76 protein-coding genes are annotated in these 90,791 nt (G+C 31.1%); 57 read left to right on the forward strand and 19 right to left on the reverse strand.

Annotated elements, in window-relative coordinates; all coding sequences use genetic code 11:
* From EDC18_RS12010 to wecB, 9 genes are all read left to right on the forward strand, one after another.
* Positions 1-1,696, forward strand: a 1,696-nt coding sequence (locus EDC18_RS12010; protein WP_132253485.1) for an S-layer homology domain-containing protein, incomplete at its 5' end; no start/stop codon positions are given.
* Positions 1,697-2,283: 587 nt separating this feature from the next.
* Positions 2,284-2,859 (forward strand): 2-oxoacid:acceptor oxidoreductase subunit gamma family protein, encoded by a 576-nt coding sequence (locus EDC18_RS12015; RefSeq protein ID WP_132253487.1) that lies wholly within the window; start codon positions 2,284-2,286, stop codon positions 2,857-2,859.
* Positions 2,859-3,167 (forward strand): 4Fe-4S binding protein, encoded by a 309-nt coding sequence (locus EDC18_RS12020; RefSeq protein WP_132253489.1) that lies wholly within the window; start codon positions 2,859-2,861, stop codon positions 3,165-3,167. Before EDC18_RS12015 ends, EDC18_RS12020 begins: the two co-directional genes overlap by 1 nt.
* 20 nt (positions 3,168-3,187) lie before the next feature.
* Positions 3,188-4,372, forward strand: a complete 1,185-nt coding sequence (gene porA / locus EDC18_RS12025) for a pyruvate ferredoxin oxidoreductase (protein WP_132253491.1) — start codon at positions 3,188-3,190, stop codon at positions 4,370-4,372.
* Positions 4,373-4,386: 14 nt separating this feature from the next.
* Positions 4,387-5,319 carry a thiamine pyrophosphate-dependent enzyme gene (locus tag EDC18_RS12030; protein ID WP_132253493.1) on the forward strand — a complete coding sequence of 311 codons (933 nt, stop codon included), beginning with the start codon at positions 4,387-4,389 and terminating at the stop codon, positions 5,317-5,319.
* A 187-nt stretch (positions 5,320-5,506) separates the two neighbouring features.
* Complete coding sequence (locus EDC18_RS12035; RefSeq protein WP_132253495.1) at positions 5,507-6,580, forward strand: rhomboid family intramembrane serine protease; 1,074 nt, start codon at positions 5,507-5,509, stop codon at positions 6,578-6,580.
* Positions 6,581-6,635: 55 nt separating this feature from the next.
* Positions 6,636-7,370: a hypothetical protein gene (locus tag EDC18_RS12040; protein WP_132253496.1), complete on the forward strand. Its 735-nt coding sequence runs from the start codon at positions 6,636-6,638 to the stop codon at positions 7,368-7,370.
* A gap of 135 nt (positions 7,371-7,505) precedes the next feature.
* A complete protein-coding gene (locus tag EDC18_RS12045) occupies positions 7,506-8,480 on the forward strand; it encodes an SCP2 sterol-binding domain-containing protein (protein WP_132253498.1) in 975 nt (324 codons plus the stop codon).
* A gap of 71 nt (positions 8,481-8,551) precedes the next feature.
* On the forward strand, positions 8,552-9,667 hold the full coding sequence (wecB, locus tag EDC18_RS12050; RefSeq protein ID WP_207669209.1) for a non-hydrolyzing UDP-N-acetylglucosamine 2-epimerase: 1,116 nt from the start codon (positions 8,552-8,554) through the stop codon (positions 9,665-9,667).
* 98 nt (positions 9,668-9,765) lie between these two features.
* On the opposite strand, the gene EDC18_RS12055 is transcribed toward wecB, so the two are convergent.
* Both EDC18_RS12055 and EDC18_RS12060 read right to left on the reverse strand, forming a co-directional pair.
* Positions 9,766-10,512, reverse strand: a complete 747-nt coding sequence (locus EDC18_RS12055; RefSeq protein ID WP_132253501.1) for a CAP domain-containing protein — start codon at positions 10,510-10,512, stop codon at positions 9,766-9,768.
* A 110-nt stretch (positions 10,513-10,622) separates the two neighbouring features.
* Positions 10,623-11,399, reverse strand: coding sequence for a sensor histidine kinase (locus EDC18_RS12060; RefSeq protein ID WP_165878574.1), 777 nt, complete (start codon positions 11,397-11,399; stop codon positions 10,623-10,625).
* Between the two features lie 370 nt (positions 11,400-11,769).
* Here EDC18_RS12060 and EDC18_RS12065 point away from each other — a divergent pair, with 370 nt between their 5' ends.
* The gene (locus EDC18_RS12065; protein WP_132253505.1) at positions 11,770-12,180 is read left to right on the forward strand and encodes an HIT family protein; all 411 of its coding nucleotides are present in this window, start codon (positions 11,770-11,772) and stop codon (positions 12,178-12,180) included.
* Between the two features lie 39 nt (positions 12,181-12,219).
* Here the strand turns inward: EDC18_RS12065 and murG are convergent, their stop codons facing one another.
* Positions 12,220-13,293, reverse strand: a complete 1,074-nt coding sequence (gene murG / locus EDC18_RS12070; protein ID WP_132253506.1) for an undecaprenyldiphospho-muramoylpentapeptide beta-N-acetylglucosaminyltransferase — start codon at positions 13,291-13,293, stop codon at positions 12,220-12,222.
* A 183-nt stretch (positions 13,294-13,476) separates the two neighbouring features.
* Between murG and EDC18_RS14805 the strand changes: the two genes are divergently transcribed.
* The 3 genes from EDC18_RS14805 to EDC18_RS12090 all read left to right on the forward strand — a co-directional run bounded on the left by EDC18_RS14805 (position 13,477) and on the right by EDC18_RS12090 (position 21,105).
* Positions 13,477-14,814 carry a peptidylprolyl isomerase gene (locus EDC18_RS14805; RefSeq protein ID WP_243115118.1) on the forward strand — a complete coding sequence of 446 codons (1,338 nt, stop codon included), beginning with the start codon at positions 13,477-13,479 and terminating at the stop codon, positions 14,812-14,814.
* Between the two features lie 332 nt (positions 14,815-15,146).
* Positions 15,147-18,530, forward strand: coding sequence for a hypothetical protein (locus tag EDC18_RS12085; RefSeq protein WP_132253508.1), 3,384 nt, complete (start codon positions 15,147-15,149; stop codon positions 18,528-18,530).
* A gap of 283 nt (positions 18,531-18,813) precedes the next feature.
* Positions 18,814-21,105 carry an S-layer homology domain-containing protein gene (locus EDC18_RS12090; protein WP_165878575.1) on the forward strand — a complete coding sequence of 764 codons (2,292 nt, stop codon included), beginning with the start codon at positions 18,814-18,816 and terminating at the stop codon, positions 21,103-21,105.
* A gap of 74 nt (positions 21,106-21,179) precedes the next feature.
* Here EDC18_RS12090 and EDC18_RS12095 read toward each other — a convergent pair whose 3' ends face one another.
* Positions 21,180-24,566, reverse strand: coding sequence for an Ig-like domain-containing domain (locus EDC18_RS12095; protein ID WP_132253512.1), 3,387 nt, complete (start codon positions 24,564-24,566; stop codon positions 21,180-21,182).
* Between the two features lie 460 nt (positions 24,567-25,026).
* Between EDC18_RS12095 and EDC18_RS12100 the strand changes: the two genes are divergently transcribed.
* From EDC18_RS12100 to EDC18_RS12205, 21 genes are all read left to right on the forward strand, one after another.
* Positions 25,027-26,592: a LysM peptidoglycan-binding domain-containing M23 family metallopeptidase gene (locus tag EDC18_RS12100; protein ID WP_132253513.1), complete on the forward strand. Its 1,566-nt coding sequence runs from the start codon at positions 25,027-25,029 to the stop codon at positions 26,590-26,592.
* A gap of 113 nt (positions 26,593-26,705) precedes the next feature.
* A complete protein-coding gene (gene yycF / locus EDC18_RS12105; protein WP_132253515.1) occupies positions 26,706-27,395 on the forward strand; it encodes a response regulator YycF in 690 nt (229 codons plus the stop codon).
* Positions 27,396-27,478: 83 nt separating this feature from the next.
* Positions 27,479-29,239 carry an ATP-binding protein gene (locus EDC18_RS12110; protein ID WP_165878576.1) on the forward strand — a complete coding sequence of 587 codons (1,761 nt, stop codon included), beginning with the start codon at positions 27,479-27,481 and terminating at the stop codon, positions 29,237-29,239.
* A 79-nt stretch (positions 29,240-29,318) separates the two neighbouring features.
* Entirely contained in the window at positions 29,319-29,864 is a 546-nt protein-coding gene (locus EDC18_RS12115) for a hypothetical protein (protein ID WP_132253519.1), read from the forward strand.
* 84 nt (positions 29,865-29,948) lie between these two features.
* Positions 29,949-31,325 carry a hypothetical protein gene (locus tag EDC18_RS12120; RefSeq protein ID WP_165878577.1) on the forward strand — a complete coding sequence of 459 codons (1,377 nt, stop codon included), beginning with the start codon at positions 29,949-29,951 and terminating at the stop codon, positions 31,323-31,325.
* A gap of 21 nt (positions 31,326-31,346) precedes the next feature.
* On the forward strand, positions 31,347-32,204 hold the full coding sequence (locus tag EDC18_RS12125) for a two-component system regulatory protein YycI (RefSeq protein ID WP_132253522.1): 858 nt from the start codon (positions 31,347-31,349) through the stop codon (positions 32,202-32,204).
* 158 nt (positions 32,205-32,362) lie between these two features.
* Positions 32,363-33,658, forward strand: coding sequence for a UDP-N-acetylglucosamine 1-carboxyvinyltransferase (murA, locus tag EDC18_RS12130; RefSeq protein WP_132253524.1), 1,296 nt, complete (start codon positions 32,363-32,365; stop codon positions 33,656-33,658).
* A 106-nt stretch (positions 33,659-33,764) separates the two neighbouring features.
* Positions 33,765-34,454 (forward strand): cysteate racemase, encoded by a 690-nt coding sequence (cuyB, locus tag EDC18_RS12135; protein ID WP_132253526.1) that lies wholly within the window; start codon positions 33,765-33,767, stop codon positions 34,452-34,454.
* Positions 34,455-34,472: 18 nt separating this feature from the next.
* On the forward strand, positions 34,473-34,952 hold the full coding sequence (gene rlmH / locus EDC18_RS12140) for a 23S rRNA (pseudouridine(1915)-N(3))-methyltransferase RlmH (protein ID WP_132253528.1): 480 nt from the start codon (positions 34,473-34,475) through the stop codon (positions 34,950-34,952).
* A 447-nt stretch (positions 34,953-35,399) separates the two neighbouring features.
* Positions 35,400-37,598 carry a DUF8725 domain-containing protein gene (locus tag EDC18_RS12150; protein ID WP_132253529.1) on the forward strand — a complete coding sequence of 733 codons (2,199 nt, stop codon included), beginning with the start codon at positions 35,400-35,402 and terminating at the stop codon, positions 37,596-37,598.
* 256 nt (positions 37,599-37,854) lie between these two features.
* Positions 37,855-38,205 carry a DUF2200 domain-containing protein gene (locus tag EDC18_RS12155; RefSeq protein ID WP_132253617.1) on the forward strand — a complete coding sequence of 117 codons (351 nt, stop codon included), beginning with the start codon at positions 37,855-37,857 and terminating at the stop codon, positions 38,203-38,205.
* 193 nt (positions 38,206-38,398) lie between these two features.
* Positions 38,399-38,596: a helix-turn-helix transcriptional regulator gene (locus EDC18_RS12160; RefSeq protein WP_132253531.1), complete on the forward strand. Its 198-nt coding sequence runs from the start codon at positions 38,399-38,401 to the stop codon at positions 38,594-38,596.
* 2 nt (positions 38,597-38,598) lie between these two features.
* Positions 38,599-39,015 (forward strand): DUF2178 domain-containing protein, encoded by a 417-nt coding sequence (locus tag EDC18_RS12165; protein WP_132253533.1) that lies wholly within the window; start codon positions 38,599-38,601, stop codon positions 39,013-39,015.
* Positions 39,016-39,223: 208 nt separating this feature from the next.
* Positions 39,224-39,913: a phosphoribosylaminoimidazolesuccinocarboxamide synthase gene (locus EDC18_RS12170; protein ID WP_442929365.1), complete on the forward strand. Its 690-nt coding sequence runs from the start codon at positions 39,224-39,226 to the stop codon at positions 39,911-39,913.
* A gap of 216 nt (positions 39,914-40,129) precedes the next feature.
* A complete protein-coding gene (locus EDC18_RS12175; RefSeq protein WP_132253534.1) occupies positions 40,130-40,684 on the forward strand; it encodes a sigma-70 family RNA polymerase sigma factor in 555 nt (184 codons plus the stop codon).
* Between the two features lies 1 nt (position 40,685).
* Positions 40,686-42,101 carry a hypothetical protein gene (locus EDC18_RS12180; RefSeq protein ID WP_132253536.1) on the forward strand — a complete coding sequence of 472 codons (1,416 nt, stop codon included), beginning with the start codon at positions 40,686-40,688 and terminating at the stop codon, positions 42,099-42,101.
* 223 nt (positions 42,102-42,324) lie between these two features.
* On the forward strand, positions 42,325-43,536 hold the full coding sequence (locus tag EDC18_RS12185; RefSeq protein WP_132253538.1) for an HD-GYP domain-containing protein: 1,212 nt from the start codon (positions 42,325-42,327) through the stop codon (positions 43,534-43,536).
* 322 nt (positions 43,537-43,858) lie between these two features.
* Entirely contained in the window at positions 43,859-45,049 is a 1,191-nt protein-coding gene (locus EDC18_RS12190; RefSeq protein ID WP_132253540.1) for a carboxylate--amine ligase, read from the forward strand.
* A gap of 24 nt (positions 45,050-45,073) precedes the next feature.
* Entirely contained in the window at positions 45,074-46,558 is a 1,485-nt protein-coding gene (locus EDC18_RS12195; RefSeq protein WP_132253542.1) for a UDP-N-acetylmuramoyl-L-alanyl-D-glutamate--2,6-diaminopimelate ligase, read from the forward strand.
* 21 nt (positions 46,559-46,579) lie between these two features.
* Positions 46,580-48,430 carry an asparagine synthase (glutamine-hydrolyzing) gene (asnB, locus tag EDC18_RS12200; protein ID WP_132253544.1) on the forward strand — a complete coding sequence of 617 codons (1,851 nt, stop codon included), beginning with the start codon at positions 46,580-46,582 and terminating at the stop codon, positions 48,428-48,430.
* Positions 48,431-48,590: 160 nt separating this feature from the next.
* Positions 48,591-49,712 carry a C39 family peptidase gene (locus EDC18_RS12205; protein WP_132253546.1) on the forward strand — a complete coding sequence of 374 codons (1,122 nt, stop codon included), beginning with the start codon at positions 48,591-48,593 and terminating at the stop codon, positions 49,710-49,712.
* An 82-nt stretch (positions 49,713-49,794) separates the two neighbouring features.
* Here the strand turns inward: EDC18_RS12205 and EDC18_RS12210 are convergent, their stop codons facing one another.
* Positions 49,795-50,511 (reverse strand): YybI family spore inner coat protein, encoded by a 717-nt coding sequence (locus tag EDC18_RS12210; RefSeq protein ID WP_132253548.1) that lies wholly within the window; start codon positions 50,509-50,511, stop codon positions 49,795-49,797.
* Between the two features lie 167 nt (positions 50,512-50,678).
* Here EDC18_RS12210 and EDC18_RS12215 point away from each other — a divergent pair, with 167 nt between their 5' ends.
* Positions 50,679-53,258, forward strand: a complete 2,580-nt coding sequence (locus tag EDC18_RS12215) for a PEP/pyruvate-binding domain-containing protein (RefSeq protein WP_132253550.1) — start codon at positions 50,679-50,681, stop codon at positions 53,256-53,258.
* A gap of 49 nt (positions 53,259-53,307) precedes the next feature.
* Here EDC18_RS12215 and EDC18_RS12220 read toward each other — a convergent pair whose 3' ends face one another.
* Positions 53,308-54,165: an MBL fold metallo-hydrolase gene (locus EDC18_RS12220; RefSeq protein WP_132253551.1), complete on the reverse strand. Its 858-nt coding sequence runs from the start codon at positions 54,163-54,165 to the stop codon at positions 53,308-53,310.
* A gap of 185 nt (positions 54,166-54,350) precedes the next feature.
* On the opposite strand from EDC18_RS12220, the gene EDC18_RS12225 reads away from it, so the two are divergent.
* Positions 54,351-55,484 (forward strand): MFS transporter, encoded by a 1,134-nt coding sequence (locus EDC18_RS12225; RefSeq protein WP_132253553.1) that lies wholly within the window; start codon positions 54,351-54,353, stop codon positions 55,482-55,484.
* 46 nt (positions 55,485-55,530) lie between these two features.
* Here the strand turns inward: EDC18_RS12225 and EDC18_RS12230 are convergent, their stop codons facing one another.
* The 3 genes from EDC18_RS12230 to EDC18_RS12240 all read right to left on the reverse strand — a co-directional run bounded on the left by EDC18_RS12230 (position 55,531) and on the right by EDC18_RS12240 (position 57,832).
* Positions 55,531-56,205: a uracil-DNA glycosylase gene (locus EDC18_RS12230; RefSeq protein WP_132253555.1), complete on the reverse strand. Its 675-nt coding sequence runs from the start codon at positions 56,203-56,205 to the stop codon at positions 55,531-55,533.
* 68 nt (positions 56,206-56,273) lie between these two features.
* Positions 56,274-56,453 carry an H-type small acid-soluble spore protein gene (locus tag EDC18_RS12235; protein ID WP_132253557.1) on the reverse strand — a complete coding sequence of 60 codons (180 nt, stop codon included), beginning with the start codon at positions 56,451-56,453 and terminating at the stop codon, positions 56,274-56,276.
* Between the two features lie 74 nt (positions 56,454-56,527).
* A complete protein-coding gene (locus tag EDC18_RS12240; RefSeq protein ID WP_132253558.1) occupies positions 56,528-57,832 on the reverse strand; it encodes a voltage-gated chloride channel family protein in 1,305 nt (434 codons plus the stop codon).
* Positions 57,833-58,075: 243 nt separating this feature from the next.
* Here EDC18_RS12240 and EDC18_RS12245 point away from each other — a divergent pair, with 243 nt between their 5' ends.
* The 4 genes from EDC18_RS12245 (at position 58,076) to EDC18_RS12260 (ending at position 62,745) form a co-directional block, all read left to right on the forward strand.
* On the forward strand, positions 58,076-59,407 hold the full coding sequence (locus EDC18_RS12245; RefSeq protein ID WP_132253560.1) for a methyl-accepting chemotaxis protein: 1,332 nt from the start codon (positions 58,076-58,078) through the stop codon (positions 59,405-59,407).
* Between the two features lie 102 nt (positions 59,408-59,509).
* Positions 59,510-60,865 carry an SPFH domain-containing protein gene (locus EDC18_RS12250; RefSeq protein ID WP_132253562.1) on the forward strand — a complete coding sequence of 452 codons (1,356 nt, stop codon included), beginning with the start codon at positions 59,510-59,512 and terminating at the stop codon, positions 60,863-60,865.
* Between the two features lie 15 nt (positions 60,866-60,880).
* Entirely contained in the window at positions 60,881-61,942 is a 1,062-nt protein-coding gene (locus EDC18_RS12255) for a TFIIB-type zinc ribbon-containing protein (RefSeq protein WP_132253564.1), read from the forward strand.
* Positions 61,939-62,745: a TPM domain-containing protein gene (locus EDC18_RS12260; RefSeq protein ID WP_132253566.1), complete on the forward strand. Its 807-nt coding sequence runs from the start codon at positions 61,939-61,941 to the stop codon at positions 62,743-62,745. Before EDC18_RS12255 ends, EDC18_RS12260 begins: the two co-directional genes overlap by 4 nt.
* Positions 62,746-62,920: 175 nt before the next feature.
* Here the strand turns inward: EDC18_RS12260 and EDC18_RS12265 are convergent, their stop codons facing one another.
* Together EDC18_RS12265 and EDC18_RS12270 are read right to left on the reverse strand one after the other, a co-directional pair.
* Positions 62,921-64,519: a peptide chain release factor 3 gene (locus EDC18_RS12265; protein ID WP_132253568.1), complete on the reverse strand. Its 1,599-nt coding sequence runs from the start codon at positions 64,517-64,519 to the stop codon at positions 62,921-62,923.
* A gap of 183 nt (positions 64,520-64,702) precedes the next feature.
* Positions 64,703-65,881: an S-layer homology domain-containing protein gene (locus EDC18_RS12270; RefSeq protein WP_132253570.1), complete on the reverse strand. Its 1,179-nt coding sequence runs from the start codon at positions 65,879-65,881 to the stop codon at positions 64,703-64,705.
* Positions 65,882-66,282: 401 nt separating this feature from the next.
* Here EDC18_RS12270 and EDC18_RS12275 point away from each other — a divergent pair, with 401 nt between their 5' ends.
* From EDC18_RS12275 to EDC18_RS12285, 3 genes are all read left to right on the forward strand, one after another.
* On the forward strand, positions 66,283-66,624 hold the full coding sequence (locus EDC18_RS12275; protein ID WP_132253572.1) for a hypothetical protein: 342 nt from the start codon (positions 66,283-66,285) through the stop codon (positions 66,622-66,624).
* Between the two features lie 299 nt (positions 66,625-66,923).
* Positions 66,924-67,778, forward strand: coding sequence for a patatin-like phospholipase family protein (locus EDC18_RS12280; RefSeq protein WP_132253574.1), 855 nt, complete (start codon positions 66,924-66,926; stop codon positions 67,776-67,778).
* 17 nt (positions 67,779-67,795) lie between these two features.
* A complete protein-coding gene (locus tag EDC18_RS12285; RefSeq protein WP_132253576.1) occupies positions 67,796-68,257 on the forward strand; it encodes an ECF transporter S component in 462 nt (153 codons plus the stop codon).
* Positions 68,258-68,295: 38 nt separating this feature from the next.
* On the opposite strand, the gene pdxT is transcribed toward EDC18_RS12285, so the two are convergent.
* Positions 68,296-68,868 (reverse strand): pyridoxal 5'-phosphate synthase glutaminase subunit PdxT, encoded by a 573-nt coding sequence (gene pdxT / locus EDC18_RS12290; protein WP_132253578.1) that lies wholly within the window; start codon positions 68,866-68,868, stop codon positions 68,296-68,298.
* Between the two features lie 3 nt (positions 68,869-68,871).
* On the reverse strand, positions 68,872-69,744 hold the full coding sequence (gene pdxS, locus EDC18_RS12295) for a pyridoxal 5'-phosphate synthase lyase subunit PdxS (protein WP_132253580.1): 873 nt from the start codon (positions 69,742-69,744) through the stop codon (positions 68,872-68,874).
* A 305-nt stretch (positions 69,745-70,049) separates the two neighbouring features.
* Here pdxS and EDC18_RS14690 point away from each other — a divergent pair, with 305 nt between their 5' ends.
* On the forward strand, positions 70,050-70,322 hold the full coding sequence (locus EDC18_RS14690; protein WP_207669210.1) for a hypothetical protein: 273 nt from the start codon (positions 70,050-70,052) through the stop codon (positions 70,320-70,322).
* On the opposite strand, the gene EDC18_RS12305 is transcribed toward EDC18_RS14690, so the two are convergent.
* Positions 70,291-71,391, reverse strand: a complete 1,101-nt coding sequence (locus EDC18_RS12305) for a glycoside hydrolase family 88/105 protein (RefSeq protein ID WP_132253582.1) — start codon at positions 71,389-71,391, stop codon at positions 70,291-70,293. The two genes, EDC18_RS14690 and EDC18_RS12305, sit on opposite strands and share 32 nt — an antisense overlap.
* A 277-nt stretch (positions 71,392-71,668) precedes the next feature.
* Between EDC18_RS12305 and EDC18_RS12310 the strand changes: the two genes are divergently transcribed.
* On the forward strand, positions 71,669-72,544 hold the full coding sequence (locus EDC18_RS12310; protein ID WP_132253584.1) for a DUF368 domain-containing protein: 876 nt from the start codon (positions 71,669-71,671) through the stop codon (positions 72,542-72,544).
* 36 nt (positions 72,545-72,580) lie between these two features.
* Here the strand turns inward: EDC18_RS12310 and EDC18_RS12315 are convergent, their stop codons facing one another.
* Complete coding sequence (locus EDC18_RS12315) at positions 72,581-72,844, reverse strand: thioredoxin family protein (RefSeq protein WP_132253586.1); 264 nt, start codon at positions 72,842-72,844, stop codon at positions 72,581-72,583.
* A 77-nt stretch (positions 72,845-72,921) separates the two neighbouring features.
* Positions 72,922-73,968 carry a lactonase family protein gene (locus tag EDC18_RS12320; RefSeq protein WP_132253587.1) on the reverse strand — a complete coding sequence of 349 codons (1,047 nt, stop codon included), beginning with the start codon at positions 73,966-73,968 and terminating at the stop codon, positions 72,922-72,924.
* 236 nt (positions 73,969-74,204) lie between these two features.
* Between EDC18_RS12320 and EDC18_RS12325 the strand changes: the two genes are divergently transcribed.
* The 8 genes from EDC18_RS12325 (at position 74,205) to EDC18_RS12360 (ending at position 83,275) form a co-directional block, all read left to right on the forward strand.
* Positions 74,205-76,196, forward strand: coding sequence for a methyl-accepting chemotaxis protein (locus EDC18_RS12325; protein ID WP_132253589.1), 1,992 nt, complete (start codon positions 74,205-74,207; stop codon positions 76,194-76,196).
* A gap of 199 nt (positions 76,197-76,395) precedes the next feature.
* Entirely contained in the window at positions 76,396-76,611 is a 216-nt protein-coding gene (locus tag EDC18_RS12330) for a FeoA family protein (protein WP_132253591.1), read from the forward strand.
* Positions 76,612-78,366: a ferrous iron transporter B gene (locus tag EDC18_RS12335; protein WP_132253592.1), complete on the forward strand. Its 1,755-nt coding sequence runs from the start codon at positions 76,612-76,614 to the stop codon at positions 78,364-78,366. It abuts the gene before it with no gap.
* 13 nt (positions 78,367-78,379) lie between these two features.
* Positions 78,380-78,937, forward strand: coding sequence for a nicotianamine synthase family protein (locus tag EDC18_RS12340; protein ID WP_132253594.1), 558 nt, complete (start codon positions 78,380-78,382; stop codon positions 78,935-78,937).
* Between the two features lie 29 nt (positions 78,938-78,966).
* Positions 78,967-79,959, forward strand: a complete 993-nt coding sequence (locus EDC18_RS12345) for a lysylphosphatidylglycerol synthase transmembrane domain-containing protein (protein ID WP_132253596.1) — start codon at positions 78,967-78,969, stop codon at positions 79,957-79,959.
* Positions 79,950-80,495 (forward strand): CDP-diacylglycerol--serine O-phosphatidyltransferase, encoded by a 546-nt coding sequence (gene pssA / locus EDC18_RS12350; RefSeq protein WP_132253597.1) that lies wholly within the window; start codon positions 79,950-79,952, stop codon positions 80,493-80,495. The genes EDC18_RS12345 and pssA overlap by 10 nt, the downstream gene beginning before the upstream one ends.
* Positions 80,496-80,610: 115 nt before the next feature.
* Positions 80,611-81,084, forward strand: coding sequence for a NanQ anomerase/TabA/YiaL family protein (locus tag EDC18_RS12355; protein ID WP_132253599.1), 474 nt, complete (start codon positions 80,611-80,613; stop codon positions 81,082-81,084).
* A 478-nt stretch (positions 81,085-81,562) separates the two neighbouring features.
* On the forward strand, positions 81,563-83,275 hold the full coding sequence (locus EDC18_RS12360) for a methyl-accepting chemotaxis protein (protein WP_132253601.1): 1,713 nt from the start codon (positions 81,563-81,565) through the stop codon (positions 83,273-83,275).
* Between the two features lie 56 nt (positions 83,276-83,331).
* Here EDC18_RS12360 and EDC18_RS12365 read toward each other — a convergent pair whose 3' ends face one another.
* Entirely contained in the window at positions 83,332-83,910 is a 579-nt protein-coding gene (locus EDC18_RS12365; protein WP_132253603.1) for a hypothetical protein, read from the reverse strand.
* Between the two features lie 347 nt (positions 83,911-84,257).
* On the opposite strand from EDC18_RS12365, the gene EDC18_RS12370 reads away from it, so the two are divergent.
* A complete protein-coding gene (locus EDC18_RS12370) occupies positions 84,258-85,175 on the forward strand; it encodes a formate/nitrite transporter family protein (protein WP_132253605.1) in 918 nt (305 codons plus the stop codon).
* A 62-nt stretch (positions 85,176-85,237) separates the two neighbouring features.
* Here EDC18_RS12370 and EDC18_RS12375 read toward each other — a convergent pair whose 3' ends face one another.
* Together EDC18_RS12375 and EDC18_RS12380 are read right to left on the reverse strand one after the other, a co-directional pair.
* A complete protein-coding gene (locus EDC18_RS12375; RefSeq protein WP_132253607.1) occupies positions 85,238-86,827 on the reverse strand; it encodes an ABC-F family ATP-binding cassette domain-containing protein in 1,590 nt (529 codons plus the stop codon).
* Positions 86,828-87,129: 302 nt separating this feature from the next.
* Positions 87,130-87,582 carry a DUF2935 domain-containing protein gene (locus EDC18_RS12380; protein WP_132253609.1) on the reverse strand — a complete coding sequence of 151 codons (453 nt, stop codon included), beginning with the start codon at positions 87,580-87,582 and terminating at the stop codon, positions 87,130-87,132.
* Positions 87,583-87,695: 113 nt separating this feature from the next.
* On the opposite strand from EDC18_RS12380, the gene EDC18_RS12385 reads away from it, so the two are divergent.
* The 3 genes from EDC18_RS12385 to EDC18_RS12395 all read left to right on the forward strand — a co-directional run bounded on the left by EDC18_RS12385 (position 87,696) and on the right by EDC18_RS12395 (position 90,618).
* Complete coding sequence (locus EDC18_RS12385) at positions 87,696-88,391, forward strand: RluA family pseudouridine synthase (protein ID WP_132253610.1); 696 nt, start codon at positions 87,696-87,698, stop codon at positions 88,389-88,391.
* 257 nt (positions 88,392-88,648) lie between these two features.
* Positions 88,649-89,311 carry a response regulator transcription factor gene (locus tag EDC18_RS12390; RefSeq protein ID WP_132253612.1) on the forward strand — a complete coding sequence of 221 codons (663 nt, stop codon included), beginning with the start codon at positions 88,649-88,651 and terminating at the stop codon, positions 89,309-89,311.
* The gene (locus EDC18_RS12395; protein WP_132253614.1) at positions 89,308-90,618 is read left to right on the forward strand and encodes a sensor histidine kinase; all 1,311 of its coding nucleotides are present in this window, start codon (positions 89,308-89,310) and stop codon (positions 90,616-90,618) included. The genes EDC18_RS12390 and EDC18_RS12395 overlap by 4 nt, the downstream gene beginning before the upstream one ends.
* The last annotated feature ends 173 nt before the right edge of the window (positions 90,619-90,791 follow it).

Below are 90,791 nucleotides of genomic sequence, written 5' to 3' on the forward strand. Positions count from 1 at the left end.
AAAGGCAGAAAAAGCAATAACAATACAAGTAATAAGTCCAAATGGCAGTATAGATTATGTTGACCAAACAGTAAGCAACAGCAATGGAGAATTTAGTTTCCAATACAAAACAACAGGACCATATGGAGAATATACAGTAAAAATAGGTGGGAGCGGAGTAGATTCCGTAATAACGTTAATATTAGAATATAGAGAACCGGGAGAACCAGGAGAACCAGGAGAGCCAGGAGACCCAGGAGAACCAGGAGACCCAGGAGACCCAGGAGACCCAGGAGACCCAGGAGAGCCAGGAGAGCCAGGAGAGCCAAGTGAACCAGGAGAGCCAGGAGAACCGGGAGAACCGGGAGAACCGGGAGAACCGGGAGAACCGGGAGAGCCAGGAGAACCAGGAGAACCAGGAGACCCAGGAGAGCCAGGAGAACCGGGAGAACCGGGAGAACCAGGAGACCCAGGAGAACCAGGAGAACCAGGAGATCCGGGAGATTCAAGTAATGGAGGAAATAATATTGTTCGACCAATTTCTCCTGTAGTTATTGTTGAAAAAGAAGATGGATCTATAGTTATTAACAAAGATGGAAAAGTAAATCAAGAAACAAAAATAGTAGAATCAGTATTAAATAAAATAACTTTTAATAATGCTTTTGAGAAAGCAAAAGTAGACTCAAATGGTGTTAAAAACATAGTTATTGAAGTAACGGCAGTTGAGGGCGCCAAAGGATATTCTCAATCTTTTCCGGGAACAGTATTCGGAGAAAAGAATACTCATAAAGTAACTTTAATTACAGAAGCAGCAACAATTCAGTTACCAAACACTACATTTTCTAATTATAATATAGTAGAAGATGATGTTGTTGAGTTGGTTGTATCCAGTGTAGAAAAAGACAGTGCCGGAAAATCTATTATTCAAGTTAATTTTAAGGTAAATGGAAAAATAGTAAAATGGAATAATCCTAATTCTCAAATTAGAATATCAATTCCTTATACTCCAGTAGATGGAGAAGATGTAGAGCATTTGGTAATTCTATATATTGATGAAGATGGAAATGCAACTACTGTTTCTAATGGCCGTTATAATGAAAAACAAGGCACAATGGATTTTGCAACAAATCATTTTAGTAGATTTGCAATTGCATATGTTCATGAAACGTTTAATGACTTAGATGGATATGATTGGGCTAGAAAGTCTATAGAAGTATTAGCAACAAAAGGAATTGTTAAGGGGGTATCATCAAGAGAAAAATTGTTTAATCCATCTGCTAATATATCAAGAGCAGACTTTATAATTATGCTAATCAACACTTTGGGGTTAACAGCAGATTTTGAGAGTAATTTTTCAGATGTAGATGAAACGGATTATTTTTATAAGGAAGTAGGGATAGCAAAAGCCTTGGGTATTTCTGTTGGTATAGGAGATAATAAATTTAATCCTAAGGCAGATATATCAAGACAAGAAATGATGACCCTTACTTTAAGAGCTATGTTATTAGTAGGGTTGCAATTAGAAGAAGGTGATATTACAATACTAAGTAATTTCATGGATGGAGATAAAGTAGCACCGTATGCGTTAGAAGCAGTAATTACATTGGTTTCAAATGAGGTAATTAAAGGGTGTAATAATCAAAATATTAATCCTTTAGGAAGTGCAACAAGAGCTGAGACGGCTATGTTTATGTATAGGATTTATAATATTTTATAAAAAAATCTTAAGATCTACTATCATATCGTGAAAAAATAAACTTTCTTGGAAAAACATTTGCTATATTGCAGATGTAAATTCTGAGAAAGTTTTATTTTTGCATTATTGCCAACACCACATATCAAATTTCAAATAATGTATGTTTATAAAAGTGATAAAGTTAATGATAAAGAGGACTAAGGCTACTGAGTTAGTAAGAACTGGAGAGGGTTATAGAAGTGAGTTTAAAGTGAAATATAATATTTGGTAATGGCCAAATATAAACAAAAGAAAATGTTCATTTAAACACAAAAATAAAATAGTAAAAGTATTCAAAAAATAAACATTTTTTCACACCTTAAGTTAGTTATTTAAATAACGAAGTATACAATATACTTTATATTGACATTGTATACAGTATAATGGTAAACTTAGGATAGAGAAAAAACTCTATTAAAATTGATTTGCATTAGGTATTTTTTGAACAAAATATATAATAGTTAAACTTGAAATTCATTTTTTTTGTATTATTTGTCTACACACTAGCAATTGCATAAAATAAAATATGTGCAAATCTAAAAAACATATAAATTAAGGAGGATTAGTCAATGAAGAACATGATTGAGATTCGTTGGCACGGTCGTGGGGGTCAAGGTGCAAAAACAGCATCTTTACTATTAGCAGAAGCGGCATTTGACACTGGTAAGTATATTCAAGGATTTCCTGAGTACGGCCCAGAGCGTATGGGTGCTCCAATAACTGCATACAACCGTATAAGCGATGAAAGAGCAACAGTACACTCTAATATCTATGAACCAGATTATGTTGTGGTAGTAGATGAAACTTTAATCGATGTTGTAGATGTAACAGCTGGTTTAAAAGAAGAAGGTGCAATTATTATTAATTCATCTAAAAGCCCTGATGAAATTAGAGGCAAACTTAGTGGTTACAAAGGTAGAGTATACACAATCGATGCAAGAGAAATATCAATGGCTACATTAGGAAGATATTTCCCTAATACACCTATGTTAGGTGCAGTAGTAAAGGTTTCAAATATTATGGATGAAAATGTATTCCTTGAAGCAATGGATTCATCATTTAGCCATAAATTTGCAAACAAACCAGCAGTAATAGCTCCAAACCTGGAGGCTGTTAAGAGAGCTCTTACGGAGGTGAAAGGCTAATGAGTAGTAAAGATAAATGTATCATAGAAGGATATACTCCTTGGAGAAAAACTACTCCTGGAGGAATAGTAACATCTTCAGGTAATGCTAAATACTACCTTACAGGTGGTTGGAGAGCAGATAAGCCAATCTGGAATCAAGAAAAATGCAAACAATGTATGTTATGTTTTCCAGTATGTCCAGATTCATCAATAGAAGTAGAAAACAAAGCAATGAAAGGCATTGATTATGATCACTGTAAAGGCTGTGGCGTTTGTGCAGCAGTATGTCCATTCGATGCTATAGATATGGAGCCAGAAGGCAAATAATAATCAGGAGGGAAATACAAATGGCAATTCGTGATAAATTATCAGGTAACGAAGCTGTTGCCGTTGCTATGAAGCAAATAAATCCAGATGTTGTAGCTGCATTCCCTATCACACCATCAACAGAAATTCCACAATACTTTTCAACTTTTGTGGCAAATGGTGAAGTAGAAACAGAATTTGTTCCTGTAGAATCAGAACATTCAGCTATGTCAGCGTGTATAAGTGCAGCAGCAGCAGGAGCTAGAACTATGACAGCAACTTCTGCAAATGGTTTAGCACTTATGTGGGAAATGCTTTATATAGCAGCATCTTGTAAAACACCAGTAGTATTAACAGTAGTAAACCGTGCATTATCAGGTCCTATTAATATACATAATGATCATTCTGATACAATGGGATCAAGAGACTCAGGATGGCTACAATTCTATGGAGAAAACAACCAAGAAGCATATGATAACTTAATTATGGCTTTAAAAGTTGCAGAACATCCAGAAGTATCTCTTCCAGCAATGAACTGTTATGATGGATTCATAACATCACATGCTATTGAGAACATTGAATTGTTAGAAGATGAAAAAGTTAAAGCATTTGTTGGGGATTATAATCCAGAACAATTCTTATTAAATAGCAAAAACCCAGTGGCAGTTGGACCATTATCAATGCCAACCCACTACTTCGAGCAAAAACGTCAACAAGCTGAAAGTATGAGAAAAGCAAAAGACGTTATTATTGAAGTATCTAAAGAATTTGAAGCATTAACAGGCAGAAAATATGATTTATTCGAATCATATAAATTAGATGATGCTGAATTAGCAATCGTTGTAATTGGTTCTACTGCAGGAACAGCAAAATACGTTGTTGATCAATTAAGAAATCAAGGTGTAAAAGCTGGATTATTAAAAATAAGAATTTTCCGTCCATTCCCGGCTGAAGAAATGGCAGAAGCTTTAAAAGATATTAAAGTAGTTGCAGTTCTTGACAAATGTGATGGATTTAGTGGTAAAGGTGCACCAGTATTCAATGAAATAAGAAGTGCTCTTTATGATTATGAAACTAAACCAAAAATGGTTAACTATGTTTATGGTTTAGGTGGACGTGACGTTAGAACAAATGATATAGAAAAAGTATATAACGACTTATTAGCGATTCTTGAATCTGGTAAAGTAGAAGATCCATATCGTTACTTAGGCGTAGTTGAAGAATAAGGAGGTGCATACAAATGGCTTATAATTTAAAGGAAGCAAGTTTAAAACCAGAAAGATTAACAGGCGGACATAGAATGTGTGCTGGTTGTGGTGCACCACCAGTTGTGCGTACTGTTCTTAGAGCTTTAAAAGAAGATGACAAAGCAGTTATTGGTGCAGCAACAGGATGTCTTGAAGTATCTACATTCTTATACCCATATACAGCTTGGGAAGATTCTTTCATTCACTCTGCATTTGAAAACGTAGCAGTTTCTGTAGCAGGAGCTGAAGCGGCATATAATGCAATGAAGAGAAAAGGTAAAATTGACGAAACATATAAATTCATCGCATTTGCAGGAGACGGTGGAACATATGATATCGGTCTTCAAGCATTATCTGGTGCTATGGAAAGAGGACATGACATGGTTTATGTATGTTACGACAATGGTGCATACATGAATACAGGGATCCAACGTTCATCAGCTACACCAAAATACGCTGATACAACAACATCTCCAGCAGGTAAAGTTGTACCAGGTAAAGAGCAATTTAGAAAAGATTTAACTAAAATTATGGTAGCTCATGGTATTCCATATGTTGCTCAATCAGCACCACTTAAAAACTTTAAAGACTTACATGAGAAATCAGAAAAAGCACTTTATACGCCAGGACCAGCATTTTTAAATGTAATTGCGCCATGTCCTCGTGGATGGAGATACGAAACTAACAAATTAATGGATCTTTCAGAACTTGCTGTTGATACTTGTTTCTGGCCATTATTTGAAGTTGAAAATGGTAAATATACATTAAACTATATGCCTAAGAAAAAACGCCATATAAGCGATTGGTTAGAAGCTCAAGGACGTTTCAAACATATTGTTAAAAATCCTCAAGCAGTTGAAGAAATGCAACAGGAGATTGACAAAAGATGGGAAGACCTTCTTAGACTTTGTGGTGTTGAAGCATAATATAGACCGAAAGAATCAGCTTTTGCTGGTTCTTTTTTTTTCCAGTTATTAATAATAGGGGTGTAAAAGTACCTCTCTTAAATAATTTAACTTTATTTATTGATATATTGATTGTTTTAAGTCATAATAGTAATACGATGAGTAAAATAATGTAACATACTTTAAACAAAATAAGGGACGATGTTGAATGCAGATATTTATGAAAAAGTTTAATGGTATCTTACTAGGAGATGGCTTTAAAGAGATTCCAACGGATTTAGAAACAGTATGGATGTATGGAAAAATTAAAAACAACGACTTATATCTATTGAATATAATTGGTTTAAAAGATAATCTTAAGATTTCTTTAGAACAATATGAAGTATATAAGGATATAACAAAAAGACAATTTAGCAAATACGGATATAACCGAATATATCTTTTGAATATATACTTAACCAGTGAAAAAAGTGATTTAAACGAAAAGTTGAACGACTTTATACCTAACTATCAAGATGAATTAATTGATTTTCATTGGGTCGTAAATCTTACTGAGGGAGATATTTATGTATCCAATAATCAGCCAAATAATTTCTTGAACGTATATAGTATTATAGAGTCTATCTTAAATAATGAAGAGTATAAAAACCTTGAGCAAATACATTATAAATCAAAATTTATTCCAATAACTGCTTTTTTATTGGCTATAAACACATTGATATGGGTTATTATGGAGTTGGTAGGGTCATCCACCGATTCACGCACACTCATTGAGTTTGGTGCGCTATTTTCTCCAGCGATTATTTATCACAGAGAGTATTATAGATTATTTACTGCTATGTTTTTACACATTGGATTTTCTCATTTATTCTATAATATGTTTGCATTATATTTGTTTGGAAGTCGACTGGAAAAGGTATTAGGTCAATATAGATATACGATTCTATATATTGCGGCAGGATTAGGTGGTAGTTTGCTTTCTTTTGGTACGGTGTTATTTAGTGAGGGTAGTATAAGATTAGCAGCTGGAGCATCTGGGGCTATTTATGGATTGCAAGGCGCTGCATTATATATAACAATGAAAACAAAGAGCAGTTTAAATGGCGTATCAGAAGGATTGTTATGGATTATGACTTTTGGAGGGCTGATTTTTGGTTTTACCTCAACGAATGTTGATAATATGGCACATATTGGCGGATTGGTAACAGGATATATCCTTATGATTGTTTTAAACAAATCTAAGAACCAAGAATTAATGAAAAATAATGAAATAGTAGAATAAAAAACCAACCTAGAGCAGAAAATAAATCTAAATAATCTCTAGGTGGTGGAACAAATTGATAGAAGAGACAAACCTTTATGAAAAGGAAAAACTTAAGATAAATGATGTTCTAAAAACATTATATGAAGAAAAAGAATATATGTTAGGAGACCAATTAGCATTGGACTTGCTAAGTAAATATTGTAATATATATTATAAGGGACAAGTATTATCTGAGATTGATGAAGAATTATTTAACAAATTTATTTTATATTACTTACCAAAATCAAAACTAAATATTTCCGAAGATAGAGTAAAAAAAGTACTTGTAAACATATATAAAATATTAGAAGGTATTAAAATCAAATACAATTATGATTTGACAAATATTTATAGATTAAGTTATCTTAATTATGGCGATGACATTGCAAGAATAATAGATTTAAGAAAGCAATTACTAAGAAATACGGAGTGTCCTGTTATTAGTTGGGATCCTTTAATAATTGATTTTTCTTATTATAAACAGCATAACTCCAAGAAAAAATGGTTGCCAAGAAAAGAAGTTTATGAACAAGGATACTATGAAATGGTAGATAAAGTAGGATATGATTCTTATTTGTTTAAAAAAGTTCAAGGTAGTAATACTTGTGTAAAAATACGGCTGGAAAAAGGAACAGCAAAACTCTTAAAGCATAATGATGTATTACATATGCGACTTAAGAGAAAAATCTTTACAACTTGTTGGGAAATCATTGAAATAAAAGGATGCTATTTATCCGAAAGTAATAAATATATTAATTTGAAAGTATGATTATCAAACTTGCTTGCAAGGATTTGAAACCATACTTCCAACAAAGCTTTTGTCTCCTTGCCAAGTAAGAGGCATAAGCGGAGTTAATTTATAAATAATATGAATTTAAAAAGGTAAGAAAGTCGAGGGGTTTAGATGAAGATACTTCTAATTTATGGGGGAAGAGGTCTTGCAAAAGATCCAACACTAATTGTTACTGCTAAAATAAAGGAAGTATTAATAGAATTAAGTGCAACGGTGGAACAGATTAATTTAAATGAAGAAAACAATGCTAAAACAATAGCATCTAATCTACATAATTATGATGGTATTGTTTTGGCTACTACAGTGGAATGGTTTGGCATAGGTGCCCTTGCGCAAAAATTCTTAGACGATTGTTGGTATTATGGTGATAAAGCAATCATACAAGATTTATACTTAATGCCTGTAGTATGCTCCATGCATACTGGAGAAAGAGATGGACAAAACCATATATTAAAGTCATGGGATCTATTAGGTGGCATACACTGTGATGGTATATGTGCTTATTTTTCTAATAGTACAGAGTTAGAATTTAACAAAGACTACATAGAAATTATCGAAAAGAAAGCCGAAAATTTATACAGAAATATTAAGCAAAAAAAACCTAGACTTCCTAAGAGTCTAGTGATAAATTCTAATGGTGTTGTTAAAGAAAATCTACCTGAAAAAAAACAAGTTTCATTATTTGATGGAGATGAAAAATACATACAACGTCAGCAAGAAGACATTGAGCAATTAAAGTTTTTCTTTAAGCAAAAGTTAGAAAGTAGTAATGGCGACATATACGAAAATATTAGAGATGCCTTTATTAATAGTTTTGTTAGTCAAATTAATTTTAAAGGGATATATAAAATTAATATAATCGATAAAAAGAAAGTAATTGCAATTGATATCAATAATGATGTTATAAGTTGTGATATGGAAGACAGAGAAAATGTAAATGTAAATATTCAAGCAGATTTTGAGGCTTTGGAAAAAATAACTAGTGGCTATATAACTTTCCAAAGAGCATTTATGACAGGACTAATAAATGCAAAGGGAGATTTTAAGTTATTGTATATGTTAGACCAATTATTTAGGTTTAAATAAATATAATACAAGTTGGCCCAAACATATTGCTTGAAATAGAATTAAGGACAATATAGTAGGAGGGGATTCAAATGATAAAAGTCATGTCTATTTTTGGGACAAGGCCTGAAGCAATTAAAATGGCACCGCTAGTTAAAGAATTGGAAAAAGAACCACAAATAAAATCTATAGTTTGTGTTACAGCACAACATAGAGAAATGTTAGATATGGTACTAGAGCTATTTGATATAAAACCTGATTATGACCTTAATATTATGGCTCATGGACAAACTATAATAGATATCATATCAAAATCTTTATATGGATTAGATGAGATAATGAAAAAAGAAAAGCCTGATATAGTTTTAGTTCATGGTGATACCACAACTACATGTGCTGGTGCACAGGCTGCTTTTTTAAATAAAATAGATGTAGGGCATGTTGAGGCTGGTTTAAGAAGTGGCAATATATATTCACCTTTTCCAGAAGAAATGAATCGTAAAATTACAGGAACCATCGCAAATATGCATTTTGCACCAACCCTAGGTAACAAGCTGAATTTACTTAGAGAAGGTGTGAATGAAGATGGCATATTTGTAACTGGTAATACCGTTATTGATGCGTTGCATCAGGTAATTAATAAAGATTATTTATTCGATTCAGATGAGCTAAATAATATTGATTATAATAATAAAAAAGTAATACTATTAACTTGTCATAGAAGAGAAAATTGGGGGCAACCCATGGAAGATATCTTTAGAAGTGTTAAAAGTATTATAGAAACAAATCAAAGTGTAGAAGTTATTTTTCCAATGCATATGAATCCTAAAATTAGAGAATTAGCCTACAATATTTTTAATGGAGAACAACGCATCCATTTAATTGATCCACTTGATTATGAACCATTTGCAAATTTAATTAATAAGTGTTATTTAATTATGACTGATTCAGGTGGTATTCAAGAGGAAGCACCATCATTAGGAAAACCTGTAGTGGTATTGAGAACAGAGACAGAAAGACCAGAAGCAGTAGAAGCTGGGACAGTAAAAGTGATAGGTATAGATAAAGAGGTTATTATAAAAGAAGTTAATGTATTATTAAATGAAGATAGGGAATATATTAAAATGAAAAATGCTGTTAATCCATATGGGGATGGAACTGCATCGAAACAAATAGTACAACATATTAAGGCTCATTATAAACAATAAATAATATAAAAGTAGCAGAATTTTTTCTGCTACTTTTTATGATACTAGGAAACTAGTGCTTTACCAGCATATCAAAAATATTAAATTTTAGGGGCATTCTATCGTCTAATAAATAACTGAACAAATACATACCCATATCTTGGATCAGGCACGATTCCAACACCAATAGAATCATAATTGGTACTTAAAATATTTGCACGATGACCTGTACTATTCATTAGGGCATTATGAGCTCTTTGTACCGTATTGTTACCAGCTATATTTTCACCAGCAGTTCGATAATTAATGCCAAAAGATTTTAGCATATCAAAAGGTGATCCATAAACTGGTGAAGTATGACTAAAGTATTTATTGTCTGCCATATCTTGGGCTTTAATTCTAGCAACCCTAGATACTTCTAAATCTATTTTGTATTCAGTTAATCCATTTTTTCTTCTTTCTGCATTAACTAAATCAAAAAATTCTCTTTCTAATGCATTTAACTGAGTAAGATTTTGACCAGGAGATGGTGTAGGCGTTGGTGTTGGTGGTGCTTCTTGTTGATTGTGATAACTATATACTCTCGTCCAAGTACTAGAAACACATCCAACTGAATTGTTGTCAAGATGAACAACAAACCAACTTCCTAATGTACCAACAACTTCAACAACTTGATTCTGATTCAATGTCCCTATTACTGGAAAATCGGTACTTGGTCCAGTTCTAACATTAAGTTGGTTAGCTGTAACTTGTATTTCTTTAATATTAGTCCATTTATAAACATTACGGGCTAATACAGAGGGTGATATGGTTAATAAAAGTAACATAGATATCATAAATACAGCTGAAAATTTTCTGAGTTTCATTTCGGTCCACTTCCTTTTAAGAGTAATATTATTAGCAAGTTTAAACTTTCAAGATAAGTATGACCAAATATGAGAAAAATATGTAGTAAATAGGATGGTAAAAGAAATAATTAAGAATTAATTATTTCTGTAAAATTATAAGAAGATGGCATTTGAAGAGGAAGTGAAATGGTAAACGTTGTACCAGACCCATAAATGCTTTCTACTTGAATTTTTCCATTATGTTCTTTTATAATGTTTTTAACAATAGATAACCCTAAACCAGTACCTTGTGGATTATAACTTACAAAAGGTTCAAAAATGGTTTTTACTTTATCGGCTTCTATTCCTTTGCCAGTATCCTTTATTCTAATTGTTAAATTACTATTGTCAGAAGTACATATAATAGAAATTAAAGCATCTGTATCAGTTGCTTCAAAGGCATTTTTAATTAAGTTTGACAAAGCTTGTTTTAATTTTATTGGGTCAGCTTCAATTAAGATGTCGTTGAAAGGAAGTTTTAAAGAAATATATTTTGATTGTTCTGTTGCGTAAGATTGAAAAGAACTTTTTATATCCTTCATAAATGAATTAATATTTACTACTTCTTTATTAATATACGTGGAACGGCAAAAATTAGTTAAGCTGTTTAACAATTGATTAACGTAATCGAGTTCATTAAAAACTGAGTGCCAGTAAGGGGCTTTGGCTACAGCAGGAACACTTTTTTCTATTAATTGCAACATGCTTCTTATAATCGTTAAGGGGTTCTTAATTTCATGGGCAATTTTTGCATTCATTTGTTGCTGTTTATTATTAAAATCAGAAACATTCTGTATAAATTTATCATAAATAATTGAAAAGTGATCAATTGAAATTTTATCGTTATTATCATCATTAGAATTCACTGTAAACACCTCCACATTAAACATAAATATAGTACCAAATTAATGCTAAAAATTCAATTGAATAATGCAAAAAATGTGACTAAATAATTATTTTTTCTAAAAGTTGTTACATAAGTATGATTAATTTATTATAAAGAGGAAACGCTTGTTTACTATTTTATACTAAAAACAAAATCACTTTATTCTTGAAAAATAGTCTATTATAAGTTAGACTAAAATATATTAACTTTTACATTTATTGTTTAAAAGAAACAAGCTTTGTAAAAAGTATAAATTTAATCCATTAGTAAGTAAGTTGAAAAATTTTGCAATAATAGAACTGAACTTGTACTTATTGTTTTTGTTAGATTAGGAAGGAGCCGAATACAAAATGAATAATTGTATTTTTTGTAATATAATAGGTGGTCAAATGAATGCAGCAACTATTTTTGAAAACAGTGAATTTAAAGTGATTATGGACAGATTTCCTGCATCTAGAGGACATATATTAATTATACCTAAAGAACATATTGAAAATATTTTTGAGCTTGATTCTGAAACAGGGTCGCGATTATTTGCTTTAGCGACTCATCTTGCTAAGGTACTAAAACAAAAATTAAATTGTGAGGGCTTGAATGTACTACAAAACAATGGAGTAGCCGCTGGTCAAACAGTACCACATTTTCATTTGCACTTAATTCCAAGGTATACAGATGATAAAGTTAGCTTTGGGTGGGAAACGTTACAAGTAACAGAGGATGAGCTATCTGAAATGGCAAAAGAAATTAATAAAAGCATATAATCAAAAAGTAAGAAGTGTTAGCTTCTTACTTTTTTTAATCTATTTATTAGCACTAGAAATTTCATTAATAAGTTTAATAATATTATCAACACCATTATTTAACTTAGTATTTTTCATATTATCAATATAAGACACTCTTTTATAATATACTTCATTTAACCCTTGAAGTAGAGAAGTTTTATTGAGTTGTTCTTCTTCTAAAACAAAGCTAAATCCTTGATCTTTAAAAGAATTTGCATTAAGAATTTGATCACCCCTACTAACTGTAGAAGGTAAAGGAATCAATATATTTGGCTTTTTTAAAGCTAACAATTCTGAGATTGTATTAGAACCAGCTCTTGATACAACAATATCTGCACAGGCTAATAAATCAGATAATTCCTCTTTAACATATTCATATTGAATATAGCCATCTAAATGCGTATAAGATGGATCTATGTGACCTTTGCCACATATATGAATTACTTGAAAAGATTTTAATATAGTAGGAATTGTTTTTCGAACAACTTCATTTATCTTAATAGAACCTAAGCTGCCGCCTATAATTAGTAATACGGGTAGGTTATTATTAAAACCAGTAATTTTAAATCCTTTGCTTTTAATACCAGAAAATAATTCTTCTCTGATAGGGGATCCAGTAAGAACCCCTTTCCCCTGTGGAACATGGGATAGTGTTTGGGGAAAAGTAGCACAAATTTTAGAAGCAAAAGGAATGCCTATTTTATTTGCAAGTCCAGGAGTAATATCAGATTCATGTATTATAGTAGGAACTTTTTTTCTCTTTGCAGCAAGAATAACAGGAACTGTAACAAAACCACCCTTGGAGAAAACCATAGAAGGATTAATATGTTTAATTATTTTAACAGCTTCAAAATAACCTTTAGTAACTTTAAAAGGATCTGTAAAGTTCTTAATATCAAAATAGCGTCTAAGTTTTCCAGAAGATATTCCGTAATAAGGGATATTAATCTCTTCAATTAATTTCTTTTCTATGCCATTATAAGAACCTATATAAAAAACAGCCCAACCTTCTTTTTGAAGCCTAGGAATTAGAGCAATATTTGGTGTGACATGACCAGCAGTTCCCCCGCCTGTTAAAACTATTTTCTTCAATATAAACCCTCCATTATATTTCGATAAAAACATTCAATAAATATGTAGAATAATTTAAAGTGACACTTTTCATAAAGAAAACTTATTATAAAATACTATTTTTAGTCTTGTAAAATATTAATTATATTATACAATATAATAGTATGTTTAAAAAGGTAAAAAATGTAAGAAAGGAGACTAAGGATGAAATTTACAAGAATTATTATCACCATATTGTTATTATTACTTATTAGTGGATGTACAGCAAGAGATAAAGAACAAATAGAGGATAATATTGATGTAGTACCTGAGAAAGAAGTAGAAAATACTGTTGAATATGATATTAGTGAAGATATACAGTTTGCGCCGCCAGGTGGGAATGATATCGTAGCCAATGTTCACGTAAAGGACTTTGGTGTCATCAGAGTAAAATTATTTCCAGATATAGCACCTAGAGCAGTGTATAATTTTACCACCTTATCAAAAAATGGTTATTATAATGGTGTGTCCTTTCACACAGTTATAGAAGATCTTATTGTTCAAAGTGGAGATCCAACAGGTACAGGTACAGGGGGTACCAGTATGTGGGGGCAGTATTTTGCTGATGAATTCTCTTATGAATTACTCCCCTTAAGAGGAGCCCTAGCTATGTATAATTTCGGTCAAGGTGATACTAATGGTAGCCAATTCTTTATTGTACAATCCGATGAAGTGTCTGAAGATATTCTTAATCAAATGATTGAATATCAATGGCCAGATTCTGAAATTAATAAGTATAAACAAGTTGGCGGTGCTATTGGGTTATTTGGAAGATATACAGTGTTTGGTCAAGTTTTTGAAGGCCTAGAAATTGTCGATGCCATTGCATCCGTTGAAGTAGATGAAAATGAAAGGCCACTTGAAGATATTATAATAGAATATATAGAAATAGAAGGAGAGATTGAAGAAATGAATATAAATCAGTTTGGACAACCTGAAAAGGGCGATGTAGTAGCAGAAATGCATGTTAGAGATTATGGTGTAATTAAAATCAAGTTTTTCCCTGAAGAGTCTCCGAAAACAGTAGAAAATTTCTTGACCCATGCTAGAAATGGTTATTATGATGGTTTAATATTCCATAGGGTTATGGATGACTTTATGATTCAAGGTGGAGATCCAACCGGTACAGGAATGGGTGGAGAAAGTATTTGGGGTGGAAAATTTGAAGATGAATTCTCAAGACAACTTTTCCCATATAGAGGGTCATTTGCAATGGCTAATGCGGGACCAAATACTAATGGAAGTCAATTCTTTATTGTTCAATTAGGAGATGTATCTTCTGACTTTGTAAGTCAAATGGAAAGTTTAAAAATGCCAGAGGAATTAATTAACAACTATAAAGAACATGGTGGTACCCCTTGGTTGTATGGAAAACATACAGTATTTGGACAAGTTTTTGAAGGTATGAATATAGTGGATGCTATTGCGGCTACAAGAGTGGATGGTAATAGTAGACCATTAGAAGAAGTGGTTATAGAACGTATTGATGTAATTGAATATTAAGATTTTTTAAAGAGTCTTATAGTTGTTTAGACCGCTTCTAAGTTGGTAATAATTACTATAAAGCATTAATCTACATCAAATTAGGTGGAATTATAAATTACAGTATTGTTACAGATTGGAAAAAAACATTGTATTTGTTGTAAATCTAAAATATAATGGAAATGTGTGGAAAACAAAAACATATATTCAAAATTGTATTACAGATATATTACATGTATATATAAATTGTTGACTATATTTTCCGCAAATGCTATAATTTACCTTGTTCAAACGGATAGAAATTACTATCCTATGAAAATAAAAAAAAGAATTATAAAAGGAGGAGAAATTATATGAAGAACTTTAAAAAAGTTCTTGCACTAGTTTTAGCAATGGTTATGGCATTATCAATCAATGTAGTAGCTTTCGCAGCAGAAACTGTGCAAAACGCTGACAAAGCCGTTACTCTTAATGAGTTAGGTTTATTCAAAGGTATAAGTTCAACGGAGTTTGTACCTGATTTAGAATCATTTAGTACTAGAGAACAAGCAATTATTATGCTAGGTAGAGCATTAGGATGGGAAATTACAGCAGGTGCTGAAAGCTCATTTGAAGATGTAGCTCCAGGAGAAGCGCAAGCTTATGTTGCTTATGCTGAGGCAAACAACATAGCAAAAGGAACAAGAACAGCTCATTTTGGAGCAAAAGATATTGTTACTTTAAGAGAAGTAGCAACTTGGGTAGCTAGACAATTAGGATATGGTGATGGATGGGATGATAATACAGTTCTTATCCAATCAGGAATTGTATCTGGTAATGAAATTGTATCAAACGGAAACAAAGACTTAAACAGAGATGGTTTAGTTGGAGCTTTCTATACAACTTTAACTCTTGAAAACAAAAACACAGGTAACACTGTAATCGCTGACTTAGTAGAAGCTGGTAAAGTAGATGCTGCTAAAGCAGAAGCTGCTGGATTAATCGTTAAAGAAGTACCAGCAACTGCATTAGAGGTTAAAAGCGTAAATGCTCTTTCTAATACACTTGTAGAAGTGAAATTAGAAGAAGAAGTAACTCAAGCTGATGTAGATGCAGCTAGTTTCGTTATCGTTAAACATAACGATACTGCAGTTTTAGAAGTTGTTTCTGAAACTCTTCAATCAGATAAGAAAACAGTAAGATTAGCGACAGCTTCTCAAGAAGCATATGTAGCTTATAACTTAACTGTAGCTGGTGCTACAAAAGCATTTGTAGGTTTACCAGTTGATAATTCAAAACCAACTGCAACTGCAGTAGTTACTGATCATCAAACAGTAACAGTTACTTTCTCTAAGCCAGTTGACGTAGTTACTGCAACTAATATTGCTAACTATTCAATCGACAATAATTTAGTAGTATTACAAGCTAAATTAAACAATGCAGGTACAGTTGTAACATTAACAACAAGTGAGCAAGTAGTTGGAACTATTTATAAAATTACTATTGAAAATGTAACTGATTTAAATGGTAATAAAATGGATAAAATGGATACTTTATTCGGTGGTATGGCTAAAGATACTTCTAAGCCATCTGCAACTGCAGTAGTTACTGATAATCAAACAGTAACAGTTACTTTCTCAAAGAAAGTAGATGCTAATACAGCAACTAACATTGCTAACTATAAATTTGATAACAATTTAGTAGCTTTAAAAGCTGAATTAAACGATGCAGGTACAGTTGTAACATTAACAACAAGTGAGCAAGTAGTTGGAACAATCTACAAAATCACTGTTGAAGATGTAACAGATACATTAGGAAATAAAATGGATAAATATGAAACATTATTCGGTGGAATGGCTAAAGATTCTTCTAAGCCAACAGCTACTGCTGTAGTAACTGATAATGACAAAGTAACAGTTAACTTCTCAAAAAGAGTTGACAAAGCTTTAGCTGAAAATATTGCTAATTACTCAATCGATAATGGTTTAGTAGTATTACAAGCTAAATTAAATTCAGCTGGAACTCAAGTTGTTTTAACAACAAGTGAGCAAACAGTTGGAACAATCTACAAAATCACTATTCAAAATGTAGCTGATGCTGTAGGTAATGTAATGGAAAAATACGAAACATTATTTGGTGGTATGTCTAAAGACACTACACCTCCATCAATAAGCACAGTAGTAGCTGCTCAAAATACTTTAACAATCACTTTTAGTGAAAAAGTAAGTGAAGCGACTGCAACTAACTTATTAAATTATGCATTTGATGGTGGGTTAGGTTATGCAACTAAAGCTGAATTAAATGATGCTGGTACAGTTGTAACTTTAACTACTGCTAACCAAACACCAGGTAAAATTTACAATGTAACTGTATATAACGTTCAAGACGTTAACGGAAATACAATTAATACTACAAACAATGCAAGTAAAAAATCTTTTGTAGGTGTTGGAACTACGTCTGCAGCTAGCTTAAAATTACAAGCTGTTTCAATCGTAAATAACAATACAATTGATTTAATCTTCGATAGAGATTTATCAAATGCTAATAGAGATGATCTTGCTATTGCAGTTAGTAACTTAACAACAGCTAACCAAGCTGGATTAGAGTACACAAAAGTACTTCAATCAAACAAACAAGTAGTAAGAGTTCAATTTAGAAACACTGCTTCTGATAACCCAGCAATTTTCAATGCAGGTGTAGTTTATGAAGCTACAGTAACAGGACCAGCTAACTTAGTAACTTCAAACAATGCTAATAAAAAATCTTTTGCTGGAACAAATGTTGCAAACGTTGCTCCACAAGTTTCTGCAGTATCACCAATTAACTCAACAGCAGTTAAAGTATACTTCAGCAAACCAGTAAAAGGAATTTCTTCTGGATCATTTGTAATCAAACAAGGTAATACTACACTAAGCATTGCTTCAGTATCAGTAAATGCTACTCAAAGTGTAAGTGAAGTGACTGTAAACTTATCAACTGCTTTAGAGCAAGGTAAAGTTTATACATTAGAAACTGTTGTAGGTTTAACTGATGCATTTGGTTATATACCTGTAAGAATAACTAACTCAAACGGATCTACTTACTTAGTAAACTTCGGTGGAACTAATGTAGCTAACGTAGCTCCAAAATTAGATGTAGCTGTTGCTAATGACAGACACACAATCACTGCAACTTTCAGCGAGCCAGTTAACAATGCAGCTACTGCAGCATTTACATTAACTCAAGGTTCAACTGATTTATCAGCTAATATCATTGGTAGAGAAGTTTCAAGTGATAAAACTAAAGTTACTTTATTCTTAGATGCTGCAGCATTAGCTAATGGCGTTGAAGCTGGTAAAGTATACACACTTACAGTTGATGGTACTATCGTAGACCTTCAAAACTTAGCTATTAACGCTGACGCTACATCAAACGACAGAAAAGCTGTATTTGGTGGAACTAATGTTGTTAATGCTAAACCAGAAATCGCTGGTGTATCTATTAACGATGCTAACACTGTAATCACAGTAGTATTCAGTGAAAAAGTATCAGGAGCTATCGCTATGAGTAGTTTCGATATTACTGGTGCAGGATTTACTGCAGGTGCTGATACAGCAGTATTAAGCGCTGATGGAAAAACTGTAACGATTACTTTAGAAAATGCATTAAACGAAAAAGAAATTGCATCAATCAAAGTAAGTGCGGCAGGTGCGGCCATCATTAGTGACGTAACTAACCAAGCTCCAAAAACAGATGCAGTTCAATTCGGAACTAAGTAATTAACTGAATTATATTAATTACAATATAGTAATGGTAGGTGTTTTAACACCTACCATTATTTTTATGCTCTTCGTTAAAAGTTGAGAAAGAATAGGTTTAATTCTACAGATTGTTAACTCTAAGCTGTTCTTATATTGATTATATCTAATATGGATTTAGGAAGGGAAGATATAAAGCTATTGATTGGTCACACACGAAATGGTATAATATTCTAAATATGAAAAAATGTAATATTATGGGATGTTGTGTAATAAATTAAGGTTATATAGGGGGTTGATGAATATGAAATTAAAACGCAATTTTATTATATTGATGGTAGTCATAATGACTTTTTCATCAGTAACTTTATCTAATGGAAAGAGTAAAATAAATACATTAGATGAAAAAGCAACAGTTCTTAATCAACTGAATATCTTACTGGGTGATGGGACAGGTTATAATTTGCAAAATCAATTAAAAAGAAGTGAAGCTGTTACATTTATAGTAGGATTTTTAAATGCTAAAGGTATGGTAGAAGGTAATAAAGAAGATTATAATAAAACATCATTTAAAGACGTTTCTGAAAATACTTGGTATGCGCCATATGTGGGGTATTGTGTACAACAAGGTATTATAAGAGGGTTTGATGAACATACATTTGCTCCAGAGGGTACTCTGACAGAAAAAGCCTTTTTAACAATGGTATTAACAGCACTAGGCTATAAAATCGATGTAGACTTTGACTGGAATAATGTTTTTAGATTTTCTCATATAACTGGATTAGTAAGAGATTCTGAATATTTGATAAGAGTTGAAGACAACACTCAATTTACCCGTGGGGATGTAGTGAATGTTTTATATACAGCACTAAAGTTAGAGCATAGACAAATTAAAGAGCCTATGTTTGAAAGATTTATTAGGGAAGGCATAATTACTCAAAAACAAGGTGTTGAGTTTGGATTTATAGAAAATGATATACAGGTAGATATAAAAGAGATTAATGTAACTAGTAATACAGAAGTAGAGATTATTTTTAATAAAAATATTAGTGTATTAGATAAATATAAAATCTATATTACATACGAAGCCGAGAACCAAGTAAGACAACTACAAGTAAAAGAAATAGTGCCTCAAGATAACTTAGATACATTTATTCTTATATTCAATGAGAGGGAAATGAGACCTGTTGAATATAATATTAATATCCTTGAGATTGTTGATCATATAGGTACTATATCACAAAATATTGAGAATAAGTTTCAAGGATATATAACTAAAGAAGTACAATCAGATTACTTTAAGATAAGCAGAGTAGAAGCTATTAGTAACAAAGAAATAAATGTGTATTTTACTCAACCACTAAATAATATCTCAGGAAACTTCTATTCTTTCTATAAGAATGGTTCAAAAATAACAGAAATCAATAGCAATAATATAGTAATTAATAAATTAGCAAATACGGATAAGGGAATTAGTATTTTTCTTAGAGATTATATTTTTGATTCCATTGATTCATATGACTATTATGAGTTAGCAATAGACGGAGCAATAACAAGTGCTTATGGTGTAAGGCTAAACGATAATAAAGGGGATATAATGTATTTTAGCCCTACTGAAAAGGAAAGTGAGCCATTAACACTAAATGAGATTAAGGTTATAAACTCAAATACAATACAAATGTTTTTTAATAGAGAAGTTAATCCAATTATAGCGAGGCAAATATTTAATTATTACATCACAGATAATAATAATAATCCTATACGTGTTAAATCGGCTAAGGTTATAGATATTGAAGGCCATAAAGGGAGAACTGTAGTTCTTACAACTGAAAGTAATTTGATTTACAATACCATACACAAAATAATGATTAATAATATCAATGATATTACAAGGCAGTTTTCAATTCAAGAAAAAGAGTACAATTTTTTAGGGTACTATGTAAATAGTAATGATGTTAAAATTGAGGGTGCAGTTAGCCTAGACAATCATACAATTGTTTTAAAAGTAGACAAACCTTTAGATCAAGAGTCTGCAGTATTGGAATTTAATTATTATATAAGTGGAATGAATAGTCTAAATTACGGTACTCAACCTTTAGCAGTATATTATGATAATAAAATTGATCCATATACCATAAAACTATTTCTACCATTAGATAAACCCTTAACAACAAATAATTACTATAATGTAGAAATAAGAAATAGCATAATGGATCACCTGGGGAATTTTCAACAGTCACATAATAATAAATCCTTTAGTATATACCATTATCATAACTATGATATGGGGGTACAAATATCAAATGCGATAACTGTCGGACAAGACACAATAAAGGTTACATTAAATAAAGAAATAGGTCTTAAAGTGCCAAATGTATTAAATACAAATTATACTCTATCGTATGAGAAGAATGGTGTTAAATCCACAAAACAACCTATTGGATTTACTTATATAAATCCAACAACAATTGTTTTAAGATTTGACATCTTAGAAGAAGGAATAGATTATAATATAAGTTTTAATGAACTAGTTGATTTTGGTGGCAAAGTAACCAGTAGACAAGATTCAGTATCAGTAAAGCAAGGTGTAAAATAGAAAAAGGGTAGATATTATATATAATATCTACCCTTTTCTTTTACATAATCCAAAAAAGATTATTGTTGAATTTATTATTTAGTTCCAAATTGTACAGTAGTAGTATTTGGAGCTTGGTTATTTAAGTCTCTTATACTTAATTCACCTGAAGCACTTACACCAATGCTAGCAATTTGGTTTGAAGCTAATGAATTTTCAAGAGTAATAGTTACTGTTTTACCATCTGAAGATAATACAGCGCTATCTAATCCAGCAACAAATCCAGCACCTGTAATTGCAAAGTGACTAGCTTCAACAGTTCCAACAACTTTTTCACTAAATACTAATGAAATAACATTGTTAGTTTGGTTAATTGATACACCAACGATTTCTGGTTTTGCATTAACTACGTTAGTTCCTGCAAATACAGCACTTCTATCAGTAGATGATCCATTAGCATTTATAGCTAAACCTTGAAGATCTTCGATTGTTCCGTCTACAGATACATTATAGATTTTACCTGCTTCAACGCCATTTGGTAATGTAGTTGCATCTAAGAATAAAGTAACTCTTGTTTTATCACTAGAAGCTTCCGCTGCAATGATATGAGCTGATAAATCAGTTCCATTTTGAGTTAATGTATAAGTTGCAGAAGTACTATTATTAACAGCTTCACTGTAAACTACTGTGATTGTATGTCTATCTGTAGCAACAGCCGCATCTAACTTAGGAGCTATGTTAGCTACATTAGTACCTGCAAAGTTAACTAGGTAAGTAGAACCGTTTGAGTTAGTTGTTCTTACTGGAATAAATCCAAATCCATCAGTTAAACCAGCATTAGTTTCTAATGTATAGATTTTACCTGCTTCTAAAGCAGTTCCTAAATTAACAGTTACTTCAGTTACAACATCGTTAGCTTCAACTGATACTGAAGAGATTGCAACAGTAGTTTCACCTTGTTTAATAGTGAAAGCGCCTGAAGTAATTCCAGTTACAGGTTTGCTAAAGAATACTTTAACTGCAGTAGAGTTAATTGGAGATACTGTAGATACTTGTGGAGCAACGTTAGTTACGTTAGTTCCTGCAAAAGCTTTTACATTTGCATTATTAGATTCAACTAAGTTAGCTGGACCAGTTATAGTAGCTTGGTAAATTACACCAGCATTAAATAATGAAGGATTAGTAGAAGAATCATCTCTAAATTGTACTCTTAATACACTTGCGTTAGTTTGAAGTACTTTTTCATAAGTTAATCCAGCATTAGTGTCATTAGTTATTTTATCGATTGCTACAGCTACTTCATTTACATTTTCAGTAGTTAAGTTATTATCGAATAATAAATCAATAGTATTGTTGTTTACAATTGATACAGCTTGTAGATTAAGAGTAGCAGTTGAAGTAGTTCCAACACCTACGAATGATTTTCTGCTTGCATTGTTTGCAGCGTTAATAATGTTTCCATTTACATCTGCTACATTTAATACTGTTACATTATATATTTTTCCTGGTGTTTGATTTGCAGTTGTTAAAGTTACAACTGTACCCGCTTCATTTAATTCAGCGTTGATAGCATAACCTAAACCACCATCAAATACATAGTTTAATAAGTTTGTTGCAGTTTCTTCGCTTACTTTTTCACTAAATGTGATTGTTACAGTATTAGCTGATGATTGTACTTGACCAAGGATTGTTGGTGCAGTTGTATCTTTAGCCATACCACCAAATAAAGTTTCGTATTTATTCATTACATTTCCTGCATTATCAGTAACATTTTCAATAGTAATGTTGTAGATAGTACCAACAGATTGTTGGCTAGTTGTTAAAACAACTTGAGTACCAGCTGAGTTTAATTCAGCTTTTAATACTACTAAATCATTGTTAATTGAGTAGTTAGAGATATTTTCAGCAGAAGCTTTATTTACTGCTTTAGAAAAATCAACTGTTACTTTATTATTAGCTGTAACAACAGCAGTAGCAGAAGGCTTAGAAGTATCTTTAGCCATGCCACCAAATAAAGTTTCATATTTATTCATTACATTTCCTACTTTATCAGCAACATTTTCAATAGTAATGTTGTAGATAGTACCAACAGATTGTTCGCTAGTTGTTAAAACAACTTGAGTACCAGCTGAGTTTAATTCAGCTTTTAATACTACTAAACCGTTATTCACTGAGTAGTTAGCAATGTTTTCAGCAGAAGCTTTACTAACTGCTTTAGAGAAATCAACTGTTACTTTATCGTGAGCTGTAACAACAGCGGTAGCAGAAGGCTTAGAAGTGTCTTTAGCCATACCACCAAATAAAGTTTCATATTTATCCATTGTATTACCACTTAAATCAGTAACATTTTCAACAGTTATAGTATAGATTGTACCAACAGATTGCTCGTTAGTTGTTAAAACAACTTCAGTACCAGCTGAGTTTAATTCAGCTTTTAATACTACTAAATTATTGTTGATTTTATAGTTATTAATATTTGTAGCTGTAACTACGTCTACTGGCTTAGAAAAGTTTACTGTAACTGTTTGGTTATCAGTAACTACAGCAGTAGCAGCTGGCTTAGTATTATCAACAGGTAAACCTACAAATGATTTTGTAGCACCAGCTACAGATAAATCATAAGCAACATATGGTGTTTGAGCTGCTGTTGACACTCTTACTGTTTTATTATCTGCTAATAATGTTGCAGAAATTACTGCTAATGATTCGCTAGAATTATTATGATTAACAATTGCGAAATTAGCTGCATTTACATCAGCTGGAGTTACTTCTTTATCTAATTTAACTTCTACAAGTGAATTAGAAACAGCTTTTACACTTAGTACAGATAATTGTTGAGTAACTTTCTCAACCAATTGTAAGCCTAATTTTTCAGCTAAAGTTTTAGTGTTGTTATTTGCTTTTGATGCTAATGCATCGAAAGTTAATACTGAAATATTTCCAACATTTACTTTATCATTAGAAACTTCTGATAGTGAATTAATTAATCCAACTGAAAGTGCTAATGCTTCTACTGTATTCCAGTCGTAATCAACACCAGCTATGTAACCTAGTGCCTCAAGTAATACACGAGTGTATTCTTTAGAACTAATTTCTTCGTAAGGTCTTAAAGTTCCATCTTCGTAACCTACAACACCTAACTCAGGGTTAGCTTTTAAGAAAGCCATTAATTTTTGAACGAATGGTGAAACCCCTTGCTCATTTGCATCAGCAAAAGTTGGGCTATTTCCGTCAAATGTAAAGTTATCAAATTCAGCTTGTCTTCCTAAAAGACGAATAAGCATTGTGAACGCACGGTATCTTGTCATATTTTGTTCTAAGTTAACACCGTTACCTTCTCCAACGATAACCTCAAGTTCTAATACTCTAGCGATTTTTTCAGCATTTGTTAATGGTGCAGCAAATGAGCTGAAAGCAAAACTAGATAAGATCATTTGGCCTGCTAAAGCAAAAGCCATTATTTTTTTTGTGCTATTTTTCATTAATAACATCCTCCTTAAATACGTAATTTTGATATAGTTTTATCGACAAACTAAAACAAAACAACTATTAAGTTGACCTTTTATGTCAACTAGGTACGAGTACATTCTATCTAATTGCAATAGCATATTCAATGCACAAAATATTCCAAGGGGGTTAAGGGGTAATGAAAATAGATGTAATATAAGTAAAAAAAATAAATATATATAATAGTAGGAAAATTTTTGTGCCTGTATTATGCAATATATTTATAACCTATAATAAATTTGTAATAAATACACATCAATCATTTATAAAATACTTCAAGATACTAGATTTAATTAATATATAATAATGTAGAAATAGGGCAGTTTATGTGAATTTCAAATAAAACCTTTACAATTCAAATAAGTTCTGATAGAATAATCTTGTTGTTACGAAAGTGTTACAAAAGTATAAACAAATTATACGGAGGATTTTCTTATGAATGGATTACCAAAATGCTCTGAAATGATGGTTATAAAACGTCTGCAAGTTATAATGATAGCTTTCTGCACGATGTTCATCATTTTTGCAGTAAATCGACTTGGTTCACACACATCAAACGAAGTCCAGCCTGTTTTAGCTAGTGCATATAAAGTAGTTTTAGACGGAAATGAAATTGGTATTATAGAAGATAAAAATCAAGTAGATGACTTATTTAGAAATATATCTTACAAAGTACAAAGAGATCTTAATAAAAGTATGTTAATAAATAAAAACATTAAGTATTATATTGAACATACTGAACCAAGTAATTTCACTAGTTTAGAAGAGTTAGAAGTAATTATATATGAATCATTACTAAGTCGAGCTTCTGATTTTAAACAAATGGCCTATATACTTAAAGTTAATGATTTAGAAATAGCATTAGAAAATCAAGAAGCTGTTCTTTCAGTTCTTGAAGAGGTTCAAAAGAAGTATGACAGGCGTGGACAATTCAGTGTTGAACTTGTATCTAATAAGGAAGAGGAAGAAACTTTAATAGCAAGAGTTTCTAAATTAGATAAAATTGAAAGAGATACAAATATGGTTACAGCAACTATGAGTTTAAGTAGTGATAATGATGCAGAAGAAGTAGTAGAAGAGATAGATGAAGGCAGTGAAATTGTTGAAATTGATTTTGTTGAAACAGTAGAAGTTTTTTCAGGATATATAAGTATGAATGACTTAAAAACAATTGAAGAAGCCATTGAACTTATAACAAAAGAAAAAGAAGAAGAAAAAATTTACGAGGTTCAAAGTGGAGACAGTCTTTCTGTTATAGCATATAAAAATGAAATGGCATTACAAGACTTGTTAAAACTAAACCCTAACATCACTGAAAAATCAGTACTACAAATTGGTCAAGAACTGGTTATTACAGTTCCTGAACCAGAACTATCAGTCCTTACAAGAGAAAAAATTGTATATACAGAAGATGTTAGAAGAGGAACTGAGTATGTTAATAATGCAAACAAATACAAAGGGCACTCACAAACAATTAATAATGGGTCAGATGGTGTAAAAGAAGTAACAGCAATAATCAGTAAAGTTAATGGTTATGAAGATGGAAAAGAAGTTGTTGAAGAAAGAATCATTCAACAACCAGTTTCAAGAGTTATCGAAGTTGGAACAAAGCCTCTACCTTTTGGTTCAACAGGTCAATATATAAGACCTATAGCTGGTGGAAGATTTACATCAGGATTTGGTTATCGAAGTGGTGGATTCCATTATGGTGTTGACTTTGCTACTGCAATAGGAACGCCTGTTAGAGCATCAGATGGTGGAAGAGTTGTTTTTGCAGGATGGCAAGGTGCATATGGGTATGTTATTTTTATAGACCATGGAAATGGTGTAGAAACAAGATATGCTCATCTTAATAGGATTTTAGTAAGAACAGGTCAAATAGTGTCTCAACACGAAAAAATAGCTGAAACAGGAAATACGGGAAGAAGTACAGGACCACATATACATTTTGAGATTAGATTTGATGGGGTAGCTGCAAACCCTATGAATTATATAAGATAAATAAAATCCCACATCTATTTGAAGGTGTGGGATTTTTGGCTTCAGTTATATTCTATTTACATAATACAGTATATTTGATAAAATGAAACTAATTTATATTAGGGGTGGTATTAATGGAACATAAGGTTTTAGTTGTTGATGATGAAAAATCAATTGTTGATATATTAAAGTTTAACTTAAAGAGAGAAGGATTTAATGTATGTGTTGCTTACGATGGAGAAGAGGCAATAGATATAATTCATAAAGAAAAACCAGATTTAATCCTTTTAGATATTATGATGCCTAAGCTGGATGGACTACAAACTTGCAGGATTATTAGAAAAGATTATGATATACCTATAATAATGCTAACAGCAAGAGCAGAAGAGGTTGATAAAGTTCTAGGTCTTGAGCTAGGAGCAGATGATTATGTTACTAAGCCTTTTAGTATTAGAGAATTGATGGCTAGAGTTAAAGCAAACTTAAGAAGAACAAATAGCAAAGAAAATAATGGTGAAAAATCTACTATTATAACTTTTAAAAATTTAAGCATAGATTTAGCAAAATATGAGGTACTTAAAGATGGTAGGATTATCGAATTAACATTAAGGGAATTTGAATTATTGAAATTTTTGTCAACACAAAAAGAACAAATTTTTACAAGAGAACAATTGTTAGAAAAAGTTTGGGGATATGAATATTATGGTGATGTAAGAACAGTTGACGTAACCATACGAAGATTACGTGAAAAAATAGAAAATGATCCTAGTAAACCAGAATTTATACTCACCAAAAGAGGCGTAGGTTATTTCTTTATGAGATAAATTAAGTGTACATTTAAGTGAAGTAAAAACCTTCATAGCTAATGGTGAACCATGAATATCGGGGAGTGTACAGGAGTGAATCTATGAGAAGTGTAAGATGGAGACTAGTTGGATTTTATGTACTGCTAGTAGTTATAGTAATGATTGTAAGCGGGACGCTTATTGTTACTATGTTAAGAAATGATGCCTATAATAAATTAGAGGAAGAATTAAAAGAGACAGTAAGAAATATTAAAGTGGATATAGATTTAACAAGTGAAACAGGAGAGATAGAAGCCAGTCTAATAAAGAATATAGAGGGTTTAGGATCTATTGTGAAGGATAAAAAGATTTATCTGTTAGATCAAGAAGGGTTTGAAATATACCCATTTGAGAAAGATGATAAATATTTAAATCATGTTGTTACAGCATCAGTAAAAGGTTTATTCAGTAAAGAGGTTGGTATAACATATACTGAAGAAAAAGGGAGTATAGTAGAGTATAGGGAGTACGCAGAACCAGTAGTTAAAGATGACCAAGTTACTTTCATAATCTATGCGAGAATGTCAACAAGACAAGTGGAAGAAAATTTAGGGGATACAATATTTATCATTGTAATATCCATAATGATTGCATTGTTATTAGCTACTGTTTTAGGTGCAGTACTATCTAACTCCCTAACAAAACCTATTTTAGCATTGACCACTCAAGCAAGAGAAATGGCAAAGGGTAATCTTGATAGTGTAATAGAAGTGAAATCTGATGATGAAATAGGCGAATTAACACAAAATTTTAATATAATGGCACAAGTTCTAAGTAAAACAATATCTGAAATGATTGGTGAAAAAAATAAATTAGAAACTGTATTTAGTCATATGACAGATGGTATTTTGGTTTTTGATAAAGAAGGCAACTTAACTCATATAAATCCTGCAGCTAAAAGATTATTTGAAGTTGGAGAAAACAAAGAATTCAATAATATATTTAGTGTATTTATGGATGTAAATTATGAAAATATGCTATTAAAAGTACATAAAGATATTATACAACATATTATTAAGAACGAAGACAAATACTTAAATATATGCTTTGCGCCATATCAATTGCAAAGCAACAAAAACATTGGGATTATTTGTGTAGTACAAGATGTAACAAAGCATAAGAAATTAGAAGAAATGCAAAAGGAATTTGTTGCCAATGTATCACATGAATTAAGAACCCCATTAACGACAATAAAAAGTTATACAGAAACATTATTAGACGGTGCCATGGAAGAAGAAGAGATATTAAAAAAATTCTTAGAAGTAATTAATAATGAAAGTGATAGAATGACAAGCTTAGTCAAAGACTTACTAGACTTGTCAAAATTAGACAGCAAACAAACTCAGTTCACAATGCAGTTAATGAATCTAACATATGTGTTAGAAGATAGCGTTACTAAGTATGAAATACACGCTAAGAAAAAAAATCAAAGAATTCTGTTTAAAAAACCTGACAAGGCGTATAAGATTGTTGGAGATGCTAACCGTATAGAGCAAGTAATAAAAAATATAATAAGTAACGCCGTAAAGTATACAAAAGAAGATGGAACCATTGAGATTAATATGTACCAAGAGTTAGAGAATATGATAATTTCAATTAAAGACACAGGGATAGGGATACCTAAAGAAGATGTTGATAGGGTATTTGAAAGATTCTATAGGGTTGATAAAGCAAGATCAAGAGCAATGGGTGGTACTGGTCTAGGTTTATCTATTGCCAGGGAAATAATGGAATACCACGGAGGTACTATTCGAGTAGAAAGTAGTTTTGGTGAAGGAAGTTGTTTTTACTTGGTATTTCCTAACTTAGATGTTAATGAATAGAAATATTCATGTAATGTGATTGTAATAATGGTAGTATATACTAATATAGTATAATACTATAAATAAAGAAGGTGAGTTTATGAAGAGAAAATTGTTTAGTAGTATTTTATTAATAATATTGATTTCTAGTCTGTTCTCTTGCATGACTTATGCTTCAGCTGGTAATACACAAGCCTCCATGGATGCAGAAGCTTTCTTAGAGTTTTTTCAAATAGATGAGTCTATTCTGTTTGATACAGTTTCTAATGCAATTGAGAGTGAAAGAAGTATTAACAATTTTAAATATTTTAGATTAATACAAGGGTTCTCAAGATATGTCAATCCTACGTTTTCTTCTCAAAGATATTTAGTAGGAGAAGGGGAGCCTGGAACAAGTATCGGAATAATGGTTTACTCTATTAGAAATGAGAATATAGTGGTACAAAACCAATTAAGAATTCAAACCATTGGTGCTTCAGGCTTATTCAATCGTATGCTCTTTTTTAACAACATCGGTGACAATAATGTATTGATAGCTGTTAGAAAGAACAATGAAACAATATATAAACGTTTTGTAGTCAATAGAAAAGCAGAAGAAACAAAACAAAGGCTAGAAGTATTAGATATAAGATTATTTAGTTTATAATCATTATATAAGTATCAGTAAAAAACAAGGAGATTCATAACATAGAAGCAAACAAAATAAAGGATGAAATTATGGTGATTAAAGATGAAAATTAGATCTTTTAAACTATCCATTATTATAATATTAATTTTAATGAGTTTTTTTCAGGTTATGAGGTTATGGTTTGGGGACGTTTCAAACCGTAACTTTTTTTATAATTTTATGGCAAATAAAGATAGTTATGGGGAATTGCTTTTTGATGATGCACCCTTACTTAATCCTATAACCATGGCAGTTCACTATCCCCAAATAGATCAAGACCATTTTTTTATAATACATAAGGATAGATTAGAATACAGTGAACTGCATTTAACCAATAGAAGAATCATTCAAGATATAATACGATATGGTAAAAATGAAGGAATAGCTGTTGTAGACTGGAATCTATTCTGGAATAGCCAATCTGTAATCATGAAATTACCTTTCTCAATGTCCTATGGAGATTTATTAGAAGATACTAAAATTGTAAGCAGTGTTTCTGATATAAACTACGTATTTAACTACCTTGTAATAATACCATCTACTAATGCTAATAGAGCTTTAAAATGCTATTTGGTTAATGTAGAACAAGGGTATGCAATGGAGTTGTCTTACAAAAATGCCTTTGGTTCCTCTAATAACAATAGATTAATAAGTATAGTAAACAATATTTATTCAAAGCAAACATTTCCTACATATTTAGCTACTAAAAAAATAGGATTAAGACGATTTAATCAAAATGTTTTTTTACCAGTAGAAGATGTGAATGTTTATAGTATTAGAATAAGTGAGCCTTTTTTTAATGAGGAAGGTTTTGATGAAAGAGGACTAGAGAGTTATATAAATAGATTTTTCGCTAACCCTGCAGCAAAATATTTAATAAGAGATGAAAGTACTTGGACATACCGAGATGAAAAAAGCGTAGTGAAGTATAATGAAATTGGAGTAATAGAATATACAGATTTGACAGTTAGAAATCAGGTAAATGATACGAGCTTAACTCAAGCATATAGAATAGCAAAAAGATTTCTTGATAATAGTGAGAGTATTGATGAAAATCAATATTACCTTAAAAATTATGAAGTAACAAGTAAAGAAATAATACTGTATTTTAACTATAGATATAATAATTTTGATTTTGTTATAAGTGAGGATTTAAAGAATAAGCTGAGCATAAAAGCCCCAATAGAAGTTAGAATAAGTGATGAAAAAGTTGCTTATTATAAAAGATGGATAGTTGAGTGGGAAACAAATATATTCGAATTTAAAGAGGTGGATGTTAACTATACAAAAGCCTTGGATAAATACGTGGAATTACTAGCGAGACAAACTCAGTATATAGAAGATATGTATTTAGCATATTTTATTGAGGAGCTTAATTATAATGCTACGCTAAATTGGATTATAGAATCAGATAAAAAGTATGTTGTTCATTTGGATTAGTTTATTGAGAGGCGATAAAAAATGAATTGGAATAAAGCACAAACAATACTTATTGTTACATTGATATTATTAAATCTAACTTTATTTTATATGAATTATAAACAGGAAGATAAATATACATTATCCTTGTCTAGACAAAGTGAGATGCAAAGAATTTTAGAACTTAATAATATAATTGTATATGACCAATTACCACAATATAATCCATTGCCTCGTTTAAAAGTAAGGGAATATTCCATTAATGAAACCAATCTTTTGAATAAATTTTTTAATAGTTCTAAGGAGGTCTCTTTAACGATAACAGCAAATGGTAGGCAATATGAAAAAAACAATGAAAAATTTGTTATTACAACAAAAGGCGAAGATAAAGGTATAATTAGATATTATCAAGAAAATAATACAAAAATTAGTATGATAAATGAAAGTGTGGTATTAGATATAGCAAAAGATTTTGTAAAAAAAATTACATTAAATCAAGGAAAATGGAAAATGTCTAACATTTTTAGAATGGATAATAATACATACACAGTAATCTTTAATGAAGACTATAAAGGATATCCTATTTTTAATAGTTATGTAAAGCTTGAAATAAATGAATTTGGTATTAAAGATGCTGAATTTAGACGTATAGTTCCTGAAGGTTTTGTAAAACCTAATCATACAATATATCCTATAGATCAAGTTCTTTATAATTTTATGTACAGTAATAATCTTAATAACAATGAATTAATTAGGATAACAAATATTGATTTAGGTTATGAAACATCAAAAAACATTAACGGGGAAGAAATTAGGCAATATATTGAGCCATATTATATTATTAGATTGGCAAATGGTGAAGAGTTTTTTATAAATGCATACTCCAACACCTTTGAATAGCAGATAAACCCATATAAAAAGAAGAAATAACTATTCCACTGTGTATTTATTTATGATATAATTTATACAATATTGTAAAAAAATAAAATTAGTGTAGATAAGATTATTTTGAAATAATAGGATATAGAATTGAACTAAATATATAATGAGGTGTATTAATGGAACAGCTAATTATTAGGGGCAAAAAACCACTAACTGGAGAAGTATATATTAATGGTGCAAAAAATGCAGCATTAGGCGTTCTTGCAGCTGCAATATTATCTGATGAAGATTGTATAATAGAAAACATACCAAATGTTAATGACATCAATGTACTATTACAAGCAATCAGTAAAACTGGTGCAAAAGTTGAAAAAATGAAAAATCACAAAGTAAAAATTAACGGAAAAGGTGTATCATCTTTTTCAATTGATTATGAATCAATAAAAAAGATAAGAGCATCTTATTATTTATTAGGCGCTTTATTAGGTAAATACAAAAAAGCTGAAGTAGCTTTACCTGGTGGCTGTAATATTGGAAACAGACCAATAGACCAACACATCAAAGGATTTGAAGCTCTTGGAGCAACAGTAAAAGTTGAACATGGTATGATTATTGCAGAAGCGAAAGAATTAAAAGGTGCTAATATATACTTAGACGTTGTAAGTGTAGGAGCAACGATTAATATTATGCTAGCAGCTATATTAGCAAATGGCACAACAATTATTGAAAATTCGGCTAAAGAACCTCATATTGTAGATGTAGCAAATTTCTTAAATAGTATGGGCGCGGATATAAAAGGTGCAGGTACGGATGTTATAAAAATAAATGGTGTTGAAAAATTGCACAAAACAGAATACATGATTATCCCAGATCAAATTGAAGCAGGAACATTTATGTTAGCGGCAGCAATTACTGGTGGAGATGTTACGGTAAAAAGCATTATTCCTAAACATATGGAAGCCATATCTGCCAAATTACAAGAGATGGGTGTTACAATTGAAGAGCAAGATGAAGCAATAAGAGTTATTGCAAAAGAGCCTTTAAAAAGCACACATGTAAAAACATTACCTTATCCTGGATTCCCTACAGATATGCAACCTCAAATGACAGCGGTACTTTGTACTGCTAATGGAACAAGTGTAATGACGGAAAGTATATTTGAAAATAGATTTAGATATATAGATGAATTATCACGTATGGGCGCAAATGTAAAAGTTGAGGGTAATACAGCCATAATTGATGGTATAAATTCTTATTCAGGAGCTGAAGTAAGTGCACCTGATTTAAGAGCCGGTGCAGCACTTATTTTAGCTGGATTAGCAGCAGATGGTATTACAATTATCAATCAATTAGAGTATATCGATAGAGGATATGAAAATATCGAAGATAAATTTATAGCAATTGGTGCAGATATTGCTAGAGTATCAAATGAAAAAGAGATTAAAAAATTTAAACTAAAAACTTGTAGTTAACTACTTAAAAAATCTGCTATAAGCAGGTTTTTTTATATGCTAAGAAAGTGCTACTTTTCAAACATATAACTTTGTTCAGTTAATTTCTACATAGGGGGAACGTATTGTGAATGACAAAATAATAGGGATTATTGGAGGAATGGGTCCAGAAGCTACTGCTAATTGTTATATGAAAATTATTAAGGCAACAAAAGCAAAAAAAGACCAAGATCACTTCCGAATAATAATAGATAGCAATGCCAAAATTCCAGATAGAACAGAAGCCATATTAGGCAAAGGAAAAAATCCTATTAAAGAGATAATAAATACAGGAAAAAATTTAGAAAAAACAGGTGTAGATGTGGCAATGATTCCATGTATGACATCTCACTATTTCATAGAAGAAGTGCAGAAACATTTGAAATTCCCTATTTTAAATGCCTTCATTGAAACCAATAACTATATAAAAAGTACATATCCAAATGCTAAAAAAGTAGGCGTTTTAGCAACTAGTGGAACATTAAAAACACAACTATTTAATAAATACTTTGGTGATATAGAAGTCCTATACCCATCAGAAAACAGCCAAAATAATAAAGTGATGGAAGCTATATATGGTGAACGAGGCATCAAACAAGGGCATCTTACAGAAGAACCATTACAGCTATTGAAAGAGACTGCAGAGGAATTAATCCAACAAGGGGCAGACTTAATTATATCCGGCTGTACAGAGATAGAACTGGTATTAAAACAAAATCATTTAAGTAAGCCACTTATTATACCTATGGATGTAGTGATTGAAAAATTAGTAAAATAGCTTAGGGGTAATATTAAAATGAAAATAACACTTTTATGCGTAGGAAAATTAAAAGAAAAATACTTAAAACAAGGCATTGACGAATATAGCAAAAGGCTTAGCAGGTACTGTAAATTAGAAATTATAGAAGTAGCGGATGAAAAAGCCCCAGAAAACATGAGTGCAAGTGAAGAAGAGCAAGTTAAAGGTAAAGAAGGGGAAAAATTAAGCAAATACATAAAAGAGAACACCTATGTAATTGCCTTAGCAATAGACGGAAAACAACTATCTTCAGAGGAATTAGCGGATAAAATAAGTGAATTAGGGGTAAGAGGCAATAGCCATATTGTATTTATAATAGGTGGTTCACTAGGATTATCAGATGAAATACTAAAAAATGCCCACCAAAAACTAAGTTTCTCAAAAATGACATTCCCTCATCAGTTGATGAGAATGATTTTATTAGAACAGGTGTATAGAGGATTTAGAATTATTAATGGAGAACCATACCATAAGTGACTGCGGTTATAAGATACTGAATTTTAAAAAGGCTAATTACCTTAAGAATTACTTTTGGTAATAAGCCTTTTTATTAGGTTTAATTTAATGTTCAGCATTAGATGTTATACAATAGGCACATATATATCAATTTCTCCATTTTGCATATATCTTTCGTCATACAGCTCAAATTGAGGCCTGAAGTCTATTTCATTCATTAGTAGGCACTGTGAATATCAGTGTGCAAGAAGAAGCCAACTATTGTATTCGTTCAACTCAAAGTAGTAAAATTTAATCCACTAAAGTTAATAGAATTATGCGAATGAAATTCAGTAAAATTATATATATTAAGTAATAAATACGTTAATTGAAATAATTAACAAAGTATTATGGATTATTAGTTTAGAAAAGTATATAATATAGAAAATAGATAAATAAATAAATAATGGTGAAAGGACAAGGGAAGGTATGAAAAAAAATAAGATAATAAGTGTGATCGTATTATTAATGATATTTTTTTTAATGAGTAGTTTGATGGTTAGTGGAGAAGAAGTGCAGTTAGATGTAAATATATCCTATGGGTTTGATGAATACATTAAAATAAATGAATCTATGCCTGTTATTGTAGAGATTACAAATTTAGGAGCAGCTTTTGAAGGAGAAGTTTATGTTGAAGTATTAGAAAAAAGAGGCGGTATAATAGGATTTGGAAAATCAATTCATATAGCACCCAATGAAACGATTGAATTTGGTTTGCCTATTAATGTTGATGTGGTTGTTGCAACATTTGATGTAATAATAAAAGATCAAAATGGAGTAACTGTAAAAAAAATGGTCATTGATATTGATCAATCAAAAATACTTACCAGTGAGTTACTAGTAGGTGTTTTAAATAATGATGAAAATGCGTTAGCTTATTTTGAAAAGGCAGACGTAAATACACCAATTGTTATGGCAAGTGTTCCTGAAAGTAATGGGATAGTTTATTACGATGCACTGGATGTTTTAATTATAAATGACTATGACACAACTAGTTTTAATGAAGAACAATTATCAGAAATAAGGTTGTGGGTTTTTGAAGGTGGTCATTTAATTGTTGGTGGAAAAAATGAGTATCATATTTTTACTGCATTTGAAGGGTTAGTTGATATAGATGTTCAATCTACAACCACAATAGAAACCAATTTTAATAATAGTAATTTAATGACCACTAATTTAGAGATAGATAATATTAAGATAGAAGACTCAAAAGATGTCTTTGGTGATGGTACAGTATTAAAATCAAATGTATTTAGTGGTGTTATTATTACAGCGCCATTTGACTTGGCTTTTGATTCGGAGTATGAAAGTAAAGAAGATTTTGCTACACTATTACTGAATAAAATAATAACATCAGAATATATTTCTGAACTAATAAACCGAGATCAAGATACATTATTAATCTATAATGACTTTTTTGATGGATTTCCAGAAAAAAACACATCTAATAAAATGTTAAACATTTTTATAGGGATTATATATTTGATTGTAAGTGTAATTTTAATAATATATGTAGGCAAAAAACTGAATAAAGGAAAACTGGCTGCTATAGCTATTATAGGTTTAGGCGTAATAACCATACTCGGTGTTAACTTATTATCTAAACAAGTAACTATAGATAGAATCAATATTATAAATTTAGATAAAAATAAACAGGCTGGCATACAGAGTTATATGAAAATATCTTTATCTAAAGGAAATGATTTGGATATTCAAGAAAAAAATGATATGACACTACAAGTTCTTAATGGGAATGGTAATGATACGCATTCAGATGCTATTTATTTTGGAATGGCAGACACAGAGGATTTTAAAGAAAAGATTTATTGGGATTTAACATACAGTGAAGAAGGTATTACGGGTAATATATATAATCATCTAGGAAAAAAGATGGAAGATGTATTTATATACGGAAAAGGCAGACTGGTTTCTTTGGGCGATATTAAAGAAGGAAGGCAAGCTGTATCAGGATATCTCAATCCATCATTTTATGGAAATAACATTATAGATATACTCTTTTCAGATGACAATAAAGAGGATATAGAAAAAGAGCAAAGAATTGCCTTAATTGAAATGTTTTTAATAGATGATTATATTGACGCCAATAGTCATTATAATTTAGTTGGTTTTTATAATTTACAAGAAGAAAGTAACGTTCAAGTTAATAGTAAATCAGTAAAAGAGAATAGCTTAAACATGGTCATTGTACCATTGGATATTAGGTTGCTTCAAGGCGTAGAACAAGTTTTTCCATTAGGATACTTTACACCTATTCTAGCGTTTGTGGATAATAGAAAAGATTATGAGTATGATATAAGCAATGGCATCTTTTATGGAGAAAAAGTGGAATTAGGCTATATATTTAATAATATAGATATTAGCCAAATTAGATTTGATACCATAGAAAATCATAGATTTGACCAGTTTTCAGGTGAAATATTTATTTATAATAATGAACAAGAAGCATATGAAGCTTTTGACTATAAGAATGAAGTATTAGAAGGGGAGCAATTGACTCAAGTATTAGATGAACATAATCAATTGCTTATTAAATTGATTCAAGAGAATAATCAAGAAGATAACCCAGTGGCAATACCTCTTATTGGATTAGAAGGCATTTATAAATAGAAATAAGAAAAAATAATTACTTCTAAACATCAACAAACCATAAATTTTATGAATTTGTGGTTTGTTATTTCTTTGAGCTGCTTGTTTATAGAGTAGAATATACAGGGGAAAAAAGAAACTGCCGTTACAACATCACAGGGGGACAGCTCTTCTGTGTTAGAGCTTTCTAATTGTCTTTCAAATCACAATTTAGAAATTTTTGAATGCTACTATTTTTATTGATATAATAAAGAAAACCATATAAGTGAGGTGTATCATGACAAAGCATCATATTTATACAATGAGTTTCGCAAGTGTCTACCCCCATTACGTTAATAAGGCAGAGAAAAAAGGACGTACCAAAACAGAAGTTGATGAAATCATCTGTTGGTTGACAGGGTATAGCCAAGAAGAGATAGAAGTGGAACTGGAAAAACAGACAGACTTTGAAACGTTCATTGGGAAAGCACCACAACTGAATCCTGCCAGAGATATGATCAAAGGTGTGGTCTGCGGTGTAAGAGTGGAAGACATAGAAGAACCAACTATGAAGGAAATTCGCTATTTGGACAAATTGATCGATGAGTTGTCTAAGGGAAAAGCTATGGAGAAGATTTTGCGAAAATAGTTATCATATGAAGAACACTGATTCCAACTGAAGTATAAAAGAATCGGTGTTTTTTATTTTCTTCTTTTGTATAAATAGAAGTTAAAAAACTTAAAAATCTATAAAAAATGGAAAGTAGACTTGACATTTATGTGGGGAGTGCATATAATAAATGTAAAGCTAACTTTCCGTTAGTTAAGAAAGGGGTTTTATAGTGAAAAATAAGTTGGAAGAAATACGCAAAGAAAAAGGTATAAAACAAGAAGAACTTGCTGATGCATTAGAAGTATCAAGGCAAACAATTGGATCATTAGAAAATGGTAGGTACAATCCATCTATTATTCTAGCATTTAAAATTGCACGTTATTTTGGTATGCGTATTGAAGAAATTTTTATTTATGAGGAGGAATAAATATGTTTAAGAAAAAGGCATGGTATATGGGTACAATAATAATAGGAATTCTTTTATTTGGAGGAAGCTTTTTACTAAAAGGTGAAGATCAGAAGCATATTATGGGGCTTCTTCTTGGAGTAGGTTCAGGATTAGTGGGAATGAGCATTGCCAACTTATATATGATATATTTAGAACAAAAAAATCCAGCACTAGTGAAAAAGAACACAATTGAATATAATGATGAAAGAAATATAACAATTCGTCATAAGGCAAAAGCAAAAGCTGGCGACATTACACAATGGCTTATTATAGGTATCAGCTATATAACAATTCTTACCAATGCGCCTGTATGGGTAACGCTAACGGCAGTTGGTATCTTTTTGATCTATAACATTTTAGGGGTATATTTTACGAGTAAATATGGAAAAAGTATGTAATCTGCTGCAGAAGTATTTTTTACAAAAGTTTAGGATGAGTATTAGATTTAAAAGCTAAGATTATTACTATGACTTGTTATAAAAATGAAGTTTAGTTTATAATTACCTTATAAGAAATAATAAATAGTAACATCTATTAAATATGATATACTTTATATATAATAATAACGGTAGTAAAAAAGATACCATATAAAGTAGGAGTGAACCAATGATGAATCTAATTTATACAGGAAAAACAAAAGATGTATATGAATTAAATGATGGCAACTATTTATTAAAATTTAAAGATGATGTAACAGGAGAAAATGGTGTTTTTGATCCTGGTGCAAATACCGTTGGACTGACAATAGAAGGTGCAGGAAGAGCAGGGTTGAAATTAACTAAGATGTTCTTCGAAAAACTAAAAGAAGATGATATTCCAACTCATTACGTTGATGCTAATATTGAAGAAGCTACGATGACTGTAATCCCAGCAGCAGTATTTGGAAAAGGACTTGAAGTAATATGCAGATACAGAGCTGTAGGAAGTTTCCTAAGACGTTATGGTATGTATGCAGAAGAAGGTCAACCATTAGACGCTTTTGTAGAAATAACAATTAAAGATGATGAGCGTCAAGACCCACCTATAACTGAAGATGCTTTAAGCATGTTAGGGATATTAACAAAAGATGAGTATTCTGTAGTTGTAGATCTAACTAAAAAAGTAGCAGGCGTTGTAAAAGAAGCACTTTGTACAAAAGGTATTGAACTTTATGATATAAAATTTGAATTTGGAAGAAACAATAAAACTGGAGAAATTATCTTAATAGATGAAATATCTGGTGGCAATATGAGAGCTTTTAAAGAAGGAAAATATATTGAACCATTGCTTTTAGAAAAATTGATGTTAGAAGAATAATATAAATGAAATATAAAAAATGAGGGTGTACTTCCAAGATGAAGTTCAGCCTCATTTTGTTCTTGTCTTATTATAAAATAGTAACATAAAGATATTACTTTATATAGTAACGGAATAAATAATCTGTGATAAAATAAATTTAATAATTATGTCAGAAAAGAACTCTATAAAACGAATTAATATATAGAAAGACAAAAAAGACAGGAGGTAAGGTATTTGGATGATAAGGAACTACTAACTTTGCTAAAGCATAACCCAGAAGAAGGGTTAGGGTATTTGATTAATCAGTATACTAATTTGATTTATTCTATTGTATCTAATAAGGTATCTAGCATTGGCTCTACAGAGGATGTAAAAGAGTGCGTTAGTGATGTTATTACGGCTTTCTATGAACAAATTAATAGAATTAATTTAGATAAAGGGTCAATAAAGTCATATCTAGTAATAATAGCCAAAAATAAGGCCATAGATTACTATCGTAAATTAATTAAGATAGCAACTAAGAGCACAAATATGAGTGAGGAACTCTTTGGATTGAAGGATGATAAAACCAATTTAGAAGAAGCCATTATTAAACAAGAGGAAAAGAAAAAACTATTGGTGGCTATAGATTCCCTTGGAGAGCCAGATAGAGAAATTTTTATTAGAAAGTATTATATAGGTCAAAAGACAAAAGAAATAGCAGAAATATTAAGTTTGCGTCATAATACAGTGGATAAAAAAGTATCTAGAGGTCTTGAAAAGTTGAGAAATTTATTAGGAGGTGTTTGATTTGGAAAAGGGAATAAAAGAGTTATTGGATGATCTGGAGATAGAGGAAACTGAAAAAATGATTAATAAATATAGTTTTTCAACACAAATGCTTGGAGAAGATGATTTAGAAGATATTAAAAACTTAGTAAGTAAAAAAACAGGAATAACCATCAAAAAAAATAAGGTAGAGGCATCAGAAGAAACACACAAAAAATCCTTCCTATGGAAAAGTTATGCCGCATCTTTTCTAGTAGTCCTTACTATTATTATGGCTTGGAATGGTGACAATATTGTACAAGGGATTCATAGAATGTTTAACTTAGTACCAGGGGTAGGGATTGTTGAAGATGAGGAAATCCTATATGCCCTTAAATCAAAAGAAACAGTAGAAACAGAGAGTGGAAGAATAACTGTTGAGAATGTAATTGTAACAGAGAGTACTATGAGAATTGATTTTGAGTATGAAAGAAAAGATATTAGTGAGGAAGAGTTAATAAAAATATTAGACGATGAATGGGAAAGGTTAATAAAAGAAGATCAATTAACAAAACCTAATATCAGTGTTTTAAAAAATGGTGAGTCTATAGATGCTAGCTATAATGGTGGTGTCGGGGGAGGCCTTATATCAAGAAATTATCTAACTTTAGAATTAAGTGAGTCAGTTAGTGTATTGGATGTATTCACAGTTGACTATGAAGATTTTAATATAAGCGTTGATTTTCAACTAATTGAACTAGAATATTTTAACAGTTTAGATGAAATTGGTGCAACGAAAATACACAATAATATTAGTTTAACAGGCGTTGCAAAAAGAGATGAGGATCATTTGTTTGTAAATGTCTATCCTCTTAATTATTCAAAATATACATTGATAAGCTTTAATTATGAATATGACCTAGAGTTTAGAGGTCAAAAAATTGAGCTTATAACGGATAAGGGAAGTAGAGAATATAGTCTGCCAAGTAGTTTTGGAAGTGGTATAAATGCAACATATACCTTTGATATTAGTGACGATTCAAAAGAGTTTCTGTTTAAAATACCGTTTATTGCGGTAGAATCAAATGAACGATCTAGAGTCACATTGCCTATACCTGAAGGTGGATTAGTGGAAGAATTGAATAAAGTAATTTCTTTTCAAGATAGTGATTTAATTATCACCAGTGTAGAGAGGACAATAGATGAGTTTGGATTTGGACATGGGCATTTAATAATCAATTTTGATTATAAAAATACTTTAGAAAATAAGGAATTAGTAGGTGTTAGATTAACAAGGGGTAAATCAGAAGGTTGGTACGAAGAGTATGACGACGATGGAAGAATGATTGCTATCGGTTATGCACTAGAGAAGTCGGACAGAAATCACTTGAGATTAAATATTGAAAAACCTCGATATATATTAACAGATGAATATAATTTAATATTGGAAGTTCAATAAAAGGCGTAACAATACTATAAATATTATAATTTGTTTATAGTATTGTTATTTTTATGGGATATGAAATTTATTCTGTAATGTAATCGTTAAAAATATGAAATTATTATAATTTAAAGACTTTTAATTCGGCATTTTACCTAGTGGATATATATGGTATACTAATTTATAGAATGGGATATAAAATTTTAGTTCTTAAGATTTATAAAGTATAAGGGTGATGCAAATGATAAATCTAAATAATCTATTAGTAGCCGTATCTAATGCATTGGATTTCGTTGAGATGGATATTCTGGGGATAACGTCAAACCATTCAAAAAGAGTTGCATATCTCTCCTTTTATTTGGCAAAAAAACTAGGCTTAAGCTCAGAAGAATGTTTTGATATTGTAGCAATATCTATTTTGCATGATAATGGGATAAGTGAAAAAATGTTACATAGTAATATAAAAGGTAGCTATCAAGTGCGTCAAAATGTATTAGAAAGAATAGAGGAACACTGCCCCATAGGAGAGGAAAATATAAAAGACTTTCCTTTTTTAACAGATGTTAAAAACATTATACTATATCACCATGAGCGTTTTGATGGAAAAGGTTTTTTTGGTATTAAAGGTGACCAGATCCCAATTATGGCGCAGATAATCAGTTTTGTTGACACAATCGATAGGCTATTTAATTTAAAAGAAAACTACGAAGAAAAAGAAAAACACATAGTAGAGTATGTTAAAAGGCAAGAGAATAAATTGGTTTCAACGAAGATATTAAATGTATTTTATGAGTTGATTAGAGATAAAGATATTATGTTAAATTTAAAGGATGAATTAATAGATAGTGCGGTGTTAGAAAATATACCCACTTTCACACAAGAATTATCCTATATGGAAATAAGAAATATTACAAAGGTTCTGTCTAAGATCATTGACTGTAAATCTAAATTTACATCATATCATTCCATTGGATTAGCTACGTTAGTTTCTGAAATGGCCACCTACTATAAAAAAGGTGAAGAAGAAAAATTAAAATTGATAATTGCTGCAGATTTACATGATATTGGTAAATTGGCAATTCCAAATAATATATTAGAAAAACCAACGAAACTAAATGATGAAGAATACAATATCATAAAAACCCATGTGGTCTATACAAGAAAATGTTTAGAATCATTAAGCACCTTTAAAGATATTACAGAGTGGGCATCTAACCACCATGAAAAATTAAATGGGTTAGGTTATCCTAAGGGACTTAAAGGAAGTGAATTGGATTTTAATTCCAGATTATTAGGGTGTTTAGATATTTATCAGGCCCTAACAGAGGATAGACCCTATAGACAACCCTTAACGCATAATCAATCCATGGAAGTGTTATATGAAATGGCTAATGAAAAATTAATAGACTTAGGTATTACTAAAGACATAGACATTGTATTTGGTAGTCAATAAAAGAATAGAAACAAAGTGACTTGTCATTTTGTCTATTCTTTTTTTTATTTTAAAACATACTAAACTTTATAGAACCATAGGCGTATTTTTTCAAGAATATATAATAAAACGTGTTGGTGATTACAGTATTATATGTTAGAATGGTAATGTCGAATTCTGTGAATTATCCATCCTTTTCTTTATGTATAAATATACTGAATTAAGACAACCTAACTTTATAATATAGTATACGGTTATTAAAATAATATAAATTGACGATACTTTAAAGTGGATAAAAAGGAAATGAAAATAGATAGTAAAAATGTATTCTAGAGGTGAAAGCATGAAAAATAAAGCAGTAATATTAGGAACCAATTATTACATTGGATTAAGTGCTCTTAGATGTTTAGGGGTAAATGGTATTCATACAGTTGCTATAGATTATTCGAAAAAAGAGACTTATGGGAATAAAACAAAGTATTGTTCTGAAAGAATAATTGGACCACATTATAAAGAGCAAAAAGAAGAGTTTGTAAAGTTTTTAATAAACTATGCTAAAAAACAAAATGAAAAGCCAGTACTCATTCCTTGTCATGATTCCTATGTGGAAGTTATTGATGAGCACCTTACTGAGCTTAAGAAATATTATCTTATTCCACAAACAGAAACAGGTTTATATTCCAAATTAATGAATAAAGAAGTGCTACATAGACTAGCAATGGAAAAAGGCGTTAATGTTCCAGAAACTGTTAGGGTTAATGAAGAGAATTTTTATGAAAAAATAGATAGCATTATAAAATATCCTTGCATTGTTAAACCAACTGATTCTCCAACTTTTGTAGCTAAGTTTAGAAGAAAACTATTTAAAGTTCACAATAGAGAAGAATTAGAAGAGGCATTAAACAAAGCAAAAGAAGCAAACTTAGAAGTGATTGTTCAAAGAATCATACCAGGTTTTGATGACCATATGCATACTTTTGATGCCTACCTAGATCAAAATTCAAAGGTAACTCATTGGGTGACTTGTCAAAAACATCGTCAGTATCCTATAAATTTTGGTGCATCCGTGTATACGGAGCAAAAGTATGTTCCAGAATTATATGATATAGGCGCAAAGTTTTTAGAAGAAGTTGGGTATAAAGGTTTTGCAGAAATAGAATTCAAAAAAGATGCAGAGACAGGTAAGTTTTACCTAATTGAAATTAATGTTAGAATAACAAATTTGAATAGTTTATTATATAAAGTAGGCGTGAATTTTCCATATATAACGTATATGGAGTTGGTGGGAAAACCTATAGAACCAAAAGCCATAAAAACAAATACTAGAAGAGTTTTTTGGTATGCTTATGAAGATTTCTTAGCAATCAAAGGGTATATAAAAACAAAACAATTAACACTAAATCAAGTAATGCTATCTTTTTTAAAACCAAAAGCCTATGCCATTTGGGATTGGAAAGATCCAATACCAGGAATTTCGTATGTGGGTATTATCGTAGGAAAAATGTTAAAGAAAGTTTTCAAGAGAACAAAGTAAAACAATTCAAGGTGGAGTGTATCTATGTTATTGACAGCTGTAATTAAAGATCTGGATATTCTTTCGATAAAAGGCAATGTTAATATTGAAATAAGTAAAATAGCCTATGACTCTAGAGAAGTAGTAGAAAATGGGGTCTTTGTTGCTATATCTGGATTTAAAGTGGACGGGCATAATTATATTCAAAAAGCAATTGATAAAGGTGCTAAAGTAATCATACTTGAAAATGAAGTAGATATAGACGAAGGTATTACAGTTATAAAAGTTGAAGATTCAAGACTAGCATTAGCCAAAGTTTCTACAAACTATTATAATCATCCAACACAAAAATTTAACTTAGTTGGAATAACAGGTACGAATGGTAAGACTTCAGTAACTTATTTTATAAAGGCAATTTATGATTACATGAATAAACCAACGTCCATTATTGGCACAATTGGTACTGTAATAAACAATCAAGTAATACCCAATAAAAACACAACACCAGAATCATTAAATCTGAATGCCATTTTTAATGATATGGTTAATGCAAAAGTAGAAAATTGTATTATGGAAGTATCATCTCATGCCCTTAATCTTAACAGAGTGGGTTATTGTGATTTTAATACAGGGATATTTACCAATCTTTCACCAGATCATTTGGAACTTCATAATACGATGGAAGAGTATTTTAATGCAAAAGCAAAGTTGTTTCATATGACAAGTGATTATAATATTATAAATATGGATGATGAATATGGTAAAAGACTGATTCAAAGAGTAAAAGATAATGATGCAAAAGTAATAACCTATGGACTGGAAAAAGAAGCCGATATCTATGCAAAAGATATTATTTGCGGTGATGAATTTACAAAATACACTGTAGTTACACCTAATGGAACTATGGATATTACAGTGAATATACCAGGCATTATTTATGTGTATAACAGTTTAGCAGCAATAGCATATGGCTATTGTAATAATATAGGACTAATGGATATACAACAAGGGATTAACAGTCTAAAAGGTATAACTGGAAGACTTGAAGTTATCTATAATGATGATGATTATAAGGTGATTGTAGACTTCGCTCATACAGAAGATGGTTTAGAGAAGGCATTAAATACCATTAGACCATTTGTTAAAGGTAGAATTATACTAGTATTTGGTGTTTATGCAGCAGCAGGAGAAAAAGGTAGAGACAAAAGAGTTGGAATGGGTAAAATTGCAGCAAAATATTCAGATGTTGCTGTAGTAACATCGGACAACCCTAAAGACCAGGATCCAGAGTTAATTATTCAAGAAATTGTTGAAGCCATTCAAGAGGAAAAGGGCAACTACAAAGCTATTATTGATAGAAGAGAAGCCATAAATTATGCTATAGAAATTAGTAGAAAAGATGATGTTATTCTTCTAACAGGTAAGGGGCATGAAACATCTCAAATAATTGGTACAGAAGAAATACCTTTTAACGAAAAAGAGATTGTAAATGAAATAATAAACAATATGAAAAATATAAAAATTGGTTAGTATCAATGAAAGGTGATTAATATGTGTGGTTTTGTTGGTTTTGCAGATGCGACTTTAGATATTGATAAGGTGAAAATAATTAACAATATGATGGATTGTATAGCACATAGAGGTCCAGACAGTGATGGTGTTTTTTCTGATGAAAAGGCAACGTTAGGTTTTAGACGTCTTAAAATTATAGATTTATCAGAAGAAGCAAGTCAACCAATGTACAATGAAGACAAAAGTTGTGTATTGGTTTTTAATGGAGAAATTTATAATTACCAAGAATTAAGAGATGAACTTATTGAAAAAGGGCATATCTTCTCAAGTCATACAGATAGTGAAGTTTTAATTCATGGTTATGAAGAATATGGTGTGAAATTACTAGATAAAATAAGAGGTATGTTCGCTTTTGCAATTTGGGACATAAAAAATGAATCAATGTTTATAGCCAGAGATTTTTTTGGTATCAAACCATTGTATTATACTCAAAATACAAAAGATAACTCATTAATATTTGGATCTGAAATTAAAGCGTTTTTAAAGCATCCAGCATTTATTAAAGAATTTAATAATGATGCATTAAAGCCATACCTTACGTTTCAATATTCTGTTTTAGATGAAACCTTTTTTAAGGGTGTTTACAAACTAAAACCGGGACATTATATGATTTATAAAAAAGGTGAAATAAAAATTGAACCTTATTGGGACACAACTTTTAAAGAAAAAGAAAATACTTTAGAGTATTACATAGATAAAATTAATAAAACAATGGAAGAATCTGTAAAATATCATAAGATTAGTGATGTAAAAGTTGGTTCGTTTTTATCTGGAGGGATAGACTCTAGTTATATTACTTCATTATTAATGCCTAACAAAACTTTTTCAGTTGGTTTTAAAGATTATGAAGGTATTTTTAATGAAACCAATTTGGCAAAAGATCTATCGGATATATTAAAAATAGAAAATCATAAAAAAATTATTGATGCCGATGAGTGTTTTGATATGTTACCTACCATACAATACCATATGGATGAACCACAATCTAACCCATCATCTGTTCCATTATACTTTTTAGCTCAATTGGCCAGCAAACATGTTACAGTAGTATTATCTGGTGAAGGTGCCGACGAAATTTTTGGTGGATATGAATGGTATAGAGATACACCAGTTATGAGTAAATATAAGAAAGTACCATATATTCTTCGAAGACCAATTTCATTAGGTGCAAGAAAATTACCTAAAAATAGAATAACTACTTTTTTAAGTAAAGGTGGTCAAAAAGTTGAAGAAAGTTTTATTGGTCAAGCAAAAGTCTTTGATGAAGATGATGCATTAAAAGTATTAAAAAGTGCGTATCAAAAAGGGCCTTCTGTTCAAAGTATTACCCATAAAATGTACAATAAAGTAGCCAATATTGATGATGTCAGCAAAATGCAATACATTGACTTAAAGCTATGGTTACCTGGAGATATTTTATTAAAAGCTGATAAAATGAGTTCTGCCCATTCTATTGAACTAAGAGTACCATTTTTAGATAAGGTGGTTATGGCACTAGCATCAGAGCTACCAACAGATTTAAGGGTAAACAATATAAATACAAAATATGCTCTAAGAGAAGCATCTAAAAAAGTATTACCAGATGAATGGGCAAATCGTCCTAAAGTAGGCTTCCCTGTGCCTATTAGACATTGGTTAAGAAAAGAAAAATATTATAATATAGTAAAAGAAATGTTCCAATCAGATATATCAGAACAATTCTTCAATAAAAAAGAATTGCTAAGATATCTTGATGAACATTATGCGTCTAAAAGTAATTACGCTAGATATATATGGACTGTATATGTTTTTTTAATATGGTATAAAAAGTTTTTCGTAGAATTAAATTAAGGCGGTTTTTTTATATACCTTACTGTATAAAAAAAATGGTAATGTATAAAATATAGAAGCATATTTTTGTTAAGAGTATTTAAATAATTAATATAGGGTGGGATTAATTTATTCTTAACTCTTATGAATTGATAATTGTCAAAACATTAGGAGGAGAAAAATGAAGATAATCTTAAAAACGACAGCAATAATTTTATCTGCTATTTTAATAGCTTCTTCAGTTTATGTATATATCTATAGAGCTCAAGGCCGAGAAGATATTAATTATAGTGCAATAACAGATGAACAAATTAATAAAGTTTTACAAAATCAGTACATTAACACCAGTTCTTCTAAAAATAAAAAGCAAGGAAGAATAAAGGTAACGAGTTTATATAAAGAAACGCAAATGCCAATAGAAAATGTAATTTATGTCATTATAGATGATAAAGCAAATGAAATTGTTGAAGTATTGGTGACTGATGGAGCAGGTACAGCCACATCTAGATTATACGACTATGGGAAAAAATATAAAATCAAACAATACTCAATAGGTTCACCCTATAAAGTTAATGAAGAAGTCATACAGATAAAAATTAATGATAAAGAACATTTTCTTATTATTGAGAGTGATACTTTGGAATATGTAAAGGGCTTTGAAGTGGCAGAGGATGGAAAAGTTAATATTACTGAACTTTTTATGCCAGTTGAGATTATTAAACAAAGACCTGTTCTTCCTAATGGTTGTGAAATTACTTCATTAACAGCAGTATTAAACTATTATGGGTATGATGTGACTAAGACAGAGATGTCTGATACCTACTTACCTAGAAGGCATTTTGAAAGAATAGATGGTATTTTATATGGTGGGGACCCATATAAAGAGTATGCAGGAGACCCAAGAGATCCTTTAAATGGTTTTTTTTCCTATGCGCCACCTATTGTAGAGGCTGCTGAACTATATTTTAAAGATATTAAGGAAGAGAATAAAACCCCTATTGATATAAGTGGTAGTTCAAGAGAAGAAATTATGGGATTTTTGGAAAGCGGCGTTCCTGTTGTTATCTGGACCACATTAAACTTAGAAAAGCCAAGAATTAATTATTCTTGGAAACTATTTGAAACAGGGGATAAATTTTATGCGCCAATTAATTTGCACTGTATCGTATTAAAAGGATTTGTTGATGATAAAGTTTATGTGATGGATCCACTAAAAGGAAGTATTACCCGTAATGCAGATGATTTTTTTGCCAGTTATGAAGCTTTAGGGAGTCATGCAATGGTTGTTATAAATGAGAGCTAATTGTAAAATTATATAAAAAGAGTCCAAATTAACGGATGTGTGGTGTGAACCCCAAAAAGTTAAGGTGGACTCTTTTTATACACTATAAGATGCCTACAGTTTGAAAAAATGGTTTAAAACGAGAACCATCCCATTCTAATGATGTCTGTACATAGCCTAAACCATCTGCATTGTACCTTCCAGCAATGCTTCGAGACGTATATAAACCATATATGCCATTTCTTTGAAAGTCAATGGGGTAAAGCCCTCCTAAAGGGTTAACCCATCCTGTTAGAGGTTCTTTAAGGGTGCCATCACTATTATAAATCTCAGACAAATAATTTTTACCTTTATATTGAATATCTATAAGGTAATTTTTTGAATCTTTATCGAGAATTTCAACTTGATAATTATCTTTATAGATTACCTTATAAGTGTACTCTTTATTATATAGCTCATGGTCAAATATTAAAGTAGGTGTATTATGTACCATAGAATATATATAGTAGAATGCATAACCACCACTGCCGCCAGAATCAATGCTTAATAATATTTCATTTGTGTGATTGCCGGTAAAATCACCAAGAAAAATAGTTGGATTGTAACCAGAATTTTCTTTTGGAGAGATAGTAAAGGTTTTATGGGTTAGACCATCTTTTATGAATAAAACAATATCGGTTATGAAGGGACTATCATAACCATAGGGTTTGTTACCTACTAAATAGATAATATCATCAATATCATCTCCATTAATATCTCCATAAACAGAGTCAATAACATACATATTTTTAAAATTAGGGTTCCTATTAGATGAATTCATAGAAGGCTCCTAAAAAGTTATTATGATTATATTATGTAATAGGATAAAAAAGGTTACACAACTACGTTTTATTTGAAATCACAATAAGAATGAAATATAATTATAAGTGAAAAATAGAAATATAGATGGATGGTATTAAAAATAGGTACAAAAATAGGAGGTATAATATGAAGTTTGATAAAGCGAGCACTGGAAACAATGGATTAGATGAAATAATCAACTTTCTAAGAATTGGTGACAATGTTGTGTGGCAAGTAGATCATATAGAAGATTATATGCGTTATGCAAAGGCCTATGTAAAAAAAAGCCTTGATGATAATAGAAATATAATTTATATGCGATTTGCAGCCCATCCTCCTATACTAGAAGACAATGAAAATATTAAGAAGTATGAATTAGATCCTTCTATTGGGTTTGAATCATTTACAGTAGAAGTACATCGCATTATTGAAAATGAAGGGCTAGAGGCATTTTATGTATTTGATTGTTTGTCTAATTTACTAGAAGCTTGGGCAACTGATCTTATGATTGGAAATTTCTTTCAAGTAACTTGTCCTTATTTGTTTGAGATGGAGACCATTGCTTATTTTGGAATCATTAGAGGCAATCACTCCTTTGATACCATCGCAAGAATAAGAGAAACGACACAATTATTATTGGATCTTTATAATATACAAGGGAAGTTGTATGTACATCCCTTAAAAGTATGGAATAGATATTCACCAACCATGTTCTTGCCTCATATCGTGGATGATTCGGGAATGACACCTATAACCAGTAGTGCAGAATCAGCCATATTGTTTCAGTATTTACCTAAAAAGGGATTAGGGAATCCAAAAAGAAAACTTGATTACTGGGATAAACTTTTTATAGATGCAGAAGAATTAATATATACTTCTCATAACCAAAACAAGAGTAAAAAGCAAGAAATGGTGGAGCAATTATGTAGGCTAATGATAGGGAAAGAAGAAAAAGTTTTAGAAATGGCTAAAAAACACTTTGACTTAGAGGATATAATCTCTATAAAATCAAGGCTTATTGGTTCGGGATTTATTGGTGGAAAAACAGTTGGAATGCTCTTAGCAAGACAAATTTTATCCAAAAACCCACAAGAGAATTGGAATGATGTTTTAGAAGCCCATGATTCTTTTTATATCGGTTCAGATGTTTTTTATACTTATATTGTGCAAAATGGATGGTGGCACTTAAGATTAAAACAAAGAAGCAAAGAGGGGTATTTTGAAGCGGCTCAAATACTTCAAGAAAAAATGAAGGAAGGAATATTTTCTGAGAATATTAAAGAACAGTTTTTACAAATGCTTGAATATTTTGGTCAGTCACCAATAATTGTTAGATCAAGTAGTTTGCTTGAAGACAGTTTTGGCAATGCCTTTGCAGGCAAATACGATAGTGTATTTTGTATTAATCAAGGCAGTCCATCAGAACGTTACAAACAATTTGAAGAAGCATTAAGAACTGTTTATGCAAGTTCTATGAATAGGGACGCTTTAGAGTACCGAATGAAAAGAGGATTAGATCAATCAGATGAACAAATGGCCATACTTGTTCAAAGGGTTTCAGGAGACTATTATAAAAAATATTTTTTCCCCTTTTTAGCAGGCGTTGGATTTTCTCATAACAGTTATGTGTGGAAAGAGCATCTAGACCCAAAGGCAGGTATGATTAGATTGGTATTAGGTTTAGGGACAAAAGCAGTAGATAGAGTTGAAGGAGATTACCCTAGAGTAGCTTCCTTAGATCAACCAACCCTTCAACCATTAGGAAATGAAGAGGATAAGAAGAAGTATTCTCAACATACAGTAGATGTTTTAAATTTAGAAAAGAACACCTTTGAATCCCTTTCTTTAAACAAACTTATGTGGGAAAAAGTAGGTATAAAAATGGATTTAATCGGTATACCAGATTATGAAACCAATAAAAAAATAAAGGAATACAATATTAAAGAACAAGAAGCTTGGATATTGAACTATGAAAAGCTATTTAAAAATACTGGGTTTATACAAACAATGAAAAAGATGTTAAAGGCCTTAGAGGATGCCTATACCTACCCTGTAGATATGGAGTTTACAGTAAATTACATTTCTGATGAAACATTAAGAATCAATGTTGTTCAATGTAGACCATTGCAGACGAAAGGTGTTGTTGGAAACGTTCAAATACCAGAGATAGAAAATGAGCAAGTTATATTTGAGACAAAAGGGAATTTTATGGGAGGTAGTATTGATCAAAATATCCATAGAATTATATATGTGGATCCAAAAGGGTATAGCAATCTTTCTACACAAGACAAATACGCCATAGCAAATACAATAGGAAACATTAATAAAGGAATTAAAAGGGATGTTATGACAACTATCCTTGTAGCACCAGGAAGAATTGGAAGTAGTACACCCTCTTTAGGATTACCACTAAAATTCACTGACATCTGTAATATGAGTATACTATGTGAAATGGCATATGAAATTATGGGTATGGTACCTGACCTATCCTATGGATCACATTTTTTTCAAGATTTAGTAGAAGCAGATATATTTTATGTTGCCATATTCCCTGAGATGAGGGGAATACAATTTAATATGAATTATTTTATAGAGGCTACAAATAGCTTGGTGAATGTGTTCCCAGAAGGAGCAAGATTCCAAGAGGTTCTTAAAGTTATAGAGGTAGAAGACATTGCTATAAAAGGAGATATAAAATCTCAAAGACTAAGATGCTATAAATACTAGGGAAAAACCAAACCATAAAGAACTTGCTAGGTCCTTTATAGTTTGGTTTTTAGAAATATTTGTGATTATTAATTAATCTATATATATTTAAAGAGGTTTGAGGCAATTCATCTTTTGATATAGTGAAATAATTTTCAAATTCTATTAGTTCGCCATATTTATCTATCAATACAGGTATGGTATCTTCTGTGTAATGCGTTGGTATACCAATCTTTGGACTAAATTGTTCGAAAAGATTAAATCCTTTTTCATTTTCCAGAGTCATCCGTGAGAATTTGTTTTCATATTGCATAAATGCGATATCAATTTCTCCTAATAAGTCCAGTTGCTCATCTGTTAAGCTAGTCTGTCCAATGTCGCCCATATGTGCTATTCGTAATCCATCTACTTCTACAACTACTAAAATATTAGACGGATAGGTCTCATTTAGGTTATCGTCGTTATGGGAAGAAAGAATGGTAAAGATTTTAAAATCATCTATTTCTAAAGTTTCAATAGACCATAGTATTTTTGGGCAATCGTAATAAGAATTAAACAGTTGGTCGTAGTGATCGCTGTGACTATGAGTTGATATAATGGCAGAAGGATTAAAATCAATTAGTCTTTTACTGGGCATAAAACTAGGATCAATAATTAACCGGTGGCCATTAATTGAAGTAATCATATAGCCATTGTTTGGATATTGGGTATTACCATTAATGTTTTGTATAAGGACTTTTCCTGTATTGTTTTCAATAATAGGTAAAAGCAGATGGCTAGGGGGATTAGTTACTGACGTGTCTGTGTCTGTATTATCAGGTGTTTCAGTTACTTCTATAAGAGAATCGGCAGGAGTAGGATTAGATTTACAACCTACAACAGTTACTAAGAGTAATATCAACCAGAGTTTAATAATTTTTCTAGGCATTATAACGCCTCCTATTCTTTGTAATCATTATATATTAATTATAAAGTAAAAAAACAAGAAATGAATGTCTAATTAACAATTTAACTAGGAGGATTTACAATATTAATACATACCACTAAATTAAATTTCTATGTTATTATAGTGAAGAAATATAAATTATAAACACATAAAAGGAGCTTGAACTTATGAAAAAAATACTCTTTATGATTGCTACAGGATTTTTCTGGTTTTCATTGTATGCTTATATTCCTGAGCTTGCAACCTATGCAGAAAACTTGGGGGCAAGTTATAAGATGATAGGTATTATTACAGGCTCATATGGTTTTATGCAAACCATACTAAGGATTCCCTTAGGGATACTTTCGGATAAGTTAAACAAGCGTAAGATTTTTATAGAAATAGGATTATTTATAACCGTTGTAAGTTGTCTTATTACCTTCTTTTATCCATCAGTATTCTCTTTATTGGTAACTAGAATATTGGCAGGAATTGCTGCAAGTACATGGGTTTTATTCACAGTAGTCTTTTCTAGTTATTACAAGCAAGAAGAAACGCCAAAGGCTATTGGCATTATCAATGGGTGTAACGCAGCAGGACAATTAACGGCAATGCTTTTAGGTGGCGTTGTATCATTGTATTTTGGTACAAGATATTTGTATTTATTAGGTGCTATAGGTGGTATATTTGGATTAATGTTAAGCTTGTTTACAGATGAGAATAAAGATGTTAACAGAGTGCCTCTAAAAATGAAAGAAATATTTTCTGTGGCATTAGAACCAACACTAATAAAAGTATCAATTTTAGGAATTGTTTCCCAATTGATTACATATGCAACAGCTTTAGGTTTTGTGCCTATTGTTGCTAGAGAATTAGGTGCAACTGGGTTAGAACTCAGCTGGATAACAGCCATAAATATTATACCAGGCATTTGGGTTTCAGCAATAACTGGAACAGTTTTAGTAGGGTGGTGGGGAGCTAATAAAACCATTATATACGGATTTTCACTAAGTACCATACTATGTATACTAATACCTTTTGTACCAAATTTATGGATATTAATGATTGTACAATTTTTTGCAGGAATCGGAAGAAGTATGGTGTTTCCATTACTTATGGGTCTTGGTATAAAAGATATCGGACAAAATAAAAGAGCCACCGCAATGGGATTTTTTCAAGCTGTTTACGGCATTGGAATGGTTATGGGACCTGTAATATTAGGGTTTATATCCGATCAATTAGGATTATCTACAGGGTTTATGGTTACAGGACTTCTTGGATTAGTAGCCGTTTTATTGGTTAGGAAATTTCAATTAGGATAAAAAAGGAGGACATCATAAAAGATGTCCTTTCATTGTTTTAAGAGTTTTATATGTTATCAATTTGCCAATCAATGGGCTTTATGCCATTAGAAATAAGGAATGCATTAGCTTTGGAAAAAGGCTTGCTCCCAAAGAAACCTCTATAAGAAGACAGAGGGCTTGGATGTACAGATTTTATTATATAATGATTAGGATTGGTTATCATTTTTATCTTGGACTGTGCATTGCTTCCCCAAAGGATAAACACAATAGGATCGTCTCTATGATTTAATAATTTAATGATTGTATCAGTAAAAATTTCCCACCCCATCATTCTATGGGAGTTAGCTTGTCCACCTACGACAGTTAGTACAGTATTGAGCAATAAAACACCTTGGTCAGACCATTTTTTCAAGTAACCGTTATTAGGTATATAGCAACCTAAATCCTCTTTAAGTTCTTTAAAAATATTCACTAAAGATGGTGGGGAAGGTACGCCTGGTTTTACAGAGAAGCTCAAACCATGTGCCTGATTAGGACCATGATAAGGATCTTGACCTAGGATAACCACCTTAACATCTTTAAAGTCTGTGTAATGCAATGCGTTATAAAGATCATTTTTATCTGGATAAACCATTTTTGTTTTATATTCTGAAGTTAAAAAAGCCCTAAGCATAATATGGTAATCTTTGTAAAACTCATCCTTTAGTAGGTCTTCCCAACTGTTTTTAAATATTTTCATTTATATCACCCAATGATAGTATAGCACAAAAAACCCCTTGTAGGTTATTACAAGAGGTAATGGTAAACTCAATTTTCTATTAGACTATCAACGGGAACTTCCATACTTCTACTAGGATCATTAAGTAAATGAATGCTTGCAGCCATTTTAGTTTCATTTACTTGTTCGATATACACATTTGAACCGTTATAAGTTACATCGGCCATAATAGGTGATTTAGCAATTTCTTTAGCACGAGTATAGTTCATATAAGCACCTCCTTATTTTAGACAGATTTATTATTTGTTAATTACAACTAAAATATTCTATTGGAGATATTAGGTTAAACACGCTTTTTTAATTTAATATGTGAAATACTTTCTCCGTTAGGTAGGTTAAATAATTTTGTCTTTGGCTCATACAGTTTTTGGGAAGAGTAAATGCCATGGTGCCAAGAGAATATATAACTAACGATACATACAATAAAAAAGAATTCAATTCCTTTTCCATGAAACATTTCAACAGCGAGAATGAATGAAGTTATTGGTGCGTTAATGGCACCACAAAGCACACCTGCAAGACCTAATCCAGCAAGAAATGAGGTTGGTAAGTTTACAATAGGTGCTAATACATTTCCTAAAGTTGCCCCTATAAAGAAAATTGGAATAACTTCTCCACCTCGAAAACCTGTACCCATCGTTATTGCAGTAAATACAAGTTTTGCAAGAAAAGCGAAGGGTGGAACAGTGCCAATAAAAGCCTCTTCAAACATTGGCAAACTACGACCTAGATAATCTTTTGTACCCACAATATAAACCAGTGCTAATATTGTGATACCCCCAACTAAACCTATTATCATAGGATTTTTAAGGTATTTCATTGAAAATTTTCTGATATGATGCTTTAATTCGCTATAACAAATGCTTATAATGCCAAAGACGATTGCCAGGAGAATAACCTTGATTACTGTAAAAGTTGTGATAGACGGAACCAAGTCTATAATGACCTCTTCATGTTCAATACCCCATGCCATAGTAACAAAATTACCAATAAAACTAGAGATAAAACAAGGTATTAAGGCTTCGTATTTCATTTTTCCAGCAGAGGCAACCTCCATTCCAAATAAAGTGCCTGCTAAAGGCAACCCAAAAGCAGATCCAAAACCACCACTAATACCAGCCATAAGTAATATTTTTTGTTCTTCTTTACGGACCTTTAAGTTACGGTTCATAAACTCAGTAATGGTACCGCCCATTTGTAAGGCGGCTCCTTCCCTTCCTGTAGAACCACCTAAAAGATGTGTTATAAAAGTAGCCACAAAAACCAGTGGACCCATTATTAAAGGTATATTAATCTTAGGTTGATGAATCTTATCAAGTATAAGATTAACACCTTTTCTAGAGTTTTTTCCATGGTATTTATAGAGATAACCAATGATGACGCCACCTAGAGGAAGTAAAAATACAAGCCAAGAATTTTCCTGTCTTACCTCGGTTACATAATCATTAACTCCGATAAGTAAAGCAGAAGTAGTACCTACAACTATACCTATAATAGCTCCCCATAATATCCATTTTGAAAGAGTAAAGATAAAGGTTCTATATTTATTTATCTTGGTTGTTGTAATAAATTTTGAAATAAAATTCATAAAATCCTCCAAGGTGGGTAAGAAAATAAAAGTCTAGAGTAGTTTAAGCTATCTATTAAAATAGTATACATTCAAGACTAAATTAGGTATGGTTAAAATGCTCCTGTGTAAAGTTAGTAATAAATGGTAATATTAATGAAAATTGGAAAATTATCTATAAAAATGTAGAATTGAAGTATCATTAATAATGCCGTATAATATAATTAGTTACTTATAGTTCAAGTTATAGAGAAGAGGGATAGGATGTTTAAGAATACAAAAAGTAAAAAAACAACTACAGACTTTATAGAAAAGGATACACGTGTTAAAGAATTGCTTGATCAAATGACAGAAATTATAGTTGAAATTAATCAGATTGTAAACTCTACTAAAGAAGCCACAAATGAGCAAGAGCAGATATCAAAAAGCCAAGCAACAGCAATGGAAGAACTAATAATAACGATAAAAGAATTTACTAAAGGAACGGAAGAAATTACAAGTAGTATTATGGAGTTATCTCAGGTGATATCAAACACTTCTCAAAATGGAGAAGAGGTAAAGCATAAAACAGATAAAATGGTAAAGATATCGGAAAAAGGCAAAGCATCTATGAAAAAAAATGATAATAATGTTAAATCAATAATGGACTCTGTAAGTGCCCTATCAACTACAATGCTAGAAGTAGGAAAATCAACTTCTGAGATAAAAAGTATTATCCAAGTTATTGATAATATTGCAGGTCAAACCAATCTACTTGCTTTGAATGCCTCAATAGAAGCAGCCCGCGCTGGTGAAAATGGAAGAGGTTTTGCAGTAGTAGCACAGGAAATTCGTAAACTTGCTGAAGATGTAAAAACTGCGACGAAAGATATTGAAACGCTAATAACAGAAGTTGATTCAACTGTTCAAAAAGCGGTAAGTCAGTCAGATATAAATAAAGAAGGTATGATGCAAGTAAAAGAATCAGTAAAAGAAACAGATGAAGTCTTTGAGAATCTCATAATATCAATAAGCGAAGTGCAAGGACAATTAAATGATATTGTAAATGAAGTGAATTCAGTAAATGATTTGACTCAGAATATTGCAAGTATTACAGAAGAACAACTAGCAGGTTCCGAAGAAATATTAGCATCTTCAGAAGATGTAGGGCAAATGGCTCTAAATAATTTAAACTATAGTAAAAAACTTAATGAAGATACTAAAAAATTATTCGCAGCAGGAAATAAATCTGCAAAAAGAATTATTAAACAAATGAAAGATCTAGCAGGATCAAATGGAAAAGTAGGATATGTATTTTATAGACATAATACAGAAGGTATATTTGAATATGTTACAGAATCTGTGAAAGAAGTACTTAGCTATTCTGTTGAAGAGTTTATGAAAAGTTTTGAAAGCTTCTTAACAGATAATCCTATAAATAGTAAGGCTATTATATATACTGAAAATTCTATAAAAGGTATTCAACAACCTAAATACAATCTTGAATTAATAAAAAAGGATGGATCTCTTTGTATGGCGGAAGTAACAGAGTTTCCTATATTTAATGAAAATAATGAAGTAATTGCAGTAGAAGGATTGATTCAAGTAGTTAATTAAATTTCTAATTTAGAAAAGATGATACGGATTTTACATATTTATGTTTTATAGTAATAAAATAAAATAGTATAATATTTATAACAAGAAAATGGAGGAAGAGTTATGGGCATTATTAGAGCAACAGCTAGTGCAATTGGAGGAGGACTTGCAGATCAATGGTTAGAAGTAGTTGAACCAGAGTCCATGAGCGACACCACTGTAATGACTTCTGGTGTTAAAGTAAGACCTAAAGATAAGCGTAATAAGAACACAAAAGGGACAGATAATACAGTATCTAATGGTTCTATTATTCACGTGTATCCTAATCAATTTATGATACTAGTTGATGGTGGGAAAATAGTAGACTATACCGCTGAAGAAGGCTACTATCAAGTAAGCAATTCCAGTTTGCCATCTTTATTTAATGGACAATTTGGTGAGGCATTAAAAGAAACATTCAGTCGTGTAAAATTTGGTGGAGTAACACCAACAGCACAAAAAGTATATTATATTAATCTGCAAGAAATAAAAGGGATTAAATTTGGCACAAGAAATCCTATTAATTACTTTGACAATGCTTACAATGCAGAACTGTTTTTAAGAGCCCACGGCACTTATTCTATAAAAATAAATGATCCACTAAAGTTCTTTTTTGAAGCAATTCCAAGAAATAAATCACAAGTAGAAATAGTAGATATTAATGAGCAATATATGGCAGAATTTTTAACAGCCTTACAAGCGGCGATTAATCAAATGTCTGCAGATGGAATGCGCATCTCTCATGTAACTTCAAGAAGTATGGAACTTGCTAAATATATGTCCACTGTTTTAGACAGTGACTGGAGTGACATGCGTGGAATGCAAATACAAGCAGTTGGTCTAGCAAGTATATCTTATGATGAAGAATCGACTAAGCTAATAAATATGAGAAACCAAGGTGCTATGTTACAAGATCCAACCATTAGAGAAGGATATGTACAAGGATCAGTTGCAAGAGGTATTGAAGCTGCCGGTTCTAATGCCAATGGCGCAATGACAGGTTTTATGGGTGTTGGAATGGGTATGCAGTCAACAGGTGGATTTATGGGTGCCGCATCTCAAACCAATCAATACCAAATGCAACAGCAGCAACAACAACAGCAACAACAACAGCAACAACAGATGGGACAAAATCAGCCGCAAGAGGAAAGTAAAAAACCATTAGCAGATGAGTGGCAGTGTAAATGTAAGCATATGAATACCACCCGTTTTTGTATAGAGTGTGGTACGCCAAAACCAGAAAAAACAAATGGTTGGGTGTGTAACTGTGGAATGGATAATAACACAAGTAAATTCTGTCCTAACTGTGGATCAAAAGCCCCTGAAAAAAAAGAGTATCGTTGTGACAAATGTGGCTTTAACCCACCGAATCAAGATAATATACCAAAATTTTGTCCAGAATGTGGAGACCCTTTTAATGAAGAGGATATTGTTAAATAGTGGGGGTGAGTGAATTTGGCAGTTGTTTCGTATAAATGTACCAATTGTGGTGGGCCATTAGAGTTTAAGGTGGATAGTCAAAATTGGAAATGTGATTTTTGTTTAAGTGATTTTGATAGTGAAGCTATAAAAAACATGGATAATAAAGATAATGATAAACAAATAAAAGAAGAGGCAAAAGAAAAGGATATTGAGTTTGAAGAAAAAGCCGTTTCTTATAGTTGTAACAGTTGTGGAGCAGAGATTGTAACAGATGATATTACTGCTGCTACATTCTGTTATTATTGCCATAGTCCAACCATATTACCAGGTCGTCTATCTGGTAATTATAGACCGTCTAAAGTAATACCTTTTAAAGTTAAGAAAGAAACAGCCATTGAAGAGTTTGTAAAATGGTGTAAGAAAAAACCACTATTATCAAAAGATTTTACAACTCAGTCACAATTGGATTACATCTCAGGTGTGTATGTGCCTTTTTGGTTATTTAACTGTAGAATCAAAGGCAGTATTTCCGCAGACGCAAGACGAGTTCGCTCGTGGACTACTGGGAATAAAAGATTTACAGAAACAAAATATTACGATTTAAGTAGAGAAGCAACAGGTGCATTTGGGTTAGTTCCAGCAGATGGATCAGTAAAAATAGATGATCAATTAATGGAAACTATTGAGCCATTTGATTATAGTCAGATGGAAGACTTCTCCATGTCCTATTTGTCAGGGTATATGGCAGAAAAATATGATAAAGAAGAAAAAGATGCTTATAAAAGGGTGGAAACACGAGTTCATAGTTTTTCAAGTAAACTATTACAAGAGACTGTTCGCAAAAGTGGTTACAGCAGTGTAAGTGTTAAAGCATGTAATGTAAATATAAATAAGGAAAATTCAACATATGTGCTTTTACCTGCATGGATATTTACATACAAATACAAAGACAAAATGTATATCTATGCAATGAATGGCCAAACAGGTAAAATAGCAGGAAATCTCCCGATTAGTAAATCAAGAATGGCTTTTTGGTTTGGAATCATTTCAGCTAGTATCTTTGTAATCTTGTTAATAGGAGGTTTGTTATTATGATGAATAGATATAAGGGTTTTCTTTATATAATACTAAGTATCATATTACTTTCGGGCATTAGCCTATTTGCCTATACTCAAAAAGTATATGATGAAGCCAACCTATTAACATCTAGTGAAATAACAACATTAAATCAAAGAGCAAATGAATTAAGTCAATCACTGAATATGGATATTGTAATCGTTACCACTCTAGACAATCAAGGAAAAACATCAAGGGACTATGCCGATGATTTTTATGATTACAATGGTTTTGGGTTTGGACCTGATAGAGACGGCCTATTATTACTCTTTAATATGGATGATAGGGAAGTTTATATATCAACGGCGGGCATTGCCATTCGTTATTTAACAGACCAGAGAATTGAAAGAATACTAGATGCAGTTGACCCACATTTATCATCAGCTAACTACTATGAGGGTGTTGTAGCCTTTCTTAATAATGTGGAAGGCTATATAAGAGCAGGCATACCAAGTAATCAGCACACAGTAGAAGAAAAAAAGCCAAATATACTTGGAAGAATAGTAATGTATCTCTTTATATCAATGGGTATAGGTGGCATAGCTGTAGGTGTAATGGCCTCTAATAACAAGGGGAAATCAACAGTAAACGAAGGCACCTATTTACAAAACAAAGCATTAAATATAATCAGTAGCAATGACAGACATGTAAATACAAGAGTAACCCATGTCACAATAAACACCAATAGTGGCAGTGGTTCAAGTGGTGGTTCAAGCGGCAGATCCACAGTTCACAGATCCAGCAGCGGAAGAAGCCATGGTGGTGGGGGAAGAAAGTTTTAAAGAAACTAAATATAGAATCAAAAATGCCTATTTTCAAGATGAAGAAAATAGGCATTTTACATGAGAATACGCGTTCTTTAAGGGCGTTTTATAAAATTGGCGTCGACCGGCTGAAAGGAAAGGCAGCCAATTTTATAAAACGCCCTTAAAGAACATTACAGACATATATTATTATCTAAAAACTAGTCTCTCTCAACACGGCATTTTTATTTCTCTCTTCAACAGTCCTAATAGACCATTCATTTTGGAACAACAACACAGGTTTATTATCTTCACTTTCCACAATCATTGTATCCATAGTAATGGAGAAAGTGTTAGGATCAAACTTCTCCATATCTACCCAACGAATGTATCTGTGGGGCAATTGATTTATTGAAATTTCAACACCATATTCATGTTTAATACGATATTCCAACACATCAAACTGAAGAATACCTACAACACCAATAATCAATTCATTAGTGCCTATATTAGGTCTTCTATAAACCTGAATAGTTCCCTCTTCTGCCAACTGTTCAACACCTTTTAAAAACTGTTTTCTTTTTAAAGAATTAGGTGTAGAAACTTTTGCAAAATGCTCAGGAGCAAATTGAGGAATATCTTTATATTGTAAGCCTGAATTATCTTCACATAAAGTATCACCAATATTAAAAATTCCTGGATCATGAATACCAATAATATCTCCTGGATAAGCATCTTCAACAATAACACGATCTTGGGCTAAAAATTGTTGAGGTTGGGCTAACTTTACTTTTTTATTTTTTTGTACATGGTTTACTGTCATGCCTTTTTCAAATTTTCCAGAGCATATTCTTAAAAATGCAATTCTATCTCTATGAGCAGGATTCATATTGGCTTGAATTTTAAAAATAAAGCCTGAAAAATTAGTAGATGTAGGGTCTACTAATCCTAAATTACTATCACGTGGCTTTGGTGGCGTTGTAATAGCTAGGAAAGATTTTAAGAAGGGTTCTACACCAAAGTTTGTAAGGGCACTACCAAAAAATACAGGTGTTAATTCACCACTTAAGATATCTTCTATATTAAAGTCATCTCCAGCCATATCCAATAACTCAATATCATTTAGCAATTGGCTATGGAGATCTGCCCCTAATAGTTCTTTAAATTTTTCATCAGTAATATCACCTTTAATATTTTTTGCAATAGATTGACCATGGTTGCCATCGCTAAAAAGTTCAATTTGTTTTTGAATACGATTGTATACGCCCTTAAAGTTCTTTCCTTCACCAATTGGCCAGCTCATAGGATATGAACGAATCCCTAGAACTTTTTCAATATCTTCTATTAATTCAAAAGGGTCTCTTCCTTGGCGGTCCATCTTATTAATAAAAGTAAAGATAGGAATACCTCTCATTTTACAAACTTTAAAAAGTTTCTTAGTTTGATCTTCTACACCTTTTGATGAATCAATAACCATTACTGCACTATCAGCGGCCATTAAAGTTCTATAGGTATCCTCACTAAAGTCTTGATGTCCTGGTGTGTCAAGAATATTGATACAAAAATCATCATAGTTAAATTGAAGTACACTTGATGTAACAGAAATACCTCTTTGTTTTTCAATTTCCATCCAGTCAGAAACAGCATGTTTGTTAGATCTTCTAGATTTAACGGAGCCAGCTGAGCGAATGGCACCTCCATATAATAGAAATTTTTCTGTTAAAGTTGTTTTACCTGCATCAGGGTGAGAGATGATTGCAAAGGTTCTTCTGCGTTTAACTGCATCTGTAAAACTTAAATTTTCATTTGACATTATAATCTTCCTTTATATAAAATTAATCTTATTCCTAAGAAATTTGACTAAAAACTACTCTTTTGATGTTATACGTTTATTGTGTAACTGTCAATTATAATTTATTATAATAATAAAAACAAAATTAAATCCCAGGTAGCTATTAAAAGCTAACTAGGATTTAAAGAGATAAAAGTTTCTTGTTTAATTATTTAGTTCTTTTATTAATCTTTCTAAACGTACAATCTTATTTTCATAACCGTCTCTTGTATTTTCAATACTTTGTACTTTTGCCAAATACTCTTCTTTAAGGGATTCTTCTTCTATTTCTGAAATTAATGTTCTTGCCATAGTCATTAACATATTATATTCTTCCATAACTGGAAGTCTAATACCAGCAATATCCGCTGTTGTCTCAGATACAACCATTATTACTTCAGCAGGAATTCTTACAGGATAAATCATTTCCACTGGTACGTCTGCGAAATTTATTTTAACAATAGTACCTTCTTCTAAAAGAATACTAGGATCTTCCATTATTAAACTATTTTCTCTAAAAATCACAGTATCTTCTGTAATAAGGGCATAAACTTGATCATAGGGTTGAGATTCATCTCCCATATTTGAAACTAGAACTTTATATAGGATATCATCTTTATCATAAACGATTTCTGAGATAGCACCTGTCATTCTTAAGTGTGCATCTACAACCGCATCATAATCTCTTTCATTAATTTCTGAAGACTCATCTTGTGTAGCAATAGCTATTACATCTAAAGTTCTGTTCAAAACAGCAGCTACTTCAGCTCTAGTAATAGAATTATATGGTTTAAATTCATCTCCTGGATACCCTCTCATAATATTAGCATTAAATACAAAAGATAAGGCACCTATTTCTCCAGATTTTAAATTCTCAGTATCAGAATATACAGGAAACATTAAAGTAGTAAAAACAGTAATATCTTTAGCCGGAAAAGACTCTGTGATTGCTCTTGCTAAGTCAATTCTTGTAATAGGTTCATTACTATCACTATTTTCAAATATAAATTTTAATATAGTATTCTCCTTAAATTCAATATCATCAGATGTAAAGTCGAAAACTTTATCTAACATATCTGCTATTTCTGATATTGTTACTACGGTAGTTGGGTCGAATTTTGTTTGAGATGTAGTGGTGGTTATAGGGTTTAATATACCTCTTAATTCAAGATTAAGTATATAATCATGTGCCCAATGAGTAGAAATATCTTTGTATTGACTTTCTATTGTGGTGGATATGGGTATGAACATTTCTTCACGTAATTGTGTATCACCAGCTAATGCGGATCCACCTAAAATGATAGTACTTGTTAAAGCTAAACTAATTATTTTATTTTTCAACATATTAATTACCTCCTAAAGTGAATTATATCTTTAAGACGAAAATAATGTAAAAAGGTTCCACTTTAGTAAAAAATTTATTGATTTAATATTATAAAAAGCGTAAATACATTATAAAAAAACTGGAAGTTTACAATAAAAACAATGGATTAATGAGCGGGCTTATATTGTAATTAAAGAAACATATATAGGTGGAATACATATTATAGAAATAAGACAAGAAATATACCAAAGAGTTGAATGATTTAATAGATGTGGAATTGAATGGTATCAAAATAGATGGTATAATAAATTATATTATTTAATAATTTGGAGTTCAACAAAATTTGAGCTTTTATTTTTATTTGGTATAGTTGATAGGTTTCTTGTTCTAGTAATTTAGGCATTTAAGAAGGGGGCGTACTATGAAGCACACCAATAAAAGAGCTTGTAAAATTATTAATGAATTAGCTACTTTTTTACTGATGATCGGTGCTACAGATCTCACTATAAATGTCAAAAATTCAGAAGAAGAATTTATCATTACAATTAACAGTGATTATAGAAATGGTGAAGAAAAGAATGTTCAAAAATTAATAAGAGGCATAACATCTCCAAAACAAGAGGAGATAGAAGAATACTATTGGGAGTTAGCAGGAGAATCAGATGTTGAAGGTGAATTAAATTTAATTGGTATTATGATAGATAAAGCAGAAGTTGATGTTACACAAGATCAATTAAAAATTACATTATATAGGAAAAAATAAATTGTAAGTGATGATTTTATAGATAGACATAAAATCATCACTTATTTTACTGTATATTTTTATAAGGTAAAAAGTGGATTGAAAATCCTCAACAATTGTTATATAAATATAAAGGCTAGAATTAGTAAAATAATTAGGAAGTTGCTATATCACTAAATGCCCTATACTAGTATAGTGACAGGAAATTATCCTAAAAGGATATAAGAAATACAAGACGATAGATGGGTAATTATGGTATAATAATTTCAGAAAATATATGAACTTTAAAAAGAGTTAAAGTAGTAATTCTGGAGGGTTATATGGAGAATTCAAATAATAAAAGCGCCCTAGTAGTTGAAGGGGGAGCAATGAGAGGTATTTTTTCCACTGGGATTTTAGATGCTTTTTTAGTAAATAAATTTAATCCTTTTGATTTGCATATTGGTGTTTCTGCAGGTGCATCTAATTTGGCCGCTTATTTAGCAAAGATGTATCAAAGAAATTATAAAATTTTTACAGATTATTCAATACGGCCTGATTTTATCAATTGGAGGAAATTTATATTTGGTGGTCATTTAATAGATTTAGATTGGTTATGGGATATAACCATTAAAGAAATTAGATTGGATCTAAAAACCATTTGTAGCAATAAGGGTAGGTATTTAATGGGGCTTACGGATATAAATACAGGGCAACCTGTTTATATAGAGCCTAGTGAAGATAACTTGGAGGAATTATTAAAGGCTTCAAGTTCTATTCCAATATTTTATAGAAAATTTATTGAAGTAGAAGGGTTGGCATATACAGATGGAGGTTTAGCTGATCCAATTCCTGTGTTAGAAGCATATAGACAAGGTGCCACTAATATCATGGTAATAAGATCAAGGCCTTTTTCATATGAAATGAAACCAAGCTCTAATAATTTTTTAGTAAACAGATACTTTAAAAAGTATCCTATGTTAAAAAAGGCACTTCTAAACAGAGAAAAGGTTTATAAAGAAGCCATAGAATTTATTAGAAAACCACCTAATGGTATAAAAGTAATGGAGATTAATCCACCAGAGGATTTTCAAACAAAACGATTAACAAAAGATATAAAGATTCTAAATCAAGACTATAAAATTGGATACCATATGGGAATTAGTGTTATAGAAAAGTGGAATAATTATATCTAAAATAAGGGGGAATATATATGGAAACAAAAAAAATAACATTGGCAGCTATGATGATAGCATTAATTATTGTTGTTCAACAAATTGGGATTCAGTATATTGTAGGTCCAGCAGTAAATGGTATATTAGTCTTTAGTGTTATGTTTTTAGGGTTAAAGTATGCAGTCATTATATCACTATTTTCACCCTTTTTAGCCCATTTATTTGGCATTATGCGGATTTTACTGGTTGTGCCTTTTATAGCAGCTTCAAATATGGTTTATGTTATCATTTTTCAATATACATATAAAATTAATAAATATATATCTATATTTTTAGCCGCTTTTATAAAATTTTTAGTATTGTATCTAGCAGTTAATTATTTCCTTGAGGTGCCTGCAACAGTTAAAATGGCCCTTGGGACACCTCAGTTTTATACAGCAATAATTGGTGGGTTAATAGGTGTATTATTAGCCGAGAGAGTTAAAAAAATTACTAAATAGAAGGGAGAAATCCCTTCTATTTAACATGATAGAAGTTTCTAATTGATCATCTCTATAAAATACTTATGAACAGAAGAATCATCGGTTAATTCTGGATGAAAAGATGTAACCAATATATTATCTTGTCTTGCAGCTACAATATTATTATTCACTATACAAAGGGGTTTTACAGTATCACCTATATCAAGGATAAAAGGTGCTCTAATAAATACCAAGGGAATTTTAGTAGAAGAGATTTCTGGAATAACTTCCTCTGTTGTAAAACTATCAAGTTGTCGTCCATAAGCATTTCTTCTAACGGTGATATTCATAACCTTTAAGTGAGTTGTTTCTTCCATATCTATTTTATTTGCTAATAAAATCATACCAGCACAAGTACCCCATATAGGCATGCCATTATGGATTCTATCTATTAGAATATCCTTAATCTTAAAATCAACTAGTAATTTACCAATGGCTGTACTTTCCCCTCCTGGGACAATTAAACCGTCAATATCTTTAATTTCATCAGGATATTTAACCCGCATTGGGCAGACATTATCTAATTTTTCTAGCATATTAATATGCTCAGAAACAGAACCTTGTAAATCTAGTACACCAATCTTTAACATGAACTACCACCCTCTATTAGCATACTGAGTGTCTAATTTACTGATTTCTAAACCAGACATTGGCTCTCCTAAATCTTCAGATACTTCAGCAATAATCTTTGGATCATTATAATAGGTTACAGCTCTAACAATGGCCTCTGCTCTTTTTTGTGGATTTTCTGATTTGAATATCCCAGATCCAACAAAAACCCCATCGCACCCTAATTGCATCATTAAAGCAGCATCAGCAGGAGTTGCAATACCACCAGCTGCAAAATTAACAACCGGAAATCTACCATTTTCAGCTACGTATTTTACTAAGTTATAAGGTGCGCCTGTTTGTTTGGCATATGTCATTAATTCTTCCTTTGGCATAACTTTTAAAGTTCTTATGCCTTCATTCATGGTTCTCATATGTCTTACTGCTTCAATAACATTACCAGTACCTGCTTCACCTTTTGTTCTAATCATAGAAGCCCCTTCTTCAATTCTTCTTAGAGCTTCCCCAATATCCTTTGCCCCACATACAAAAGGTACTTGAAAATCACTTTTATTAATATGATACAGATCATCAGCAGGGGTTAAAACTTCACTTTCATCGATGTAATCAATACCAAGAGATTCTAATATCTGAGCTTCCACAAAATGCCCTATACGCACTTTTGCCATAACAGGAATAGAAACAGCTGCCATAATGCCTTTGATCATCTTAGGATCAGACATGCGAGCAACGCCACCTTGTTTTCTAATATCTGAGGGCACTCTCTCTAAAGCCATAACGGCCACAGCACCAGCTGCTTCAGCTATAACAGCCTCTTCAGGCGTAACCACATCCATAATAACGCCACCCTTTAACATCTGAGCAAGATTCTTATTTAACTGATATTTTTCATTCATTACATAAACCTCCACAATATTATTTTTTATCAATCATTTATAAAAAAACGAGCATATTTTTATGATATTTATATTCTATAAAACAACTGACTATTTATAAAGTGACAGATAGAAACAAAACAAAGGGGACAGATTAAAAGCTAAAAGGGAATTTAAATAATTAACAAGAGGATATATACACAAGTTTGGCATCGACCGGTCGAAGAGAAATAAGTCAAGTAAAAAAATGATTTAATTATTACACCACAAAGCAAAGAACTCATGGAATAAATGACCCCAAGTTACGAGAGGATATATACATAAGTTTGGCGTCGACCGGTCGAAGAGAAAGGCAGCCAAACTTATGTATATATCCTCTTGTAACGATGAACCCCAAAAAAGGTAAAAAAGGTAAAAAAGGTAAAAAAGGTAAAAAAGGTAAAAAAGGTAAAAAAGGTAAAAAAGGTAAAAAAGGTAAAAAAGGTAAAAAAGATAAAAAAGATAAAAAAGATAAAAAGACAGAGATAAAAATCTCTGCCTTTAAATTAATTCAAACTATAACGATGCTTAAAGCAAACAAATTTCATTATAAGCCATAAGGAACGGCGCAACTCCATGTCCATTATTCTCAACAATAGGCTCACCAGAAACATAATACTCAAATGAACCATCACGAATGATACCTAATTCAGGATGTCTACCAAGACCAGCACTTTTACAAATACCACCAAGAATAACTTCCCCATTTTCTTCTTTAACCCAAGTATTAATAATGCCATCAAAGGCTTTAACTGCTGGTTCTTTGTATTTTGCATCTAGATATCCTAAACGAATACCTTTTAACATACCATAAGCCATCATTGCAGTACCACTAGACTCAAGGTAATTACCTTCTCTATCACCCATATCAACAACCTGGTACCACATACCACTTTCATGTTGATACAACAACATACCATCAATTAACTCAACTAATAAGTCTTTTAATAATGTGGTATCCACATCTTCAGTTTCAAGTAATTGTAAGATGTCTACAAGAGCCATGATGACCCAACCAACAGCACGATCCCATACATGTGGTGAAAGGCCGGTTTCTTTATTACACCAGAACATTTCACGACTTTCATCATAGGCATGATAGTAAAGTTTTAATTCATCATCATATAAAAATTTTCTCATATTAGCAAATTGATTAAGCATATCTGAGTAGTCTTTTTTATCCAGAAACTCTTTAGTATATTCTACACAAAATGGTTGTCCCATATAAAGACCATCTAACCAAATTTGATTTGGATAGTTTTCTTTATGCCAAAAACTACCTGACTCTGTTCTTGGATATGTTGTATACAATTGATTGTAAAGGATATCCATTACTTTCTTGTATTTTTCATCCCCTGTTTTTTTATAAAGAGGAAAAAGAATAGAAGCCATTCTAATTTGATCTATACTGTAGTAGTTTAGATCAATTTCAGGGATATTACCTGTTTCATCATATAAGCGATCAACATAATTCTTTACAAAATCAAAGTATTTTTCTTCTTTTGTGTCTTCATATCTATCCATGTAAGATTTACATATGCAGTATGGAACATAATGCCATTTAACCCCATACCAATGTTCATTAACCATATATTGTTCTCTAAGTTTTTCGACTAATTCGTAAGTCAAATTAATCCACCTCCTATATGGGTTATATTATACCAGCAACTTTATAAAAAGAATAGATAGGAACATTTAAAATTCATAAAAAGTTCATAAATTTAGTCATAGTTACTTAAATCTATACTGCATAATGCACAAGGTGAGCAATACATAAAGTGATGAAACAGGTACTAAAAAATAGCAACTAGATTAATAGATAAAATAGTGTTAAAATCAATATAAATCTTCGTAGGGGATAATATAATATAAAAAAAGATCTACCAATATTATTTTGAGGTGAAATATGAAATTAATTACCGATTTTTTTAAAGGGGCAGTTATAGGAATTGCAAACATAATACCAGGTTTATCTGGTGGAACAATGGCTTTAATCATGGGTATATATGAACAGCTAACAGATGCTATAGGGAACTTATTAACTGATAAAGAAAAAAGAAAAGTATATTTACTATTTTTAGGAACCATTTTAATTGGGGCAGTTGCTGGTATTTTGTTATTTGCAGGTTTGTTTACTTGGTTATTATCAACCCCCATAAAGCAACAACATACATATTTTTTTATCACAGGTTTGATTACAGGGTCTATACCCTTTATTTTCAGACTAAATAAAGATATGAAAATTAATGGTAATAGATTATTATTGATGCTGTTAGGGTTATGTATTGTTATATTTTTTAGTTTATTTGCTGATAAGGAAAATGTTGTTTATTTTCCAGAGATTAGAAGGACCATACTAGGTTTCATTAATATTACAGACTTTCATTTAGGATATAATTTGTGGTTAATAGTTTGTGGGATAATAACTGCCGTTTCAATGGTCTTACCTGGTGTTTCTGGATCTGCTTTATTGGTTAGTTTGGGAGAATATAGTAATATATTATCCATCGTAGATAGAATGTTAGTCATTCCAGGGGCCTTTTTTGGAATAGGTGTTGTATTTGGTATTGTGTTATGTGCTAAAGTTGTAAGTATATTATTAAAAAAATATACCATTCAAACTTATTTTTTCATTATAGGCTTGATGTTGGCTTCCATATATCAAATTTGGTTAGAATTACAAGAGTCAATTAATCTCACGCCACATGTACTAATTGTAAGTATTATCTTAGGGTACATAGGCTTTTTAGTGGCTTATTATACAAGTAAAATAAACAATTAAAAAGAAGCACCTATGTGCTTCTTTTTGCTGTTATGATTAGTCAGATAAGGCAGAGTCAAATACTTTTGTAATGATTTCTTTAGTTGCCACGCCTTCATGTACTTTAATGTCATCTACATAGTAAGTTGGAACATAGTAGTAATCATAATCATTGGCAACATCAGGTTGCAATTTTTCATCAATGATAGTGATTTCTAATTGTTCGTATTCTTTTTTTGTTTTCTTTACTTGTTCCATCCATTGTAGGGCCTCTTTGCAGTAAGGGCAAGCTTCTAATTTGAACATAAGTATAGGTTTCATTTTATCGCCACCTTTTTTTTAATTGTTATTAGTATAGTATATCATAAGAATAATTTATTACTCAGAATAAATAGAAATTAAGGTTGTATAAATTTAATACAAACAGGTGATGGTATGTTTATGGGTTTAGATGGTTCATATAAAACACCTGTATCTTTATTAATTCTAAAGGATAATAGGGTGTTTGAGTTTTGATTACCTACTATTATTAAATTGCCAGAAGGATCAATGCTAAAATCTCTAGGATAATCCCCTTGGGTATGGGTATGAGATACAACGTCTAAAGTGCCATTTTTATTAACTGAAAATTGGACAATGCTATTATGACCTCGGTTTGAAGCATATAAAAACCTTCCATCTTGTGAGAAATGAATGGCACTTCCTAAATTACTTCCTGAAAAATCATTAGGCAAGGTAGAGATATACTGTAAAACTTCAAAGGTATTGGTTTCTTGGGAAAAGGCCATAACTATAATCTCAGAAGTAAGTTCAGCTAATACATATGCGAATTTGTTATTTGGGTGAAAAATCATATGCCTTGGTCCAGAGCCAGGGTTTAAAGTAATAGTCCTTTGTGGGTCTTCAGCTAAACGTCCATTATTAAATTCATAAACAACAATTTTATCAGTGCCTAAATCAACAGCATAAAGGTATTTTTCATCAGGGCTCATAGAAACATGATGGACATGAGGTTGTTCTTGCCTAGATTCATTAGGACCATTGCCTTGGTGTTTTATTTCACAAATTTGATCTTTTATAATGCCAGAAGAATCTAATGTATAAACATTGACAGTACCTTTTTTATAATTAGCACTTAATAAATAGTCACCATTTTTAGTGGTATTTATATGGCTAGGTGATGGACTGTCACTAATATTAGCGTTTAAAAATTCTAATTCATAATGATCATTAATTCTATAAGCACACACGCCACCTTGCTGATCCAAAGAACAAATAGAATATAGAAAATTATCGTTAAAGATGTTTATATATGGAGGATGATCTAGGGTAGCAGCTAATGATGGGTCTGAAATCATACCATTTTCAATGTTTAATTTTACTTTATATATTCCTTTGCTACCAGTATCTGTATAAGTACCTATAAATGCAATTGCTTCATTCATCTTATAAACTCCTTTCCTTTTCCTTTTATAAATTATAACATAGTTACAATTTTATTGGAGGGGGAATCTTTTTTTACTTAAAAATTTAATTAACAAACATTATTAATAAGTAAAAAATGGCATAAAAGAATTAATGTTTACAAAGGGCTATTTTAATAGTAAAATAGTACCAAGAGAGAGATGGTGTCGGATAAATAAGATTCATAATAAATATAGCGTTCAGCGGGAGGAAACATATGAAAAGTATTAAAACAAAACTTATAGGGTATTTTTCGGTATTGATTTTACTTGTATCTATAGTATTTGGAATTCTAGGAATGTATACTATTAGCAAATCTGTAGAAGAGGAAGCAAAGAAAGCCCTTAGCCTTTTAGCCGAAGAAGGTAGTAAAATCGTTAGTAGTCAGCTTGGTACATACAAAGCAGTTTTAGAGACAGTGGCAAGAAGAGATGACATTGTTTCAATGGATTGGGAATTACAAAAAGAAGCCTTGACTAGAGAATTTAATAGACAATCCCATTTTTTAACCTTTGGGGTAGTTTATCCTGATGGAACAACCAGATACTATGATGGAGATACAGCTCAGTTAGGCGATCGAGATTATGTAAAACGTGCCTTTAATGGAGAATCTAATGTATCTAATGTGTTAATCAGCCGAGTAACCAATGAGCCCGTGGTAATGATTGCTGTTCCTATTCTGGATCATAATAGAGTTGTAGGGGTTCTAATTGCTAGAGGTGATGGTAATTTTCTTAGTCATATAACAAGTGAAATGGGATTTGGAGAATTAGGATATGCTTATATCATTGATGACAATGGGACTATAATGGCTCATCCTGAAAGAAATAATGTCCTCAATCAATTTAATCCAATAAAGGAAGTTGAAGAAAATATAGAGTACACAGTTTTAGCAAATGAATTTGAGAAAATGGTGTCTGAAAAAAATGGTATAAGTGAGTATTCCTTTGAAGACCAAGACGTATATATTGGGTTTACAGAGATAGAAGGTAGTAGATGGATAATGGTTATAGCAGCCAATCAAAATGAAGTATTGAATCAACTGCCTGTGTTACAACGAAATATTATATTAATTTCTATTATTATATTAATTGTGAGTATTATTATTTGTATTGTAATTGGAAATTCAATTACAAAGCCAATTGTGGGGGTTACAAAATATGCACAAAAAATAGCAGACTTAGATATTTCTGAAGCTATTACTGAAAATATAGTTAATAGAAAAGATGAAATTGGAACTTTAGGAAAAGCATTCCAGTCTGTTACGAATAATTTGTCTGATTTTATAAAACAAGTAGTAGAAAATGCACAACAGTTAGCGGCTGCCTCACAAGAGTTAACAGCAACAAGTCAGCAGTCAGCAGAATCAGCAGAAGAAGTTGCAAAAACAATAGAGGAAATTGCGGATGGGGCTTCAGAACAAGCAAAAGATACTGAAAAAGGCGCAGATAGCATTAGTGAGTTAGGTGAATTGATTGAAAAAGATATAAATAATATTAGAAAGCTTAATGAGTCAACAACTCAAGTGACTAAGTTAAAAGACGAAGGTTTGAGTACTATAAAAGAACTGATTGAAAAAACAGCAATTAATAAAAAGTCCTCAAGAGAAGTATATGGCATGATTATAAACACAAATGAAAGTGCAGAAAAAATAGAAATGGCTAGTAAAATGATTAGAAATATTGCAGAGCAAACTAATTTACTAGCACTAAATGCGGCAATTGAAGCAGCAAGGGCAGGGGAATCAGGAAGAGGATTTGCAGTAGTAGCTGATGAAATTAGAAAGCTGGCGGAACAATCTAATGATTTTACATCGGATATAGAGGAAGCAATTAAAGATTTAACCACTAAGACCCATCATGCTGTAGGTACAATGGGAGAAGTTGAAAAAAATGTGGAAATTCAGGCAGAGAGCGTTAGTATAACTACAGAAAAATTTGAAGGCATTTCTAGTGCACTTGAAGAGATGAAAAATATTATAAATTTAGTTAACGAATCAGGTAAGGACATGGATAATAAAAAGAATGATATAATCAATATCATACAAAATTTATCTGCAATATCTGAAGAAAATGCAGCTGGGACACAAGAAGTGGCAGCTTCTGTAGAAGAACAAACAGCAGCAATGGATCAGATTGCAAGCTCAAGTGAAGAGTTGGCCAGGCTTGCAGAAGAAATGAATAGAAGTGTTACACGATTTAAATATTAAGTTATGATGTCGTTTATGAAGTGGTTTAAGGCTCGCTTCGTAAGCGACATTTTTTATGGAAAAGGATTCTTTCCTATAGAGTAAAAGAAGACAAGTTTATGTTTTTAATTTAGTACATTAAATTGATTGATAAAATGACATAAAAATGGTATAATCAACCTATGAAAATGAGACCTATTATCAAAACGGAGGTAACCATATGTCTTTGTATAAATTTAATAAAAAAGAAAATTGTATAATCGATGAATTACCAACAAATGATTTGTTATTAGCTTTAGGATTAAGAAAAGGTGTCACTGTTTCAGTACTTACAAGACAACCTTTTGGTGGACCAATTGTTGTAAAGATGAATAATCGAAGTATCGCCATAGATAAAAATGTTGCGGAGCAAATTATGGCAAGGTTGGTGAGCTAGTTGAAAAAGTGTCATCAAATAGAAGAAAAGAACGTAGACTCAAAAAATGCTATCCTACTTATGGGGAATCCTAATGTAGGAAAAAGTGTTATTTTTTCTAAGTTAACAGGAATGAATGTTATTTCTGCTAATTATACTGGAACAACGGTTACATTTACAAAAGGTGATTTTACATATAAAAATGAGAAAATAAGTCTTATTGATGTCCCAGGAACATATACTCTTGAAGCAACCTCACCAGCTGAAGAAGTGGCTGTTGATATGTTAAAACAAGGGGCTGGGGCTATTATTTGTGTTCTTGATGCTACAAATCTAGAAAGAAATTTAAATCTAGCCTTTCAGTTAAAAGAGTATAATATGCCAATAGTGTATTCTCTTAACTTAATGGACGTGGCTGAAAGACAGGGAATAACAATTGATATTGACGGGTTATCTAAAGCCTTAGGGGCGCCTGTTATTGAGACGGTTGCAACCCATAATAAAGGTCTAAAAAAAGTTTTAGATGAGGCGGTTAAAGCCTTTAAAGCACAAGAAGAGATTCAGATTGAGGTTTTATCAAAAGAAGAACGATGGAAAAAAGTTGGAGAGATTTGTGAAAAAGTTCAAACCATTGAATATCGTGAGCCGAAATTTATTGACAAATTAGGGGATTGGACAATGCAACCTTTTCCTGGTATTCCTATTGCTATAGTTGTTTTAGCATTAGTATTAGGAATAGTAGTAGGTGGGGGTAAAGCATTAAGATCTTTGGTCTTACTTCCAATCATAAATGAAGGTATTGTTCCTATAATTACTGATTTAGTAAGTCGAATTATTCCTGAAGGTGTATTTTTAAAGTTATTAGTAGGAGATTTTGGTGTTTTAGTAAAAGGTATTGAATGGCCTTTTGCTCTTATATTGCCTTATGTACTTTTGTTTTACATAGTACTTTCCTTTTTAGAGGATAGTGGGTATTTACCAAGACTTGGCGTATTGGTAGATGGTATTTTAAGAAAGTTAGGATTGCCTGGGGGTAATATTGTACCCTTTATTATGGGTTATGGATGTGCTGTCCCAGCTATATTAGGTACAAGAGCGTCTTCAAGCTATAAAGAGCGATTGATATTAACATCTTTAGTGTCTTTAGCAGTTCCTTGTACGGCACAAACAGGGGCATTTTTCTCCCTATTAGGTGATAGGTCGGTTTTTGTTTTAATTTTTGTATATATGATTTCTTTTGTTGCAATTGTAGTAGTGGGTGTAGCCCTTAATAAGATGCTACCAGGAAAAAGTGCGCCTATGCTACTTGAGATTCCAAACTTATTAATGCCAAGTAAAGGAACACTTTTTAAAAAAATATGGATTAGATTAAAACACTTTTTAGTGGAAGCAGAAGTGCCTATGATGATAGGGATCCTTCTAGCAGCATTAATTTTTGAGACCGGATTTATAAATGTGATTGGTACGGCATTAGAACCATTAGTGGTTGGATGGTTAGGGTTGCCAAAAGAAGCAAGTATCTCATTGTTGCTTGGAATTATACGAAGAGAATTAGCTGTTATGCCTCTTTTAGATATGGACTTATCTATTATTCAAGTTATGGTTGGCTCAGTAGTGGCATTATTCTATATTCCTTGTTTGTCTGTTTTTATAGTGTTAGTAAAAGAATTCAAATTAAAAGTAGCATTAATACTTTCAGGAACAACAATTGCTTTTGCCTTATTCTTTGGAGGAATAGTAAATCAGGTTGCAACTTTTATAAGTAACTTATTCTAGGCAGGTGAGAAGAATGAATGTCATTGGATATATTACAAAGAAAATAGAGGGTTTTGTATCAAGAAATTGCATTGGAATGTGTTGGGTTGAGAAATATTATGCTCAACTGGTTAAAAATGAAATAAGCCTAGGGGATATTACCGCTGAAGACAGAGTAATGTGTATCGGTGGTGGACCTGTTCCTTGTACGGCAATAGGAATTGCAAGGGAAACAGGTGCAAAAGTAGCTGTAGTTGATAATGATCCAATGGCTGTAAAACTGGCATCAGAATTAATTAAAAGGTTAAATTTAAAAGATAGAATTGAAGTCATTGAAGCCAATGGACAAAATTTAATGCCTAATGAATTTACCGTTATACATATTGCAAAACAAGTATGCCCAAGAGAAGAAGTCTTAAAATATATGTGGAACAATGTTTCAGAAGGAACAAGGATTTTAGTAAGAAATCCTCAAAAGGGTCTTAAGTTCTTATATGAAAATAGATGCAGTAGAAAAATTAAAAATGAAAAAGCAGATGAATTTTTAACGGAAGAAGAAATGATAAATGGAACATTGCTGTTTGTTAGATAGATAATACCTTTGTTGAAAGGGCGTATATAATGAAAAAAATGAAAAAGAGGATGCTTTCAATAATAGGAATAATATTAGTAAGTAGCTTATTATTTTTATCAGATTTAGAGGTTGTTTGGCAAACAATATTAGGTATTGGTATAAAACATATTATTATTTTATGTTTAATGCAAATAGTAACCATATTCCTGTTAAATCTTCAGTGGTATACAATTAGTAAGAGACTAAATGTCATTATAAGTTTTAAGGATATTTTTGACATTAATATGACGGGAACTTTTGTAGAATGTATTACCCCTGCAGTAAAAGCGGGAGGGGAATTGACAAAAGTTATAATGTTTAGTTCAAAGTTTGGCATATCTAAAGGGTGTTCTTCTGCAATTGTAGGTATTCAAAAGATTGTAAGTTTAACAAGTTTTGTACTTTTAAATTTCATAAGTTTGTTTTTATTTTTAACAGTGTATAATGCTAATGTTAATATCAGTATAATTTTATTAAGTCTAATATTTATTATTGTAATGAGTGGAAGTCTATTTATATTGGTTTTTAAAAACAATAAGGTAGAATCATTAATATGTAAATTACCTTTTGTAAAAAACAAAGAAAAAGTTATAGGATTTTTCACCCAGTTTAGAGAATCCATAAGAACTATTAAAAAGAGAAATAGTTTTTTTATGACACAATTCATCCTTTCTATGATTATATGGATGTTTTTTGCCATAAAGGCTTTTTATATTATTAGAATGATTAACTTAGATGTGAGTTTTATAGTAGTTTCTATGATTACATATATAACCTATATGATCGGCATGTTACCTTTACTGCCTGGCGGGCTAGGGACCTTTGAAGGAAGTTTAATTATGTTACTTACACCTTTTGGAGCTTCATTAGATCAAGGTATTACAGTGGCATTAGTTTTAAGATTTGTTACTTTTTGGTTTGTGTTTCTACTTAGTGGGGCTTACTTAGGAAGTAAAGCGCTATTGAAGAAGAGAATTAAGGGGAAACTTCAATGCAATTAAAAAAATCAATACCTAATATCATTACATTATTCAATATATGTTTAGGTCTATTTGCTATAATGACAGTTATTTGTGAAGTTACAAATCATAAATATATAATTGCATCCACATTAATTTGTGTAGCTGCTATAGGTGATTATTTAGATGGTAAGTTAGCTAGAATTTTAAGTGCTGAAAGTGATTTAGGAAAACAATTGGATTCATTGTCTGATTTAATTTCTTTTGGAGTTGCACCCATTATTATAGCGTTTAAGTTAAATATGTATGAAATGAGATATATGGCATTTGCTATTTTATCTTTATTTGTTTTAGCGGGAGCCTATAGATTAGCTAGATATAATATTTCCAATTTTGATGGTTGCTTTAGGGGTCTTCCAATAACCGTTGCAGGTGTTTTGATTTGCATATTTAATATAATTAATTGGTATTCTATGGAAATAGGTAGTTACACCATTTATAACAATTATATTACAAGTGTTATTATTATTATTTTGTCTTATTTAATGGTCTCAAAAATTCCATTTAAAAAAATTTAATAAATACTTCTTGATTCTATACCTATTTGTATTATAAAATAGCCTTAGATGTATTTCCGATAAATGTTATTAGGATTTATCATAAAAATAAGTATAGTTAAAAGGAGAAAAGACGATGATTTTTAGTAATTTAAAAACTTGGGACAATGAAAAAAGCGCTTATTCAGAAACAATTAGAAAAGCGGTAGCTTTTTTACAAGAAAAAGACTGTTCAAAATTAGAAGAAGGCAAACATGTAATCGATGGTGATAAAATATTTGCTAACGTAATGGATAAAGTTACGGAAAGCAAAGAAAAAAGAGCACCAGAAGCACACATAAAATATATTGATATCCAATATGTTGAGTCAGGTATTGAAGTAATAGGCTTTGCAAAAATGAGTGATGAATTAGTAGTGGCCGAGGACAGTTTAGAAGCAAAAGACCTTATCAAATACACAAATGAAGTGCCTAATGAAGTAGATTTAAAATTATTACCAGGAGACTTCGGAATCTTTTTCCCAGATGATGTTCATAGACCACTTTGTGCATTTGATGGACCAGCTAATGTGAGAAAAGTTGTCATTAAAGTTGCAGTCGACGCATTATAAGTTTAAAATATGTTATAAGTACAAAGCTATTAAAAAGCACATTTATGTGCTTTTTTTATGTATTAAAATATGATCTACAAATATATTCTATTTATTGATGACTGAACTTACATTTATACTCTTGCCACCACCCCATCTATGCCAATATTTATTGGAGAGTATAGTACAAAGGAGAATGGAGAGTTGGCTAATAATGTTATTGTTTTGAATACAATTATTACGATTATCATTTGCATAATATTCGTGTTGTTTGTGGGTAGTGTCTAAAATACTATAAAGTCAGTGCGTATATCCCATAATCCAATTAAGTAATTTGACTTACTTAAAAGAGTTTTTGTCGAAAAAAATTGACTGTTGTTTGAACTCTATGATATAATGCCATTTGGTTTGGTGTTGAAGCAAGTTTATTAAGAGCTGAAAGTGGAACATTGTATCTTATCTTTCTTAGTAATCTTGTTTTTTTGTATAAGGAGGAAAAATGTTAATATCAAAATTCAAATTCAAAAATTTAAGTATTGGTTTAAAATATGGGATAACAGTAACAGTAATTATTGTATTATTTATGTTATCTTCTGTACTAGTTAATTCTTATTTAATGAGAATAAATAGGGAAGTTAAAGAATTAAATATTATTAATGACCATACATTGGCATTAAATGCGTTGGATAAAATTACAAAAGATAAAAACATAAAGATAGCGGATTATATCGATTACAAAGATGAAGAATTGGTAGTTGAATATGATGGCCTAATAACATTATTTCAATATACATATAATAATCTGATTATAGGTATAGAAGACGAAGAAATATTAGATTTGTTAAATCAAATCTATGAAACCAATAGTCAGATGGATGATGTATTTAAGAATCGGATTTTAACACAGGTTAGAATAGGTAATATGGATAGCGCTAGGTCTCGTAGATCCATAGTTGTCAATATACAGTATATAATAGGCAATAGATTATTAGAAATACAAGACTTGATGGAAAGCCTGAGAGAGGTTTCAATTAGGGATGTTGATACAGCCATTAGAGACACGAGAGTAACATTGATCATATCCATTATAGTAGGTGCAATTTTAAGTATTTTTATTCTTCTACTTGTTAGTTTAAAAATAAAATCATATTTTAATAAGTTAATAGTATTAAATGAAGAAATAGCAAAAGGGAATTTGACAAGTGAAGATATTAATTATAATGGTACTGATGAAATAGGAAAATTATCAAGGGCAACAATGGAGATGGTGAATAATATAAAAGGCATTATCAAAGATGTTATGGCATCATCCTCGAATATGAACAATAGTAGTGTAGAACTTACCAATTTAGCTAAGGAAGTAAAAGAAGTTAATGAGCAAATATCTGCTACTATGGAAGAAATGTCCGTTGGGGCAGAGGAGCAAGCTAATGCTGGAACAAAAGTATTGTATTCAGTTGAAAGGTTGAATCATTTAATTAATGATTCTAATGACAAAGGCAAAAAGTTAAATGAATCAACAAATGAAGCCATGTCAATTGCAAAAGCAGGAGAAGCTAATATGCTAGACTCTATTCAAAAAATGGATAGGATCAGTAAGATGGTTAAAGAGTTAGGTCATAAAATTAAAAATCTAGATGATAAATCTAAAAATATTTATAAATTAGTAGAAGTTATTAACTCAATTGCAGAGGAAACCAATTTACTTGCTTTAAATGCGGCAATAGAAGCAGCAAGAGCAGGTGAAGCTGGAAGGGGCTTTGCTGTTGTAGCAGATGAAATAAGAAAATTAGCGGAACAATCAGGTAAATCTGTATTAGAAATTACCCGCATTGTGGATGAGGTTCAATCAGATTCTAAGGAAATGACAAACGCCTTAGAAGAAGGTTATACAGTTATAGAAGATGGAAGCAATCAAATAAAAATTACAGAAGAAAGCTTTGAAGCCATCCATTCAGTAATACTTTTAATGGTAGATGAGATAAAAGAAGTAGTAAATAGTTTTTCTATTATAAAAGACAATAGTGTAGAAATAGAAAATTCAATAGAGCATATTGCTAGTATATCACAGGAAAATTCAGCGGCTATAGAAGAAACTTGTGCATCAATAGAGCAACAAGAGAATTCAATGGGGATTGTATTAGATAAATCAAAAGATCTTTTATATTTAGCAGAAAAGCTGAATAATATTATTAAAACATTTAGAGTTTAGTGTTCTAGAAACTCACATTTTAAGAAAAAGCTTAGAAGCATTGCTTCTAAGCTTTTTTAAATAACTTGTTCAATAGTATTTATCAAATCAGAGTATTCATAAGGTAAGTTAAAAGTATGAATAGGTCCATTGTAAACCAATTCCATATTACTTATGTCCATTAAATCCGTGGTTTTAATAAGAGCTGGAATTTTTTCGGATTTATAAATATTAGAGTTAATAAGTACTTCTGAAACAAATTGAGTGCAAAAATAGTAATTCTTTCGAATAACTGGTCTATTTAATAATACGCCAAACAACCCTAAAAAATTATATTTAAAATTCTTTTTGTTTTCACAAAAATAAGAAACTTCTCTTTGTAAATCAAGATACTGTTCTCTTGTTACCCTTATTTTATAAATCATACATTCACAATAGGTTGATTTTTGATAAACGCCATCGTATAAGTTTTCAATTGCAAAACCACCTGTAAAAGGTTTATCAGGATGTATTCTACCAAAAGAGTACATTACTTTAAATGAGTTATCAAAACTTAGTGAAGTATGGACAAACTTAGTTTTAGAAAAAAACGAAATACCTCTTGACAACCAAGTGCCTGTTTTTGAAAAAACCAAGTAAATATAATTATCGTTCATTAAATTATCCCCTTTATAAGAAAGATTAGTAAAATAAAGTCAGTTATAATAATTACATTTTACCGAAAATTTCTTTATATAATGTTACACTGAAAAATAAAAATCCCTCATAAAAACATTATATAACAAATTTATTAATAAGTCATTTAAAAATTATGAAAAATAACTAGAAATATTTTTCAGATTTACCTTTGGTAGTTCATTATTACAAGATATTAGTAGGTGAGAAAGAAAAGTATAAAACAAACTGGAGAATGTTTGGTTGCTAGATTGTAGGGGGAATAGATTGGTGGTATAATCCGAATTAGATTCAAAAATAAAATTATAGAAAAGGAAGCGAATAAAAAATGGAATCTCAGTCCTTAACAACGGAAGAAATTGCAGCTTACACAATTAAAACAGGAATTAAAAAGGTTAACAGGACAACGAGGCAACAATTTTTGCTAGCAATTCTAGCAGGTGCTTTTGTTTCTCTAGGAGCAATTGCAAGTAATACTGCCGTACACGATATAAGTAGTGTGGGCATGGCTAAAGTAATATCAGGTTTAGTTTTCCCAGTAGGTTTATTTATGATTGTTATAGCTGGGGCGGATTTATTTACAGGAAATTGTTTGATATCAATGGCAGTGTTAGAGAAAAAAGTATCTTTTAAAAAAATGGTTAGAAACTTAACCATTGTCTATATAGGAAATATGATAGGTGCCCTTTTATTTGCAGCAATGGAATATAATAGTGGGTTATTTGAATTATCAGGGGGCGCTCTAGGTGGGTATCATATTAAAACTGCTGTGTATAAAACAGGCATACCTTTTGGGAGAGCAGTTATTTTGGGTATAATGTGTAATATAGTTGTATGTGTAGCGATCTGGATGATGTATGCAGCTAAAGATGTTACAGGGAAAATATTAGCAGGGTTTTTCCCTATATTTGCATTTGTTATTTCAGGGTTTGAACATAGCATTGCAAATATGTACTATATACCAGCAGGGATACTAGCAAAAAGCAACCCTATGTTTGTAGAGTATAGCAAAGTTTCCCAAGAAGGGCTATCTACACTAACGTGGCAGTCCTTTTTTGTGAATAATTTAATTCCAGTAACCATTGGGAATATAATTGGTGGTGCAGTATTCGTTAGTGGTATTTACTGGGTAATAACAACCAAGAAAAAGGTTGTAGAAAGAGTTTTGGTTGCTGAAGTAAAAGAAGAGGCTAAAGAAAGTTATGTGAATGTGGTTGCAAGTCCAGGTAATCCAAAGATTGTATAAATCATAATAAGCCATAGAGTAGTTTTCTACCCTATGGCTATTATATTCTTTAAATACTTATATTAATTATTATCTTCGATGTACTCATCATATGTTGTTTTCTTATCAATGATACTGCCGTCTGGTTTAATTTCTATAATTCTATTTGCTACTGTTTGATTCAACTGATGGTCATGAGACGCAAACAAAATATTACTTTTATAATCCACTAAACCATTATTAAGAGCAGTAATAGATTCTAAATCTAAGTGGTTTGTAGGTTGATCAAGGATTATAACATTGGCATTGGTTAACATCATTTTTGATAGCATACATCTAACTTTTTCTCCCCCTGAAAGGACACTAACTTTTTTAAGTGGTTCTTCGCCAGAGAATAACATTCTTCCAAGAAAACCTCTTAAATAGCTTTCAGATTGTTCATCTGAATATTGGCGTAACCAATCAATTAAGTTTAGATTAACATTGTTAAAATATGCTGAATTGTCTTTTGGGAAGTATGCATTTGTGATGGTTATACCCCATTTATAAGACCCTTCATCTGGCTCTAGTTCGCCAACTATAATTTTAAATAAAGTAGTAATAGCCAATTCGTTATTGCCTATAAAAGCAATCTTGTCACCTTTGCCTACAGTAAAATTCACATTGTCTAGAATTTTTTCTCCATCAATTGTTTTACTTAGGTTTTCTACCATAAGAATATCATTACCAACTTCTCTTTCAGGTTTAAAACCGATAAAAGGATATCTTCTTGTAGATGGTTGAATATCATCTAGCTCAATTTTATCTAGAGATTTTTTTCTAGAGGTAGCTTGTCTTGATTTTGAAGCATTGGCACTAAAACGTGCGATAAATGCTTGTAATTCTTTAATTTTATCTTCTTTTTTCTTGTTTTGATCTTTCATCATTTGTAAAGCCAATTGGCTTGACTCATACCAGAAATCATAATTGCCAACATATAACTTAATTTTTTTAAAATCAATGTCTGTTATATGAGTACAAACTTTATTAAGAAAATGTCTATCATGTGATACTACAATAACAGTACCTTCAAAGTTAATTAGGAATTCTTCTAGCCAATTAATAGATTTTAGGTCTAAATGGTTTGTAGGCTCATCTAGAATAAGCACTTCAGGTTTTCCAAAAAGGGCCTGAGCAAGAAGAACTTTGATTTTTTCAACGGCTAATAACTCTGACATGTTTTTATAATGTAAATCTGAGCTAATACCAAGTCCATTAAGGATTGTAGCTGCATCAGAATCTGCTTCCCAACCATTTAATTCAGCAAATTCCCCTTCAAGTTCAGAAGCTCTAACACCATCTTCATCTGAAAAATCTTCTTTTGCATATAAAGCGTCTTTTTCACTTATTATTTCATATAACCTTGGGTTGCCAAGAATTACTGTATCTAAAACTTGTTTGTCATCAAATTGATAATGATCCTGTTTAAGAACAGACATCCTTGAATTAGCAGCCATACTTATTTCTCCTGTATTAGGTTCAATATCCCCTGCTAATATTTTTAAAAAAGTACTTTTTCCTGCACCATTGGCTCCAATGACACCATAACAATTCCCAGGTGTGAATTTTAGATTAACATCATCAAAAAGCTTTTGGCCAGCAAACTGTAAACTAACATTAGTAACTGTAATCACGTTTAAAACCATCCTTTTTATATCTTTATTTTACTATGTGCTATTATATCAAAATAATGTATATTTCTCTAGTGTTATTCATAAAAAGTTCTAATACTAAAGCAAAGTGACTTCGTCACTCAAAAAAAACATTTGCTAACTTCCTTATCTGAAGTCGCATTTGTTCTTGCGCATCAAGCTTTTTCTAACTTTGCTAGAAAAATGCAGCCCATTGAATCAACTTTTTACTTTATAGGAATAGAACTTTCCTACAAAGTAAAAAAAGCCCATAATGGGCTTGACTGAAGATGTTTTAAAGCTTTTTATGTATCTAAGGGGTCAAAGGTGATGACTTCTCCTTCAATTAGTTTTTGAGTAATATCAACGAAATATCTAGACTCACGAATAACATGGTCTACAATTATTGGTGCAAATCTCTGGATGTCTGCAACAATGCTATTATTAATCATTTCGGCAAGAAAGATTATAAATTGATTGCTTTGATCAAAACAATGTTGAATAAAAGGGTCTAACTCTTCAAGAGTAAATATTCTTCCGTTAGTAGGCGATGCATAAGCTCTTAAATAGTCATTAGCGGTTTCTTCAGTTTCTGCTAAGTCTATATGCCACCTTTCTAATTCTTGAATATATATGGGTTCTAGTACTTCAAGGGTTTGTAAGATAACCGTTGTATGCTCTTTTTCTTGAAGTTTCCAAAAGCTTATTTCTTCAAGGACTCTTAACGGTAATATACCACCATAAATTGAAAAAAACATAATATTCCACCTATGCTTGATTTACTTTTTATAATATATGTTGCAAATCTTACAAATAATACTAAGCATGTTATAATGTAACTAAATAATGAATTAAACATAAGGAGAACGAAATGGAATTAAACATTTTATTTGAAGATAATCATATAATAGTAGTTGAGAAGCCACCTAAAGTACCTTCTCAACAAGATAAAACCAATGATTTAGATTTACTAACAATGATTAAAGAACATATTAAGAAAGAACATCCCCAGGTTAAAGAGCCATATATTGCATTAATTCACAGACTTGATAGACCTGTAGGTGGGGTAATGGTGTATGGAAAAACAAAATTTGCCAGTGGTAAATTATCTGAACAAATTCAAAAAAAGCAAATGACAAAAAAATATATAGGAGTCGTTTGTGGAATACCTAAAGATAAAATGGGAGAATTAAAAAATCATCTCGTAAAAATAAGTGTGAAAAATTACTCAAAAGTTGTACCCAACAAACAAAACAACTCTAAGGAAGCCATATTAGAATATAAAGTTATTGAAAGTTGCCAAGATGATAAAGGTATACTTTCTTTATTAGAGTTTAATTTGATTACAGGTAGACACCATCAAATACGTGTTCAAACAGCTCATGCAGGTTGGCCGCTATGGGGGGATACAAAGTATAACAATGAATTTAAAGACAACAAGGAATGGACTCAAGTTGCCTTATGGGCCAAAGAATTGTCCTTTAATCATCCTAAAACAAATAAACCATTAACATTTGAATCAATGCCAACAAAGGAATATCCTTTTAATTTATTTAAAAACACATAATTTTACATACTTATATGGTATTTATGCCATAATTAAATGGTATAGTAGGATTGTATTCATAAATCATATCCCCTTTTTTAGTTTAGTATATATACGATATAAAAATACGGCTAACTCTTAGTCGTATTTTTAGTGTTAAGTGAAATTCATTAAAGCCACAGTTTTAGGAGCTAAATATAAAAGTAAGTTGAAAAAACAACTTAGTACTGATACTATTTACATATGTGTTATACCATTATAAAAGTAGGTGATTGTTTTTGTATAAAATCAATATAGTGGAAGATGAAAAACATTTAAATCAGCTGGTTTCTTCTTATTTAAGTAAAGAGGGACATACTGTAAATTCTTATTTTACAGGAGAGGAAGCATTAGAGCATATCCATGATGAAGTTCATTTATGGGTCCTAGATATTATGCTTCCAGATTTTGATGGATTCAGTCTCATTAAGAAAATTAAAGAAAAGGCACCAAATTTACCTGTTATATTTATGTCTGCAAGGGATCAAGATTTAGATAAAATTTTAGGTCTTGAATTAGGTAGTGAAGATTATATTACAAAACCTTTTGTGCCTAGAGAGTTGGTTCTTAGAGTCAATAAGCTATTAGAAAGAACCTATAAAAAAGAAGTCAAACAGTTAGAATATGTTAATTATGAGGGCTATACAATTAATCCTGGAAAAAGAATTGTTTCTCAAAATCAAGAGGTCATTAACTTATCAACAAAAGAGTATGACTTATTAGACTTGCTTCTAAGAAACAAACAAAAAGCCTTCTCTAGAGAAGAGTTGCTTACACTAATATGGGGTGACGATTATTTTGGCTCTGATAGAGTAGTGGATGACTTAATGAGAAGATTACGAAAAAAAATGCCTAATTTAAGAGTAGAAACCTTATATGGATACGGTTATAGAATGATATGAAAAGATTTAAATTATCAACTCAAATAACAATATTATACTTAAGTGTTGTAGCTATTGTAGTTATTACACTTGTTACTGTACTACCCACACAAATTAAAAAGTTTTTTGTAAATGAGATCTATTCAACCATAGAGGAAGAGCAAGCCAATTTCAATATTGATAATGTATCAATAATATACCGGAGTGATAGCAACAACTTAAGAACAGTAAATCACTTTATAATTAATCATAGAGGTGATATATTATTACCTAGAATAATAAATACACAGGTAAATCTTAGATTTCTAAATGAAGTAATAAGAAGAATACAGGCTTTTAGACCTTTAAAAGGTAAGTATGTATTTGAAAGTAGCAATAATACTTTATATTATGTCATTAAAAGAGTTGAAGTAAATGGTACTCAGAGTTATCTAGTGTCCTATATGTCAGAATTATATGCCAATCAAGTTACACAAAATATGTTTAATCAGATAATGTTTGTAACGGCCATTATACTTAGCGTAGGTACAATCTTATTTGTTATGTGGGTTAGGCATATTGTTAAACCTATTAAGATAATGGAAAAGCAAGTTAGACAAATTTCTCAAAAAGAATGGGATACAACTTTAGCAATCAATAGAAAAGATGAAATTGGAGAACTGGCAAAGTCTATTGAGATAATGAAAGATCGATTAATGAAACAAGAAATGGCCCAACAAGAAATGTTTCAAAATATTTCACATGACTTAAAGACACCAATTAGTATTATAAAAAATTATGCCCTCTCTATTATTGATGATATTCATCCATACGGAACAGTTGAAGACACAGCAAAAGTAATAAATGATGAAGCTGAGCGGATGTTGGAAAAGGTACAAAGCATCTTATATATTAATAGACTTAATTACCTCTCACAACAAATGAATGTAAGAGAAAAAATAAATATGAAAGAGTTAATAGAAAACCTAGTTAATCGCTATATCAATTCTAAAGTTATTTGGGATTTAAATTTGTCAGAAGTTGATTTTGTTGGTGAGGAAGAACAGTGGAAAAGTGCAATTGAGAATATTATAACCAATATGTTAAGGTATGCAAAAACAACAATAAAGGTCTCCCTAAGAGAAGATGAATTAATCATTGAAAACGATGGTGAACCTATTGAAAAAGATATAATAAATACAATGTTTCAACCATATGTAAAAGGTAAAAAAGGATCTTTTGGTTTAGGATTAGCAATAACATCTAAAATATGTAAACTATATCATTATAATGTAAGAGCTATAAATATTGATAATGGTGTTCGCTTTATAATCTATAAAAGAAAATAAAAATACAAACCAAGTTAGGTAAATTAATTGATTTTAATTCCTAAATTGGTTTGTATTATTTTGTTTTATACTAATGAATGGCTCTTTGTCAATAGTTGGGGGGGATTGGTTTCAATTCCCCTCCATTCTTGGCTTTAGAGCTATTTTTGTATTCTATAATATAATACGCATTT

It is taken from the genome of Natranaerovirga pectinivora (genome assembly GCF_004342165.1).
Lineage (GTDB): Bacteria > Bacillota > Clostridia > Lachnospirales > DSM-24629 > Natranaerovirga > Natranaerovirga pectinivora.

Coding starts and splice junctions, on each gene's coding strand:
- EDC18_RS12030 (WP_132253493.1), top strand. CDS start 4,387: ATGGCTTATAATTTAAAGGAAGCAAGTTTAAAACCAGAAAGATTAACA.
- EDC18_RS12345 (WP_132253596.1), top strand. CDS start 78,967: ATGAAAAAAATGAAAAAGAGGATGCTTTCAATAATAGGAATAATATTA.
- EDC18_RS12205 (WP_132253546.1), top strand. CDS start 48,591: ATGAAGATAATCTTAAAAACGACAGCAATAATTTTATCTGCTATTTTA.
- EDC18_RS12320 (WP_132253587.1), bottom strand. CDS start 73,968: ATGAATGAAGCAATTGCATTTATAGGTACTTATACAGATACTGGTAGC.
- EDC18_RS12190 (WP_132253540.1), top strand. CDS start 43,859: ATGAAAAATAAAGCAGTAATATTAGGAACCAATTATTACATTGGATTA.
- pdxS (WP_132253580.1), bottom strand. CDS start 69,744: ATGAATGAAAAATATCAGTTAAATAAGAATCTTGCTCAGATGTTAAAG.
- EDC18_RS12195 (WP_132253542.1), top strand. CDS start 45,074: ATGTTATTGACAGCTGTAATTAAAGATCTGGATATTCTTTCGATAAAA.
- EDC18_RS12090 (WP_165878575.1), top strand. CDS start 18,814: ATGAAATTAAAACGCAATTTTATTATATTGATGGTAGTCATAATGACT.
- EDC18_RS12330 (WP_132253591.1), top strand. CDS start 76,396: ATGTCTTTGTATAAATTTAATAAAAAAGAAAATTGTATAATCGATGAA.
- EDC18_RS12380 (WP_132253609.1), bottom strand. CDS start 87,582: ATGTTTTTTTCAATTTATGGTGGTATATTACCGTTAAGAGTCCTTGAA.
- EDC18_RS12185 (WP_132253538.1), top strand. CDS start 42,325: ATGATAAATCTAAATAATCTATTAGTAGCCGTATCTAATGCATTGGAT.
- EDC18_RS12095 (WP_132253512.1), bottom strand. CDS start 24,566: ATGAAAAATAGCACAAAAAAAATAATGGCTTTTGCTTTAGCAGGCCAA.
- EDC18_RS12125 (WP_132253522.1), top strand. CDS start 31,347: ATGAATTGGAATAAAGCACAAACAATACTTATTGTTACATTGATATTA.
- pdxT (WP_132253578.1), bottom strand. CDS start 68,868: ATGTTAAAGATTGGTGTACTAGATTTACAAGGTTCTGTTTCTGAGCAT.
- EDC18_RS12315 (WP_132253586.1), bottom strand. CDS start 72,844: ATGAAACCTATACTTATGTTCAAATTAGAAGCTTGCCCTTACTGCAAA.
- EDC18_RS12240 (WP_132253558.1), bottom strand. CDS start 57,832: ATGAATTTTATTTCAAAATTTATTACAACAACCAAGATAAATAAATAT.
- pssA (WP_132253597.1), top strand. CDS start 79,950: ATGCAATTAAAAAAATCAATACCTAATATCATTACATTATTCAATATA.
- EDC18_RS12370 (WP_132253605.1), top strand. CDS start 84,258: ATGGAATCTCAGTCCTTAACAACGGAAGAAATTGCAGCTTACACAATT.
- EDC18_RS12150 (WP_132253529.1), top strand. CDS start 35,400: ATGAAAAAAAATAAGATAATAAGTGTGATCGTATTATTAATGATATTT.
- EDC18_RS12055 (WP_132253501.1), bottom strand. CDS start 10,512: ATGAAACTCAGAAAATTTTCAGCTGTATTTATGATATCTATGTTACTT.
- EDC18_RS12210 (WP_132253548.1), bottom strand. CDS start 50,511: ATGAATTCATCTAATAGGAACCCTAATTTTAAAAATATGTATGTTATT.
- EDC18_RS12230 (WP_132253555.1), bottom strand. CDS start 56,205: ATGAAAATATTTAAAAACAGTTGGGAAGACCTACTAAAGGATGAGTTT.
- EDC18_RS12250 (WP_132253562.1), top strand. CDS start 59,510: ATGGGCATTATTAGAGCAACAGCTAGTGCAATTGGAGGAGGACTTGCA.
- wecB (WP_207669209.1), top strand. CDS start 8,552: ATGATAAAAGTCATGTCTATTTTTGGGACAAGGCCTGAAGCAATTAAA.
- EDC18_RS12365 (WP_132253603.1), bottom strand. CDS start 83,910: ATGAACGATAATTATATTTACTTGGTTTTTTCAAAAACAGGCACTTGG.
- EDC18_RS12220 (WP_132253551.1), bottom strand. CDS start 54,165: ATGCCTAGAAAAATTATTAAACTCTGGTTGATATTACTCTTAGTAACT.
- EDC18_RS12270 (WP_132253570.1), bottom strand. CDS start 65,881: ATGTTGAAAAATAAAATAATTAGTTTAGCTTTAACAAGTACTATCATT.
- EDC18_RS12035 (WP_132253495.1), top strand. CDS start 5,507: ATGCAGATATTTATGAAAAAGTTTAATGGTATCTTACTAGGAGATGGC.
- EDC18_RS12045 (WP_132253498.1), top strand. CDS start 7,506: ATGAAGATACTTCTAATTTATGGGGGAAGAGGTCTTGCAAAAGATCCA.
- EDC18_RS12280 (WP_132253574.1), top strand. CDS start 66,924: ATGGAGAATTCAAATAATAAAAGCGCCCTAGTAGTTGAAGGGGGAGCA.
- rlmH (WP_132253528.1), top strand. CDS start 34,473: ATGAAAATAACACTTTTATGCGTAGGAAAATTAAAAGAAAAATACTTA.
- EDC18_RS12020 (WP_132253489.1), top strand. CDS start 2,859: ATGAGTAGTAAAGATAAATGTATCATAGAAGGATATACTCCTTGGAGA.
- porA (WP_132253491.1), top strand. CDS start 3,188: ATGGCAATTCGTGATAAATTATCAGGTAACGAAGCTGTTGCCGTTGCT.
- asnB (WP_132253544.1), top strand. CDS start 46,580: ATGTGTGGTTTTGTTGGTTTTGCAGATGCGACTTTAGATATTGATAAG.
- EDC18_RS12110 (WP_165878576.1), top strand. CDS start 27,479: ATGAGAAGTGTAAGATGGAGACTAGTTGGATTTTATGTACTGCTAGTA.
- EDC18_RS12155 (WP_132253617.1), top strand. CDS start 37,855: ATGACAAAGCATCATATTTATACAATGAGTTTCGCAAGTGTCTACCCC.
- EDC18_RS12165 (WP_132253533.1), top strand. CDS start 38,599: ATGTTTAAGAAAAAGGCATGGTATATGGGTACAATAATAATAGGAATT.
- EDC18_RS12310 (WP_132253584.1), top strand. CDS start 71,669: ATGAAATTAATTACCGATTTTTTTAAAGGGGCAGTTATAGGAATTGCA.
- EDC18_RS12275 (WP_132253572.1), top strand. CDS start 66,283: ATGAAGCACACCAATAAAAGAGCTTGTAAAATTATTAATGAATTAGCT.
- EDC18_RS12265 (WP_132253568.1), bottom strand. CDS start 64,519: ATGTCAAATGAAAATTTAAGTTTTACAGATGCAGTTAAACGCAGAAGA.
- EDC18_RS12355 (WP_132253599.1), top strand. CDS start 80,611: ATGATTTTTAGTAATTTAAAAACTTGGGACAATGAAAAAAGCGCTTAT.
- EDC18_RS12115 (WP_132253519.1), top strand. CDS start 29,319: ATGAAGAGAAAATTGTTTAGTAGTATTTTATTAATAATATTGATTTCT.
- EDC18_RS12235 (WP_132253557.1), bottom strand. CDS start 56,453: ATGAACTATACTCGTGCTAAAGAAATTGCTAAATCACCTATTATGGCC.
- EDC18_RS12360 (WP_132253601.1), top strand. CDS start 81,563: ATGTTAATATCAAAATTCAAATTCAAAAATTTAAGTATTGGTTTAAAA.
- EDC18_RS12245 (WP_132253560.1), top strand. CDS start 58,076: ATGTTTAAGAATACAAAAAGTAAAAAAACAACTACAGACTTTATAGAA.
- EDC18_RS12385 (WP_132253610.1), top strand. CDS start 87,696: ATGGAATTAAACATTTTATTTGAAGATAATCATATAATAGTAGTTGAG.
- EDC18_RS12100 (WP_132253513.1), top strand. CDS start 25,027: ATGAATGGATTACCAAAATGCTCTGAAATGATGGTTATAAAACGTCTG.
- murA (WP_132253524.1), top strand. CDS start 32,363: ATGGAACAGCTAATTATTAGGGGCAAAAAACCACTAACTGGAGAAGTA.
- EDC18_RS12215 (WP_132253550.1), top strand. CDS start 50,679: ATGAAGTTTGATAAAGCGAGCACTGGAAACAATGGATTAGATGAAATA.
- EDC18_RS12015 (WP_132253487.1), top strand. CDS start 2,284: ATGAAGAACATGATTGAGATTCGTTGGCACGGTCGTGGGGGTCAAGGT.
- EDC18_RS12395 (WP_132253614.1), top strand. CDS start 89,308: ATGAAAAGATTTAAATTATCAACTCAAATAACAATATTATACTTAAGT.
- EDC18_RS12260 (WP_132253566.1), top strand. CDS start 61,939: ATGATGAATAGATATAAGGGTTTTCTTTATATAATACTAAGTATCATA.
- EDC18_RS12065 (WP_132253505.1), top strand. CDS start 11,770: ATGAATAATTGTATTTTTTGTAATATAATAGGTGGTCAAATGAATGCA.
- EDC18_RS12120 (WP_165878577.1), top strand. CDS start 29,949: ATGAAAATTAGATCTTTTAAACTATCCATTATTATAATATTAATTTTA.
- EDC18_RS14805 (WP_243115118.1), top strand. CDS start 13,477: ATGAAATTTACAAGAATTATTATCACCATATTGTTATTATTACTTATT.
- EDC18_RS12325 (WP_132253589.1), top strand. CDS start 74,205: ATGAAAAGTATTAAAACAAAACTTATAGGGTATTTTTCGGTATTGATT.
- EDC18_RS12340 (WP_132253594.1), top strand. CDS start 78,380: ATGAATGTCATTGGATATATTACAAAGAAAATAGAGGGTTTTGTATCA.
- EDC18_RS12085 (WP_132253508.1), top strand. CDS start 15,147: ATGAAGAACTTTAAAAAAGTTCTTGCACTAGTTTTAGCAATGGTTATG.
- yycF (WP_132253515.1), top strand. CDS start 26,706: ATGGAACATAAGGTTTTAGTTGTTGATGATGAAAAATCAATTGTTGAT.
- EDC18_RS12285 (WP_132253576.1), top strand. CDS start 67,796: ATGGAAACAAAAAAAATAACATTGGCAGCTATGATGATAGCATTAATT.
- EDC18_RS12225 (WP_132253553.1), top strand. CDS start 54,351: ATGAAAAAAATACTCTTTATGATTGCTACAGGATTTTTCTGGTTTTCA.
- EDC18_RS12170 (WP_442929365.1), top strand. CDS start 39,224: ATGATGAATCTAATTTATACAGGAAAAACAAAAGATGTATATGAATTA.